This is a genomic window from Burkholderia sp. PAMC 28687 (assembly GCF_001577465.1).
Lineage (GTDB): Bacteria > Pseudomonadota > Gammaproteobacteria > Burkholderiales > Burkholderiaceae > Caballeronia.
This window is the reverse complement of the sequence record NZ_CP014508.1, coordinates 115343-230685: the sequence shown is the minus strand read 5'-3', so window position 1 is coordinate 230685 and position 115343 is coordinate 115343. Positions and strand designations below refer to the sequence as shown.

Genomic DNA, 115343 nt, shown 5'->3' with positions numbered 1-115343 from the left:
GTCGAAGCGCCTGCGCTCGCTACCTGGGCCGAAGACAATCTGCCTGAAGGGTTTGCCATCTTCGAGCTGCCGCATGCCCATCGGATCCGCCTGCGCACTACCAATGGCCTCGAACGGATCAATCGCGAGCTCAAGCGTCGCACCCGCGTCGCCTCGATCTTCCCGAACGCCCCATCCTGCCTTCGTCTTGTCTCTGCCTTGCTGGCCGAGTGCGACGAAGAGTGGATGAGCGGAAAAATCTATCTCAACATGAACGCCTGATCTCCGCTTCTCGATGGAATCGCCTGAACGCTTTTACAGAAAAAAAGTTGCACAACCACTCCGTCCCTCGCGCTGGCATCGGTATTCTTCCTTATGGTGTTTGCCATTTGTCATTTCCCTTTACATCCAGCGCGAGGTTCTCACGTTCCGTATCAAAGCCTGTGTTGAGCTCATGCCGCCTATACACCGAATGCCGACGGGTCCGTAAACAGGTATCGTCCCGACTGATCCTGGAGCTTCTGTGCGACCCCAGTTTTGGCAATGTTTTATGTCTATAACGATGCGTCATCGAACGGTTTGCTTTCGCTCATCTTCTCAACACTTACCTGACGTCCTGACCGGACGCCTTTTCCACGGTCGCTCACCACCACGCCTCTTAAACGCAGCAGCACCGGGCGGTTTGAAGCCTGCTCCTGCAAGCCGACTTCGGGAGGCCTTCTCCCATCTTCGATACAGCATCACAAGCTCTCGCTCATGTTCGTGACACACCGCAAAAATAGACCTTCACGCCTGTTTGAGCGGCAAGTTCTTGATGCCGTGAGAGTTCACGCCCCTGGTCGTAAGTGAAGCTGTGACGCAAGTGCTCGGGGATCGAGTTGAGCTTGGCGGAGAAGCCAGCCAGTGCAGATTCGGCTGTGGCATCGTCCATCTTAGCCAGCAGCACTAGACGGCTGGTTCTCTCCACCAACACGCCCACAGAGGAGCGATTGCCTTCGCCTTTGATGAAGTCGCCCTCCCAGTGCCCGGGCATCACGCGATCCTCTATTTCAGGTGGGCGCACGTGAATGCTGACCATATTTGGAATTTGCCAGCGGCGATCACTACCCCGTGTACGCGACATACGGGCGCGATGAGCACGACGCAAACAAGCAATGAGTTGACGCCGTAGTTCGCCGCCTGGGTGGGCGTAGATAGTGGTGTAAATCGTTTCGTGCGAGACCTGCAAAGTCGGATCGTTTGGGAACATACGCTTGAGGACTCCAGAGATTTGCTGAGGCGACCAACGCCACTCGAGCAGCGTAAGGACGACCCTCCAGCAAGCGCTGTGAGGCCCGAGTTTGGGCGCACCCGCACTGTTGGATCGTCGGGCCGAACTGAGTGCGTGCGCCGCTGCTGGGACATAACCAAGCACAGAGCTATTGCGCCTGAGTTCACGGCTAAGGGTAGAGGCCGAGCGCCCTAGTATTCGGGCCATGGCCCGAATACTAGAACCCCGTTGACGTAGGCTCGCAATCTCCAGACGTTCCTCAGCTTGCAACTGCTCGTACTGATTCGCTTTATGCATTACAACACCTTATACGCTTTGGTGTTGCGCTTCAATTTTGAGCCCGCCGTGCGACGTCCAGTGGCAAGCGCCACTAAACGAAGTGTGCAACGCTCCTGTAAAAGCTGTTCTACAGCTTCTCGGACATAGCCCCGCTCGATCAGGTAAGCGACGTATGCATTCGCCTGCTCGTCCAGCTGGCCTTGCTGAACCATTGTTCAGCCAAGCAAGTAGCCCGGTTTAACGCGAGAGTATGTTGGTATATAAACTCTCCTCAAATATACGAAATAAAAAAGTAAAGTACCGCGAATTATTGGATCTGTTGGCCAGGCCGCGACAGCAGATAAAACCTTATAAGTAGCCGCTTAGATGCGCTCCATCAACAGCGACCTTTCATACTCCCGATCTATCGATAGGATCTTTTGTACTAAACCGCTGAGGTAGTGCGAGGAAATCGGAGGCCAGTGGCTTACGTTGTGTCGTGACAGGTAGCGACGGGATGTGGGGGACGCCAAGATCGCTGCCCGGCGCAAGGGAGCAGCATGGATGTGAGGCGTTCCATTACTCTTCCCAGGAGTTTCGTCATGACACCGCTCCGCCAACGTATGTTGCACGAGATGCAGATCCGCAATCTTGCCGAGAACACACAGAAATCTATCGGCAGCAGGTTTCGAGTTTTGCCCGGCACTTCCGGCGCTCGCCTGAAACGCTCGGACCTGAAGAGATTCGCACCGTGCCCAGCATCGGCTCGACGCTGGCCACCGTCATCCTGCTGGAGACGGGCGATGTCGGACGCTTTGCCGACATCGGGAACTATGCCTCCTATTGCGGCTGTGTCAGCAGTACCCACCTCTCGAACGGCAAGAAAAAAGGCGAAGGCAACACCAAGAATGGCAACCGCTATCTGGCGTGAGCGTACATCGAGGCAGCCAATTTCGCCCTCCGATTTTGCGAGCCGGCGCGCAAGTTTTACCAGTGTAATAAGGCCAAACGGAATGCAATCGTCGCGACCAAAGCGGTCGCGCACAAACTGGCGCGTGCCTGCTTTCTGATGCTAAAAACTAGCATATGCGCTGGAGTCGAATGGGAGCATACAGCGTCGTGCAAGTGCACGTCGCGTTGTTGAATCAAGAATTCGACGAACTTGCTTGGCGACAATTTCCGTGGATTGGACAACGACGTGTTACGTAGCCCTGGCAGAAAGCATCTCCGGTTTTTTAACGGCTTCCAACAACAAACGAAGTGATGTATTGATGTATGTCCTACTTCGGACTTTTCACGCGCGCGCGGTAAGTGTAGTGGCGATCACGGAGACCGTGCCGCATTCGGTTTGGATGGCGTGAATGGGATTCATCGGACGGGGTCTGGTTGTCTCGATGCAACTCGTCGACCACGATCACCATGACTCCGCGACCGCGCTGCTTCAATCCCTGTGCATGTTCGGCACCGCGATGACCAGCGCGCTGCAACCGTCTCTACGCAAGCGGCGTGCATCGTTCGCTCGATTCCTATAAGGCGACACAATGGTTCAAGTCATTCGCGAGTCCCGAACTGCTAGCTCGTCACGTAGAGCAGGCCGCGTTGACCGGCCGTTTGATCGTGGACGGCCACGCGGGCGACACCATGATGAGTTTGGCGCGCGGCGCACTATTGGAATCCATTCACGTAGGGCTCGGGCTTGCGGCTGCTTTTGCAATCCTAGGACTTTGCTTTGCATGGGTCGTGCCGCCAGTGCGGGTCGATCAACTCGAACGGCTAGATCAGGGGCACCTGGACGTTAGTCCGTCACATGCCGCAATCTACCAGCGCAGCAGGCGCGGCCCCAGAACGGCGCCAACAACGGTCGGCGCCAGCATGCCAAGCACGTACCAGACGCCCCAGAACGGCACGGTCATCTCCACGCAATACAGCATGTAGACCAGCACTGCCTGCGCGCCGCTCAGCAACCCGGCAGCCGCTCCGGCGATGACCGGCTGCGTGGGGGCGAGCCCCTTCATGGCCCAGAAGACGGCAATAAACGTCGGCACCGACAAGACCGCGATGTTCATCGTGCAGACCTGCCACGTGTTGCCGAGCACAAGCTGGAGACGCAGCGTCGCAGGTGCCGCGACGATCACGACCAGCGCCACCACCCAGACCAGCGCGAGCGGAATGGCGAGTGCGATCCAAGCCATTGTCGCGTCGGCACCAGGTCGGGAGACACGCATCACGATCGAAAGCGAAGCGCCCACTACCGCAAGTGGGAACGCAACCTTGATCCAGAAAAGCGGCGTGACGAGCATTTGCGGCATGTCGCCGCGAACGCCATAAAGGGCTACGACCATGCAGGCGGCCCCGGTCAGTCCGAGGAAAAGTGCTGCCGAAAAGCGCAGCGCGGCAACATGGGGAGGGGTCGGGACGATGCCGGTGGCAAGCATCGACACGAACTCGCGGGTTTTCATGGCCACTCCACTGATGGAAACTGATAGCGCCGCCTGATCGAAGGCGACGTCACGCGTTGTGCGCATGATTTCTATTCGGTTCCGCCAGCGCGAGGGTTACGCGCGTGTGCGAATTTTTATGAAGTAATGACGCGTACTACCATCGCAAGAAACGGGGGCCAAGCGCCGCACCGATCAACGTGGCGAGCGCCATGCCCAGCAGGTACCAGACGGCCCAGAATGCGACACTCATCTCTGGACAATGCAGGCAGTACGCCATGGTAGCCATGGTCCCGGCAAGCATGCCGCCGGCAGCGCCCGCGAGGCGCAGGCGGGTTGGCGCAAGTCCGCGAATGGCCCAGAACACGGCAACAAACGCCGGCACGGACAGCAACACGATATTGAACGGGCAGGAGCGCCATGTGTGGCCAATCACGAGCGGGACGCGGGCTTCAGGCGAGGCGAGACACAAGACCACTACTGCCGCGCTCCATACCACGAGAATGGGTACGGCGGGTATTGCGCAGAATGCGCCGACCGTCGTACCCGGCCGCGATAGCCGGGCGGCGAGGAAAAGGGCGCTCGCCGCCAGCGTCGCGGGAAACGCAAAGCGCGCCCAGAACAGCGGCGTGCGCAATACCGCGGAGAGGTCCGGACGCAGGCCATAGACGGACAGCATCAGCACGAATGCGCCAATGCCGCCAAGCAGCAGCGCGCGTGCGAAGCGGCGGCGAGACATGCCGGTGTCAACGGGCGCGACGCCTGTCGAGAGAAGCGAAATAAGGTCCTCTGTTTTCATGCGGTGCCTCTGACCTTTGCTGCGAGCGCTTTCAGTCCACGGTGGATGCCAACTTTGACAGCCGATTCAGACATGCCTGTCAGCTCGGCCGCCTCCGTCACGGAGAGTCCCTGCAGCTTCACGTGCACAATCGGCAACCGATGACGGTCAGGTAATTGCTTGAGCAGCTTGCCAATATCACGCTTGGCGTCGGCGGGCTCTTCATCCGACGTCGCAAAAATATCGAGTTTCTCGTCCAGCGGGTCGTTGAGTGCTTCACGCCGCGACCGCGCACGGAAAAGATCCATCAGCTTGTAGCGCGCGATGGCGTGCACCCACGCCGTCAGCGGGTCGTCCGGACGATACGTATGGCGGCTGTTATGCACGGCCAGCAAGATCTCCTGCACGACATCCTCGATGTCATCCTGCAGGTAATAGATGCGTTTTCGCAAGAACCCACGCAGGTGCCTGGTGAGGTCGTCGAGAAACGCACGATATGCTTTCGCGTCGCCATCTAGGCCGCGTACGAATAGCGCCCGGAGCCGCTCTTCGACACTGGACAAGGCACTGTTCTGTATTATTCGCTTCATCGCCGAATCGGGTTACAGCGCGCTTGAGATAGAAATGCGGCGGGCGGCGACAAGTCTCAACGGTCCCCCGCTCCGGGATGGACATGGGTCGTCCCGGCAATACTACTGAAGTTTTTCTGGTTTCTCGCGCCATGGACCCGGCCGCTGAGCGGAGTCGCGCCGGACAACGGGCCGATTGTTTTGCCGAAGCAAGACGAGCGGATTGTGCCGCATCGTCCTGCTGGTGTCGATGGCGGCCTGCTGCCCCAATCAGCACTCCGGCGTGCAGGCGGTAGCAACGTTGAACTTGATCCAGGCGTTAGGCGGTGGCTGAGGCGACGCTCCCGCCGCAGATGCAAGCATCGCAACGTTGGTCGTCAAATGCATGGCGGCCTGAATCGTGCCGCCATGCCAGGGATGACTCAGGTGCCAGTCAGGCCCTGCAAACTTATCTTCGATTGGGTGTTCGCCGGTTGCTCACCAAGCTTGGTGAGCGTCCCGTTCACGCCGATCGAATACGCAACGATCTTGTCGTCGCCGGCGTAGTCCTGATAAAGGAACTTGCCGTCCGGACTGACCCACGAATCGTTCGCGAAGCCGGATGTAGTCGATAACACCGGCGGTTCGCTCGCAGCCGATGCATTGGCCAATGAGAGCTTGCCATTGCCGTCGAGCGAGAACAACGAGATCGCTCCGCTGCCACTGCTTACGTAGACGAACTTGTTGTCAGGCGTTATTGCAATCCAGCAAGGCGCTGCCTGCCCGGTCACCGCGACGGGCCCGCTTAGGGGTGTAAAGTTGCCGCTGCTCGCGAATGAATACGAACTGGCCGTGCCGCCCGCGGCGTCGCTTGTGGCGTATATGCCTGCCTGTGCACCATGACCAAAGACCCCTCCGAACGGCCCTACACCCACTGAGGTTGAACTCATCACCTGTCCCAGTGTTCCGTCGGCGTTGATTGGATAGGCTAACAGCGCATTGGCAGGCTGCACTGGCGTCAGTGTTTTCAGGAAGCCAATCACTACAACAAACTTTCCGTCGGGGCTGACGCTGACTTCAGTTGGAAGGGCATCTTGCTGGACGACGGGATAGGTTCCAATGGATGTCAGTTTGCCATCCGACCCAACACGATATGCGCCCAGTTCATTCACGCCTTGCTGGTGCGTGACGTAAAGCACATTGTTTGCAAGGGCGAGGGACGTCGGTCGGGTGCCGCCTGTCGGCGATACGGCGAGAAGCGTGAGCGTGCCCGACGTCTTGTCGATGGAAAATGTGCTCACGGTATTGTCGCCGGCGTTGGCAACGAAAAGCTGCGAGCCGTCGGTGCTGGTAATGACGCTATGGTTACTCGTCAACGCATCGGGCGCCACGATGTTCCCCATGAAATAGTTGACGCCGTTCGTTCCTTTGCCTCCGGTGAGCACGGCGGGTTGTTTCGTCAATGTGCCATCGGCGTTGCGGATGAAATGCACAACCGCATTCGTGGAATCGTTTGTCTGTGCGAAAAGCTGCGACACGGTAGGCGCGGAATCATTGCCGCCGCCGCACGCGGCGACGAGTGTCACAACACCGGTCGCCATTGTCAGTTTCTTGAACACGTGTACCCCTCCGTACCTGGTCAGTTGGATTTGCATCTGTGGTGGATCTGACCTTAGTTCGTCATGTCCGTGAAGCTGGTTACAGTCGCAGCATATTTATTTGGCATCACTCTAATGCGCCGCGCAATTGCTCCCGTGCAACGCTCCTTGAAAAGAATGGAATCGGTTCGCACGAGAATTTTTCGCGTTGCTGTAACCGTTGACCTCGCCTGATCGAACTAGTACGACATCCCTCAAATATCTTTCAATAAAAGAGGGATGCAAGTAAACTTGTCGGCATGGGACGCGGACGTCAGGCGCAGGCTGTCAAGCTATCAAGGGAAGAGCGTAAATCGCTTGAGTTGTTGACCCGTCGCGGTACGGCGGAGCAGCGACAAGTGATGCGGGCGCAGATCGCGCTGATGGCTCACCGGGGCGAGCCCACGGCGTCGATCGCACAGGAGCTCGGCGTGTCTGTGCAGACCGTCTCGCATTGGCGCACGCGCCTCGTGCGCTACGGTGTCAAAGGCTTGCAAGAGACGCCGCGCCCTGGCCGCCCGAGACGTATCGGTGAGGCACAACGACTTGAGTTACTGGCCTTGGCATGCGAACCGGCAGAACCGGACGGACGCGCAACGCCGACGTTGGACGAACTGGTTGAGCGTGCGATCGAGCGCGGCGTGACCGAGCAGATCAGCCGCAGTCATTTGCAACGAATCTTGCAAGCGGGTGATTTGCGTCCACATCGCGTCAAACAGTGGCTGCATAGCCCCGACCCGCAGTTCCGGCAAAAGGTCAACGAGATCTGCGCGCTGTATCGCCAGGCTCCTCAAGGCTCGGTCGTGTTGTCGATCGATGAGAAAACGGGGATCCAGGCCATCGAACGCAAACACGCCGACCGCGCGCCGCAACCAGGTCGCGTGCGGCGCCGCGAGTTCGAATACATCCGCCATGGCACGCAGGCCCTCACCGCCGCGCTGGATGTACACTCGGGGCGCGTCATCGGCAGTTGCACGGATCGGCGCACCCAGGCCGATCTCGTAGCCTTCATGGAGCAGGTCGCGCTGGCCTATCCCGAGGGCACGGTGCACGTCGTGTGGGACAACCTCAACACCCACCGCGCGCAGACTGTATGGGATGAGTTCAACGCCCGCCACGATCAGCGGTTTGTCTTTCACTTCACGCCACTGCATGCGAGCTGGGTCAACCAGATCGAGTTGCTATTCGGTATCTATTCGCGACGGGTCTTGCGTCACGCGAGCCATGTCTCCATCGAGCACCTGCGCCAGCGCACCGAAGCCTTCGTCGCGCAACGCAACCGCGCGCCCAAGCCGTTCAAATGGACATTCGCCGGCTTTGAGCTGCAAACTGGCGAACCCCTAAGGTTCAAAGAAGATGCCAACATCCGACGCCCAAAGAAAGGCCGCTGAACTCCAGCGCCAGCTCGCCGCGCTGACCGGTCACGATCAAGCCACGGTCAAGCCCTACGGCAAGCACCTGCTCGTCCAGATGCAACGCGACGACACGGTCGATACCATTGCCCGGCTCACCGAGGTCGGCCGCAACATCTACACGTCCGCATTTCGCAGTCACACAGGTCGCTGGGAGCCGCTGCCCGGCACCGGCAATCTCGCGGAAACCACTGACTTGGTGGTCAGCTTGCTCGCCCCTTATTTCGATCCAGATATTTAAAGCTATTTCCGGGATGTTGTACTAGTAAGTTGCGCCCTTTGACGGACACGGGGCAGCCTGACAATCATTTTACAGATGACTTCCGAAAGCAGAGCGCAAATGGATCTAAACTTCGAATGCACCATGTGCGGCAAATGCTGTCACGATCTTAAGCTGCCGCTAAGTGTCAGCGAGGCGCTGCTCTGGCTTGAACGTGGTGGCGACGTCCAGTTCCTGTGCGAAGCGGTTCCGTGGCCCGAGGAACCCGCCGAAGACAACCTGCTCGCGCAACACAAACGCCGCAGGTCGTTTGCGGCATCGAGCGGCGCATTGCCGGCTCGCATAGTGGTTGTCATCGCGGCCGCATTCGAAGGTGCTTGCCCGCATTTGCTGCCGAATCTGAGTTGCGGCGTGTACGAAGAACGGCCGACCGTCTGCCGTATTTATCCGGCCGAGGTGAATCCGTTTATTGAATTGAATACGCAACAGAAGGCGTGTCCGCCGGAAGCGTGGGCGCCGGACAAGCCAATTCTCATGCGCGCGCACAGGATAGTGGATGTGCAGACGGCGGCTCTCATCGACAAATCGCGCATGGCCGATGCCGGCGACACCGGCACGAAGGCGCTTGCCTGCGCGCATCTGGGAATCGATACCGCAGCGCTCGCCAACGAAGGGTTGACGATCTATTCGCCGCCGCGCGCGCAGTCGGTTGCTGCACTGAAGCTTGCGCGGGAGACGGGTGATACAACTGGTTTTGTACCCGACTGGAAAGTGGCGTCGAATCGCCAGGAGACGGTGGAGACGCTGACGTCTATCGGAGCGTCAAGCGTGTTTTGCACCTCGCTGAATGCCGAATCGTTTCAATATCTAGGTTTCTTTGCGGAGTCGGCTTAAGCGCGGGTATCAAGATTTGGCCATAGAGGAAAGGAGCAGCTGGAAACTAACGCCCCCAATATGCCGAATCTCCGCTTGCTCGACGAACGCTCCTTGGACAATGGTATTTGGCTGATTTCCTCGAAGAAATGAAGGCCTTAGGTTTCGTGAAAAGCACCATGGACAAGCATGGCGTCAGCGGTTTGCAGGTCGCTTCCCGCTGACCTTTTATATGATCCAGAACGGCTATCCGGATCTACCCTTAGCATCGTCGATCCTCTGGCCGCTCGTTGGTGTAGGGCAATTCCGCCGATTCTCCAATTACACGTGGCCTCCCCGCCTCAAGCTCGATTGCGAGCCGCGAACCGACGCGCTCTGCTCCTTTCCCACAATACAAGCTAGGATCCTTGAAAAATAATTTTGTGCCTGTGTAACCATCCGGACCTTCGCGACGAAATAATCGTTGCAAGGCGATTATCGATACAGCCTTGAGCTTATAAACCGCCGGCCTGACCGGTAGTCACTTTACCTAAATGGAGTTCTAAATGAAAAAATTCGCTCTCGCAGCAGTAGCAGCCGGCTTTCTCGTGTGTGGCGGTTCGGCATTTGCCCAAGCAAGCAGCGCGATGTCCAGCGATGCCATGAGTCACGATTCAATGGCCAAGGATTCCACGTCGAAAGATGGCATGAGCCACGATTCAATGAAGAAAGACGAAATGAAGAAGGGCATGAAACACGAGGATAAGATGAAGGACGGCATGGCTCACGACGCTTCGGGCGCAATGGCCAATTAAAGTGCACGCTGCTTCAAGCGGCAGCGTGAACGCGTGGGAACGGCCAGACTTCTCCTTGTCGGGCCGTTCCCAGCATGCTCGCTTGCTACTACGCCTATATTCTACTGATCTAGGGGACCTCATGCGCGTATCATTGCTCATATTGAATGCGGGCCTGTCGTGTCCTGCGTTCAAGCGACGGCGAATGCTGCAAGCGCCCGACACGTGCAGTGTCTCCTGCGCGCCCCATCCCTCGAGCGCTCATGGATTTGACACGGCCGGAGCTGACCGCCAGTAGCGGTTGGCACCGACGGACCGAGCATATGGCCCGCACGTCCCAAGTGTTTTCGGGTTGGCAGAAATTGCGTGTGCAGTCGAGCGCATCACTCCCTTCACCGCGGGAGAAACACTGAAATGAAAGCGCCTCTGCGCGGAAAATGCGGTTGCCCACGTTGGCACTTGTAAGGCACGGCTGTAGAGTGATATCAGAGGCGGCGATAAATAGGAGGCGACGCTGCATGATTGATGCATGGTGCAGCGCTGGACCGGTCGAGTCAAATTGGTCAATGGCCGTGCGCAAATCTTAGGCGACCAACCGCCTGAAGTGAAACCGAAATGCGCGATGGCTTCGTTGTACACGCGCAGACTGCGCCATCTCCGAAATGGCGGCGAAGCAGGCTGCATGGGTAGCAAAGAATCTTAAGACTGAAGTTCACGAGGTTCATATGAGCACAACAACCGTTTCTCACCCCGTTCAAACAATCCAGCCAGTCTGGGTGCGCCTCACGCACTGGCTCAACGCGCTGGCAGTCGTACTCATGCTGATGTCCGGATGGCGGATTTATGACGCTTCGCCGGTGATCAAAGGCTTTATGATCCCGACCAAGATCACATTGGGCGGCTGGTTGGGCGGCGCGTTGCAATGGCATTTCGCGGCCATGTGGCTGCTGTTCTTCAACGGCCTTTTTTACCTTGGCATGAACATCGCCACCGGCCGCATCAGGACGAAGTTCTTTCCGATATCGCCACTCGCAGTATTGCGCGATCTCGGCGAGGCGTTGAAAGGGCATCTGTCGCACGCCGATCCGAGCAAGTACAACGCGGTGCAGAAGTTTGCTTATTTGTTCGTCATGCTCGACATCACCGTGCTGATTTTGTCCGGCCTCGCGATCTGGAAATCCGTGCAGTTTCATGTCCTGCGCGACTTGTTCGGCGGCTACGACTTTGCGCGCGTCGTGCACTTCAGCGCAATGTCTCTTATCACGGCTTTCATCGTGGTGCACCTAGTGATGGTCACGCTCGTGCCGCGTTCGCTCTTGACCATGATTCGCGGCCGATAATATCCAAAGGGAAGCACTCGCATGAACTCGCTCAAACCTTTTAAAAAGCCGCGGCTGGACCTTGATCGCGAGTCGCTGATCATCGACGTGCGTCGCCAGCTCGACATGCCCTCGCGCCGCTTGTTCGGCCAGCGCATCCTGACACTCGGCGGCCTCGCAATGATGACCGGCTGCACGCTCGTCGACGATAAATCCGTCGATAACTTCCTCACGCGCGTATCGCGGATGAACGACACCGTGCAGGGCTGGCTCTTCGATCCCAACCGTCTCGCGCCCACTTACACCGAAGCGCAGATCACGCGTCCGTTTCCGTTCAATGCGTTCTATGACGTCGACCAGGCGCCCGAAGTCAACGGCGACAGCTTCCGCCTAAAAGTGAGCGGCCTGGTTCAGAACAAGAGCGTGTGGACCTTGTCCGACCTGTACGCGCTGCCAAAAGCAGAGCAGATCACGCGGCATATCTGCGTGGAGGGCTGGAGCGCAATCGGGCGATGGGGCGGCACACCGTTCTCCGAATTTCTGAAGCGCGTGGGTGCGGATACATCGGCTAAATATATTGGCTTCAAATGCGCCGACGACTACTACGAAAGCATCGACATGCCGACTGCCCTGCATCCGCAAACGCTGCTGACCTTTACCTATGACGGCCAGCGTCTGCCGGCCAAATACGGTTATCCGATGAAGCTGCGGATGCCTACAAAGCTGGGCTACAAAAACCCGAAGCACATCATGGAGATCTTCGTGACGAACGAGTTTCCGGGCGGCTACTGGGTCGATCAGGGCTATAACTGGTTTGGCGGCTCCTGAGCCGGAGTTTGCGAACAGACGAGTCCACTGGTTGAGATGAGCGAGCTTGTAGCGATCAAGGTCTAACAGACGCCATAGGCTCTTATTTGTTTTGGCGACAACGAGAGCATTGAGCATGTCAAGCGAGTGGAAGAGCCGTCTGAAGATCTTTCTGCGCCGGTTCTGCCAGCCGACAAGCGCGTGTATGACGTGTATGCCTGGGAGCTGGGGCAATGCCATTAGCCTTGCTCACTGGACCATTGCGGTCCACACAGGCTTACTGACCGGCTTGCTGGCCTTACTTCTGACATTTACGCCTGCGAGCAGAATGTTTCGGAATCGATATGGCAACGCGACGATCGTCGGTTTGCTTACGATATTAGGTGACGCCTACTCTCACACGAGCCACTACCATATTGCGTCAGTGGAGCACATCCTGACAGGTATCGTTTCTGGCTTCCTAACTTTGGGCGCGTCTTATCTGTTCGATGATCGAGCACGCCGCCTTCGCTTGGTATGGGTACGGGCATTTGGACGCGCTTAGCCCTTAACCAATCACAACGCCCTCGAGAGTTGATGTCCGTTAACAAAGTGGACGCTAACATTCCGTAGAATTGAGGATTGGCGGCACTGATGAATCGAACCCCGAAGGCCGAAGGCCGAAGGCCGAATACACGAAGGAATTTCGTGACAAAGCGGTAAAGCTAGCAATGACTGGCGGCGTAAGCGTTTCCGAAGCGGCGCGTCGATTGTCGATTTCGATGAGGAATTACTGTGAGCGAGCGCATGACAAAACAGATGGCCATGCAAGCCTTATTTTCGAGCTATCGCATCGCACCGACCGCCACCGGGTCCAATACAATACACGAACCGTGGCAGCCAAATATTGCGCCCACGCGTATAAGAAGATCCTCAAACAGTTCGACATGCAGGCATCTATAAGCAAACGTGGAAACTGTTTCGACGATGCACCTATCGAATCGTTCTGGGGCTTGCTGGAAAAACGAACTTTGCCTATTTCGCAAGTTCGCGACCAAGCCGCCGAAGGAATCGCGGATTACATTGAGATCTTTTACAACCAGCAGCGCACACAGATCTTCATCATGATGGAAGACTGCATCAGAATGAACGGGCGTCGATAGGTCGGAGGACAAGAGGATCGATCTATACGCCGTCATTTGCCTACAAATCAATGCTAAAGACTGATCTCGACACGGAGAACGGTTCAGGGACACTTCTGATATTGCAGAACCATTTGAGCCTGGTGAATCTTTTTACTTGTGATCCACGGCGCCGTTGTATGCTGGAACTACCCACGGAGAAATAATCCTGTTCGACTACCTCGCGTCAATATAGCGGCCGTGAGGACCACGCGTCATCCTGCGGCTTGTATCGGTAGGACGAGCCATTCTACGCGAGTCCAGCGCAGGTTCACGTGATGGACGTCACGTCGGGTTCGTCATGCTCGATAACGATGAAAAACGTGGTCTCTTACGTCGGCAATAGTCGAGTGCAACAATTTACTCGTCACTAATAAGTCTCGTGGTGCGCTTGTAGGTTAGATATGCCCACAACCAGTTCAACAGCACGGTCAGGCGATTGCGGCTGCCAGCCAGAAAAACAATGTGTGCCGCGCCCCAGAACCACCACGCCGGCGCACCCCACAGCCGCACGCGGCCGAAGTCCGCGACCGCTGCCTGTCGGCCGATTGTCGCGAGGCTTCCCGAGTGCCGATACTGGAATGGCGGGGGTGCTGGCCTGCCGCGCAAGCGCAAGCCGATCACGCGGGCGGCATAGCGTCCCTGCTGCTTCGCCGCAGACGCGAGACCGGGAACGGTCGAGCCGTTCCATCCAAGTGACAAGGCCGTGTCTCCGAGCGCAAACACGCCGTCGAGTCCCGCGACCGAAAGATCCGCAGATACTGCTAGCCGCCCCGACGAGTCAGCCTCCTGCCCAAGCCACTGCGCGGCAGCGGAAGCCTCTACGCCGGCCGCCCATAACACCGTACGCGCCGGGATGTGCTCGCCGTGTATGCCTACGCCGTCGGTGTCAACAGAAAGCACTTTGGAGCGCAGCCGGACCTCCACGCCCAGCGATGAGAGCGAGCGCTGCGCCGCGGCCGACGAAGCGGCACTGAACGCGGGCAATATCCGGTCAGCCGACTGCAACAAGATCACGCGAGCGGTCGACGGATCAATGACGCGATACTCGTCGCTCATGCCGTGGTGCGCGAGCTCGCGGATCGCTCCCGCCATCTCGATGCCTGTCGGGCCACCGCCTACGATGACGAACGTCATCCAGGCATTGCGCACGGTGTCATCGACGGCGTTTTCAGCTTCTTCGAAGGCTCGTAACAGGCGGCTGCGAATGGAAACCGCGTCGTCGACAGTTTTTAGCCCGGGCGCGAACTGCGCCCAGGCGTCCTTCCCAAAATAACCATGACGTGCGCCGGTCGCGAGCACGAGATAATCGAACGAAACGCTTCGGCTCGCGGTCAATACCTCGCGTTTGGCGGTATCGACCCCTGTAACTTGCGCGAGCTGCACGCGCACATTGCGTTGCGCGCGAAACAGCTCGCGGATTGGCGTCGCGATATCGGCTGGCGACAGCGCGGCCGTGGCGACCTGATAGAGCAATGGCTGGAACAGATGGTGGTTGCGCTGATCAATAAGCGTGATGCGGCAAGGCAGGCCGCTCAGGCCTCGCACGGTCTCCACGCCACCAAAGCCGCCACCTACGACCACTACGTGCGGCAAGCGGCATTCCGGCTCGCTCTTTCGTCTAGCAACAGACGAAAGAGCGAGGCTAATCAAACGATCGACTGTAAAGAGCCCTCCTCCCGCGACCGCGATCAGGAGCACAAGCAGCAGGACCGCGAGCCGATCGTCCATCGACATGGCGACTGCGGCGGTCGATATTTCCAGCGCAAGGATTAGCGCCGACAATCGCGTACATGCGCCAAGCACGAGCAGTAAGGCGACGGTGACCGCCAACCAGGCGGGCTGAACTAGCGTGCCAGCGGGTACGCCCAACATCATGAGGCCGGCGTGTTTTACAACGGGCGAAGATTGGCGGACGATGGCAAGTGCAAGCGCGACTCGAATCGCCAGCAACGCCAGCGGCGTTCCTTTTCGCTTCAGGACGTCGTAAAACCGGTCGCCAGCGCGCATCAGCCGCGATGGGAAAACGCTCATGCCGCGCTTTAAAAGATGATCGAGCGAGAAAACGTCCGGCCCGCTTACGACCAACCACATCAGCAACGCGAGCTTCACGCCGATTGCCCCTGAGATCATCGAGGAGCCTACCAAAGTCTGCGAAATGAGCATCAGCGCAATGGGTCGCGACAAAAACCCGGCGAACAGCAATAGCGGCACGATCATGTGAAATGCCACGTCGACTGAGGACGGAACATGGAGAACGCTCGGATGAGCACTTTCAGCCATCGCCATGATTTGGTGGACAGAGAGAATTTGCGCGAACCACGCCCTGGCGATCAACATCAACCAGGGCATGCACAACGCGCGCGTTGCAGCGGTGAGACCGGTTAAGAATTTTAAATTGTCTTGGATCACGACGCTCGACTCCACTCGGTTAATCAATAATCAGGATTACGAATTAGAGGGAATAGAAATTATTGCGCTCACTTGACCAGCGCGCAGTATTGAACTGGGTTTATATCGATGTTGTCAGCCGGGTCAGCCACATCGGCGAAACAGAAAGAAGCGCCGACTCTATGTTCCGGTCATATCCGAACAGCACGACGAGCCCCAGCGCGACAAATGCCACGCCGAGCGCGATCTTGGAAGCCCTTCCCAATAAACCAAAGGCCCTATGGGATCGGAGCCACGACGTCCGCGATGCAGCGCCAAGCAGCAGCAACGGCGCACCTGCCCCTAGGCCGAACACCATCATCAGCAGAGCGATTTGCCCGAGGTGTCTGCCTTGAGCGGCAAGCGTGGTCGCAGCGCCCAGCATCGGTCCCACGCAGGGGCTCCACACAAATCCAAGCACCAGCCCGATAGCAAACTGCGACGCAAGACCGTCGCCGCTGAGTGTGTTTAGTACGCCACTGCCCGCGTTGCTTATCTGCGAACCCAGTACCGCGAACCAAGCTGACAGACGCGAGGACAACATGATCAGCCCGAAAGCGACCATCAGTGCGGCCGCAGCCCGGCGAATCAACTCCGGGTCAAAGCCGGTACTGGCGCCGAGATTGGCAAGCACCGTACCGACCGCAGCGAACGCCACGCCAAGCCCTGCAGCCAACGCGACAGCACCCAGACGATGCTTCGACAACGCGGACGCGACTAGGATGGGGATCAGCGGCAGCACGCACGGCGACAACACCGATGCCGCCCCGGCCACGAAACTCAGCGCATAGGTGCCAGGGCCGAATTCCATCACAGCCCTGTTTCGAAGGTCTTACGGATGGCCGCTTCACTGGTCTCGCCCGTAGACCGGGTGACCTCGTGACCTCCTTTGAACACAACGAAGGTGGACTGCTGGGTGATTCGCAAGCTCTTCTTCAACGCCGTTTCGGTGTCGTAGTCCGCCTCCAACACGGTCAACGATTTGAATTCAGCATCCGAAGACAGCCGGTCCACGATCGGCTGCTGGATCTTGCAGGTTGGACACCAGGTTGCGTGCAGGTACACCACCGTCGCCTGACCGTTCGCCACCTGTTTATCGAAACGGGCTTTGGTGTAGGGCACCTCCGCGGCAGTAGCTAGGTTCGCCAGCGCGAGGCATACATATCCTACCAACGCGGCCTTTCCCATAGTCGTTTTCATGATTCCTTCCGGATTTTTAAATTAATCAATGAAGCCTGTGAACAAAAATTCGTTGGCGGCCCTGCCCTGGTTACATCTCATGAGAAAAAAAATTGCCCAACTTGCAGCCGGGCGTACACCGGGCGGTGTTCGCCGTGAATACAGCCAGGTGGACCGATGAACTTCACTGGTCGCGCGATCGTCGATCATTAAAGGAACGCCATGAGAACAAGTCACTGTTGACAATGCTGGCGCGCGGAGACGCGCGGGTGGGTCGGCACTCGGTCAGTCATCGGTTTGCGCTAGTGATCGCCATCAGACCCGCACGCAGCACAATGCTGTTAATCGCTGTGTGTTGCGTTCATAGTGACATGCCCATCTTGCTGAAACGTCCTATCTTCTGGATAAAGGTAATATTTCCACTTTCGGTGGTCAGTCGGCGCTGCTGCACACGTTGCGACTGTCGCGTCCTGGCGCTCACACGAAAATGCATGGGTTCCTCTTATTTCTTCCATTGCGCTGGTCTGGCTAATCGCCATATTCATTACAAATCGAGGCGCCGTTAGAGCTTCACTTGACATCGATACTCGGCGCGACTTGACGTACCTGCACGCTGAGCATCACTGCATTGTCCGTTCCGCCCTTCGTCGCCATGTTTTGGGCAATGGAAGATATGGTCACAACTCGCCCCATACGGGAAGGTGTCGCGATCGGGCTTTTGAGCGGGGTGCAGGCCGCCGTAATTTACTCGTTCTATTGCGTTGAAATGGCCTTGCTGTCCTGGGCCGTTTGGTACGTTCATGAAATCCCGTTCCCGGCCGTCCCGGGAATCCTGCTCGGCCGCAGAGTCTCAGTTTGGTAAGCCAAATCGCCTCCACCGATCAGTGAGCCTATCCAAGGAGGATCAGTGAAAATATGAAGTCGGATCACCGCGGCCAAGAGGCTATTAGCAATAGACACTTACCAACCCAAAGAAAAATACAAATCGAAAAACATTCAATTTTCGACTTCCCAGCAGCGAGCAAAAATTGTCAGTAGTTGCCGCGAGATTGCTGAAAAGGGATATCCGCGGCGAAGTCGTGGCTACTATGCTTGTCGTCAGACTTATCTGCCCGCGCCTATGCGCTCGCTCCTACTTCACACCAGCGGTCGTTCACGAGCCAGGTTTTCCCGCAGAAGCCTCTTCTGACCCAACAGCGTCGAGCGCGCGTATGACTGCTGCCGTTCCGAGAGTCTCCGGCAACAGCTTACCAGCGGGCATTCGCGGGCCATACACGACATCGAGCGGAATCCCAAAACGACCAAAGTGCTGAATGTATGCGGCTATAGTGGGATCCGGACGACTCCAGTCGGCTCTCATCCGCACGGTATCGCTCTGAGCCAGGCGCCGCTGTACTTTTCCAGTCTGCAAGACCGTCAGCTCGTTCACCTTGCAAGTGAGGCACCAACTCGCGCTTACGTCGACGAACACCGTTTTGCCGTCCGCGACAAGCGCCTCGATGGCCACTGGATCGAAAGACTGCCAGCCATCGGCTCCCTTGATAGCCGGAACGCCCACCGTCGAGGCAAAAGTGGCCGCTACGGCAATGGTCAACGAAGCGAGTCCGACCGTAGAGATTCCGGACCACCGGAACCCGATACTCGCATGGCGATAGGTCACCAGCGCGCGAAATGCAAGCGTGCACACAAGCAATGCAGCGACAGCGCTCGTGACAGCGGGACCCGCGACTTGCCACAGCGTGAAGAGAAGCCATAGTGCCGTTCCGAGCAATAGGAGGCCCAGGCCTTGGCGCAAGCGCACCATCCAGGCGCCCGGGTGCGGCAACCAGGCGACCAGGGCAGGCATTGCGGCTACGGCAAGAAACGGCAACGCCATCCCCACTCCAAGGCTTGCGAACACTACGAGGATCTCGGCGGGATTCCGGGCGAGCGCGAAACCCACCGCTGTGCCAACAAACGGTGCCGAACAAGGCGTGGCAAGCAAGGTCGCCAAGGCACCGCCGAGGAACGCTTCGGCGAGCGGTCCTCGCGCCGACGCGCCAAACGCGCCGGCAAATATCTGCGGAAGCTGAATGGGCAGCCATTCGAAAAAGCTCGCGGCAAAGAGCGTAATAACAACAGCCATTGAAGCAAGAAACCAGGGTTGCTGGAACTGGATCCCCCAACCGAGCGATGTTCCCGACAGCTTCAGCACTGAAAGCACGGTCGCGAGCAACAGGAACGACGACACGATGCCCAAAGCGGTCGCGAGGGCGCCTCGCCGGGCGGCTCGGCGCTCTTCGCCTGCGTATCGGGCCAGGGCAAAGAGCTTGATCGAAAGAATCGGCAGCACGCACGGCATGAGGTTCAGGATCAGCCCCCCAAGCAACGCTGTAGCGATGATGACAAGGATGCTGCTATCGGCGTGGGCTGAGGATGCCACCCCGGATTCGGGGCCTGCGAATTCCACCGCGCGCGCGCCGTCCACCACGGTCAGCACAAGCGACTTCCCATTGGTTGACGAGCTTCCGGACGGAATTGAGGCGACCAGCGTGGCAATCCGACCGCCGTCCGATAGTCGAACGTGAGGAGCGGCCGGAAGTCCCTCGCCGGCTCCCTCTATGAACAGGTCAGGCGATCTTAACGGCTCTGACGTGCTTCGCAGCGTAAGCAGGAGCCGCTTACGCGCGCCCGTCCCCTCGGTTTCGCTGCGGGTGACCTGGATGCCGGAGTTCGCGAGTGAGCTGGGTACGGTCGCTTTCGCGGCGGCGATGGCAGCCGCTTGGGGCGAGGCTTCCCCGGAACCGGTTGGCAGATCCAGAGATAGATCGGCATGCTTGGGAACACAGATATTCGAGCAGGCGGCGTAGTCGATCGACACAGCAATACGCGCTTTCGCGTGCTGATCGATAAGCTTGAGCCCGACGGGAAGAATGAAACGCCCTTGATAAACGCTGTTTTGCAGACCCGAGACAACTAGACGGGAAGGCGCCGGCCAGGACACCGAAGGGTCGCGTACATTCATCGATTTCGACCAATCAAATATGGGCGCGATCCCCGCGTCGCCCGGCGTACGCCAGTATCCGTGCCACCCCGGAGGATATCGAAACTCGAGCCCGGCTTCGATCGGATTGCCATTGACGCTTTCCGCCGCCGTCACCAGTCGTACCTCCCCTCGCTGGTCCCCGACCCAGTCGGACGCCGCTGCGTTGGCCTGCGTTGCAGTAGCAGCGAGGTAAGCCGCGCTGATGAAAAGCGCTCGCAAGACTGCGACGAAGGTCATGGCTGATCCGTAGGAAAGGTGATACCGAAGGATGGGAATTACGTCACTTTGCGCCAGGCGCTTCAGGAAGGCGTACCGACTCGTGCGGCGCCGACGATACTGCCATCGGGTGCCTCGAGAATCACTGCTGCCTTCTCGCCGGCCGGTATCGCCGCGTTGAGCGAGAGCGGAGCGCCGGTCCAAAGACCTACCGTCTGGATCGAGCGGACGATGTTCGACTCCGTGAGCACACGGCCATTGTTTTCGCCGCGACCAACCGGAGTGGAATGCTCGGCGTCGTAGCCCACCAGCATGACGCGCGCATGGCCGCTACCGGCGCCCACATTGATCGAGATACCCGTGCCGGCCGGCGTCGCGCTTACCGCAGCACTCGTCCCACCCACTTGCTTTGCGGCAGCGATGGCGGCTTCTGCCGAACTACGGTCGGAACCAACCAACCCATGTCGACCGTCGACGACCATTTCGGGCGTGTACGATCCGTCGCCAAAGCGAGCAGCGTATGTCGCTTGCCGTTGCGTAGCGGCATCGAACGAGAAAGGGTCTTTCCAGCCGAGGTTGTTCCAGTACGTTACATGGAAAGCCAAAGGCAAGACGTCGGGACGATTGTGGGAAAGATCGCTCAGATAGGCGTCCGCTGGCGGGCAAGACGAGCAGCCTTGCGACGTGAACAACTCTACGACCACTAGTGGATCGGCCGCGGCTGCCTGCGCAGCGACAGGCAGTGCGACGATTAGGGCAGCGGTAGCAAGAAAGCGGTGGAACATGGTGGCACTCCGGATGTGGACGTTGTACTAGTAGTTCGCAATTGCGTCGAAGAAAGTTACAGCGATGGGCAACGCGGACAAATTTTTCCTCTTTTGAATTTGGCGTGGGATGTGCCAAGAACGCGAGCTTCAACTGACCGATGTTTGCGGTGCTTTACCAAAGATGAAAGAAGGCCCTTCGGAGTCGGCTTGCAGGAGCAGGATCCAAACCGCCACAAGCTGCGTGGGTAAAGAGCCCTCGTGGTGAGCGTTGTTGGAAAAGGCAGAGATCTACTCTGTCAGGGAGGAATCAAAGAGACGAACGTAAGTGAACCGCTGATAACGTGTTGATAATTTCACGAACTGATGTCAAAACCGGAAAGCTCACTTGCTCCGGGACAAGATCGGGCGATGCCTGCTGACGGCCCAATCGGCATCCGGCACAAAGGCGGCTTGACTTTGATTCAGGCTTTGGTAAGGAACTTGGGAACCTGTCGTCCCCATGGGAAGGAAGAAATCCAAGCGGAAGGTCTCCGCAAGTATGAGAGTACTTATGCGGGGCACGGGGGCGGAGACGCCCGTAGTAGGGTTGAAGGTCCTGTAAGGGGACTGGACCGAAGGGGCATCATCGTCCGGCGTTATCACCTCGGCAACTTGAAAGGGGAGGACCGGGGTGAATAATGCAAAGCCGTTTTGTATTACCAAGCGAGAGGTGTGGGAGGAGTGTAAGCAAGCGAAGGCCAACCGCGGGGCGGCGGGTGTGGTCAAGCAGTCGATGACGCAATTCGAGGCGGATCTGCAGAACAATCAGTATCGAATCGGGAATCGGATGTCGTCTGGCAGCTACCTTCCGCCGCCGGTCTTGCGGGTTGACATACCAAAAAGGATGGGAGTGCTGGTACGAGACCGTTGGGAATATCAACGATTTCGTATCGCATCGCCCAGACGGTGGTCAAGCGATCTCTGGAAGCACGTGCGGAGCCGGTGTTCGACAATGATTCATACGGGTATCGTCCTTATCGTCCTGGACGGTCGGCGCATCAGGCACTGGAGGTGGCCCGGCAGCGATGCTGGAACCGTGACTGGGTGCTGGACCTCGACATCAAGAATTTGTTTGACAGTATTGATTGGGGACTCATGATGCGAGCGGTGCGCTGCCATACGGGCTGTGCGTGGCAGGTATACATCATTTTCGAAGACAGCGTCGCTCCCGATCCCGAGCTTACGGGCATTGTTGTCCGGCTTCGCGCGAGCCGGCGATAACTGGCACTGTTCCATCACTAGACGTTGATGGAAGATGGCAGTATTAGACGATGGTCCGGCAGATACGACGGGCAATGTCTCAACATATGAACGCTGATTAGCGACGACGCGGCTGCACCGCGTCATCGCTGGAACGCTGTGTACTTCATGCGCCGGAAAGTAACGCTCCCGCGCCGGGAACGATTGGCTCGAGCTTAAGATGATCGAGCATGCGCCGGGTGGTACATACCGAAGTCGAGACGGTCCGGATACCCAGCATGTCTTCAATGCGTTGGATCGCCGGCAAGGAGGGCATCTGCACGCATGCGGACGCCACGACCACATCCGCGCCGTCCGTGTTCAGTCGCCGAACGTCGTCGACCAACTGCATCGGGTCGCGTAGACCGACTTCGAGGTTGTCGGGAATCTCGAAGCAGATGGAATCGATCACCTCGATCCCTTCGTTTTCGATATAGGCAACGACAAGGTCGGTCAAGGGGCGCATGTATGGCGCCATGAGTGAAATCCGACGAGCGCCCAGGATCTTCAGACCTTCTACCAAAGCTCCCGCGGAGGTCATGACTGGCGCCGCGCAATGATTGGCACGAACAACCTCCAACAGTTCGCGTTCAGTTTCTCGATGATATCCGGGCCCCATCGCCATAATCGCGACCAGGCACGCCGTGCTCATGACATCAACACGAGCGTCGGCAAGTTCCGCCGCGCAGCGCAAGCCCTCCTTGTTCATCGCTACCAATTCTTCCTTCGTGACCTTGTGCATTCTCATCCGACTCGAATGAAACGTGAACCGCTCGGGGCGGATCGCTTCGCGTGCCCGCAACATGGCGGGAATTTCGGTTTCCATGGTCGTATTCGAGCTTGGAACGATCTGTCCAATACGAAAATTCTGAGGCATTTTCATCTCCAAAAAAAGTTAGATAGCCAAAGCGCTTAACAAGATGTTCATGACATCCTGATCCGCGTGAAAGTTGACCGTGCAAAACTCGACCCGGCATAGGGTGCGGCAATATCGTCTCAGTTGACTTCAGACTCAATTGGAAAGGTCACAGCCTTGCGAAGGCTTCCCGCTGGCCTCTCCTCCGGCGCTCGTCCCGTCACACCTGGTCTCGGCGTGGCGACGTAAGTCGTTGTGCGTTGCTTGCATACGCTTTCCAGAACACCAACTGGAAGATCGCCGATTTAGTCCGGCATGCCTGCGCCACGCGTCTCAGGCAAGAACCACGGCAGCACGATACCGAGCAGATACACGGAGCCGAGCGCCAACGCCGCATGCGCCACACCGCCGAACGATTCAATCATGCTGCCTGCGATGATCGGAAAGACCCACGCGATCAGGCGCGCCGCATTGAACACAAAGCTGATCGCAGTGGAACGCACGCTGCTGGCAAAGAGTTCACATGGGTAGATCGCCATCCAGACATAGGCACAGCCCAGGGTGAAAAAGCCATTGATCGGCGCCACGATCATCATTGCTTCGACGGTCGTCGTCAGCTTGTACGTGATAAACGTTGTTACCAGCGCACCGACGAAAGTGAGTGAGATGAAGGCTCGCCTGCCGATTGCATCTACCACGAAGCCGGCGATTGTGTAGGCCACAATCGCGCCAGCTGTGTATGCGATCGATATTTTCGAGCCCCACGACAAGGCGTCGGGGACACCTTCGGCCTTAGCGAGCAACACAGTGTAGGTCGGCAGCCAGCTGGAAATGGCCCACCAGCCTACGGTCGTGACGATCGATAGCACCAGCAGAAGCAGCGTGCGGCGCAGCGCTTCCGGTTCACTGAACAGTTGCGTCAGCGTGAAGGGGCGTTTCCCGGATACAGCCGCGTCGCCCGCAACCGGCTGTCCGCTCGTCGCGCTCCAGCGTTTCTCGCGCACCGCGCGTTGCCATTTTTCCGACTCGCTGACGCCGCGGCGGATATACAACACAAAGAACGCCGGGACTGCGCCAAGCACGAACATCAGCCGCCAGGTTTCGGCGCCGAGTGGATGCGTCGACGAAAGCGTGTACCACACGACCGCCGCGATCAGCGTACCCCAGCCGAAGCCCGATTGCAGAAAGCCCGCCCCTTTCGCACGAGCCCGCTCCGGCCAGGTTTCCGACAGCAGCGCGACGCCCGTGCTCCATTCGCTGCCCATTGCGAGGCCAGTCAGGAAACGCAGCCCGCACAGCACCCAGAAGGTTTGCGAAAACGCGGTCAAACCCGAAAATACCGCATAGAGAAATACGGACCAGAGCATCATTCGCTTGCGTCCGACATAGTCCGCGAGAATTCCGCCGATCAGACCGCCCACACCCCAGCCAAGCAACGTGATGCCGATTACCAGACCCGCGTAAGTCGTCGGGGACGCGGCTTGCGCCGGCGACAGCACCGAATGCAGCATCGGCCCAAGGACAACGACGAGTGCCAACGCCTCGTAGCCGTCGAAGATCCAGCCGAGAAAGCTAGCCTTTAGCACACGCCAGTGCATCGCCGTGAGACCCTCGTACCAGCGAGTTCGTGAGCTCAAAGAAACTTGTTTGTGTTCCATCTTTTGTCTCCTTCATATTTTCAACAGAGTTTTCATGCGTTCCGGCCGTACACCGGCTTGTGCTTCTAAAAAGGCTAGTGTTCCGGCGCTCAGGACAACCTCGCCTGCTCGACGAGATAAAATGGCGATGCACGCTGCCTGGCCTCCCGCCTTGATCGATGGTCCTGCGCGGATCGAACTCTCTGGCACATAGGATGCCGGTCGCCGGGCGTATAGAAAACTTCTTAATGTTCAATACAGGCATCGCGAAACGCGATGGGTGCAAACCGACCGGATATCCAACCCGAAGGAGCAAGGATGCGTGTTTCAGCAGATCGGCCGTTGCGACTTGATATGGAGTCCCTGCGCATTTTCGTGGCTGTCATCGAGGAGGGCAGCATTGCTGCGGCGGCAGCCCGCATGCACATCGTGGCATCGGCCGTAAGTAAGCGTGTATCAGATCTCGAAGACGACACCGGAACACCATTGTTATATCGGCACAGCCGCGGTGTTCAGGCTACCCCCGCGGGCGAGGCGCTCTATCATCATGCGAAGCGGCTGGGAGAGCACTTGCAGCAGATTTCGGACGAACTGTCTGAATATTCGGAAGGATTGAGAGGTCATACCCGGATTTACGTGAATATCACCGCAATGGTCCAGTATTTGCCTTCCGTGCTGCGCTCCTTTCTACACGCAAATCCGAAAGTGCGGATTGATATGGTCGAGAAATCGAGCGATGAAGTGGCGCAGGCGATCGCAAGCGGGGTTGCCGATCTTGGCATTTGCTCGGCCACCGAGGACTCCCTCGACGGCCTGCAGTGGCGCCCGTACAGCGTAGATAAGCTGGTCGTGATCGTGCCGTCGGATCATCGGCTCGCCGCGCGCTCAAGCATGGCCTTTGCGGAAGCTCTGGAGGACGACGTCGTCAGCATGCCGTACGGGACGTCTATTTCGAAGTTGTGTCGCTCCGCCGCCGAGCGTAGCGGCAGGCGGCTACGCGCGCGCATAGAGGTGACAAGCTTCGAGGGCGTGCGCAACATGGTCAGCGCGGGTCTTGGCATCGGTGTGTTGCCCAAGGGAAGCGTGACACCTTATATGCATTCAGCGCCGTTTTGCGTCGTGGAGCTTGACGAACCGTGGTCGCTGCGGCCGCTGTCCATAATCGCCCGCAATTTTGACACGCTGCCGCTTCCTGCGCGCATGCTGGTCGACCACCTCGACAAGCACCGAAGCGAGGTGTCGTGAGGACTGTTGCAAGTCCATGGCGAGTCGCACAGCGCCGCGAACTGCGGCTGCCCTCTTGGCGAGTTGGGCCGTGGTGATCACACTCCACGAGGCTCAGTCAACCGCCGCCCAACTTTTCCTCCAACACTGCGCGCGGTCCGATAGCTCACCTACCGCGCCACCGCGGTTCGCAATTGGTGGCATCGATACTTATTGATTTACGTCGTGGGCCGGTTTTTATATACGGTACTAACTTTTTCAATTCCTGGAATGGCGCAACATGGACCCCAAACTCCCTATCAAGGTAGCAATCCCCGACGACTATCAGAACGTCGCGCTGAGCGTGGCAGACATGGCGCCTCTTGAGAACCTGTCGGACGTGACGGTGTTCAACGACCACGTCGCTGATATCGGGAATCTTATTTAACGCCTGCAGCCGTTCGACGTTGTATGCGTGATGCGAGAACGCACACCGCTGTCCCGCGTGGTCATCGAAAGCTGCCCGAACCCGAAGTTGATCGCCTCGACCGGCGCAGGGAATGCATGGATCGATCGGGATGCGGCTGCGGCTGCGGAACGCGGCATCGAAATTCGTCATTGTGCAGCCCGGGTTGTGCCGATCCACGGGCTAGACCTAGCTTAGAGTCTCGCAACGAAACGCGGTAAATTCCCTTGCATTGCGTACGCCGCTACACCGCGTTGACTCTCGTTATCGGCGTTTCGCCCGAAGGTTGATCTAGAAGGCAAAGGCGAGATTCCAGCTTCGCCACAAGTACCGGCAATGCCGACAGCGTCTCGGCCGCCCCAAAGATGTAGTAGTCGGGTCGAACCACGATCGCCTTGACACCATGTTCGTCAAAGAAGCGCCGGTACTTTCCGCTCACGTCTAATAGGATTCTGCCTGCCACCGTCTTTCGAGGGTCGGCGGTAATGCCGATCGTCTCGGCACCGATGCGCTTCAGCGCTAATAGCGAACCAACGTCCAAATGCTGTTCTGGATCGCCGTCGAGAACGATGATGTGAAAGCCGTTTGGCAATGCATCGTCGTACCGCAATTGCTCGCCGTCGTTGCTGACCTGTCCATGCACGCTCAGGAGGCCGGCTGCGCCGTGGGCTGCGTAGCGTTCTTCGCCGCAAATGAGACCATCGGTCAGGCCTGGGAAGGGAGGCAGAGGGGGTACCTGACCGGACAAATAGGCTTCATCGCGCAGCGCAGCTTCCTGTTGATTAGAGATGCAGACAACCTGCCCCATGGCGATAGACGCATCGATGACCGCGCGCACTTGCGGGCGACGCTCTGGCGTGTAACCTTCGAGCAGCTCTGATGAAGATATGCCCTTCAATATTAGATCGAACCGCCATGCGAGATTCCACGCGTCCCGAATTCCAGAGCACATGCCTTGCCCCATGAACGGCGGCATCTGGTGCGCGGCGTCGCCTGCGAGCACCACCCGGCCGCTGTGCCAGTTCTCGGCAATCAGCGAGCGGAATTTATAGACCGCATAGCGCACCAAGGTCGCATCCTGCGGTGTCACCCATGGGGCGAGCAACTCCCAGACCTTTTCCGGCTTTTGCAGGTCCTCCACCGACTCGTGCGGCAGGCGCATGAACTCCCATCGCCTGTAACCGGGGCCGCCCGGCACCATCGTCGTCGGACGCGCCGGATTGCACCACTGCCCGATATCCGGTACGTCAAGCTTGACGCCCTCGTTGGGCTTCAGGTCAATGACAAGCCAGTCTTCCTGAAAGCCCAAATCTTCAAAGGCGATGCGCTCGGATTTGCGCACGAAACTGTTCGCACCATCGGCTCCCACCACATATCGGGCTCGAACCGTTTGAGTCTCGCCGGTCGGAACCCATACGTTGCCGTCCATCTTCCCTTGGCGCAGCGTCAACTCGCAGCAATCGGGGAACTGGCGGAGTTCAGTCGCTTCCCAGCTCTGCTGAACAGAAACGCCGGCAAAAGATTTGGCTTTATCATCCAGCAGTGCCTCAAGCGAAGGCTGATTAAAAAGATAGCCGACCGGACCATCGCTGATCGATTCGGCCGACCAGTCGATTTCAACTAGCGTTTTCCAGTCGGCGTTGAACCACTGATAGGTTGACGACGGCTGCGAGATTCGCTCGACTTCCTTGCCAATGCCCATTGCCTGGAAGATCCGACGGATCTCATGGTCATGAAATACGGCACGCGGCAGTGGATACAGAGATGGCCAGCGATCGAACGCCGCGACGTTGTACCCGCGTTCGCCGAGTAAGATGGCCAGCGATTGTCCGACGGGGCCGTATCCCACGATCGCAACGTCAAGAATGTTTTGGTCAGCCATTTGAGTTCACCTGCTGGAATAAATCGAGTTATGCCCCTGGCACCAGTTGGTCTGGCTGCCATTCATAAGCATGCTGGAAACGACCGCTAGCCTTCGGGAATGACGCCGGCTACGTCAGCCGGCGCCTCCGTGTTGTGGACAAAGTTCTTCGGAACAGCAGGGCCCCACAGGTAAAGCGAATCTTCGGGGGGAAAGTCGCCAGCGGGCCATGCGCGGCCTGCGGAGATGAAATCAATGTCCGCGGAGTACTCGCAAAATGAGCCCCATGGGTCTTCGACATAGTGAAAGTAGTTAGAACCCAGCACGTGTCGTCCGGTCCCCCATCCCTTGTCGTAGCCGACCGCTGCCATTTGCGATGCACCTTCGCCAACCAGGTTGACGTTATCGACATCCCAGGCTGAGTGATGAAATCCGCGCGCCGTACTTTTCGCAAATGCGACGAGATGATGATCACTGCCATGTGGCGCATGGGTGAAAGCGATAATGTCCAGCGATTTGTCCGAGAGCCGCAGGCCAAGCGCTTTGCCGTAAAAGTCGAGCGCGCGCAGGACGTCTGGAGTGAACAAAAGAACGTGAGAAAGGCGTCGCGGTCGAACGATCTTCGAGGCCGAGCGCGTATGTGAGCCGCGCTCATCGGCTGCACTGCCTGCGACGACACATGCCGTCTTGACTGATGGGCTAGTCTTTGGGCCCACTTTGACCTGAATGAGGTTGCCATCGGGATCGTGAAACCAGAAACCGAAGCGGTCGCACGCGCGATCGCCATCAATGGTCGCCCCCCCGGCCATCGCTTGGGCCTTGATGCCGCCTATGTCTGCTTCAAAGCAGTTGAAACTCAGATAGGCCAGCGACTTACTGGAGGACTGAAGGATGCGCGCCCAGCGATGATCGTCGGCCGCGCGAAGCTCCAGCTCACGCGAATCGGTGTCCATCGATGTGACCTTGAAGCCAAAGGCGCGAAAGAAGCGCTCAGCTTCGCTTACCGAAGGAACGTTAAGCGCAAAGTGGTCGATCGAATGCACACTTGCGCCGGAACTAACGGCTTGGGGCTCTGCCATGGCTGTCTCCATCATTTGTTTGCCGGGGCCGGCTCTTCGGTCGGCTTCGAATGGGTGCTTCGTTTTTTGTTGCCGTTTAGCTCGCGGCTTCGTCGGCAATGACGTTCCTGAGGGTGCCGATTCTCTCGACGGTCACCTCGCATACATCCCCCGCTTTCATCAGCAGTTTCGGATTGCGCGCCCAGCCGATGCCCGACGGCGTACCCGAGACGATGACATCGCCTGGTTCGAGCGTCATCGCTTCGCTTATGATGCTGATGAGACTCGCGACGTCGAAAACCATCTCGTCCGTATTGGCCGACTGAACAACTTCACCGTTTAGCCGCGTTTCAAGAAGCAGCCCCTTGGCGCCTGCGGGCAGTTCGTCTGCCGTCACCAGGTCAGGCCCAAACGCTCCCGTGCCGTCAAAGTTCTTTCCAACCGTCCACTGCGGCGTTTTGAACTGGTATTCGCGCACTGACCCATCGTTGAACAGCGCATAGCCGGCGACGTGGGAAAGCGCATCATCTTTCGTGATGTGACGCCCACCCTTTCCAAGTACGACAGCGATTTCGCCTTCGAAGTCCAGCCCCGCGCAATCGGCGACGCGTGGGCGAACCATCGATTGGTCGTGGGCGATCAGGCTCGTATGCACGCGAAAAAACAGCGTCGGATAGTCAGGCTGCTCGTACTTACTCTCAGACGTGTGGTCCGCGAAGTTCAGTCCGACACAGATGATTTTCGGCGGCCTCTGGAGCGGAGGCAAAAACTTAAGATCCCGCGCTGAGAGTTTCTCTTGGCCGGTATTGCTTTCGGCGTACTCGCAAAGATCAACCCCGCGTCCGAGTAACGATTCAAGCGATTCGGTGCCCACAATTCGCACGTGCTCACCCTCACGAACGCCGAGTACGGCTTTACCGTCCAGCTCAAAACTAACGAATCGCATTTCTGCCTCCTGTAGATTGCCAGCGTTCCAAGCGAACGCTTAATCGATTTGACATATCTGTCAAAACATATTTTAGTTGAATTGACTTTTCCGTCAACTAGAATATGCCTAGGACAAACCCGGTACCCGCATCCTGATAAAATGCAGGCGAATCAATGGGAAAAACCATGCACGAGTCACAAGCGGCGGAAACGTATCAGACCCGCGTCGGCGCGCTACGGCGCGAGAAAACGCGTAACCGACTCATCGAAAGCGCGCTGGGGGTGTTCGCGGAGAAGGGCCCCGATGCTCCGTTGATTGACGACTTCATATCTGCGGCCGGCGTCGCGCGTGGCACCTTTTATAACTACTTTCGCACCACTGCCGAGCTTTTGGCTGCGGTGGCCGGCGAAAGCAGTGACGAGGTGCTTGGCGTCATTGATCCGCTGGTGCGCGAAATAGAGGACCCCGCACAGCGGGTAATTGCGGGCTCTTTTCTGTATATGCAGATGGCGAGCCGCTATCCTTTGTGGGGGGCGTTCATTACGCGAGTCGGCACGAAGCGTGGGTCCCGAGGCCGGCTGCTTGACGAGTATCTGACACGGGACCTGCAGTTGGCAATCAGCACCGGAAGATTCCACCCGATTGATGTCGTAGTGGCACGGGATATTGTTTTAGGCTCGATTATGTACGGTATCGAAACCCTCCTTTCAGGTAGCGCGCCGGTCGACTACGCGCAGCAGTCGATGTACGCGCTGCTTCAGGCCTTCGGTATCAATGCGCGAGAGGCGCGCACGCTTGCCTATGCGTCGATCGTTGACTGTCCGGACCCGCGCGGCGTCATATTCGAGCGCGTTGATGAACTACGCGAAGCGAGCAAAGCCATTGCCCCGGAGCCTCATGCCGTGTCGAACTAATCCTACGTGCGCTAACTTGTTGTGCATCTTCGAAGCTTGACATGGAGGTTGCCTCTAGATTACGGAATTCGACGAATATGCCGAAATCACCCGCTTCGAGGTTAGTGATTGCGTCCTGATAGTCAGCGAATACTATGCTATGAGCTCTTCAAGGAACACATCCGCAACATAACGAACCGTGCCTGCGATAATCGGTAGACCGCAAAAGTCAAACGCATGCGGCGAATCTTTGTTCGTTCGCTCCAGTAGCAGCGTTGGGAACGCTAGGTCTTCTGTTTCGAATCGGCACCTGCTTTCGATTGTGGCTCGGTGCAAAAGCGACGCCCAAGATAACGCAGAGGTTACGTTTCGGCGCGAGGATGTCCCGTCGCGCCAAACCGCACAATGCTATGGCGCTGAAATGCTTCGAGGTGCTGCGGCTTTTTGCTCTTGCACTTTTCGTTCGGAGTCTTGCACGTTGTTGGGGTAGTCCTGCTGTTCGCCTCCAGGCTGATAGCCTTTCTTTTCAAGCGCTCCAAGTTCGGCGTTTTTTTTGATCCTTGCCTCTTTACGGTCAGCCTTGCGTTGCGCTTTCTGCATCTGTTTGGTAGTGGCCCCGGACACTGCGGTAGAGGACTGAGCAATTGCAGCGGGAACTGATGATGCCAACACTACCGTCCCAATCAAAACTTTTGCAAAATGACGGCTAAGTAAGGTCATGTCTTGTCTCTCCAATAAATCGTTCAGGTGATCGCTGCGGGTATATCACTGGGAGTGCCTTAGAAAAGCGACGACCAGCGAAAACGCGGTATGCCCGTTATCGATGGCATTGACGCCCTGCACGGCGCTCGTCAATAGTCAATTCGACCGTCGCTGCTCACCTCGACAATCATTCGCAGTTACTCGATCCCCAGCTTCTGACTTATGGGGTTTTAACCGCATCAAGCATCTGGCTCAAAGCCGATTAACGGAGACGAAAAGTTGACCGTGCGCTTCACAACACTGCGCTTCTATCACTGAACGGTCGTCTAGGCAGCGCTCTCGGTCTCGGACGCTTGGTTGGTAGACGAACAGTCATGCGCACAGCGAACTCGTTCGCGATACGCATTGATCGTCATGGTTAAAAATGGAATCCCAAACTGCCATTGCTTCTAAAGCTATTGAGGAATTGAAAACGTGCTGTGGACACTTCCGGCTGTGCCTGGATCGGTGTCGCAAGGCCCATAACCAAACCACCCGGTCCGGTGTATGCCGGCCAGTTCGGCAATCCGCTGCCGTTTGGATTGCCCGTCTTCGCAAAATTGATCCAGTAAGACGACATTGCGTCGGCCACCGCCAGATCACTTGCGTTCACTGCGCCGTGCCCGTTGGGAACAAGATCCTGAAAAACGTATGGGACCTCTGATACGTGAATAGGCAGCGGGTTGTACGGCGACGTTTGGCTAAAATAGTAGGAATAGACGGTGGACTGCCCCGTTGTTCTCTGTAGGTTTGCCATCTCCCACGTCTGGGAGGCAATAACCAAATCTCCCGCGAGCGTCACTTCCGATTGCTGGGCCTGCGCGGTCGTGCTGGCAGGGTAAAATTGCAGAAACGTGTTGATGTTGTTCGTACCGAAGGCCGATGTTGCCGCGGCCGTGAAATTCGCGGCGCTGTCGCTCGGTATGCCGGCGGTAGCAGCGAAGATCACGCCCTCGTCAGCATTTTGACCTTCAAGTAGCGGGACATGCTGCTGCTGACCTGCGGCAAACCGAGAATAGGGATCGGCGGGCAAGACATAACCGTCAACGCTCGGGCTGTAAGCGGCCTCCGTCGGATCTGCCATTAACTGCGCTGCCGGGATAGCGCGAAGGTCGGCAATTGTTTTTGCGCCTAATGCTGCGCCCAAGTGCGTGCCGATTTGCGAGGCGGCGACATGGGATGCCATCACGCCCTTCGGACTTTCCCAAAACGCGCCGCTCTCGGCAATTGCCTTCTGAAAAGTCCCTGTCGTCAGTGGTGATGCCAGCAGAATGCCTACTGCATGGGCGCCAGCCGACTCCCCGAATACGGTGATGTTGGAAGGATCCCCTCCAAATGCGGCGGCGTTAGACTTAACCCATTGAAGCGCGGCGATTTGATCAAGCACACCATACATCCCGGATGACTTGCGCCCCGATTCCGCATCCAAATCTGGTCGTGCCAAGAAACCAAAGACGCCTAGGCGGTAGTTGACCGATACAACAACAACGCCTTTTTTCGCGAGGTTGCCGCCTTCCCAGCGTGGATCTCCAGATCTGCCGAACTGGAATCCGCCACCATGAAGCCACACCATGACCGGGCGTTTATCGGTGGTTGACTTCGCGCCCGTCCAGACATTCAATGACAAACAGTCTTCGTTTGCCTGACTGTTGTCCACAGGGCCGAATGCGGTTCCCTGCCAGCACGTGGGCCCGTATTGAGTCGCCTGCTTGTTGCCCGTCCAATGCGCGACCGGCTGCGGCGCTTGCCATCGCAACGCTCCGACCGGTGCCGCTGCATAAGGGACACCCTTGAAGCTAATAATTCCTGAGGCATCTGCTGGATTACCTACCAAGACGCCGGCGTCCACCATTGTCGGGTTTTGTGCCAAGTTAGTCGAAGGCTGGTTCCCCCCGTCGGAGCTGCCGCAGGCGCTCAAGAGTATGCTGGCGCAGCCTAACGCTGCTCCACAGCAGACGTTTTTAGTGTGAATACGGAACATCGATTGTCTCCACCGCTTAGTTATAGGACGGGCCAACGCTACGGGAAGTGCCTTGCCGCCCGTAGTCTCGCTTCAGTGTCTAGGTAAGGTCTTTTTGAAGCTTGAGTCATGCCGCTTCGTTCACCTTCCCGATTCGAATTCGCGCAGTTCCTTGCAACGAAGCAAAATCCCACGTCTTTCAAAGCTGTGCATCAAAAAGCATGGCGAATGCCGACCATCACGCCCAGTTGTCCAATACCGGCGGCCGGTGTTGTTCCCGCCCCGCCCTGGCTAAGCGTGTATTTTGCTTTTGCACTATTGAACAAGTAACCACTTTGCAGATAAACGCCGGTCCGCTTAGATAACAGGTAAGTTCCTCGAAGCGCGGTCAACGTTGCGCGGGTGTCTTGTTGTTTATCGACCATGCGGTACACCCCGCCGTCTAAGATCACCGAGGGCGTCACAAGATAAATTCCAGTAAGATAGAAAAGATTAGTGCGCACGTCAGGAATCGAGGGCAGCACCGTTTCCACACGACGGCCGAGCCACCCTCCGCCGATCTTTAACGGTCCGACTTTAGCGTAGCCGTTAAGCTGCATCCGCACATCCTTGTCCCCGGACTGGGTCAGCGCAAAGGGCGCCACGCCGTTGAATATGTTGGCGGCAGCACCTGGGCCGCCGCGCTGCTCGTCGTACGAGCCTGCAACCCCGAATGAATTCGCATCGTAGCGGAGCAACGCGGACCATTGACGACACGCCTGAACGTTGCCAGGAATTGAACCTGCGCACGTTCCTTGCCCTGGCGAATTACCGGTCCCCGCCGCATCGCGGCCAAACGAATAGGTCGCGCCTGCAGTGACGCCTGCATAGCTACCTTTGTAGGCGATCGTGTTGTCACTGCGGGCATTGGGGATGTACGCATCGAGCGATCCGACGCCGCCGTAGATGTCCGGGCCCAATGCATCAGAATCGAGGATGGCCCAATAGGACATCGTATATTGGCGCCCAAAAGTGAGCGCGCCATACGGACTTGAGATTCCGACCCATGCTTGCCGACCGAAGAAGCGGCCACCTTGATTGACATCGCCGGCTCGAGTATTAAAGCCGTCTTCCAAAGTAAAAATCGCGGCGAGTCCACCACCCAGGTCCTCCGTCCCACGCAGGCCCCAGCGCGACGGCACCGATCCAGTGATACCGGGCATGCGTACAACCTTGTCACCAGCCGCGTTGGCATGAGTCACAAGCTCTACGCCAGTATCCAAGATACCGTAAAGTGTGACGCTGCTTTGCGCGTAGGCAGATCCGCTGATTGCGAGTGCAACCGCCGTTGCGATCGATTTATATTTCATGTCTCCAAACCCATGTAGTTTTATTGTGTTGGCTAATGCCGCACGTGATAATTCACACCGTCACGCTTCGGTGTTGCAGATGAAATAATCAGGAACATCGGGACCCCATTGATAAAGGGAATCTTCGGGACGAAAATCGCCAGCGGGCCACTCTGAACCCGCGCTGACATAGTCCATGTCGGCCGAATATTCGCTGAACGAACCCCACGGGTCGCGAACGTAGTGAAAATAGTTTGATCCCAGCACATGCCGTCCTGTACCCCAACCGGCTTTGAACCCAGCGGCCGCCATCTGCGTCGCGCCGTTCCCGACCTCGTCAATGCTCGCCACCTCCCACGCGACGTGATGCCATCCCTTGGCGCTGCTTTGAACGAAGGCAACGAGGTGGTGATCGCAGCCGTGCGGGGCATGCGTAAATGCGATGATGTCTGCGGATCGATCCGACAACCGTAGGCCGAGCGCTTCTCGGTAGAAAGCCAATGCGCGAGCGATATCGGGCGTGAACAGCAAAACATGCGACATGCGCCGCGGCCTTACCTTGGCGACCTCCGAGCGCATAAGGGAGCCGCGCGCGTTCGCAAGCGTCCTACGTTGCTCGAGCGGCGCCTTCTCGTTGGGTAGCGTCTTCTCGCCGACGCGGACTTGTACAAGATTGCCGTCTGGATCGTTGAACCAAAACCCCTCGCGGTCCCCGTCAGAAGAGGTCAAAATATCAGCCCCCGCGGCTAACACTTGACGCTCGATAGCGGGAAGGTCTCCCTCGAAACAATTGAAACTCAAGTACGCCAGCGACTTGGAATCCGACGGCAGGATGCGAGCCCATCGATGCCCGTCAGACGCACATAAATCCAACGCGTTTTCGTTCGTTGTAACGTCCAGACCAAACGCATCGAAGAAATATCTTGCGTCTGATATTGATGGTACGTTGAGCGCAAAATGGTCGATTGAATGAACGCTGGTGATCGTGTCAAACTGCTGGTCTATGGACATGCTTCCTCCGTCTGGACGTCTCTTACCCGATCTCACCCTCATCGACAATCGTGTTTCGAAGCGTGCCAATACCTTGTACGGACACCTCGCACACGTCTCCATGACGCATCAACAGCTTTGGACTGCGCGCCCATCCAATCCCTGATGGTGTGCCGGCAACAATCACGTCGCCTGCTTCCAACGTCATCGCTTCACTAAGCAGCGAGATCAAGGTTGGTACATCGAAGACCATATCGTTCGTGTTGGCGCTTTGGACGAGTTCCCCGTTCAGACGAGTCTCCAGGCGCAACCCCTGAGCACCGAGGGGCAGCTCGTCAGCAGTGACTAAGTCGGGACCGAAAGCGCCGGTGTCGTCGAAATTCTTGCCGATTGTCCACTGCGGTGTTTTAAACTGGTACTCACGCACTGACGCATCGTTAAAGAGCGCATATCCTGCGACGTGAGACAGCGCGTCATTCTTCGAAATATGGCGACCGCCTCTACCAAGAACAACTGCTATTTCGCCTTCAAAATCTAAACTATCTGACACCCGAGGGCGCACGATCGGCGCGTTGTGTGCGACCAGGCTAGTGTTCACCCGGAGAAACATCGTCGGATAGTCGGGTTGTTCGAAATTACTTTCTTTCGAATGATCTTTAAAATTCAATCCGACGCACAGAATTTTAGGCGGATGACGTAGCGGCGGAAGATACTTCATGCCTATCTCTGATTCAATGTGACCGCACTCCTGTTTGGCAGCCCATCCAGTCAGGTCGATGCCCTCCGCCAGCAATTCTTCAAGCGTTACCTCCCCTAGCGTGCGGACCGCCCCGTTCTCACGCACTCCTAAAAGCGCTTTCCCATCCTTCTCAAAGCTCACGTATCTCATTTCTTCTCCTTAGTGAAAGCGAAGCGCCGCTTCTAAGTCTTCAAGCGGGGTTCCCGCGGTAAAACCAGCCATTTGCAAGCATTGCCGCGCCTGCGATCACCACTGGGACTGCAAATACAACAAAAGCCGCACTGACTGAATGTAAGGCTGCAAGCAAGATACCGCCGGTCATTGACCCAATGATCGATCCGACGCGCCCGACCCCCAGCGCCCAGCTGACCCCGGTTGCACGTGCCGCAGTCGTATAGAATCCGGCAACAAGGACATTTGCGCCGGTCTGTGCGCCCGAGAGACCCAGGCCCGCCAAAAAGACAGTGATATACACCCATAGCGGCTCGTTAATTGAGAGGCCAATCAAGGCGATAGATACTGCCGCTACCGCATAAGAGCCGGCGAGGACGAAGAACGGATTTGTTCGGTCCATCAGGCGCGCGTTGATAAGCGATCCGATGGTGCCCCCCAGGGGCAGCATGGCGCCCACACGCGCTGCGTGTGCGGCGTCAATACCCGCCTCTGTGATGACGGTTGGCAGCCAACTTGCGATTTGGTAGTACACCCACAGAGTGCAAAAAAACGCGACCCAAAGCAGCAACGTGCCTGTGCGGTACCGTTTGTTAAAAAGGGTTTTGACAGCAGTTTCCTGCGCCGCGTCAGCGCTCGCTTCTTCCGGTACGACGCGGTGTAGCGGCGTGTCTTCGTTTCCGGTTAAGCGCCGGAGAACCGCCCTTGCCTCCCGCTCAAACCGCGGCTTGCCCGCCATAAAACGGAGAGACTCTGGTAGGAATAGCCATACAACCGGTGTCAGACAAAGCGGGAACAGGCCGCCGAAGATGAAAACGCCTTGCCAACCAAAGCTTGGGATCAAAATTGATGCAACCGCCCCGCCAAACGCCAGCCCAAGTGTAAATCCGCAAAACATAAGCGTTACCATTAATGCGCGGCTGCGCGTCGGACTAAATTCAGAGGACAAGGTAATAGCATTGGGCATTGCCCCGCCCAGCCCAGCCCCGGTTGCAAAACGGAGCACGATTAGCCAGAAAGGCGACGGCGCGTACGCGCACGCGAGACTACCTATGCCGAACAAGATGAGTGATATGACAATCACGCGCTTGCGGCCAATCCGGTCGGCGAGCGGTCCAAAAAGAAAACTTCCGACGGTCAGCCCAAACAGACCAGCACCAAAAATCGGTCCGAGTTGTGAGGGACTGAGCGACCACGCTTTTTTTAGCAGTGGTGCCACGTATCCCACCGAAGCCACATCAAAACCGTCAGCTGCTACGACGAGAAAACACAGCATTAACGTGAGCACTTGCAGCGACGATATTTGCTGACGGTCCATCACATTGTCGGGCGTAGTTGCTTGCACTTGCATTTCTTGTCTCCTGGGGACCGATCGCTCTATGACGAAGCTGATTCCCGATTATTTATTGCGGCGACCCTTTATCTGCCACGCAGATTGGCGGCGCTCTTTTGGGACTGGCTGTATAGCCTTTGTTATGCAGCCGCGTCTACTACCGCGCTCGTACCTTCGGATACTCGTCCAACGGTGTGCAAGGCTGCGGTCACGAACTCCTCATTGAGCTCCTCTCCTCGCCACGCGACATGTTGGTCCGGGCGAATCAACACGAAAGCAGCTTTATAGAGATCTGCCACAACTGGGTCGTCAATATTCAGAACCGCCAAGTGCGGCAGGATGGAGGCGGCACGCTCTAATGCCTGATGGCGCGACGCATTGATACCATGTTGAGCGGTGCAAAGTAACGTGAAGCTGGGTCCGAACCGATCGTACAGCGACCGCCCGTCCGCTAACCACGCGTGAGGCGCACGGTGCCCGGGTCTGGCCGTTGGCACATAGAGGTTTGCCGTATCAACCGGAACGGGACCAGGTTCAGCAGCGACAAGCGGTGATGATTCATAGCGCGTGCCGAGATGGACCCCAGGAATGACAAACTCAGCTGTGGCGTGAAATGCCAGATAGGCCCCGACCGCTTCGCGCGCTGCAGTACCACTGGGCCCGGATGCAAATGTCTCGGCGGGCACCTGAACGCGGCCGATGCTGTCGGCAAAGGCTCTCGCGAACGTTGTGTTTCTCAACGCCGAGGGCTTACGTTCGGCCTCATAGCTAGCTGCCATCGCCTCGCCCGCAAAACCCTTTAACATCGCTTCAAGCTTCCAAGCGAGGTTTGCAGCGTCATCAATACCCGTGTTGTAACCAAGCCCGCCCGTTGGTGTAAACAAATGAGCTGCGTCACCCGCGAGGAAGACATTTCCGAGAGAGAATCTCTCGGCGACAAGCGTGAATCCAGCAGTCCACGTTGAACTACTTTTGAGCTCGAACGGTACATCGGCGCCGATCGCCTCGGCGATGCGCCGTCGCACCGTATCGTCGTCCGGCACCTCATCTTCACGCATCTGCACGTTCATGATGAAATGGCCTTGGCCATCTACAGCAATAATCAACGCGCGCTGCTTAGGACTGAAGGTCCAATACTGCCACGCAGGTTTATGCGGGCTGATTTTGTAAATTTCTGGCGCGTAGAAGTAGACGGCATCCATCTGGCCGCCCATAAAGTCTCGTTTCTCGCCCGACAACCCTTCGAAGCGAATGCCAAGTGCTTTGCGAACCATGCTTCGAGGCCCATCGCAACCAATCAGGTAGCGAGCTTTTATCGATTTTGTCTCAGCCGGCTTGTCCTCGGTTGCTTCACATTCGACGCTAGCGGTCACGATCCCATCACATTCCAAAAAGCCGACCACCCGCGCACCGAAGGAGACGTGGCAGGTGTCGTGGCTTCGCGCAGCCTCAAGCAGAATCGGCTCGACAAATAGCTGCGAACAACGGTGGGGCGGCTCGGGCGTTGCCCAGGTGAAAGAGTGCGACTTCGCCCGTTCAACGGCGTCCTTTGAGGCGGGCTGCTCAAGCCTCGCGAGCTCGTGTCCCGCAATCGATGTGAAGTACGCTACGTCCGGCGCATAGTCAGGCGGCAGTCCCATCGCGCGGACTTTCGACGAAATCCCGATGCGACGAAAGTGTTCCATCGTTCGGGCGCTGTTCGCGTTGGCGGCAGGGTGCGAACTGGTTCCTGGTTTAGCGTCGAAAACTTCGACGCGTATCCCACGCTGTCCGAGTTCGGCCGCGAGAAACAAACCAACCGGGCCACCGCCCACAATGATAACGTCACAGTCCAGCACTTCAGTCTCCGATCTATTTTCTTTGTCTGGCTACAACATAATCCGTTTTCCTGTATATATCTATTCAATCACTTTCATACTGACAATGAATCTGGTGCATACATGCAACCGCCTGATCTGAACTTTTTATACGTTCTACAGACGCTCGGGGAGGAGCGCAGCGTATCCCGCGCTGCAGACAGGTTAGGTCTCACACAACCTGCGGTCAGTCATGCGTTAGGGAAATTACGTATCCTTTTCCAGGACGAATTGTTCGTGCGTGTAGGGTTATCGATGATCCCGACACCCGTTGGTGAGCGCCTCATTGAAGGCGCTGCGAATGTGCTGAGCGCCGTTCAGCGAGAAATATGGAGCGCCAACGTCTTCGACGCGGCTACCACGACCCGAACGTTTTCGGTGTGCCTTAGCGATATGGGGGTAATCGTTCTGCTGCCCCGTCTTTTGGCGGCGCTGCGGGAACAAGCGCCCCTTGCTACCCTGAAACCCATTCAACTTCCATCGCTAGAACTTGCGAGTGCACTTCAGGATGGCGAGGTTGACCTCGCGATCGGGTATTTGGGAAAAATGGGAGATGCGCTGCATCAGCAACCGCTCTTCAGGCGCTCTCTGGTCGGGATCATCAAGGGCGGGGTCACACGTAAAAAAGTAAAACTGACGCTGGAGCAGTTCATAGCCGCTAAGCACGTGGTGTCCGGAACTCTAGCAATAAGCAATCAGCTACTAGAAAAAGAATTAAAACGACGAGGCGCGCGTTTGAAGGTCGGCATCGCCGTGCCTTACCTGCTCGCTGTACCGAGCCTGGTCGCGACGTCCGACTTCATCGCGGCGGTTCCCGACGAACTCGCCGAACTTTTCTCTCTCTTGGCGAACGTTGATGTCTTTACACTTCCTGTCCCATTGCCCGACCTGACTGTTCAACAATTCTGGCATGCGCGGTTTCACAACGATGCGGGCCACCGGTGGTTCCGAGGCGTGGTCGCAAGTACGTTTGGCTCGGACAGCAGTCAACACCGCAGTTGATGACCGAATGACCGTGCTCACTGAACGAAGAAATTCCAAACCACTCGGTGACGGCTTGATTGCAATCCGCCGCCTACAGCACGGTGTGGGGCGATATTGCTTTACCGTTCCAGTAACCACGATCTCGTCGTCCGACTGCCCTAGGTTGTGTCGCGATAAGGTCGGCGAAGCGAAAACTTCTGTGATGAAAAGGGTCCTTGCGCCACCAACGAATAGAACTGATCGGCGGGGCTTCGGTTAACGCCAGCGTCTTTCATCTGGCCTTTGCTGATCATTGCATCGTCTCAATGCCGGACAGGATGATGCGTGCACACCGGAAATCCTTGAACCCCATCATCGGCTTGATGATGCGTTTGATGGCACGGTGATCCTGCTCGACGACGTTATTCAGGTATTTGTTTTGCCGAACCTTGATCGGCGTTGAACGCTCGGCATTGAGCGCTTCAAGCGCAGCCAGATTCGCGCCGCTCTTGGCCACCGTAATTGTCCCGGGCTCGCCGTTATGGTCAATCGCCTTCTCGAAGTAGCGGCGAGCAGCGGCCTTATCGCCATGGGCGCGCAGCAGGAATCCACCGTGTTGCCGGCCTTGTCGACGGCACGGTCAAGTATTTCCATTGGCCCTTGACCTTGACGTAGGTCTCATCGACGCGCCCGCTCTTGCACGACAGGCCGTTTGCGATCGCGGAATGCCTTTTCAAACACCGGCAGCAACTTGATGACCCAGCGGTGCATGCTCGAATGATCCGCTTCGATTCCCCGTTCGGCCATTATTTCCTCGAGGTTGCGCAGGCCCAGCGAGTACGCCACATACCAGCGCACCCACAGCAGACTTACATCCAGTGGATAGTGCAGTCGCTTCAGTACCTTGCCAATGCCGGTGGGCAGCGTCTTGCGTGGCGTCTTCGTCCTTGCCATCGTGCTCGTCATGCTTGGTAATTGGACCAATTCTACTTCATCGCGTTAGCGCGACAGAACCTAAAACCGCACGCTTATGCCGACTCGCGCGGCGATCTGATTCCCGGTGCTCGACGCGCTGACGGTCGTCAGATCAGCGACTGCCGCCCTCCCGGTCGAATCAATGCCCGAAGCATGCTGCCACGCAGCCTCTGCATACAGACGCGTGCGTTTGGACAGGAAATATTGAGTACCCAGGGTCACCTGGCTGTATTTCGCCTCGTCTGCGTGAGTATAGGCGTAGGAAATGCCAACTACGGCCGCTGCAATGATCCGCGCGGAGTATGCAACCTCAACGCTGGTGATCGACGGGCTTGCGCCGCCGCGAGGCGTCGTTGCCGTTTTCACGACACGGTTGAACTGCGTACTTGTCAGATTGACGCCGATTGTCGACGCGCCGATAGTCAAACCCGCGCCCACGCCGAAAGCGTCGAGACTCGCTGCCGAGCTATAACCCAGATAGATGGGATTATTGACTGGGTTACTAAACGGTGTATTGCTGCTTGCGGTCGCAGCCCCATCGAAGTAAGTGACCGCTGGATCGTTGATGTGATGGTAGACAGCGCTCGCGGAAAACGGACCGCCGGCATAATGGGCGGCCATACCCCAAAGCTGATTGGTGCCGACGGAACCGGACACGCCGCCGACCCCATACAAGCCTCCGAAAGAGAAACCGCCGAGGGAAGGACTCGCGTACTTGACGGTATTGCTCAGCTTGTAGGAGATGAAAATGTTGTCGAGGTCGCCGGCGTGGGTGCCCAACGGACCGGAGAACTGAACGCTTCCGGAGTAGGCACCCAGATAGTCGCCCATCACGTCGTCTTGCCGACCGAGCGTCAGCGTTCCCCACTGCGAGCTCAAGCCGACGTAAGCAAGCCGGCCGAATTCGCGGCCATTTTGCAGAAGCTGTCCGGTTTGCAGGTTGAAGCCGCTTTCCAGCTTGAAGATAGTGGACATTCCGCCTCCTAGATTCTCTAAGCCGGTCAGCCCCCAGCGGCTGCTTCCCAGGCCGCCGCTGGTCGCCTGCGTCGACGACGCTCCCCCTTGGTTGTTCGTGTACGTGATCCCCCCATCGGCAATACCGTACAGGGTGACGTTGTTGGCCTGAGCATGAGCCAGTGTGTTCAACGTTCCGAGAAAGAGAACTACACATATCGTGGCAAGCCGACGTTGCCCCAAGCGCTGATAGCTATCTATTCTTGAATAGATACCGATTGATCCTCCGTTTATAAGCATAACGAAATTTATTTCAGTCATGTTCAAATGTCTTTGATAAGATTTGATTTTCATAATTCCGTCGTAGCTCGACCGCGGTCGACGCGGCGCAAGTAGTGGGGCCGATGCTCAGAAAGCAAGCATGATCTAATGGTAAATGTATAGACAATCCGACTGCAACAAAAAAATAACAAAAACCTCTTGCTGACGATTTGTAAGAATATTGCTTATGAAATAAGCCCTCCATGTTCGGATCGCGTGGCGAAATCTCGGTAACTGCTGCATGCTTTCGGCATTGCAGCTGTCGAAAACGAGGTGCCCTCGAACTTCGATATCTCAATGCAAGTCAATTCAAAACTCTATAACCCGAGTTCCAAATGAGGCAGACTACTTCAAGGGGCGTTGTCAACTTGCCAAGAATAGAACGGCACGACGGGCAGTGTGACGATTGGTCAGAAAGCGCTCGACGGATTTTGGGTGATTCGGAAAATTCACGCCAAGCGACGAACCGAGCGGCGAGCTGTTTGCGATAGAGTGAAGCGCTTAGCAGATGCCGCTTGAGCGCGAAGTGTTGGCAAATCGGACCAAAGCACGAGAGATACTGCTGCGTGCGTTTCAGGTTGCTAAAGCCGCGCATGCGACGCTCGCGTTCGCGTGTAGGTTGATTGCTGTTTTCGGCTCGGTTATTAAGCCGGGCAGCCCCTTTGACGAATACATGCTTCACGCTCGCAAGCTCCGGGATCTCGGCTCTGTCGGCCGGTAGCTGCGTAACTGATCCGTGACGATCTTGCGTGGCACGGGGCTCGAGCGCAGCACGCGCTTGAAGAAGCGTTTGGCGGCGGCTTTATCACGCCGCTTCTGCACCAGAATGTCGAGTTCGGCGCCATGTTCGTCTACCGCACGCCACAACAGATACGGTTCACCTCGCAAGGTGACGAACATCTCGTCACGGTGCCACATACTACCCGGCTTGCGTCGCACCGCTATTACTCGATGAGCAAAGCCTTTACCAAATTTGTCACTCCTGCATCGGATCGTGTCGTATGTCACGATCACGCCGCGCTCGAAGGAGCAGTTCCTCGATGTCGCGCAAGCTACAACTGAAAGCGGAAATACCAGCGCACGGCGCAACTGATGACCGCAGCTGGAAAACAATGACCGTGATAAAGCGATTTTGATTTCTTCACCTCGCCATCTTTTGTGAGTGGCCCGACAACCTAACAACGCCCTCTGGATTGATACCGGCAAGATATGTATAGACAATCTTAAATGGCGCTGCTACTTTGCGAAATCAATGAAGTCGCTTGCGCAGCCGATGCCCAAAAAAGAGCCGAGGACGCGGCAGAGGCACTGGAAAAGGAACGAACAACATGAACGAGACAAATCTGATTCTTGGTGGACGGAAGGCATGGACAATTGTCGTACTTGTCTTTCTGTTCATGCTAATCAACTTCGCGGATAAGGCGGTCGTTGGCTTGTCAAGCACGGCGATCATCACCGAATTACGACTAACTCACGCGCAGTTTGGCGCGTTGGGAAGTGCGTTCTTTTTGCTGTTCTCAATTTCGGGTGTCGCAATTGGATTCCTGTCTAACCACGTCTCAACCAAACGCATCATGCTGGTAATGAGCGTGATCTGGGCCCTGGCACTTTTACCCATGACAGGGACCGTCAGCTTTGTCGCGCTATTTGGCAGCCGGGTGATTCTCGGCGCTGCGGAAGGACCTGCATTTCCTGTCGCACTTCACGCCGTGTACAAGTGGTTTGGCGATAACCGCCGAGCCGTGCCGACCAGCGTTGTTGCATGCGGCGCCGCGTTCGGAGCCGGCGTGGTTGCGCCACTCATCACATGGATCATCGTGCGTTACAGCTGGCATGCCGCTTTTGCCGCGCTGGCTGTGGCGGGTCTCGCCTGGGCCATCGTCTGGGCCGCTGTCGGCGAGGACGGGCCCATAGGCCACGTGATAGCAGACGGCGTAGCGCCCACCCGCATTCCTTACCGCTATCTGATTCTGAGCCGTACCGCGCTCGGCGTGTATATAGCAGGCTTCGCCGCATACTGGATGATTGCGCTTAACATCGTCTGGCTTGCCAACTATCTGATCCGGGCTGTTCACCTCAGCCCCTCGACGGCGGCTTGGGTGATTGCCCTCCCCTCGGTGATGCAGATCGTGCTGGCACCCTGCTTCGCATTCATATCGCAACGGCTCGCGAAGAATGGCTATTCGAGCCGCGTTGCACGGGGTGCGTTCGGCTGCGTGTGCGTGATCGGCGCCGGTGCGGCGGCGGCCTGTCTACCGATGTTGGCTCTGGGTCCGTTGAAGATCTTGCTGATTGGCCTCGCGTTTTCAATAGGCAGCGTTATCTTCACGCTCGGTTCGACGCTGATCGGAGAAATCTGCCCGTCCTCGCAGCGTGGCGCGCTGCTGGGCATCACCAACTCGGTTCATACCCTTGCCGGCCTGATCGCACCCGTCGCCATGGGCCTGATTGTCGACGTCGGCTCGGACCCCGTCGACGGCTTCCGGACTGGCTATCTTTACGCGGGTCTGCTCGTCATCACTCTCGGTATCGTAGCGGCCCTGCTGATTCACCCGGAAGCCGATCTGCGCCGCTTTCGCCGACTTGGCATTACGCAATCGCCGGACGAAACGACGGCACCCACGCAAAACCACTCGCACATGTCCGCACCTCTCGCTAAAGGCGGCCTGTCGGATTAACACCTATTTTTTCAGGAAACCCTCTATGGAATCGATTCATTTCACCTTTCTGAACCGTCTGGACGTCGAGCGACTGGAGTTGACGGACGCGGAGATTCTGGCTGCCGTGGAATCGGCGCTGGTCGCCCAGGGCAATCGCGAAACCGTGATCGAACCCCGTGTTCATTTGATCCCGAAGGATTCCGCGGAAGGACATTTTAACGTACTGCGCGGGGTCATCCACCCGCTCGGCCTTGCGGGCGTGAAAGTGGTCGGCGACTTCGTCAACAACTATAAGCGCGGTTTGCCTTCAGAACTAGCCGTGCTTAACCTCTTTGATCCCGAGACGGGTGCCCCGAAGGCTATCCTCGATGCAACGTCGATCACAGATATGCGCACCGGCGCGATGACCGCGTTGGGAGCCAAACATCTAGCCCGCAAAGGCAGCAAGGTTCTTGCGCACATCGGTGCGCGCGGCACGTCCTATTGGAACGTGCGACTGCTCGACCACCTGTTCAACTTCGACGAAATCCGTGTGCATTCGCGGCGCGAAGAAAGCCGCAATGCGTTCGCGCAGCGGCTGTCCCAAGATCTCGGGAAGCCAGTCCGGGTCACTGAGGATTGGGAATCCTGCGTACGCGGCGCAGACATCGTGGTGGAAGCATCGCGCCTGCCAAAACCGGAACCGCTGCTAAAAACCGAATGGATCAAGCGCGGAGCGCTGGTAATGCCCTATGGCACGATGAGCGCCGTCGAGCTCTCACTGACGGATATCATGAACAAGATGGTGGTTGACGATTGGGGCCAGTGCCGCAAAGGTCTGCCGTTCGGCTCACTCAGGCAGCACGTCGACACCGACCGCCTTTCGGAAGAAACGCTACATGCGGAGCTTGGCGAGATCGTGGCGGGCAAGAAGGCCGGCCGCCAGAACGACGACGAGACGATCCTGTTCTGGCATCGCGGCCTCAGTCTCAGCGACATCGGGCTGGCTCACGCGATGCTCGAGAAAGCGAAGCGCCTCGGCATCGGGCAATCGTTGCAGTTCGCCTGACGTCCGCAGTCGAGTCAACTCCCTATAGTCACGAGGCGGTATCGCACGGGGCTGCGGCGGCCATCAACAAGCGCGGCAGCCTTCCCTGTTATCCATAATAAGAAGAGATTTTCCGTGGAAACAGGGTGGAAAAATATTTTGGAAAAGATCCTTCCCGAAAAGAATATTGAAAAATTGCGAACATATGTATAGACAAAGTATTTTCGTTTGGACGGCTTGAAATTCCGTCTTGACTCGCGCATCCACCTCGGGCGCGGAGACCAAAGGAAACTTTCCACGAAGGAAACTCATGCTCAACCCTGTCACACAGATATTCAGCGCGATTCTGTTGCTTCAAGCCTTGACGTGCCATGCCGCCGTTACCTTAGAGGGCAAGTCGGCCACTCCGGGAATGATCAGCACCATCGCAATGGGCGAACAGGTTGTCGTTGCACCTGCGGCCATGAGGCAAGTCGCGAAAGGGCATGACCTGTTGCTCGAAGCCGCCGTCGAGGGGCAGCGCATTTACGGTCTTACCGTTGGCGTTGGTATGAACAAGGACCGTCAGATGGTCGATGCTCAAGGTAAGCTTACGACCGACGTCATTGAGGCTTCGACACGCTTCAATGCCGCGCTGCTTCATGCGCATTCGGGGGGCGTGGGCCCAGACATGGACGTCCGAACCGCCCGCGCTGCTATGGCGACGCGTCTGAATCAAATGCTCGTCGGTGCATCGGGGGTGCAACCCGCAGTCGCAGAAAAGTACGTCCAGTTCCTGAATTCTGGCATTACCCCCTCGATCCCGATCGAAGGGTCGATCGGTGAAGCGGACATTACTATTCTGAGCCACGTCGGTTTAACTATGATGGGCGAAGGCGACGTGTATTACCGCGGCGTAAAAGTCGCTGCCGCGACTGCGCTAAAAGCCGCTGGAATCGAACCGATCCACCCGTGGGGAAAAGACGCACTGGGTATTCTCAGTTCAAACGCTTACTCTACGGGTATGGCGGCGCTCGCGCTTATTGATCTCAAGCAACTGAGCCACGTCGAAAAAGTCGTCTACGCGATGAGTCTGCAGGGCTTGAATGGCAACGTTTCGCCGTTTCTCGAAGATACGCTTGCGCTGCACCCTTATCCTCACGTGATTCGGACGGGCGCTGCGTTGCGCGATATTCTCACGGGTAGCAGTCTATGGCAACGGGACGACGAGAGGGCACTACAGGATCCCCTCAGCTTCCGCGATGCGCCTTATCTGCTGGCTGAAATCGACAAGAGTTACGACGAGAACCGCCGACTCATTGAAATCCAGTTGAATTCATCGGACGATAATCCTGGCGTGGCTATTGGCGTTAAACCGAAGAGCGACCTCTGGCAAGCGAAGCGCAGCTATCTGCAAGAGAAGGACGGATATGGCGCCGTGTTGCCTAACGCCAATTTCGAGCCGCTGCCATACGCGTTATCGTTCGAAGAGACTGGCATCACGTTGGCGCACAACTCGCTCGCCTCCGCGCAGCGAATCATCAAGATGAACGATCCGCGCTTTACGCACCTAAGCCGTTTCCTCGGCACGGATAACACGCTGCATGCCTTCGGCGCCATGGAGAAGCCGCCGCTGGCATTGGCTGAAGAGAACAAGGAACTGGCGATGCCGGTTTCGATGGACTATCTGTCGGCCGCAGGCGACATAGAAGATATCGCGACCAACGCACCTCGCGTGATTCGCAGGGTGCAAACGGAGATCGATAATTCGTTTGACCTGGTTGCAATCGAACTGATCTCTGCAGCGCAGGCTGTCGAGTTGCGTCAGAAAGCTGGCAAAGGTTTCACGCTGTCACCAGACACACAAAAACTTTTCGACGCATTGCGCAATGTTGTCCCGTTCCGGGATGAAGACCGGTCGTTCACTCCCGAGTTTCGGGCTGCTGCGACGTTGCTCAAGAAATACCAAGACTGACACGGTGTGATCCCGCTCGATTCCGCAAGTTCGAGGTTGCGAAGCGACTACATGTCAATTTAGGATTCTTTTCTACAAGTCCACTAATACTGGGATATTGGGGCGTGTCTTCTGCGTGTGAAGGCTCTCCGTTGTCCGTCGTTTCGTAATCAGTCAGAGAGAAATTTCATTAATTTGCTTTTATATTAAAAAGGACAACTAAGATGAAAAATATATGGCTGGCTGCCGCCTTTTCGGGAATCTGGGCGTTAGCCGCTCACGCGCAAAGTAGCGTGACGTTGTACGGCGTCCTCGATGAAGGGTTTCAATTCAATACCAACGCCAAAAATGTTGTAAAAGGCGTAAATGTCGGTGGCCGTCAATTGACGGTGGATTCGATCAATGGACTGAACGGTAGCCGGTGGGGTTTCCGCGGCACAGAGGATCTGGGTGACGGGCTGAAGGCGATCTTCGATATTCAAGGCGGTATCAATCTGAACACTGGCGCATTCGCGCAAGGTGGCACGCCGTTTGGCCGGACGACCTACGTCGGTTTAAGCAGCCGCAGCTACGGTACGGTGACATTCGGCCGCCAGTACGATCTTGTGGTTGCCTATGTACAGCCCGTCACGAGCACGGGTTACATTGGCGGATCGACGACCTTTGGCCATCCTGTTGACCTCGATAACCTCGTCAACACATTGCGTGTCAACAACAGTATCAAGTATGTAAGCCCAGACTTCAACGGTCTGAACTTTGGTGCCGAGGCAAGCCTTGGCGGTCAGCCGGGCAACGTTACCGGCGGCGGAGGCTATTCGTTCGGGGCGTCGTACAACCACGGGCCAATCACATTGGGCGCAGGCTACAACTTCTTCAAGAACCCAACCGGCCCGACTGCGGGAACGGGATTATTCACTGACAACGTGAGTGGCGCGAATTCACTGAGCGGCGTCTTGAATAGCAACTACATCACCGCGAGCTCGTACCAGGTCGCGGCAGTAGGTGGTACATACGCGATTGGCCCCGCCCTCATTGGACTGACCTATTCGAATACGCAGTACGGAAATGTCGCCTCCCTCGGCGGTGTATCGCCGAAGTTTAACGACGTCGAAGCTGGTTTGCGCTGGCAGTTCACACCGGCGTTCTTTGCAGGCTTCGCGTATAACTATACGACGAGTACCGGAGTGGAAGTACGTGGCGAGACACTCGGCGACCAGCACTACCATCAAATTGCCGTGCTAGCGGATTATTTCCTGTCCAAGCGCACGGACTTGTATTTTACAGCGGCGGTGCAGAAAGCATCCGGTGTCAGTTCTACAGGGAGTGCTGCCGTCGCAAACATCGGTGGGCTGGGCGATTCCTCTAATGACCGTCAGGCTGTGATGCGCATCGCACTGCGCCACAAATTCTAAGCAACGCGAAAAGATCAGTTCTTCGTCCTTTACGTGAAGCCCGATATCGGTTCGTGGTATCTCGGGAGAACGCGCGGCGGGAGTATCTTGCTGCGCGTTCTCTGAAGACTTCTTTTAAACGGCATCGCAGTATGCCGATATTTGCAAACCAGCGCGGAGGAGCACAAAAATGAGAAAAGGTATCGCGTCGTTCCGTATGTACAACGCATCAGTCAAAACAGCTGAAGCATGGAACTCGCTGTTCAGCAGGCTGTTCGCTGAGCTTGAACTGCAGATCGATATCGTTGCGCATGCGTGGCCGCTGCCATTGACCGAGCTTTGGGCGAGGGAAGATCTTGCTTGTGGATTCATGTGTGGGTGGCCGTTTGTCAACGAGACAGACCACCAGATCGTGCCGCTTGCCGTGCCTGTCCCGGAGCCAGCCTGGTACGCTGGCCTGCCTCGCTATCGTAGTGAGTTTCTCGTGAATCGAAGTTCCGCTGCATGCTCGCTGGCGACTGCATTGGGAGGTCGGATTGGCTGGATGTCAGTGGATTCGCAATCAGGATATCAGGCGCCGCGTGCTGCGCTCGGCGCGTTGTCGAATGACGGAAAGCCATTGTTCGCCGCGTCGATCGGGCCACTGCACACGCCAGCCCGTGCGCTGGATGCGCTTAATGCTGGTGAAGTTGACGTGGTGGCCGTTGACTGCTTCTATCTGGATCTCGCTCGCCATCACGCGCCGGAGAGAGTCGCGAATTTTCGGCCGATCGGCTACACAGCGTGGACGCCGATTCCACTGTTGGTCGCGTCATCGGCGCGGCCCGAAAGCGAGATCGCGGCAATCCGTGAAGCCTTGGTGTCATTGCATACGGTAGCCGGCTACGATGCCCTTATGTGTGACGTGCTGGTTCGGGAGTTCAGAATGCCGGAAATCGCTGCGTATCGGAGCCTGATCGAGATGGCTGAAGCCTTTCCGTCGTATGACACGATCCGCTAACTGTGGCCACCCCGTACTGTCCCTCGAGTGCAGCGGGTTGGACAGTACTGTCTTTGTAAATCTACAGATAAAGGTACGCATGATGAAGAAAGCGATCTTGTTTTCACTTGTCCTGATGCTGCACTCGGTGGCGCAGGCGGACGAACTGCTGATGGAGAAAAGCTCCCGATCGGTCTCGGAGACAATCGATCGGGTTGAGGCGGCGGCAAAAGATCAAGGTTTTGTGATCGTTGCACGGGTCGATCACGCGGCCGCAGCGGCGAAGGTCGGGCTCACGCTTCGGTCGACGGCGCTGCTGATCTTCGGCAACCCGAAAGTCGGTACACTACTAATGCGATGCGATCAGCGCGTCGGAATTGATCTACCTCTGAAAGCGCTCGCATGGCAGGACAAGGACGGACAGGTCTGGCTCGGCGCAACGAATCCGGCGGCGCTCAAGTCGCGTTATGAACTAGATGCTGCATGTGACGCGCCGGTTGCCTCCGCACAAAAGGTCATCAAGGAACTGATGGACTATGGCGCCAAGGGTTCGTGACGACGTTGCCACATTAAAACGTTAGCGACGCATTAGGGGTGCGGACGCGCACTTCCGCAGAAGGCGGACGGATCTTGGGTGATCTTGGTGAGACATGCCAGGCGGTGAAGCGGGCGCGAAGCCCACGCATGCGCTGCTCGCGTTTGCGCGTCGGTTCATGACTTTTTTCGGCCCGACTCTTCAGCCGCACGCAATCGCATCGACTGTTGATTTGCACCGAAATCAGACCCCTTTGGAGCGGTCGCGCGCAACGAAGACGACAGGTGGCCCGATGCAGGCCTCTGGGCAAGCAACGGCTCGACGAGATACGACAGCCCGTCAATTGCCTTGCGCATGTCTACCGGGTCGCGACAGATGTACGCGCGAACGTCCGAGGCGATCAGCACTGGCCGCCTCCGAGCTGCCCGAGCAGAAATCGCACGATGCGCTCGGCGTGAACGCCGCTCAGTTCGATGCGAACGCCCGCGAGCGAGAGCGTCATCCGGTCACGCGACGGCGATGCGTCAGCGGCGGGCCTTGCCACGGAAGGCTCCGGGGGGCCAGTTCAGCATGCAGACTGGAGACGATGAATGCCGCATCCGCAGTAACCGCGAGCGGCTGCCTGGTCTCCTTGATGGGGCTTGAAAGTTTCTTGCGCCACAGACTGAAGGTGCTTAGCGCAAGACCCTGTTCCCGGCAAAATCACCGAGCGCCGATCCCACTCGCTTTCCAGATGGTAACCATTTCGCCCCAGAACGCTTCACCTTGCCGAGGGCGACGTGCGCCCATCGCCGTTGCAGCCTTAATGTTCTCGTCTGCCATCGCATTGCACCATTCTCACGAAAGCAACACGTTCACACTCGAGCATGCCAGATTCAAGACGGGATCCGCTGACGTTTACCCTTGTTCAGCCGCCGTGCGGCAAGCCAGATGCCCAGCCCATCGTAGACCACCACGTTCATTCGCGTCGAGTGACGATTGGCGAACAGGTATGCGTGATGGGAACTCGGATCCTTCCGAACAAAGCCCTGCCGAATGCCTATACAATCCTTACTTTGGTCGCTGGAACGCCTGCGCATGGATACGGAAAAAATTGAGACAACGGCGGCTCCAGCCTATCAACAACTGAAGGACTATGTTCGAAAGATGATTGATACGGGGCAGTGGCGCTTAAATGACATGATTCCGACCGAGCTGTCATTGGCGAGCGAATTTTCCTTGTCGCGAATGACGGTGCATCGCGCGTTACGCGAACTCGTGAGTGAGAATCTTCTGACGCGTGTACGCGGACGTGGAACATTTGTCGCCGACCGTCGCCATCAAGCGACATTGATCGAGATCCACAGTATCGCGGACGAAATCCGCGCTCGTGGCGACGTGCATCGCGCAAAGGTCCTACTTGTTGAGTCGACTCAAGACGCCGCAGTGTTGCAAACGCTCGAGCTACCGCAGTTCGGCACCGCGTTCCATTCACGCATCGTGCATTTCGAGAATGACGTGCCGATTGAACTTGAGGATCGGTACGTCAATAGCCTCGTCTTTCCAGACTATTTAGATCAAAATTTTGAGATGGAAACGCCCAATGAATACATGATGCGCGTTGCTCCCGCTCAAGGCGCGCATTACTGGGTGACAGCGCGAAAGGCTAGCGCTATGGTCAGGCAGGCCTTGATGATGCCGATCGGCGAACCGTGTCTAGTGCTACGTCGCCAGACGAATGCTCTAGGACAAATCGCGAGTGATGTCACCCTTTGGCATCCCGCTAGCCGTTATAAACTGAGCGGTAGCCATTGACCTTTTTGCCGCTCGACCCAGGCACCCGTATTTGTTGCGGCAGGTGTCGTATCTAGGTGAGAGGGAGCATGTTCAGTGGCGTTGTCAGTTTGTCGCGTGATCGTGACATACGACACGATCCGATGCAGGAGTGACAAATTTGGTAAAGGCTTTGCTCATCGAGTAATAGCGGTGCGACGCAAGCCGGGTAGTATGTGGCACCGTGACGAGATGTTCGTCACCTTGCGAGGTGAACCGTATCTGTTGTGGCGTGCGGTAGACGAACATGGCGCCGAACTCGACATTCTGGTGCAGAAGCGGCGTGATAAAGCCGCCGCCAAACGCTTCTTCAAGCGCGTGCTGCGCTCGAGCCCCGTGCCACGCAAGATCGTCACGGATCAGTTACGCAGCTACCGGCCGACAGAGCCGAGATCCCGGAGCTTGCGAGCGTGAAGCATGTATTCGTCAAAGGGGCTGCCCGGCTTAATAACCGAGCCGAAAACAGCAATCAACCTACACGCGAACGCGAGCGTCGCATGCGCGGCTTTAGCAACCTGAAACGCACGCAGCAGTATCTCTCGTGCTTTGGTCCGATTTGCCAACACTTCGCGCTCAAGCGGCATCTGCTAAGCGCTTCACTCTATCGCAAACAGCTCGCCGCTCGGTTCGTCGCTTGGCGTGAATTTTCCGAATCACCCAAAATCCGTCGAGCGCTTTCTGACCAATCGTCATACTAGTCCACTGCGTCATTGACTTGGCACCGGGCAAATTCGACGGGAAGGATCGTCATATTTCCATTTGATTGGTTTCGGATTTTGATTGTGCTCGCGGATATAACGCATCAGTTTGCGATCCAGATCCTTCACCGAAGGTAAGCGGCTCACCGCGGCCGTTCGCTATCTCGCAAGCGCGTGAGGCATGATGGTGGCGCGGAGGATAAAGGGTAGATCGGATGGGACGCGTCCACGATCTATCTGAATCTGTCCGTCACGCGTCCGGAGTCGGTGGGCTAGACGGTTTGCGAAGCTTGTCGGCTACCCGCCAGGGCAGGAGGTCGTCGATGTGGTTGATTTTGTGGTCAGCGATGTGAGTTAGTACGAAGTCCAGGTAAGTGCGCGGATTGATGCCGTTCAGCTTGCAGGTGCCAATCAACGCATACATCGCGGCGGCCCGCTCACCTCCGCTGTCGGAGCCGGCGAACATATAGTTTTTTCTGCCGAGCGAGACGCAGCGAAGCGCATTTTCGGCAAGTATGTTGCTGATCTCCGCACGGCCATCGTTGCAGTACAGCATGAGCGCGTCCCATTGATTGAGCGAGTAGCGAATCGCCTTGGCCGTCTCGGACTTCGTCGACAGTGTCGCAAGCGTGTCCTTCATCCACGTCCCGATGGTCGCGAGCAACGGCTTGCTCTTCTCCTGTCGCACGCGCAGCCGTTCGGCCGCAGGTTTGCCGCGAATGTCGGCCTCGATGCCGTAGAGTTCGCCGATCATATTGAGCGCCCGAAGCGTCGTGGCTGAGGGCGTGCTCGCGTGGACCTCGTACAGCTTTCGCCTCGCGTGGTCCCAGCATGCGGCTTCGCGGACAGTGCCGTCTTCAAACAAGGGGTTAAAGCCGCCGAAAGCATCCGCCTGCAGGATGCCCTTAAAACCAGCGAGGTGGGTTTGTGGATGGGCACCTTTGCGATTGGGCGAGTACGCGAACCACACGGCCGCAGGTTCGGTCGAGCCCGAGCGGCGGTCGTCGCGCACGTAGACCCACAAGTGGCCCGTCTTGGTCTTCTTGTTGCCGGGTGCAAGCACCGGGATGGGCGTGTCGTCTGCATGGAGCTTGGTGGCTGCCATCGTGTAGGCGCGCAGCGCCTCGGTCAATGGTTGGCACAGTGCCTCGCATTGCCCGACCCAACGCCCCATGCTGCCTCGATCGAGCGTGACACCATCGCGCGCTGCGATCTCCGACTGCCGGTACAGGGGCAAATGGTCTGCATACTTCGAGACGAGTATGTCGGCCAGCAGACTCGGATGTGCAATGCTGCGCTCGATCGGCAGGCCTGGCATTGGCGGTTGGGCGATGTGACTGCAGCAGGTGCAGATCATTTTGTGACGGATCGTCCGGATCACCTTGAACGCAGCCGCGACGCGGGCGAGCTGCTCGGACACATCCTCGCCAAGTGCCTGCATCGGCTCGCCACAATCCGGGCAAGTCGACTCGGGATCGAGTGCGTAATCCTCGCGCGGCAGGTGGGCCGGGAACGCTTCCTTCGAGGCACTCTCACCAGAGGGAACGCTCGACGCCGATTCGCGTGCACGTCGAATGTCAGCGACACCGCGGCCGGCCGTCAGATCCTCAAGCTCCGTCTCGAGTCGCTCGATCTGCCGATCCAACTGCTCGGACTTGCGTCCGAACTGCATCCGCTTTAGCTTGTCGATCTGAACCTTGAGCCGTTCGATCTCGATATCCCGCTCGGCGAGCGCACGCTGCATCTGCTCGATTGACGCGCGCGCCTCGACCAGCATGGTCCGCAGGAGGCTAACATCATCGGGAAGATCGGCGCCGGTCGTCATGCGCCGTAGTTTACGAGCCTTGGATGCGGTTTACAACATCGATAATGCGGCCGTGCGACGGGGCTGTCGCCAGTCAATGCCTTCAAGGAGCATCGACAGCTGGGCGGCGCTCAGGAATATCTTGCCGCTGTCGGCTTGCGGCCAGACGAACCGGCCACGTTCGAGACGCCTGGCGAGCAACCACAGCCCGTCCTCGGTTGCCCACAAAATTTTTACCAGATCACCGCGGCGACCGCGGAACACGAAGACGTTGCCGTCCAGCGGATTCTCCTCGAGCGTCGTCTGCACCTTCGCGCACAGCCCCTGGAAACTACATCGCATATCGGTCACCCCGGCCGCAATCCAGATGCGCGTGCCCGCCGGCAGCCCCATCATTGGGACAACTCGCGAATCAGCAAGCGCAATATCGTCGGCGAAACGTCGCCGCGAATGCGTAGGCGAGCGCGGTCAAATTCGACTTCGCATAGGTTCTCAACAGGAGGGAGCGCTTCGCTCGGCTTTGCCGGCTCCGATTCAGCGTCCTCAACAATCAAGCTCACCGGCAGCAACGGCGCGCTCTTCCAATCCACCGTTGACGCCGCGGGAGTAGGTTGAGTCGGCATCCCGTATGCGCCTTCGAAATACCGCTTGCGCCATTTAAAGAGCAAGTTCGCATTGATATCATTGTCTCGTGCTATCAACGACAACGATGCCCCTGGCTCCAACGACTGCTCGACTAGTCGCCGCTTCAATTCATTCGGGAAGTTAGGCCGCCTATATGCGCCTTCGGTCTTACGCTGTTGCCACGTTCTGTCCATTTTGGTTCCCACCATAATTTGGTGGGAACCAAATTATCCAAACCCTCAATGTGGGTCAATAACGGCCGTCGTGAGCCGCTTACCACCGAAGTGAAGACGCCGCGAGCGATCACATCACGCTGAATGCGTGAGAACCAGTTTTCCACCTGGTTAAGCCACGAAGAGTAAGTCGGCGTGAAGTGCAAGCGTACGTTGCGATGCGCGGTGAGAAAGTCGACCACCCGCTGCGTCTTGTGCCTGCTCACGTTATCGCAAATGACGTGGATTTCCCGACGTTTGGGCTGGCTGGCGACGACGTCAGTCAGAAAAGCCACAAACTGCTCGCTGGTGTGGCGCGACGCCGTCTTGCTCAGCACCTCGCCGGTCGCCGTATTGAAGGCCGCGAACAGGCTGAGTGTCCCGTTGCGTTTATATTCGAAGCCATGGCTCTCGGCGCGTCCCGGCGACAGCGGCAGCATCCGGTCCTTACGCTCAAGTGCCTGGATCGCGGTCTTCTCATCCACGCAGAACACCGCCGCGTGCGCCGGCGGGTTCAAATACAGCCCAATCACGTCGGCCGCCTTGGTCTCGAAGTCCGGGTCGTTGGAGACCATGTGTCGTTCCAAACGCTGCGGCTTGATGCCGTGTTTGCGCCAGATGCGCTGCACGGCCGAGACCGACACGTCGCCCAGTTCTGCTGCGAGCTTGTAGCTGCTCCAGTGTGTCGAACCGTCGGATGGTTTGTGCTTGAGGGTGCGGCTGAGTACCCGCGTTTCCAACTTGGCAGGCGGCTGCACAGGAGCGCGCCCGGGGTGGCGAGCGTACATGCCGGCCAGTCGCTCGTTGAGGAAGCGCCCCGACCAACGTGCGATGAAACGTGAGTCGCAGCTCAGTGCGCTCATGATCCCGTCGCGCGATTCACCGTCCTCGAGCATCAAGATCAGTTTTGCACGTCGCACGTCCGCCGCGCGCACCGTCCGGCTGCGTGCCGCTGAAAGTAATTGCGCACGTTCGGTATCAGTCAGATTCATTTTTCCCATGCCCTACATCTGAACATAGACGGGGTGCCAACTCAACGACGCAGTGGACTAGCTTTAGGGATCCATACGCGCAGCAAGGGCTGAGGCCGATAAGTCTTGGCCTTTAACTCTTGCTGCAATCTCTCCAGCCAGTCGTTTCGTCCATGTTCTTCGATAGGTTCTGTCGCAGTAAGGAAATTCGGAAGAATCAGGACGGAACGGAGAGGATTGCTTATTTCGCAAGATCATAGAACTGCTCGGCGACTGAACGATGGCGTCCACCGTCACTCTTCACCTGTCCTTTCGCTATCATGTGCATGAGTTCGATACCGCCTAAAATGACGCGGGCGCAACGAAAACTCTTGAATCCCAGCATCGGTCGTACGATGCGTTTAATCGCTCGATGGTCCTGCTCCACCACGTTGTTCAAATACTTCGAATGTCGAATTTTGATCGGTATATCGCGACCAGCATTGATCGCATTTAGCCCTGCAAGATTCGCCCCGCTCTTGTCGATCGTCACCGTTTCCGGTACGCCGTTTCCAGCGATCGCCTTTTCAAAATAGCGCCGAGCGGCAGCCTTGTCCCGCTTGGCGCGGAACAGGAGGTCAACTGTGTCGCCGGCTTTGTCGACGGCCCGGTACAAGTACTTCTATTCGCCCTTGACCTTGATGTAGGTCTCGTCCATTCGCCAACTCCTGCCAACCTTTTGCTTGCGCGGCCCGAACGCTTTCCCGAGTGCAGGCAGCAGCTTGATAGCCCACCGGTGCACCGTCGAATGGTCGACCGATACTGCCCGCTCGGACATCATTTCTTCCAGATGACGCAGACTCAACGGGTAGGCGACGTACCAACGCACGCAAGTCAACATTATGTCCAGCGGATAGTGCAGCCGTTTGAGCGCCTTGCTCACGGCGGTATTCGGGGTCTTAATCATTCGTTACATCGTTTGTCTCGGGGCCGACCACCATAGCAGATCGGCTTAATGCGACAGAGCCCTACGAATAAGTCGAATCAAACGCCTGGACGATTACCCTTTTAGTTTCGATAGCCCTTACAAAAAAATAGCGTATCTCTGGGAAAACAGGGTGTTTTTCTTTGCAGCTCTGGCGTCGTGGTCAACTCGAGAATTGCCGAATTGCGCATCCGTCTCCCGCAGCGCGCGCCAGATCAATTCTCCTTCGTCCTGTTCGGTGAAATACGCATCGGCCTGCGCGGTGCCAGGCTCGTACGGGATGCCAAGCGTGGACTCCTGTAGACGGCAGATCACAGGAAAATGTCTGCGTGGACATGGAAGCGCTTCGCGAGTCGCTTGGCTACGTCCTTACTGATTACGCGCTTGCCGTTCAGGATCTCCGAGATACGGTTTTGCGGTGCGCAGTCGTCGAGGTCGGCTTGCGTCAGGTTCTGCTGTTCCATGAGGAATCGCAGCACTTCGGGCGGCTCCGCGTCGGGAATCTCAACGTGTTCGTCTTCATACGCTTTCACCTGAGTGGCGATCAGGTCGAGTACTTCGGCGAGCGGATGCGCTTCGTCGTCGCCGACTTCGTTAAGCAGCTCGTCGATGTACGCGATGGCCTTGTCGTAATCGGCCTCAGTGCGCACGGCCGTGGCGCTGCCGATCAGTTCCTTGAACGGCAGCCATGCCCATTCCATTACACACAAGTCTGATGCTCAAGCTCGCGTACGTATCTGATGCCAGCAGCGAAATCGACGACTCGCTGCATGCCTTGCCAGATGGTTTTGACGCCAGGCTCGCCGTCGCCTTTGCGCGCGAGGAAGCCGCCGAGCATGGCGACGAGCCGTACTACTTCGTTCAGCCGCGGCGGTTTGTCGGGCGGGGTCTTCTTGTTGAGGATGAAGGCGGCCTTCCATTCATCGGGCTCGAACAGCAGTCCGGCATCGAGGTCCGGGCAGGTTCGGCCTAACCGCATGAGACGAGCGATGCGCCACGCCACCACCATGAACACCGCCAGCGCCCGCTCGATGCGCTCGATCGTGCTCAGCTGTAGCGCCTCGACTCGGCAACCGTTCTTCAGCACATGAAAGAAGGTTTCCACCTCCCAGCGGGCGCGATACCAATCGATCAACTGCGCGGCCTCGGCCAGATCCGGCACGTCGCGATTGGTCAACAATCGCCATTCAATCGGCGTCACGCCGGCGGGCGCGTTTATCTCGCGCGCGACAAGGCAACTGATCGACACGACGCCTGCCTCGGCATCGGGCAGATCGATCCGCCGACTCCAGATTTGCTGATGAACCTGCCGCGCTTTCTGTCGCTGGCGACTATGCAACATGAAGCGGATTTCACCCACCGGCTCAGCTTGCGTGGCGTGATCCCAGAGCCTTTGACCCTCGGGCAACACGCGATTGTGCTGGGCGCGAATCAGCCAGTCCGCTGGGCAGCCGAGATCGCGCGCCCGACGCATCAGCGCAAGAATGTCCGACTCCCGGTCCGCGACGTACACCAACCGCGTTCCCGGCAGATCCGCCGCTTGCTCGGCCACTCGTTCGTATCCTTCAATCCAGCGCGTGCTTTCCTTCTCGCCGCCACGCACACCATCGGTGCCCTTGCGCTCACGCGCCCACATCCAGGCATTGAGCACGCCCAACGGTTCACGCTGCGGCGTGACCGCATAGGTCGCGTGAACGTACATGCCGCGCTGCGCTTCATACGACAACGGCCCCAGCCCCGTGATGTCCTGACCGTTGAAGTTCAACTCGGTCGTGTCATCCAGGCACAGCACCACCTCGCATGCCCGCATCCGCTCGGTCGAGCTCTGCCAGTGTGGCTCCATGACGTCGGTCCATTCCAACTTGTCCTGCGCGAAGAACCGATAAGCCGCTGCCGTCTCGGCCCAGCCGCCGCACGCCTGAGGAATGCTCGCCGTCGGACTACCCGACAGTTGTTCGGCCAGCAGGATCGCCCGCCGGTTCAGGCGCTCGTCGCCCAGATCGATACCCTTGAATTCCATTGCCGCCCAGCTCTCCGTTGTTCGTGCCATTCGCATGCCGCGCAAAAAGCAAGAGTAAACGGCAAGCCGCGAAAGTTTACAAGCCGCTCATGTCGACTTGTGTGTAATGGAATGAGCCATGCCTTCAGGATGGCGCTTGGCTCTGCAATGGCGTTCATTACTTTTTCTCCTTCCATTTGTCTGTGTCGTATTCGGCATGCGTCAAGACGTTTCGAACAAATACCTTGTGCATGTTGTAGTGAATCGCGGCGATCAGTCGATACTTGTTCCCGCCGATGTCGAAGACCGTATGCGGCTTCACGTAGTCCGCCGCGCCGAAGGTCGCCTTCAGGTCGTTGAGATCCTTAAAATTCCTGTCCTGCATGACCCTGAGCCAAGCCCGTAGCGGCGGCTCAGCGTCCGGGTGCTTCGTCCAGAACGCTATGAGTGGTGGTTTGGAAATTATGTGCATGACAATACTATATCCCAATTTGGGATGTCTTCAAGCAGATTGAAGCACTTCTTCCAGCATGAGACCGTCGCTCGTGGCATCCCTCCCGCCCGCTGAAAATCTGACGTGGCGCTAGATCAGGGCTGTGGCGGGACTGGGCGACCCCTGGAGGGGCCGCCTATGGTCATCTGGACGGCGGCGCTTAGGTGGTTTCGCGTCGGGCGACTGTGCTGCCGCGCGCTTTATCATGGTTTTTCGATGCCTTCGTCGGGAAAACCGCCAAATGTGCTATGCGGATCCAATCATCGAGACTACCGCAAATACGTCAGGATCTTCGGTGCTGACATGAGCATCCGGGATCTCGCGCAACTCCGCGCGGAGCGCGTCGAAGGCAGCGGCGCCAAGATTCCCAAGGGCATGGACGCAGCCTTTACCAATCCGAATACCGAGGAAGGCTGATAAAGGCGTTGATCGACCATTACAACGCCGCCCATGTGACGAAGCTCGAACAGGAAGTGTTCGAACAGCGCGCACGGCTGGCGTGGCGTGGAGCGCACACTTCAAACCATAGTGACCAAAGCGGCCACCGACAGTAAGCGGAACGCGACCGACAAGATCGACGCCAGGCTGTGCCGACTCGATAACATTGGGCGTGGGGATCTGAAAGAACGTGATTGGCACATTTTCCCCGGTCAAATTGCCTACCCACGTCTCTCGATTCGAACGCCGTTACTTGGGCTCGCATCGCTGCGGGCTGGCGAATCCACGTGAACGAGGAGAGGAACGGGTTACTCAGCTTACGTAAATAAAATTATAACTTCGGCATCCTAACGATAACCGCGGCGCTGCGGTCTCAATGTTCTGAAAAGTTTACCCTGAAGCTTCGATTGTTCGCTTGCAGAACGGCGACGGCAAGCTCCATGTTCGCCCAAAGCCGTCACAGCGCTGTGAAATTCTTACGTTTTTTCCGCGCGAGCGACGAAAACGTCGAGGAGCAACGACCCGCATCAGAATTTATGACGGATGCCAATACGAAGCGATACTTGCTTGTCAGTGGCTGAGGGAGTAAGCCCGGTGATCTGTGCGACTGCAGGCTGCCCAAGTGAATCGGTACCGGTCGCTTTCTCGAACACCGCTACGGTGTAAAGGTCGGTTCGCTTGGAAAGGAAATAATCGACGCCGGCACTGAACAATTGATACGTCGAACTGTCCCGGCCTCCGGCTCCGCCTCCACGGGTGTAGTCGTAGGCGGTCCCAACGACGAGCGCAGGCGTAAACTGATACTTGGCGTTAATCTCGGCGTTGTTAAAGCTAGCGGTGCCTTTATAGCGGAGCGTGTTCGGACCCGACGGCGAACCAAGATTCTCGAAGCGGGTATTGGAATATGCAAGATTGACGTTCAGGTCTCCGAGCGTAACTCCGGTGGCGGCACCTACGATCTCGAGGTGGTTGGCCGATGCGTAGCCTGCAAAAACGGGATTGCTTTCAGGGCCCGTTACCGATCCGAAGCTTCCAAGATTGTTGGTCGTAGCGGGGCCGGCATTCGGATTCGCACCGAAGAACGAGGTGTTCGGGTTACGTATATTGAGGTACCCCGCACCAACCGAGAATGGACCGTTGACGTAGCCAGCGCCTCCGCCCCAAATCCAGTTATTCGAGAACGACCCGGCCGTTCCGCCAAGATTCATCATCGCCTCGAACGTTAGCCCGCTATACGTAGCGCTCTTGTATTTGATTGCGTTGTTGATTCGGCGGCTATTCAGGCCGTTATCAATATCGCTCGGGTGCGACGCCATGTAGCCGCCCCACTGTGGCGCGGCAAGATACGGCCCAAAGAAATCGACCACAGGATCGTACTGCCGACCGAGGGTGACGGTGCCATAGGGAGTCGATAAACCGACAAATGCCTGACGGCCGAACTCCGCTCCCCCTTGGTTCAACGTTCCGTTGTTGCTGTAAAACCCATTCTCGAGCAGAAATATCGCCTTCATACCTCCGCCCAAATCCTCGACGCCTTTCAAACCCCATCGGCTACCCTGCAATCCTGCTGAGCCGCCTTCAATCATTGCAAATTGCTTGGATCCTTTCAGCCCTGATGCGGTTCTCGATGTTTGCACATTGTTCGTATAGTTGACTCCGCTATCGATGACCCCATAAAGCGTCACGTTGTTTTGCGCTGAGGCGCAGTTTGCAGTAGATATAAGTACTACTGATGAAATAAAGGTTTTTTTCATTGATGGATCTCCATCCAGACTGAGATGTTATAAAGTGTTTGTTGATCTTTGGAATGCGTTTTAACGCATGACTGTCAATGGTTTCAGGGTTCAAGCATTCTTGCTTGATGGGACAGCCTCTACCTCGGAAACCTCCGACACATGTTCCTTAATCCGAATGAGGATGGTCATAAGGAAAGACACGAACAGAAGCCCGGAAAGAAACAGCAGGCCGGTAGTCGAGCTTCCGCCCTGCTCCTTGATGTAGCCAATGGCAAAGGGGCCGACGAACCCGCCCAAATTGCCGATTGAGTTGATAACGGCAATGGAAACCGCGGCGCTTGAGCGTGAGAGAAACAGCGTAGGCAAAGCCCAGAACGGGGATTTAAACGCGTACAAGCCCGCGAGGCTCAAACTGATCATCGAGATGGAAACATACGGGTTTGTCGTCATTCCGGCCCCGAACAAGGCTGCTGCTGCGACGGCCAAGGGAATCGCCGAATGCAGCCGGCGCTCGCTGCGACGGTCGGAGCTACGCGACCACAACACCATGACAACTGTGGCAAATATATACGGGATCATCGCGATCAGTCCGATTTCGGTATGGCTGATATTTGTTGAAAACCCCTTAATGATTTGCGGCATCCAGTAGCCGACACCTAAGCTTCCGCACTGGTAGACAAAGTAAATGAAGGATAGGTAAAGGACTTTCGGACTAGCGAGCACTTTGAACGTCCCGATGTGTTTCACGCTGGGGCGTGCTTTTTTGTCCTTCTCAAGCTCGGCCAGCAACCAGTCACGCTCCTCAGGCTTCAACCACTTGGCATCCTTCGGGCGATCGGCCAAGTACAGGAAGCACATGACGCCGCCAAGCAGCGCAGGCGCACCTTCGAGGACCAGCATCCATCGCCATCCACTCCACTGCAGCCAATGAACGTTATCCATAATCCACGTGCTAAGCGGCGCACCAATGATGTACGAAACCGGGATGGCCGCGGTGAACAGGGCAACGGTCGTCGCTAATTCTTTGGCACGAAACCAGTACGTCAGGTAGACGATGATGCCTGGGAAAAAGCCCGCTTCGGATACCCCGAGCGAGAACCGTAAGATATAAAGCTGAGTCGCGTTTTGGACGAAAGCAGACACAATGGCGACCGCTCCCCATGTCAGCAAAATACGTGCAATCCATACGCGCGCACCATACTTGTTAAGCATCACATTGCTGGGCACTTCAAACAGGAAATATCCGATGAAGAAGATGCCCGAGACGAAGCCAAACGCTTCACTGCTAAGGGCGAGTTCCTTGTTCATCTGAAGCGCCGCATACCCAATGTTCGCCCGATCCAGATACGAGACGATGTAAAGGATGAACACGAACGGAATGATGCGCCATGAAATTTTCCTGACGAGCGCTGTTTCGTTTATTGCTGATGGTGCTTGCATATCAGTCTCATCGGCGTCAAGCCGCTCGATGCCCATAAAGGTTCAGAGGTGCTTACGCTTGATGTTGCGAGAAGATCATGCAAACGGGGCTGCCGGTTTGAACGGAGAATCCTGTTGGCTTGATCCGTCCGGACGTGTGGTCCACAGCAAACGCGACGATGTTGTCGCTTTCTTCATTCAAGACGAACATGAACCGGCCGTTTGGCGTCGATGTCATGAACCTAGGCGTACGACCTCGGCTTTGTTCGACTTCAACAAGACTCAAGAAACCGGTGTCCTGATCGACCTTGAACACGGCGACGCTGTCATATCCCCGATTGGACGCATACACGTATCGGCCCGTGCTATCGACTTCGATCTCCGACGCGCGGCTATTGCCCGTGAAGGTGTCTGGCAGCGTCGAAACCGTTTGCAAAGGCTGCAGAGAACCGTTGCTGGGCGAGTACCGGTAGGTAGTGACCGTGGAGTCAAGTTCATTGACGCAGTATGCGAAGCCCGATTTCGAGTGGAACGCAATATGACGAGGCCCTGACGTCTCTCGTGTTGAAACGAACGCTGGCGTGCCTGGCGTGAGTTGTCCGTCCTTGAATCGGTAAGTCAGGATCTGATCCAGCCCCTTGGCCGGCACGATGACAAATTCGCCTGACGGGTCGAACGGGTTGAAATGGGGCTTCGGCACCTTTTGCTCGACCCGGTGCGGACCGAGCGGACCTTCGAGCTTCACGAGTTGCGTCAGCTCCTTAAGCGAGCCATCGTCAGCAATAGGCAACACAGCGAGGCTTGATCCAATATGATTCGACACGACCACATAACGACCCGTCGGATCGAGCGCCAGATGAACCGGATTCTGGCCTTGCGTGCTTTGCTTGTTGATGAACGAAATTTTCCCGGTCGCTTTGTCTACCGCGTAAGAACTGATGTCGCTGAGATCGCCGTGGACAGTGTAGAGGCGCTCGCCGTTGGCGCTCAGTGCCAGAAACGACGGATTGACTTGGTCCTTTAGAAGTTGAACCCGTTCAAGCTTCCCTGACTCCTCATCGACTGAGTAGACGCTGATACCGTCACCTCGGGCATTGCGTTCGCGAGTGGTACGGCAGCCAACATAAGCAAACATACGATTTCCTTTCGAATTCGAGGGGCGGTTTGCCCGGTTAGATGCTGCAAAGGCCGTGGGAAACGTAGACCAAATTGTCGCCAGGGCACTTATCGACGCGGCGCTCTGAAGAAGACGACGGCGTCTCATGTTCGCTACGATCGATTCAACAGCAATCAATTGATCTTTTAGATCCACGGTCTCGTCTCCATAATTTTTCTTCTGGGGTTTTCACTAGATTGCATTTTTACTCGCGAAAGTGCAAAAATACAGTTATGGAAAACACTTACTCCCCCCCACAAGCGAGCCTGCGGTCCGGCGATGAAGCTTTTCGGTTCATCGATCTTCCGGGAATGTTCGGCACTAAGTTCACGCGGTTGCCGGTTGTATTGCGCCTGTTGCTGGAAAACGCGATCCGCAATACGGACGGCGAAGAGCGCCGGCTCGCGGTCGACGGGATCTTCGGTTGGCTCGAGCGCGGCACGAGCGAGGTCGAAATCGCATTCCAGCCCAATCGCGTGTTGATGCACGACACGACGAGCACGCCTGCGCTGGTCGATGTCGCGGCCATGCGCGACGCGCTCGCCGAAGCGGGTGCTGATCCGAACGCCCTCAATCCGGTACTACCCGTGGATTCGTCGGTTGATCACTCATTGGCGGTTGAATATTTCGCCCGACCCGATGCTGCGCCGATGAACCTGTCACTCGAGCTTCGGCGTAATAACGAGCGGTATCGATTTCTTTGCTGGGCATCGAAAGCGTTGACCGGAGTGCGGATTCATCCGCCGGGAACGGGGATCATGCACACCATCAATCTTGAGCAGCTGGCAACGGTTGTCTCGGTCGTAGAACGTGACAATGAGCGCTGGGCGGTACCAGACACCTTGATCGGCACCGACAGCCACACGCCAATGATCAACGGCATCGGCGTACTTGGATGGGGCGTTGGAGGTCTGGAAGCGCAGACGGTGATGTTTGGCATGCCCGTGATGCAGCGAATTCCTGATGTCATTGGCGTTCGCTTGACGGGCGCTTTCCGACCCGGGACGCTCGCAACCGACCTGGCGTTGACGGTGACGCAGCGCCTTCGCCAAATCGGTGTATCTGGCGAGTTCGTGGAGTTCTTTGGTCCTGGCGTTGCGACGTTGACTGCTGGCGATCGGTCTGTTGTCGCGAATATGGCCCCGGAATATGGTGCGTCCACGGGCTTTTTTCCGGTTGATGAATCCACGCTCGAGTACCTTCGAACAACTAATCGAACTTCGAGCGCGATCGCACTGGTCGGAGAATTTTCGAAGCGACTGGGTGTGTGGTTTGACCCGTCCGCGGAGCCAACCTACACGCGAAGGATCAACATCGATCTGAGCGAGATCGGCATGCATATCGCCGGCCCACGCCGTCCGCAGGATTTGCTGGACTATTCAGAAACCTCGGCGGCGCTTGCGACTTTTGCTTTTAAACCAAGCACCGCCGCGACGTCGATGCCCAAGCACCCGGTGGCGATTGCTGCCATCACCAGTTGCACCAATACGTCTGACCCGGCCTTGCTCATCGCGGCGGGTCTAGTCGCCCGCAAGGCGCGAGAACGAGGGCTAAAGGTCTCGCCATGGATCAAGACCTCACTCGGACCCGGTTCGCCCGCTGCCGCGGCGTATCTCGAGCGTGCTGGTTTGATTGATGACCTGTCGTCGGTAGGGTTCGACATCGTTGGATACGGATGCACGACCTGCATTGGAAATTCCGGTCAGCTCACCCAGCCGATCAAGGATGCGCTCGCAAGCAAGTCCGTCTATCCCGTCGCCATGTTGTCGGGCAACCGAAATTTTCCGGGCCGGATTCATCCGGATCTGGATCTGGGCTTCATCATGTCACCGCCCCTGGTCATCGCTTTTGCACTAGCTGGTGACGCGGAAGTCGATTTAAGCCAGGACCCGGTGCAAATCACCGCAGATGGTAAGCCCGTTTTCTTGAATGATTTATGGCCAAGCCGCGAGGAGGTTGCAGCGTTGGTGAAGCAGGCTGCGGAGCCGAGTGATTACCCCCGCGCGTTCGCTATCGCCAGTCAGAACCCGCTTTGGCACGAAATGAAAACCCCGGAAAGTGCTCAATTTCCGTGGGATCACGCGTCGACTGCGTTGCGTCGGCCGCCCTTTGCTTCCCTCTCGGAAGGCTCCCAGCTTGGCAACTACATCGCCTACCCGTTGCTCGTGCTGGGCGACGATGTAACAACCGATCACATTTCCCCTGCAAGTGCGATTCCGAAAGATAGCTACGTCGCTGACTTCCTGGTGGAGCGCGGAGACGATCGTAACGACCTCAATGTTTTTGCGTCTCGCCGCGGGAACTGGGAAGTCATGGTGCGTGCCGCCTTTTACAACAAGACGCTTGTCAATCTATTGAAGGCTGACGCCCCGACGGCAAACACGTTGCACGTCCCGACTGGTGAAGTGCTGCCGATCTTCGAAGCTGCCAATCGATACCGCGCCGATGGAGACTCGGTCGTTCTCATCGCCGGCGAGCGATATGGGACGGGATCCTCGCGCGACTGGGCCGCGAAAGGCCAGCGACTGCTCGGCATTCGCGCGGTCCTGGCTGTCAGCTTCGAGCGTATTCACCGGTCGAATCTGATCGGGATGGGCATCCTGCCTCTGCGCCTGCCTGAAGGCATCACGCCCGTTTCGTTGAACGTTCGCCCCGGCGACAAGCTCGAAATCAGCGCATCAGCCGAGACGTTGGCACCTCGTTGCCTAATCGGTGTCAAAATCGTTCGTGTGGATGGGAAAATCGACCAATTTGAAGCAACGGCAGCCGTAGAAACGCAACTTGAAACGGCACTGCTGCGCGCCGGAGGCGTAATCCCATTGATCCTGCAAAAAACACTGGCAGCGCAATCGCTCCCGACCTGACGACCTAGGCGGAGCGTGCGAGCCGAATGAAGGAACAGGCTAGAATCGTCATGAACGACAAATCGATCGCCTCGCAAATCGTCGCGTTTATTCACGCAGAAGGAATGGCTGTCGGCAGTCACTTGCCGGCACAACTAATCGCGGATCGCCTTCGTGTGTCGCGCTCCCCGGTCAACGATGCTCTCGCCTTCTTGCATGAAAAGGGCGTGTTAATTCGCGAGCGGAATCGCGGATTTTTCTTGGCAAAGCCAGTGGAGCAGCCGCTCGACCAGGTCGTCGACCAGCTTGGTTTGGGCGAAGCGGATGTCGTCACGAGCGTTTATTTTCGAATCGCCGACGACAGGCTGAAGGGGTTACTGCCAGAGGAAGTCTCAGAGCAGGCGCTCAAAACGCGCTACGGATTAACGAATACCCAGCTCAACTCCGTGCTTGGGCGCATCTCGCAAGAAGGCTGGGCCGAGCGCAAACCGGGCTACGGCTGGCAGTTCTCTTCGATGCTGACCACCCCGGATAGCCTCTTGAAATCGTATCGACTGCGGTTGGCGCTTGAGCCCGCTGCGTTGCTAGAACCCGGATATCGGCTTGATCCAAAGGTACTCATACGGTGCCGAGCGGCCGAGGTACATTTGCTGCAGGGAGGAATCGAAACGGATACCGCTGACCAGCTTCACGACCGAGGGGTACGTTTTCACGAATCGTTGGTGGAAGCGTCGGGCAACTCATTTTTTATTGACACCATCAAGCGCGTAAATCGCGTCAGACGCTTACTCTCCTATCGCTCGATGCAGGACAGACAGCGCTATACCGAGCATTGCAAGCAGCACCTGAACGTTCTTGATCTGCTGGAGAAAGAACGCAACGAAGAAGCGTCCGAGGAGCTTCGCGCTCATCTTCGCCACACGCTCGACGCGCTATCCAACATCAGCAACATTCTCAAACCCTAGATCGGATCCTTACCTGATCTCTTCCACATCGCTCATGACAGTCAACGCTTCGATTCTTTCCTCCTTCACGCCGACCGGGCGACTTCGTGCTTCAATCAATCTGGGGAATCCGATACTAGCCAACGAGGATTCCGCAACGGGACAGCCGTTTGGCGTGTCGGTGGATATTGCGTTGGAATTTGGGAAACGACTTGGCGTTCCTGTCGAGCTAGTTGTATTCGATGCAGCGGGGAAATCCGTTGAAGCGGTAACCAATGAACACGCCGACTTTGGCTTCTTTGCGATCGATCCAGTCCGAGGCGCAAGCATCGCCTTCACCGCACCCTATGTGCTGATTGAAGGCTTTTATCTTGTGCGCGACAAGTCAGTAATCCGCGAGAATGCCGACGTTGATCGTGCTGAAAATCGTGTGGCTGTTGGCATAGGAAGCGCATACGACCTGTATCTGACGCGCGAGTTGAAGCAAGCAGAAATCGTTCGGGCGCCAACGTCCCCTACCGTCGTGCAAACCTTCGTTGAACAGAACCTCGAAGTGGCCGCAGGCGTAAAGCAGCAACTCGAAGCCGATGCCGCCAAAACACCTGGCCTACGCTTGCTCAACGAACGCTTTATGGTCATACAGCAGGCGATGGGAACACCGAAGAGCCGGGGAGCGGCCGCGGCAGCGTATTTGGCCGATTTTGTGGAAGAAATAAAGGCTTCGGGATTCGTTCAAAACGCACTTGAAATGCATCGCATCGCTGGTGCATCACTTGCCCCGCCTCGTGATTGATTAAAAGGTGATAGCCGTTTCATCGGCGCTGCCACTTGTTGATAACGCATGTCGCAACGTCGCTGTACACGCGCTTGAGCTTGCGCGGAAGGAGAAGATCGTAGGCCCTCCCCTTGCCAACCGCGACGCAAGAACTCTGAATTAATGTCGGTGTTCGTTTGGATCGCGGACCCGTTTCGCGCTACGTAGAAGCCCACAAACCAATACATACGTCGTAGTGAACGCAATGCTCGCGGCTCGCAGCGGGTATATGGCAAAGAAACCAATACCCGCACGATTGTCCCCGACTGCCTCGACAGACTATTCTCCAGCGTCGAAGATGACACTCTCGATGTCGACCGCCAAACACTTCGCAAACTCCCGGGCAAGGACGATTGAAACGTCAGAAGGCTGGCCGGTTGTCGCGTCGCTGTTGGCCCCTATGCCAACGACCTCGTGGCCAAGGCGACACCTCACGAAAGCCAAAGCGGCTAGTGAAGTTCGGGGTCTAGAGACGAGGGAACGAAAACATCACCCGCCATAAGGCGACGGGCGCTTCGACTCATAATTGCCTTCGTGACCATCCACGTACCATCCTTCTGTTCGGCTTCGGCGCCCACTGTCATCGCGCCGGAAGGATGTCCGAAACGGATTTCATTCGTCGCTTTCCCTACGACAAGCTGGTTGACCACGGTACCGGGTATGGCTCCGGCGACGGCGACGGCAACGGCACCGGTTCCAGTCATCGCGTGGTGAAGTTTGCCCATCGACAAAATTCGCGCGTTGATGTCGATGCTTGACAAGTCGACTCGCTTTCCGCTCGACGCCACGTATTCTGTAGGTAGAGAGACAAACGCCAGCTTCGGCGTGTGAGGACGAAGTGCCGTCACTTCTTCGGGCGTCGCCGCCAGACCCATCCGAACCGCCGCGTGCGCGCGAATCGCTTCGCACTTGTTCAGCAACTGGACGTTATCGTTCACGTCCGCCTGCATTTCATTGCCACGCAGACCCAGATCTTCCGCCGTTATGAAGATTGCAGGATTACCCGCATTGATCATCGTGACCTGGAATGTGCCGTATCCCGGGACGTCGAGCGAATCTATGGGATTTCCGGTTGGAAACATTCCTCCCGTTGTCTCTTCACAATCCTCAGAGCCGCCGGGGTTGAGAAATTCGATCTTGATTTCGGCTGCCGGAAAGGTCACACCGTCGAGCTCGAAGTCACCTTCCTCGACAACCTCCCCATTTCTCACTGGAACATGCGCAATGATCTTCGCATTGATGTTCGCCTGCCAGATGCGGACAATAGCCACGCCGTCCTGAGGTGGCTTAACAAACCCTTGCTCGATCGCAAACGGGCCGACTGCAGAGGTGAGATTGCCGCAATTGCCAGACCAGTCGATGACCGGCTTGTCGATGGAAGCCGCGCCAAAGAGGTAGTCGACGTCGCAGTCTGGCCGTGACGACGGCCCAACGAGCACCAACTTGCTCGTGCTGGAGGTGGCGCCGCCCATCCCGTCGGTCTGCTTTTCGTACGGGTCCGGGCTACCGATCACGCGTAGCAAAATCTTGTCGCGAAGAACGGGATCGGCGGGTAGACTCTCGGCGCGAAAAAAGACACCCTTGCTCGTGCCGCCGCGCATGTACACAGCGGGAATCCTATATTGAGTCAAGCTCTGCTCCTATTGGGTTTTGAAGGTGATGCACACAGGGCTACCTGCGGAAACGATGTGACCGGTTGGCGTCGGGGCGCCAGTTTTTGCGTCAAGGAGGTACTGGACGATTGAATCGGACTGTTCGTTGGCAACATAGAGCATTCGACCGTCGTGACTGAGACAGATGAATCTGGGGCACTGCCCCTGCGCGTCAGTCCAGCGTGCCTTTGACGGGATGCCAGTTGCTCCGTCAAGCGCGACCGTCGCGATGCTGTCGTGGCCGCGATTCGATATGTAGAGGGCGGTTGCGTCGTGCCGTATCGCGATGCCAGCGGCCCGTGACAACTTGTGGCTGTCACAGCGCACAACAGACATCGTGTGTAACGGTTCGAGCGCGCCGGATAGTAGGTCAAAGGACCATGCCGTGAGCGTTGAATCAAGTTCATTTGCAACGTAAATCATCGCAAGGGTCGGATGGAAGACCGCATGGCGCGGCCCCGCGCCTTCCCGCGCCCGGCCGGATGTCAGAATTGGCATGCTACCTACACCGTCCCACCTGACGGCAAAAACTGTATCCAGTCCCTTGTCGGGCACGATGTGCCAGTCAGTGTTGTAACGTCGCGTTACGAATCGTGAGATGTAATGCGGATGCGACGAAACCTGTTCGATTCGATGTGGACCGGCGGCACCAGGAAAGTGGACCGACGAAGCAACACTGCCCAGCGATCCGTCGGGATCGATCGGAAGCTGCGCCGCATTTCCAGTTGCATAGTTGGCGACGACCAGCGACTCTCCGTTCTGCGACAAGGCGAGGTGTACCGGATTGCGCCCCCCGCACGGTTGACGATTCAGAGCGGTTAGTTTTCCAGTTGTTGCGTTGACCGCGTAGCTGCTTACTTCGGTGCCGTCGCCGTGCACGGCATAGAGAATGTTCTGGGCCTCGTTCAAAGTCAGGAAACTCGGGTTTTCCAGTGGCTCGAACGATTCGACGTGTTCCCAGGATCCAGACGAAGGATCCACCGCGTAGACTCCGATACCCTTGCCGCGTGCGTTTCTCTCGCGTGTCGTTCGGCATCCGACGTAGGCGAAGACGGGTGCCATTTTTAAGCCGCCTCTAACATTTCGTCTGAGATGCGCGGCAGCAGTCCACCGGCATTGAAGATTTCCGCTTCTTCTTCGGTGTCGATGCGGCATTTGACCGGCACAGTGACCAGGTCGCCGTTTTTGCGCCTGATTTTCAGGCCGAGCGTCACGCCGGGAGACACGTCTCCCTCCAAGCCCTCAACCGAGTAAATTTCCGATCCATCGAGCTGGAGTGTCACACGGTCGGTGCCTTCCGCGAACTCCAGCGGCAACACACCCATGCCAACGAGATTCGAGCGATGAATGCGTTCGAAGTTTTCGCAGACAACCGCGCGCACGCCGATGAGTCGCACGCCCTTGGCTGCCCAATCGCGCGACGAGCCAGAACCATAGTTTTTCCCTGCGATCACGATTAACTCCTGTGCGCGAGACAGGTACAGCTCAGCCGCATCGAACAAACGCATGATCCTGCCCTCCGGCTCAAGCCGCGTGAGCGAACCTTCCTGACCATTAGCCATCTCGTTATGAAGACGGTTGTTCGCGAAGGTCGCCCGGATCGCCACCCGATGATCGCCGCGCCGCGTGCCGTACGAGTTGAATTCCGCCGGCTCAACGCCGTGCTCGATCAGGTATTCGCCCGCTGCGCTTTCCGGAAGGATCGCACCTGACGGTGAAAGGTCGTCGGTCGTAACGTTGTCGCCAAACACACCGATGGCCCGCATGTCCGCAAATCTGGCCGCGCTGATGAGATCGGGTTGCCAGTAAGGCGGCCGGCAGATGTAGTTGCTGTCCTCGCGCCACGGAAAGCGTGCCGGCACCGCGGCTTGGCCATGCACACGCTCGCTCTTGCGGAACATCTCCGTATAGATCTTGAGATACTGCTCGCCGTGCACACTTGCCTTGAGCAGCGTGTCGATCTCCTCGTCAGCCGGCCACAGATCCTTCAGATAGACCGGCGCGCCGGTCTTGTCTGTTCCGAGCACACCGTTCTCGATGTCCACGTGAATGGTCCCGGCGATCGCATACGCCACGACCAGCGGCGGAGAGGCAAGAAAAGCTTCCTTCACGCGCGGATGAATACGTCCATTGAAATTGCGATTGCCCGAGAGGACAGCCACTGCATGCACATCACGGCTCACAATGTCCGCTTCAATTTCTTTCGAAAGCGGACCAGACATGCCGTTGCAGGAAGTGCAGCCGAAGCCGATGATTCCAAAGCCGAGTGCTTCAAGCGGCTCCATCAGTCTCGCTTCACGCAGGTAGCTTTCGACCGGCTTCGATCCGGGTGCGAGAGAGGTCTTAACCCACGGTTTGCGCTCGAGGCCGAGCTCCACAGCCCGGCGGGCGACCAGTCCGGCGGCAATCATGTTGCGCGGGTTGGAGGTGTTCGTGCAACTCGTGATCGCCGCAATGACGACGGCCCCGTCATCGAGTTTGACCGGGCTCGCCGGATCCGGCTGCTCGGCTACAGCTTCGGCCGGACGCGCGATACCCTTCGAGATGAGACTGGAGAGCGGCACGCGGTCGTGCGGATTGGCTGGCCCCGCCAGTGCGCGGCCGACGGTTGACAGGTCGAATGACAGGACCCGGTCATATTCGGCATGGGCGAATGCATCGGCCCAAAGCCCCTGTGCTTTCGCATAGGCTTCGGTCAAGGAGATTTGCGCTTCGGTCCGCCCAGTCAGGCGCAGGAAATCGAGCGTTTTTTCGTCGATCGCGAATAGCGCGGCAGTCGCGCCGAACTCCGGAGCCATGTTCGAGATGGTCGCCCGGTCACTCAACGTCATAGCGCGAGCGCCGTCGCCGTAGAACTCGATGATCGTGCCAACCACTTTTTGCTTGCGCAGAAACTCCGTGATTGCGAGGACCAGATCGGTCGCCGTAATGCCAGGTTGCCGGAAACCCTTGAGTTCTACACCGACGATGGTCGGCAGGCGCAACCATACGGCACGACCGAGCATCACCGATTCAGCTTCGATACCGCCAACGCCCCAGCCTAGTACTCCCAGCGCGTTGATCATCGTGGTGTGGCTATCGGTTCCCACCAGCGTATCGGGAAAGGCAACGCCGTCTTTTACCTGAATGACCGGCGACAGATGTTCGATATTGACCTGGTGCACGATCCCGTTGCCTGGCATCAGGACGTCGAGATTTGAGAAAGCCTGCTTGCACCATGCGAGGAATTCGAAACGTTCGGCGTTTTTGCTTCTCTCAATTGCCATATTCTTGGCCATCGCCTCCGGGTCCGTCCCGGCCACCTCGACGTTGAGGGAGTGGTCGACCACCAGATGCGTGGGCACCACCGGGTTGATCGTGGTTGGATCGCCGCCGGCCTCGGCCACCGCATCGCGCATCCCCGCCAGATCGACAAGCGCCGGGGTGCCGAGCAGATCCTGCAGGACCACGCGCGCCGGGTAGTAGGGAAAGTCCACGTCGTGACGGCGCGCGGTCAGCGCCGAGAGATACGTCTCCACTTCAAAAGCGGGCTGCCTGCGCACGATGTTTTCGGCGAACACACGAACGCAATACGGAAGGCGGGCGAATTGAGCTGCATCGAGCAACTGCGTCGCATCAACGACTCTGACGAAATCTACGGTCTGGCTGGGAAGACGATTGCTGGACATTTAGGTGTTCTCCGGGAGGTGCAGTGTGGCTTGCGTTTTGATGTAATGCATTCTATGACCATAAAACGCAATGTGCAAACACATACGCTGTCGGTGCTTACCCGTAATATTCAGCTAGTTCGCGCACCGGTAAGCGCTAAAATAGAGGTTTACACCGCTCTTTTCAACACTTTGTTGCTTAAGGCTTAAGTGCGTTATATGATCACTAAACGCAATAAAAAACCGTCCAAAAGTAGATGTTGTGCCGGACCAAGACGTAACAGATAGGTAGGGTGCGGCCAGTGAACACTCAACACGATTCAGATCGGAGCGAGCGATGGCAAAATCCCAGTTGAACCTTTCAGATGCGCTGCCTCGCCTGGCGGTCGTGAATGGCCACGGACTGCCTTCATCCCATATGGACTCAACCGAACAATCGCCCGTATCCCTGACCCCGCTGCAGACGCGGGTGATCCGCGAAATCCTGTCGCTCGCACGACGTGACGACCTGTCGATGGGAGACAGACTCGCTGAATCAGTGCTTGCGGAAAGAATCGGGACGTCCCGCTCACCCGTGAATGTTGGCCTGCATCATCTGGTTTCACTGGGCGTCGTGTTCTACGACGCGAACCGGGGATTCTTCATGGCAAAGCCGGCGCGGGAAGTTACCGACGTCGTGGCTCAGTTTTTTGACGAGCCAGAAGAGCCTCTGTATATGAAAATTGCCGAAGACCGACTCGCCAAGCGATTGCCGGACGTGATATCCGAAGCGGATTTGATGCGGCAATACGAGGTGTCGCGCAGCGCGCTGCGCCGGGTTTTGTCGTTGATGCAGGAGGAAGGATGGCTAGAGCGGCAGGTCGGGCATGGCTGGCAGTTCATGCCGATGATCGACTCCGTTGAAGCGTACGAGGAGAGTTACCTGTTTCGCGCAGCGATCGAACCTACTGGCGTGTTGTCGCCGATGTTCCGCGCCGACCGGGTTGAATTGAGGGAGTTGCAGCGCAGACAGCAGTTCATTGTCGACGGAGGCTACCTGACGATGAACTCCATCGAGCTCTTCGAAGCGAACAGCGACTTCCACGAAACGATTGCCAAATGGTCGGGAAACCGCTTCATCGCACAGTCGGTTCGCCGGATGGACCGGCTGCGCCGGCTGGTGGAATATCGCCAGGCCAAGACCCGCAAACCGCGTCAGGAGCAGGCGCTCGAACACCTCGCTATTCTCGACGCGATTGAGCATCAAGATCTTCTGAAGGCGGCGGCTCTCCTTCGCGATCATATCGAGGGCGCCCGTCGTGGAAAGGTTCGTGCACAAGAAGTATTCGCATCGCAGTAATTGCGTTGCAGACGCTAGCGGCATTTTCGCCGCTTTTTTTAACCAGTAACTGCGTTTTGTGATAACAAAACGCTTAACAAAACTTACAGATAAAAGCGGGCATTTTTTCCCGGGCAAATTCACTCGTTAAGACCGCTGATAGCCCTTCTACGTTTCGACGTGTGAGCGTTTTGCGCTTAGTGAGCACTAAACGCTTTAATATTTTAATCGCCGTCGTCCCTGGGATGCGGCAGATCGGTCACCGGGCGACGTCCGTTCGGTGCGCGTGACAATACTGGAGACAACCATGTCATACCGCAGAGGTTGGATAGCCGTGTTTCTGTTTTCGCTATCAATGATTAACTATATGGACCGGATCGCACTATCGATCGCGGCCAAGCCAATTGCGAGCGAATTCAAGCTCTCAGCGGTTGGTATGGGTTATCTCTTTTCGTCGTTCATCTGGAGCTACGCCCTTTTTCTCATTCCGATGGGTATTCTCATTGACCGGTTCGGTACCAAGCGTATGGCTGGCGTCGGGATTTTCGTCTGGTCGGCTGCAACGGCCCTCACGGGTGCGGCCAGCAGCTTCGGGAGTCTTCTGCTGGCGCGACTAGTGATGGGTGCAGGCGAATCCGTCAGCAATCCTGTCGGCGCGAAGGTCATTCGACAGTGGATACCGGCAAACGAGCGGGGGATAGTCACATCGATGTTTAACAGCGGGTCATATGCAGGCCCGGCGATCTGCTCGGTGATTCTCGGCTCACTCGTTGCTCTCTACGGGTGGCGCATGTCATTCGTTATCGCCGGCGGGATCGGGTTCGCATGGCTCGTGGCGTGGCTGGTATTTTTCAACTCACCGGAAAAAGCTCGCTGGCTTAAGGCGGAAGAGCGGGAGAAGATTGTCCGTGAGTGCAACACCACAACGATAAACGCGAGCGCAGTCGGCGCCGAATCGTCAGGTCTTCTGTCATTGATGCGCACCCCGACCTTGTGGGGACTCGCTGTTACACAGGGCTGCAACGTCTACACCCAGTACTTGTTCCTTACTTGGCTGCCAAGCTACCTTCAGGCGAGTCGCGGCCTGAGCATTACGCACACGGGTCTGTTCTCAGCGGTTCCCTATGCGGCAGCCGTAGTGCTTTGCATCTTCGTCGGCCGTCTGAGCGACCAGTACCTCAAGAAAAGCGGAGTCGGCACAGGCCGACGTCGTAATGCGGTCGCGCTTTCCATGCTCGCCGGCACGGCAATTCTTGCGGTGCCCTTTACCTCTAACCTTGCCGTTCTGCTGGTTGTCTTCTCGATCACCCTGACTGGTATCGCATCTACGACGTCACTGAATTTCGCCTTGTTGAACGATCTGCTTCCCAATTCACGCGATGTAGCGAAGGCAATGGCGTTCGTCGTCGTAGGTGGAAATATTTTCGGCATGATTGCGCCGATTGCAACCGGGTACGTAATCGCTGCGACGAGCAGCTACGACTGGGCATTTGGTATCGCAGGACTGCTATTGCTGATTGGCGCGGCCGTTGTGCTTACGATGACCCGCTCCCCAATGACTGCTCCCCCTAAATCGGTGAAGGCAGGGGCCGCCGCGTAGCTCGAGACGGGAATAACACAGAGGTACTTCGACAGGATTTAAAGCCTACTGGTGAAGTCTACTTCGCACCCTCTGTACGTCTAACCGGCCGGGCGAAATCGCTGTCGTGAGTCGGACTACGTGCCCATTCCGGATTGACGGTTTCAACGAGTTCGGCGAACGGGACGCACCTAGATGTACGTTGCGCCACGGCTACTGTTGACCGGACGTCTGCTTACCAATCTGACGAAAAATTAAGGCGGTATTTAAATGAATAAAGTGCCCCTGAATAGACCATTTTTTAAGCCAAATACTTCGTACTTCGAATAATTGTATGAACATATTTTAGAAAAATTAAGGCATGTGCCATCGAATGCTCAACGCCCGCGCGCGGACCCGAAAAGTCACTGAGGCATCCTGGCCTCAATCGATTGAAAACTGAAGAAACAAGGAGTCTACCCATGAAAGCATCCGACCTGTTCGTCAAGGCCCTGGAAAACGAAGGCGTCGATCGCATCTTCGCCGTGCCGGGCGAAGAGAATCTGGACGTGGTCGAATCGCTGCGCCGCTCAAGCATCCAGCTTATTCTGACCCGCCATGAACAGACCGCTGCCTTTATGGCCGCGACTCACGGCCGCCTTACCAGAAAGCCAGGCGTTTGTATGGCGACACTCGGACCCGGCGCGTTGAATCTGGTCACCGGCGCGGCCTATGCCCGCCGATGGCATCGTCGCGCTCGACAACGGCATGTACAAGATCTGGTTTGCGCGCTGCTATCGCACGCGCAGCGCCAACACGCTGCTGCTCGATAACGCGTTGGCCACGATGGGGGCAGGCCTGCCGTCGGCCATGATGGCCTCGCTGCTGTATCCCGGCCGGCGAGTGATGGCGGTCTGCGGTGATGGCGGTTTCATGATGAACTCGCAGGAGCTCGAAACCGCTGTCCGGCTGAAGCTCAACCTCGTCGTGCTGATCATTCAGGACGATGCCTACGGAATGATTCGCTGGAAACAAGCGGTCGACGATTTCGCCGATTGGGGGCTGAGTTTCGGCAATCCGGACTTCGTCAAATACGCGGAAGCCTACGGTGCGAAAGGACGGCGGGTCGAGTCGGCCGAAGGTCTGGTTCCGACGCTGGACGCGGCGTTTAGCGAAGGGGGCGTGCAACTCGTCGTCGTTCCGGTCGATTACTCGGAGAACAGTCGCGTGCTCGTCGACGAGTTGAGGAATCGTATAACGGAGGTGGCGCAATGAAGATCAAAGTAGCCGTTTTGCGAGCCATGGGCGCAACATCACCGTACGCTGTCTCCCGCCCGCTGCAGATTGAAGAGATCGAACTGGCGCCGCCCGGCCTCGATGAAAAGTTCTGTCGCAATAAGGCGCTCAGGTAAAATTCGGCTAACGGAAATGGATGACGACCACGATGGCCAAGACGACGAAGACGCCGCGCACGACATTGCCTCCTGGCATCGCCAAGGTGCTGAAACGACTGCACTATCCACTGGACGTGATCCTGCTGTGCGTGCGGTGGTATGTGGCGTACTCGCTGAGCCTGCGAAACCTCGAGGAAATGATGGCGGAACGAGGGTTCGAGGTTGACCATTCGACTGTGCATCGCTGGGTGATCAAGCTCGTGCCGTTGTTTGAAAAGACGTTTCGGAAGCGAAAACGTCCGATCGGCAAGAGCTGGCGCGTAGACGAGACGTATATCAAGGTCAAGGGTCAGTGGAAGTACCTGTATCGCGCTGTCGACAAGGCCGGAAAGACCGTCGATTTCCTGCTGCGAGCCCATCGTGACAAGGCTGCCGCGCGTCGCACTTCGAGAAGGCCATCGACCAGAACGGCGAGCCGGAGACCATCACCGTGGATAAGAGCGGCGCCAATCTGGCCGCCTTGCAAGCCATCAACGCCGAACGGGAAACGCCCATCAAGATCCGGCAGGTCAAGTATCTGAACAACGTAGTGGAACAGGATCATCGCGCTGTCAAACGGATCATCAACCCGATGATGGGCTTCAAGGATTTTCGTTGCGCCCGCATCATCCTGTCGGGCATCGAAGTGATGCATATGATCAGGAAAGGGCAAATGAAAGACGCTGGCATCCAGTGTACTGCCGCCGAGCAGTTCTATTCGCTGATTGCATAAGCAATCCTGATCATATCGGGAATTTCTGCCTTATCATCTTTATCGCGACACAACCCACGCAATCCACGCCCCGCTCCAGCAGCGAGGAGATCAGGAAATAGTTGCAGTACAGCGCATCTGCAACCATCACGTCTCCCGCACGAAAACCATCGAGCAGAGCGCGCACCAGACCAAGCTCGCCGGTGCCTTTGCCGCTGTGAGGCCCGATCGCCGCATCCAGCGCTGCGCCGGCGGCCAGGCAAATCACCGCCACCAATCGTGCCAGTGGAAAACCCACCCCGCTCGCCTGGCTACTGGGTTGCGGATATGCAGTCTGATTATCGGGGGTAACGGGCATCGACAGCCCCGTACCGTCCACCAGTTTGAGCGTGCGACCGCGCCATTGCCATGGCCGCAGCGCCTGCTGGCTCAGAAGCCGGCCTGTTTGCCGCGTGAGCGCCGTGACCATCTCTACCGGCAGGCGCTGGCGTGCCCTGCAATACGCGCCTGTGCGAACGCTGCAAGCACTCAGGCCGTCGGCGGCGCGCTGCGCCGCCCAGCCATTGACCGCCTTCTGGCACGAGCCATCGGCCTCCAGCGTCTGGCGCATGAACATCGACAGCGTCACTGTCGGCGCATACAGCCGCTCGCGGTGCTCGGGCAACTGCGCTTCGGTCGTTTCAAGCAATTGCGCACTTGTCAGAATGTTGAAGAACTCCACCGCCTCGCTCGACTGCGCCCGCCGCCGGACGCGGTTGCGGCGTTGATACAAATCGCTTTGGGCTTTACGATCCATGCTGGCTGGCCTTTGGTGAGATGGCTTGGGTGTTTCGTAACCAACCATCCTATCGATCCAAGGTCAGCCAACCTCCTTTATCTTCAAATACTTACGCTCGACATTGAGCAGCGAATAGCTAAAGTAAGTGCCATTCGCCTTAACGCGACAAAACCCGGAATACTTCTTCCTGGGCCTTGCGCGGACAGGGGTCCACGAACCATGAACAGGTGCGCTGGGCACAGCCAGTCCGAAGATCCTAGAACGTATGTCGGATGCCGGCAACAACCGCAATCTGCTTGTAGGAGTTGTTACCGCTCACGGCCCCGTTGAAACTGATCGCAGCAAGCGAAGCGTCCCGGGTCGCGAATTGGAGTACGGTAGCGAGATGAAGGGTCGTACGCTTGGACAGAAAATATTCGGTCCCAAGATTGATCTGCTGCCACGCAGGATGATTACCGGTCGCAAACGGCTTAATGCTCATTCCGCCTTGCGCAAAACCAGCGGTGTAGGTGTAACCCGCTCCAACAAGCCAAGAGGGCGCGATCAGTTTCTTCGCGTTAATTTCATAGTTGTCGAGGCGAAGCCGAGTACCGTCGAGATAATCGAGCGTCGAATCGCTAAAGACGGCCGACACGGTCAAGAACGAAAACGCGTACGTGCCGCCGACTGCAATGACGCTTTGTCGCGTAACGGGCGAAGTATTGTAGAAGATGCTGGAGGCGCCAAGCGTGTACTGATTGGCAGCGATCGCGCCATTGGGGTTTGTGTTATTTGCCGACGACGGGTCGTCCAACCGCATGTAGCTCACGCCTGCCTTGAACGGGCCGCCGTCGTATGAGACGGCTACGTTGTAGTCCCGATTATTTGCGAAGCCCGCGCCGTTAGTACCCGACGCCTGATTGCTGAAACCGTAAAGCACGCCGAAGGTTACACCGTGAACCGTTGGTGACTGATACTTGACCGAATTGTTGCTTCGGATCGTCTGGTACAGGTTATCGTTGTCGCCCACGTGGGCGCCGAACGTCCCCATGAATTGGGTCCATGCGAGGAACGAGCCTAGAAACTCATAACCGAAATCGTACTGCCGTCCCATTGTAAAGGTGCCCACGCTGGGGCTCGAAAGACCGACAAAGGCCTGCCGTCCGAACAAAAGACCGCCTTGCGCGAGTTTTCCAGTGGTTCCCTGGAAGCCGTTTTCAAGCGTGAAGACCGCTTTGAGTCCGCCGCCCAGATCCTCCGCTCCGCGTAGGCCCCAACGATCCCCGCTCAGTTCACCGGTTAGAGCCTTGAAGTTTCTTTGTCCTCGTGTTGTTGCGGAAGAAGCTTCGCTAGAAGAGTACGCTAACGATTCGTCGATAATTCCATATAGCACGACGCTTGGTTGCGCATATGTCCCTGTTGCCGCGCAGAGAAGCGCTATCGCGAGGCAGATGTCCTTTTTCATTTCGTCTCCTTTTACCTATCTAATTTTCTTAGTGGGTACCGCTACTTGCTTTTCATTCGGCTTCCAGACTCGCTTTAATGGCCGCCGCAGTAACGGGCGTGGTGGATGCTTTGTACGCTGTGGCCACGTCGCTCTTCATCTTGGCGAGCGTCGTCTTATCGAGAAACCGGCCTTTCAATACGACGGCGGATACTTTGTCGAGGTTGGCGAAGTCCTCAACAGGATTTCCTTCCAACAAAACCAGATCGGCGGTCTTACCCATTTCGACCGTGCCCATCGTCGCTTCGCGGTTAAGAAACTCGGCGCCGTTGAGCGTGGTCATCTGAAGGATTTCCAACGGCGAAAGTCCGGCTGTCGCGAGCTCATGAAACTCATCATGCAATCCGAACCCCGGGACCACCCAAACCGATGCAACGCCCGAGGCCGAGCCGGTAAGCATCTTGACGCCGCTTTGCTTGAGCATCTTGGTGACAGACTGCTGCAACGCAGAGGTCTGCCGAAGCGCAGAGGTCTGCCGAAGCGCAGCCTTGTTAGATGGCGTGAGATTGGCAAAGGTCCGTTCTAATTGCGTCCAGGTCGCAAGCCGGATCCTGTCAACGTAGGCCAGATTAGGATCGGCTTGAAATGCTGGATCATTCGTCGTTTCAAGTGCTTTGACGCGCCGAAAGGTGGGGTTGTCGTCAACATGCACCATCGCATGGGCATGCATGTCGAGGATCCAGGCACCACAAACTTTCCCGTCCCGTCAACAGCAGTGGCAGTTCCACTCACGCGAACAATTGCAGTCGGCGCAATCGTTATAATCTTTCCTCCGTCAATGACAACGGCTTGCCCGGTGTTGAGAGACCCGTCTCGAGTGTTGACGACGGTCGTGTTTTGAATGATTGTCCCCTGTGTTGCGTCAAACATCCCGTCGCTCCCGTGCCCGCACGCCACGATCAGGCCGCCAACGAACGAGATTGAAAGCAGTGTGATTACCAGTCTCTTGGGGTGCCACCTCATTCTGAGTCTCCTTCAAAATTAGTTACGAAATCATCGGGGACAGGCGGGCCCCAGACGTAAAGCGAGTCTTCAGGAAGGTAATCAGCGGCAGGCCAGTCGACGCCGGCCGGTATAAAGTCGATATCGAACGAGTACTCCGCGTAGCTGCCCCACGGATCACGGACGTAGCGGAAATAGTTTGACCCGAGCACGTGGCGACCCAACCCCCATCCTTGACAGTATCCGGCGCGCGCCATTTGCTCACTGCCAAGCGCAACATCGTCGATCGATGAGACGTCCCAACTCGTATGATGCAATCCCGGCCCATCGGACTTGGCAAACGCGATCAGATGGTGGTCGCTTCCATGAGGGCCATGCATAAATGCGATGATCGAACCAGAATGGTCGGACAACCTGAGACCCTGCACGTCGGAATAAAAGCGTCTGGATTGGTCTACGTCACTTGTGAAAAGCAGTATGTGGGACAAGCGATTCGGCTTCACTTGTGTGACCTCACTGCGGCACGGCGCCCTGCCCGACTCACTTGACTCGGGTGGAAAGATGCGCGCCGACTTTACCTGCGGCGAGGTCTTTTCGGCAACGATCAGCTGGAGCGGGATACCTTGCGGGTCGACGATCCAGATCCCTTCCGTACTGGCGCCGTGAGGCGGTGCTATACGGGCAATATTCATCAACGTGAGCCTCTCCTCAAACGCTTCTCGATCGTGGGCAAATACGCCGAGCGTCAACCACAAGAGGCGCTTGCGTTCGCCCTCTAGGACTCGCCCCCATCTATGCTCATGGCCGAAGGTATATAAGCTCAGTCCAGACAATTTCCGCCGCACGTCCAGACCGAACGACCTGAAAAAGTTCTCCGCCTCACCCAAATCGGGAACGCCGAATACAAACTCGTGGATCGAGTGGACAGCCGGATGAGGAGATCCATTTTCGATTTTCATTTTGTATTCCTGATTATTATCGGTCGATAGCCACTCCGCATTTTTGGAGAGGCATACGGTGTTTTTTAGACGATAAATTGCTGTTGCGTCCCGAGCCCATCGATACTTAGCTTGACTGTGTCACCCCGTTTGAGAAACTGCGGTGGCTTCATCCCCAAGCCCACACCTGATGGGGTTCCGGTAATGATGATGTCCCCCGGAAGCAAGGTCATGAACTGGCTCAGATAAGACACTATTTCAACGACGGAGAAGATCATGTCTGCGGTATTGCTTTTCTGTCTGATATCGCCGTTGACCGAAAGCTCCATATTGAGCGTCTGCGGATCTGGCATTTCGTCGCGTGTGACAAGCCACGGACCAACCGGTCCGAATGTATCGAAGCTTTTGCCTTTTCCCCACTGCCCGTTACGCTTTGTCTGCCAATGCCGCTCCGAAACATCGTTGGCCAGACAGTAGCCCGCCACATGCTCGATTGCCGTGTCTGTACTGACGCGCCGGGCCACCGAGCCGATGACGATGCCTAGTTCCACCTCCCAGTCGCCCTGAAGCGCGTCTTCGGGCAACACTGTGTCGTCGTTAGGGCCGCACAAGGAGGTAATCGCTTTCATAAAAACGACGGGTTCCGTCGGGATCTCCATGCCCGCCTCTTCAGCATGCTTGCGATAGTTGAGGCCAATCGCGATGAACTGCCGAACGCCGGCGACGGGAATGCCCACACGAGGCGTTCCTTCGACGCAGGGAAATTGCTCAAGGTCGACAGCGTTGATCGCGCGTAAGCGCTCAGGGGACAGCCACTCCGAGGTCCAGTCTGTAACAAGTGTCGACAGGTCACGGATATGACCATGCGCGTCGATCGCGCCTGGTTTCTCTTGGCCTTTCGGTCCGAATCGTAAAAGCTTCATGGTAGGTTCCGACTTGATTGAGTAGTTGGAGAAGGTCCGCTCACACTCACGCGTGCCAGCGCGGCAAGATTGCGGACGCATTGCCGCTCGCGATCCTGCGCCGCAGGTCTTCTGGCAACGCAAGTGCCTTGAACTGATCGACAGCGTGGGAGACGGGGAAATAGCTATAGTCCGTGCCGAAAAGAAGATGGGTAGACGGCACGACCTTACGAACGAGATCGAATGCTTCGGGTGCGTAGGCCTGTGCACACTCGAAGTAAAGCTTCGCGAACTCGGCGTAGATGCCTTCGGGAAACAGCACTTTTAACCGGTCTGGGCCGACCGATTTCCAATCGGAGAAGCCTGCTATGCGTCCCAAAAAAATGGGCATGACGCCGCCGCCGTGGCAGAAGATAAACTTGATGTCGGGTAGCCGTCTTGTCGTCTGCGATCCCCACAGACTCAAAATTGTTCTCGCGGTGTTGGTTGGAAATTCGATCCAAGGTGCGGTTATTCCCGATGTTTCGTACGTCAGCGTCGCGGGCGTGCAGCACGGAGCTTGAGCCGGATGGACATATACGACCGCTTTACGGCGATTCAGCTCTTCGAAAATCGGATCAAACTTCGGATCGCCGAGCCACGCGTCCTGGTAGTTCGTCACTAGACCGATACCATCCGCCTTCAGGACGTCGAACGCATACTCGATTTCTCTCAAAGAACCTTCAACATCGTTCATTGGGATTGAGGCGAACAATCCGAATCGACCGGGATGATCAACGCAATATTGCGTGCTCCACTCGTTCGTCTTGCGCGCCCTCGCCCGGCCTTCCGCGGCGTTGGTTTCCGGAATGGCCCCCGCGAACGCGATAGCGGTGTCTACGCCGTTACGATCAAGTTGATCGACGGCCATTTGAATCGACCACGGACTGCCATCGACGTTCTTAAAACTCGGTTCAAAATGATGATGTACATCGATCATACGTTGCGGCTGGACAGCAGCTCGCGCGAGAGCTGGAATCGCGGCCGATGCAGCGAGACCTGCTGATGCTGCCAGGAATTGCCTCCTTCCAAAACTCGGCGTTGCGCAACAAGCGCATTGGTAGTTGCTGGACGATTGGTTCATCCCGGATTTTTTTGTTGCCTTCACGGCGTCTCCTGTTTCTCTTTTGTTTTTAGACGTTTCACTCGGCTGTACGCTACTGATTTCCGCCTCGAGCAAATCGGGGAAACAATGCAAGGGCGTTGTCACGCATGAAGTCACGATGCATTGCGGCGGACATCAGAGGTGTTACGTCCAGTTTTTGCGCAAGATCAGCGACTAATGGTTCAGGCGTGTACGGCCAGTCGCTTCCGTACATGATGTGCTTGGGATCAGCGATCTCGAGAAGCGGCAAAATCTGGCGTGGCAAAGGAAAGCCGGCAAGGTCGTAATGCAGACCGCGAAGCGTCTCGTAGAACCGTGCACTGTCCAGCGGCCTAGGCAGTCCGAGCGCGGGCGCCAATCCTGCGACCCGGTCGGCGAGCACCGGAATCGTAGCGCCTGCATGCGGCACGATAATTTTCAGATTTGGAAAACGGTCCAGGGTGCCCGAGAGAATCAGGTTAAAGACGGCACGGGTGGTTTCGAACATGAATTCGAGCATTGGAAATGGATAACCAATCGGCGGGAGCGCCGTGGGATCACTACAGCATGGGCAATGCGGGTTGGTCGGGTGGATGAAAACCTTCGCGTGCCGACGGTTGAGCTCCTCGAAGACAGGATCGAGCTTTCTATCACCGAGGTATATCCCGTTGTGGTTGCTTTCCACTACAACGCCGTCGACATTCAAGGTATCGAACGCGTAGCTGATCTCTGCGAGCGACCCATCGATATCTGGCAGTGGCATGGAGGCGAACATGCCGAAGCGTGTTGGATGCGAGCTTGTCGCCTTAGCACCTTCGTCGTTCACATACCGGGCAAGCTTGCGTGCAGCGGCGTCGTCACCAAAATGCAGCCCCGGTGCGGAGATGGAAAGAATGGCGACGTCGATCCCCACGCGATCCATCATTCTCAAAGCTTGTTCCACGCTCCAGGCGGGAATACCGGGCATGCCGGACGGTTTTGAATGACCCGCAGCGGCAAGAGCTGCACGGTACTGCTCGGGCAGGTAGTGAGCATGCACGTCGAAACGCCCTGTATTCGGTTTCGCGGTCGGCTCTTTCGCGGCGTCGGCACCTGATGCAACCTCTGACGCGAAGCCCGTTGCTCCGAATGACGAAGCTGCAGCGCCCAACATGCCGGCAACCAACGCTCGCCGCCGGGGCCACATGTCATCCGGAAATGATCGCTCCTCCCTCGTCAGGTTGAGCGCGCGTTCGTTTAACGATCCTTGTGTGCGTGTAGTGGTGCGAGATTGCGTTACTTTAAAATTCATCGTCTTCTCCAATGACCCACCGCGCACTTCTGCGAGTGCGGGATTACCAACAATCGTTGTTGACCGTCCACCCGGCCGCAGGTGCATGCGCCTCGACTTGTTTGTACTTGCCGCTGAAAAAGACCAAGGGCTTGCGCTGCTCGCCTAGTTGCAGGCCTTCGATCTGCGCTACATAAAGCAAGTGGTCACCGGCCTCGTGGATTGCGGTTGTTCTAGCGACGATGTGCGCCAGGCTTCCGACGATCAATGGTGTCTCTTCACTGAACGTGTACGGCACGTTCAGCGTTTCGTCACGCTTGCCGCCGAAATGCGCACTGACGGCCTGTTGGTGCTCAGCGAGGAAGTTCACGCCGTAACGCACGCCTACACGGACAATGTCGTTGAACCGGGACTGCTTCCTTACTGAGACAAGCACAAGCGGCGGCTCCATCGACACAGACATGAACGCATTAGCCGTCATGCCGGCGGGTTTTCCCTCAGCAACATAGGTGATGACCGTCACACCCGTGGCGAACAAACCCATTACCGAGCGGAACAATCGGTTGTCTAATTCCATTTCGGTATCCCTATGAATGGTCGGGCGTCAAACAAGTGGAGTTACTGTGTTTTCCACGCCCAAAAGCGCCTTGCCATAGACCTCGATTCCCACCGCAGGTAAAACGACGGCATGGCGAGCGGCTGTGTTCGAGTCCCGCCACATCCGCTGCAAAGGACTACCTTCAGCGAACGTGCCAGCGCCGTGCGCCGAGACAAGGATGTTGATTGCATCGGTGATGTTCGTGACCACGACACCCGAATCGGCTCGCACACGGGCTCGGGTCACATAATCGAGTTTCTCGCCCCGCTGAGCGGCGTCGTCAATGTCCGCAGCGGCACGGTAAGCATGCAGGTGGGCTGTATCGATCTTCAGTGCCGCCTCTGCAATTTGCGCCTGGAACATCACCGAAGAGGTCTGCTTTTCGAAAGTCGTATAGGCAATGTTTCGCTGAGAAGCCTTCTCGATGACGTACTTCAGCGCTGCGCGCCCTATGCCCAGTTGCGCTCCAACCAAAACCAACGCAGCGACAGGCACGAATGGGCCTCGGTATTCAGCTTCGTCCTTGAATTCAGTCGGATAGTTGCTGGCGACTGCTGCGGGGATATCGAGCAGGCGGTGGTCGGGCACAAATACGTCCTTTGCCACCACACAGTTGCTTCCCGATGCGCGCATTCCGACTGTGAACCAAGTGTCATCGATCGTAATGTCTGACCGTGGCAGCAACGCAAGATATTGGCCAACATACGCGCCATTCTTGTCGTGCTCCATAACACCCACTGTGACCCAGTCAGCATGCAAGCTACCCGAGGACCAGAACCATTTCCCTGATACGATGAGGCCTCCTTCCACCCTGCGGCAGTCCTTGGACGGCGTAAATACGCCCGCTACGCGAGCGTTCGGGTCCGCACCGAATACGTCTTCTTGAGCGCGCTTGGGATACAGGCCTACAAACCATGCACACACGTTTGTGAGTGCCGTCACCCACGCCGTACCAGCGCACGATTCAGCCAAAGCTGCCGTAACGTCCAAATGTGTCCGGAGCGACTGTTGGTAGCCCCCAAAACGTTTTGGAACCATCAGGCGGAACAATCCGGCCTCGCTGATGGCATCGATGTTGTCTTGATGCGCGCGACGATCTTGTTCCGACTTCAGTGCGTTCTTTAACAACAGCGGCCCGAGCCCGTGAGCTCGCTCGATAAGTTCGCCCGAAGTAGGTTCGGACTGTCGTTGCACAGCTTGTAATTGAGCGGTCATTCGAAACTCCATAATTTTCGGCAAAAGCACGTGAAACTCGGTTCGTGCTGCTCCGCCTGCGGTCGCTTTGTTTTCGGAATAGCGCCCATCAACCGAAAAGTGGGATTTGACGGCGCGTCACCCTGTCGTTTCGCGGATATTTGGACTACTCTGTCATTCCGACGAATGTGTCCAATCTATACGTATTTTTGTTCTAACTCAATCCGCATGTGGGCAGTATTTTCCCTAGTCGGGCTTCATTTTTTACGACAACATGTCATTATGATAAAGTGTCATTTTGAGAGAGCTAAAAAATGTTAAAAGCGCGCGAGCCAACGAAACACCCCGCCCGCGATCACCGAGTTGATGTCGCGGAAAAAAAGCGCCTGCTAATGCGCACGCGGCTAGTTGATGCAACGATGCGTGTCTACGGAAACAGCGAGAACGCAACGCCGGTAATCGACGATGTGATCAGCGAGGCAAAGGTATCGCGGGGGACGTTCTATAATTATTTCAACTCGCTCGACGAAGTACTGATTGTGATCGGCCAGGATTTGAGCAATCAGATGACTACCGAAATATTGCCGGTGTACAACGTACTGACCGAGCCATGGCAGCGATTCTCGGTCGGGTTCCGACTTTTTCTCATTCGTGCACTGCTCGATCGCAAATGGGCTGGGTTTGTGACTCGCACATCGGCCTGGGCGGAAGACTCCCTTGTTGCGCAATTTATGTCGCGTGACCTCGAGCATGGGAGAACGCAAGGGCAGTTCAACTTCGACGATGTCGAGGTTGCCGCAGATTTCTTGAAGGGTGCTTCGGCTCACGGAATTCAGGCATTACGGACGGGCGTAAATCAGCCTGGCCGTTATATCGACTATTCGGTGCGCATGGCGCTAGCAAGCCTGGGATGCAAAGAAGAACTCCGCGACAAGGGCACAGAGTTCTCCAAAAGTTATTTGAAGGACTGGCTAAACGGAGAATTGAAAGCGACACGGCCGGCATGGGCGTTCAGTTCAAACGTCACGGTACGACATGATCTATTTTGAGACAGTCGGCTACAGAGAGGTGGGCTCAACAATCTGGGCGAGCGGTAAGATGGCGTTGGGTCTGTAATTAACATACAACTGGTTGCGCGTTTCAGTACTGAGCAAGCGGTAGACATCGAGCCGCGTGCTCGGGCACGTGGAGCTGGAAGGATCGTTGTGAAAAGTATCCGTCAGCGGAACCCGTTAGGGCGGTTTTGCGCGGCTAGATGTCGACGATCTTTCGCAGTAAAGCGTAGGAAACACGCCAGTGACCATCGCTGTCATTGACGGCGATAGATGCTGTCTTGGCATTCAGTCTGACGATGATTCCGACGCGCTCGCTTAGATGCTTATCGGTGAAGCCGACTGTGTCGCCGATGAAGAACTCTTCGCGCAGCGTTCTCGACGGCGGTGTTGGTTCGACACGAGCCTGAGCTGTGGTGGTGTCCGGAATGATCGCCGCGTAGAGCACGCCCCAACGGCGTCGAGTTACGCTGTTTTGCACCATCGCCTGTGTCTGGCGAAGTTCGACTATGGTGCCTTGCGCCGGCGGCCCAAGCGGGTTGTCGCCTATGTAATTGACGGCCATCCCAAGGTGCAGGCGTTGACGTATTTCGAGAATACGTCGGGGGTCGTCAAGCATTTTTCCGATAGCAAGATAGAGGCGATACAACTCGGCGCTGGGCGCCTGCCGAAGCGAGTCGAGAATGTCCATGGTGTCGAAGTGTTTTTAACGGGCGAGCGGCAAGAGTTCGTGCACGCGATTGACGGGATACGACGGTAGTTGCTCAAGCGTGCGTTCGAGCCACGCGTAGGGCTCGATACCATTTAGACGAGCCGTCCCGATGAGTGAGTACATCGTTGCAGCTGCCCGGGCGCCTCGCGGCGAACCCGCGAACAGCCAGTTCGACCTTCCGAGGGCAATCGGTCTTATTTGGCGTTCAAGCGCATTGTTGTCTGGCAACAGGACGCCGTTCTCCGTATATCGGATCAGTGCCTCCCAATGTCTTAACGCATAGCCGAATGCCTTGCCGAGTGGTGATTGTGGAAGCAACCCAACGCTATTTGCCTCCAGCCATCGGCGAAACTGCGCAAGCACTGGCAACGTCTGTGTTTGCCGTGCTGCAAGCTTGATATCCGGGGTTTGGTCTTTGACCCTCGATTCTATTGCGTACAGCTTGGCGATCCACTGCAGCGCGTGAGCTGCAAGCCCTGGGTCCTTCTGATCGCTGGCAATTTCGAAGAACCGTCGACGGCAATGTGCCCAGCATCCGACTTCAATTATGTTGCCCGATTTGTAAAGCGCTCCATGCCCGCTATACGCATCGGCCTGCAAATACCCTTTGTATTTGTCAAGGTACAGCAGCGGATGCGCTCCCTCGCGCGACTGGGCGAACTCGAACACGACCGCTGGCGGGTGGTCGAACCAAACGCCGTTCTCGTTTCGCTGGCCAGCGCCGAGATACCCCCATAATCGCGCTGTCCGCGTGGATGGATGGCCTCGTTCAAGCAACGGCAGCGTCGTGTCATCCACGTGCATGCGCGGCGCTTTTAATTGGTGAGCGCGCAAACCGGGCAGCAGTACTGAGAGCAGCTCGGCCGATGCCAGCTTCCACTCGCACAGCGTGGCGCGTGGCAAGTACACGCCGCGGCGCGCGTAGCGCATTTCCTGGCGATTCAGCGGCAGATGATCGACATAGGTGTTGACCAGGACGTTGGCGAGCAGGCTCGCGCTTGCATTGCTCTTTGGTAGCGGCGACGGCTGAGCGCTTGCGCTCACGATGGTCGATTCGCCATCCTTCTTCGCCACATACTTGAATCGGATGTGCTCGATAACGGTAAGCTTGGATGGCTCGTAGTGCAGCGTCTCGCTGCGTTCTTCGCCGATGCGTTCGAGCGTATCGAATGCCGTCTTCTGTTCATCGCTGAGATCGTATTCGATGCGGGTGCGCGGCAAGTCCTTCGGCAGAGCAGGACGCCCTTTGCGGGTATGGCCTTCCACGGGCACCACGTCGGCCACGGGCGGTACGGGGATATCTGTGGCGGCATCGAACAACTCGGCTTGGCCCGCCAGACGCTCGGAGCTCGCACCGAAGCGCGCCCGGTTCAGCTGGGTGATCTGATGCTGGAGGATTTCCAACTGCTCCCACAACACCCGTGCGAGCCGGTTCTGTTCGAGCGCGAATGCTTGCAGCGCATCGGGCTCGATAGGAAGATCCGCGACAGTGACGGCGTTGGGTGGCATGACTCCATGATGCCTAACTCAAGGCACGTTTACAAGCTCGGGGCTTGCGTTGAAGCACATCATGTCACGCGCGTCACTGCCACGGTGTGGTGCGGCTCTCGCGCCGGGATCTCAATGCCTTCGAGCCACGCGTTGAGCTCAGCGAGCGTGAAGCCGCGCTGAGCGAGTAAGGAGGGTGACGGGAAACGGCCTCTTTCCAAACGCTTATACCAAAGCGCGAAGCCGGTCCGATCCCAATAAAGAATCTTCACCTTGGAGCGGTCGCGCGCCACGAAGACGAACAGGTTGCCCGATGCGGGCTTCTGAGCAAGTAACGGTTCGACCAGATAAGACAAGCCATCGATCGCCTTGCGCATGTCGACCGGGTCGCGACAGATATAAGCGCGAACGTCCGAGGCGATCAGCACCGGCCACCTCCGAGCTGTCCGAGCACGAAGCGCAAAATGCGCTCGGCATGAACGCCGCTCAGTTCAATGCGAACACCCGCGAGCGAGAGCGTCACCCGATCACGCGACGTCGATGCGTCAGCCGCCGGCGTTGCTACGGACGACCCTCGGGGCGCCAGTTCACCATCCAGATTCGAAGCGATGAATGCCGCATCCGCAGTAACCGCGAGCAGCGGCTTATTCTCTTTGACGGAACCGGAAAGCTTCTTACGCCACAGGCTGAAAGTACTTACCGCGAGACCCTGTTCTCGGCAAAACCGTCGAGCGCCGATACCACTCGCTTTCCAGGTGGTGACCATTTCGCCCCAGAACTCTTCCCCTTGCCGTGGGCGACGTGTGCCCATTGCCGTTTCAGCCTTAATGTTCTCGTCTTCCATCGCATCGCCCTCGTTCTCACGAAAGCACCACCTTCACATTCGCAATGCCGCGATGCAAGACGGGATGCGCTGACGCTTACTGTGAAAAAGAGTGGTAATGAAACCATCACGTATGTAATTATAATCAGGAATGCAGATATAAATCATGTGACAGTACGCGACGCGCTGCGGCGCCGGAAAACCTCGGGGTACGCGATGAGACTCAGCATTAATGCCGCAGGTTGATCATCGTATAGGCGAGTGTCTTGAACGCGTAGTGGACTGCACTGAGACGTTCGAAGCGCAGTAGAAGCCGGCGGAACTTGTCTTCCCAGGCGAAAACGCGCTCAATGGTCCTGAAGCGCTCCTCGAAGATGGCCGGATCAAAGCGCTGCTTGCGACCGCGTTTTGTTGCCTTGCGAGCGCGCGGGTTTTCGGGAATATTGGGAATCATGTTCCGGTTGAAGATCGCCTTGCGGTTAGCCCGGCAATCGTAGACGCCATCCAGGCTGACTGTCGTGCCTTGCAAATCCATCCCGATGGCACGCGCGATCTGCCTGAGTCGGGGTAGCGCGTCACGCAGCAAGGGCGATTCGTTGCGGTTGCCAGGCGCGGATATGAATGGCGCGATGATGTTGCAGTTGCGATCACAGAAGGCGACGACCTTGTCGCTTTTCAGGTGCTTGTGACCGCTGTAGCCGAGATTGTCGCCCCCTTTTTTCGCGGCCGTTGTCGTGCCATCGCCGTGAATGACCCTCAGATCGAGCAGCTGATCATCATGAAGCCGGCTCACCGAGCTCTCAAAGATGGCATCCATGCAACCATCGGCCTGCCAGCGGCGCATCGCGCGGTAGACGCGGGTGTGATGGATTTCGGGACGCCCCTCGCAATCCTTGTCGATCGGCAGCGTCTTCCACTGGCATCCCATATAAAGCACCTGCAAAATGTAGTTGAAGATCTTGTGCAGGCTCAACTGTGGTGGCGGTCCGCGCCGTCCACGGCTCAGGTGCGGCAGGACAAATTTCTCAAACTGCGCCACGCTCAGTTTCACCGGAATCGCTTGCCAGCGTTGCTTTCCACTCATTCAGACGTCCACAAATCTGGACTTTAACTGATCCGGCCCACAACAGACGAACTGTCAGGCCCAGCAAGGCTCGCAGACAAGTTCGATCACTCTAGAAAACGCGCAACCAGTTGGTCGTGAAGAACCTGTTTCGTCATCGCAAGGTTCGCTACAACGGTCTGCCCAAGAATACCGCGCGGCTGTTCGGCCTGTTCGCGCAGGCAAATCTGGTGATCGTGAAAAAACAGCTGCTGTCGACCCATGGGAGCAATCCGCCAAGTGCCTGAAAATTGAGGGAACGAGGCCTGTATCCGGTTGCCATTCACTTTCTAACTCTCAAACTCGTTGGGCGATTAGATGCTCCTCGCGTGGCTCGCCCTTTACGCGACAACAGTCGCATTGATCAGCGCTTCCCTAGCTGAACCTTATATCGTTTTATACCGCGTTCGATTCCATAGACTTGGCATTTTCGTCCAGATCGATAGAAGCATCCCATCCAATGCAGCGGGCAAACGGGTTCTTACGGTAAAGCTCAGGTGCTTTTGCAATACACTTCGCAAACGCAGGGATCTTGTAGCGGGAAAATGCCACCTTGGCGTTGGATGGGCGTTCATGGGATGGACGCCCCATCTGCAGCGGCATGGATGTGCCAAAGCGGGCATGCATAAGCGTTAGCACGGCCTGAATCGTTGCGTCTAAGTAGACCTGCGGCCTGCCGCGCTTGTCAGATCTCGCTTCACTCCCACCCTTTAATGCGCTCTCGGCGATCCACATGGTCAAGCTGCCTCGTGGTGGCCCGACGATGGGCCGCACATCGTGACCACTCGTAATTTATATCCAGAAAGCTAACTGTCGAGCGTTGGTCATTTGTTCGCGCAAAACAGGGTTTTCGATTGTTCGCTATAACCACAAGATTGCCTCCAGGCGACGCCCTCCGCAGCCTCCGTACGCCAACGGAAAGCGTCGGTCGGTCGCCACCAAAGCCGCGAGCCGTTCGAACGCGCGGCCCGGACGCTATTGCACGGACGACTTTACGAAATGCTGCGGGTGTGTGTGCAATGCCCCTTCCGTTAATGGTCACCCCGTCCACCGTCGTTTTCATGGTCGTGGTGCCGCTCGCCGCCTTGATGGTTGTGGCCCCAATCGCCGCGGGGCCCGTCGCGATTGACTCGCACGTCGTGCCATTCCCGCTCGCCCCGGTGGCGCTCCTCCCATTCTCGGCGCTGCCAATATCGACGCCCGTCATAGTACCTATCGCCATACCAGCCCGGGTCAACAACGACGGCACGAGGCCTTTCCACATACACCGGCGGCTGAACGTAGACGGGCGCGGGTGCATACACGGCGCCAGGAATGCCAATGTTCACGCCAACATCGACATGCGCGAGAGCGACGGATGATAAGCCTATGCCAAGACCGGCCACTAAGGTCATCGAGAGCCAGCGACTGCGTGAGACGTTCATAGTTTAATTTTCGGACAAGTACGGTTGAGCAACGAAGTATCCCAGGGAGCGCGGTGCTAATAGCGGTCGTGGTCGTGGTCGTGGTCATGCTCACGACCATGTTCATGGTCGTGGTAGCCGCCTTCGGGTACAAAGATGCAGCCGCTAAGCGCGCTTCCAAAACAAACGGCCAACACCATCAATGCAAATATTGTTTTCATGAGCCTGCCTCTATTGTCGGTCGTGAGCGAACTATATTGAGCTCGCAGATTACCGGCGTTTATGTGTATAACGGAACGTCTCGCTTGAAACGCCTGATTTCGGTCAACCGCGAACGGCGCGTGCAATGCGCAAATGAGTTCGCCTGGACTTGCGAGGCTAGCCGCGCGCAAAAAATCTTGATTGTTCCGTGCAATTTTCTGTTCACCCGTCGTTACCGGCCTCTACTTGTTACGCCCCGAAAGGTAGTGTCGTCTAGCAACTGACCGGCTAGCGCGGCGCACGTGTGTTCGTCTCCTTTACATGTTTACGGCAGCGGTGAGTGCAGTCTTTAGCCTTGATTGAGCAGCCATGAAACCAATGTTAATCAAAAGACTTCAACTTCCCGTGTGACCCGCTTTTGAGAAATTATGAACAACTAGTCGCTGGTCGCGCTGCGTCAGGCGCTGAATGACGAATTGGCCACGCTGCCCTCCCGCCGAGTGCGTCGCAACCACCAAGCGCCGGGAGTTGTACGCCGCGCTGTCGTTGCAGGTCTCCGCTGTGAGCACGCTTGCGGTGACCGGGCCGACGCCGGGAATGCTAAGTAGGCGCTGGCCGAGATCGTCGTCGGCGAGTTGTCGCGCCAGCTCCCCGTTAATCTCGTCAAGTTCCTCGTTGAGATATTTGATGTGCGCGTGCAGCCGCTCCAACACCGCGATCAGGCGCGGCGGGAGTGGATGCTCGGCCAGCACGCTAGCCAGGCGCTTGATGACAGCTTCACCCTTTGGCAGGCTGACGCCGAACTCGAGCAGAAACCCGTGAATCTGGTTGGTCGCGCGCACCCGATCGTGCATGAGGGATTCGCGCACGCGGTGCAATGCCAACAAGGTTTGTTGGGATTCGGTCTTCGGCGTGATGAAGCGCATAGATGGGCGCGCTGCGGCCTCGCAGATCGCCTCTGCGTCGACGAAGTCGTTCTTGTTACCCTTGACGAAGGGCCGTACGAATTGCGGCGAGATGAGCTTGACCTTGTGCCCGAAGGTGTTGAGTTTGCGCGCCATGTGATGGGCGCCCGCGCAGGCTTCCATCACCACCGTGCAAGCGTGCAATGTCGCGAAAAAACTCGACCAATTGCTTACGGCTTACCTTCTTGCGAAACACCGCCTTTCCGGCCGTGTTCTGGCCATGAAGGTGAAATACATGCTTACCCAAATCGATTCCGACCAGCGTAACGTCTTCGATGGAACACCTCCGCGAAGGACCTTCCTGCAGCGTACTCCGCTGCGAGGAGGGGGTGACCATCTCAATACGCGATCTGCTGAAAGTTTACAAGCGCAGCGCTACGTCATTGAAAGTAAATGCGTTCTTCCGCGCTCGACGCCTTGTGCTACGAGATGTGTATAACGGGATGCGCTTAAGGTGATCTGCTTCCAGCCGTCGTCCGGATGGCATGTATTCTGCTATCTCCTAATCCTACTGAGCACCGTCGCTCGCACTTGATTCGGGTAATACGATGATTACGAAGCATTCTCATCAGCAGGCGAAATCGGCGCGGTTGCAATCACATGTTTGTTAATGGGATCGGCACGGCGAACCCGGAGCAGCGTTTCACAAAAGCCGATTGCCTTGAGGCGTTCCAAAAATCGGATTGGTTCGAGCGGCTTGATGTGCGCTCGCGTTTTGTCGCCCGAACGGTTTTGCAACGAGACAATGGCATCGAAGCGCGGCGCCTCGCGCTGGCAAACCTCGCAGACGTGTTTGCGATTGATCCCAATACGCTGTCTAAACGTTTCTACGACAATGCTCCTCGGCTTGCCGCTGCCGCAGCGATTCAAGCACTTCAGGCGGCGAAACTCAATCCACGCGATATCGACGCAGTCATAGTGAGCACATGCACCGGCTACATGTGCCCTGGGCTATCGGGCTACGTGGTTGAAGGCGTTGGCCTGCGCTCAGACGTGAAGGCGTTCGACCTGGTGGGGCAAGGCTGCGCCGGTGCGCTTCCAAATCTTCAACTCGCTCACGCGCTGCTAAGCTCTATCGTCCCGAACGGGATCGACCGTTGCGAAAACGTCCTCTCGATCTGTGTTGAAGTCAGTAGCGCGGCGATGTATCTGGACGACGATCCCGGCGTCATCATTAGCGCTTGCCTGTTTGGCGACGGTGCGGGCGCTGCCGTCCTGTCGCGCAATTCCAACACTGCGTCGCGCCTGATCCAATGGGTCGACAGTTCATCGCTGATCGATCATAGCGAACGCAAGGCGTTGATGTTCGAGCAGCGCGACGGCATGCTGCGCAATATTTTGACGCGCCCGGTACCCGCCCTTGCAGCGCAATACGCCCGCCAAGCGCTCGAATCTGTTCTTGTCCCCAAAGGGCTTGTCACTGCAGACATCTCCGCATGGATCCTGCACGCAGGAGGGCGTGACGTATTGCAGGCACTTGAACAGTCGTTGGAAGTGCAGGCTTATGATCTGCGCTTTAGCGCTGCCATGCTTCGCGAGTATGGAAATATGTCGAGCGCGTTTGTCTACTTCGTACTTGAGGCGGCCCTCGCCGACCACGCGCCGGACGGGTGGTGGTGGTTATCTTCGTTCGGAGCCGGCTTCAGTTGCCATGGCGCATTGCTTAAGGTGGGCGATGATGAAATTTGGTGAAGTAATCTCTGCGCCGCGACTTTGGACGATGCGATGAGCCTACGAAGAAGCGTGTCCACAGAAACGCTCGATGGTCTTTGCGAAGTTGACCCCGCGGCAATACGATCGCGGCGCGACCTTCAACGGGTTCATCGCTTGATGGGAACACGCGTGATTGTATGCCGCGCGTTAAATCAGCTTGTGATGCCGCCAGTGTCTAGACCTTTGCGCATACTCGAGCTAGGCGCCGGAGACGGGACGTTGATGTTAAGCGTGGCGAAGGCACTCAGATCGGCGTGGCCTGAAGTCGAGTTGACCCTTCTAGATCGCCAATCATTGGTTGCGAGTCAAACGGTTGACGCCTATCGCAAGCTCGGGTGGACGGTTGATGTAAAAGTGGTGGATGTCATGGATTGGATCAGTAAACGTTTTCAGCAACAGCCCGAGGGCGAGTCTCAACTTTGGGATGTAATTGTGGCGAACCTGTTTGTGCATCACTTTCAGGGGACCGTGCTTTCCGGCCTTCTGGACGCTGCTGCGGCGTCGTGCCATCACTTTTTCGCTTGCGAGCCTCGTCGCTCTTATCTTGCGCTTGCGGCTAGCCATTTGATCGGCGCGCTTGGCGCGAATGCGGTCACGCGAGAAGACGCCGTTTTGAGCGTGCATGCGGGCTTTTGCGACACTGAGATTACCAAGCTGTGGCGGCCTTCCATGGGCGCATGGCAAATTAACGAATATTCAGCCGGACTTTTCAGCCACTGCTTTTCCGCTAGCCGACGTTGAAATCGAATGGAAAACAAATTTGACGCGATCATTATTGGTGCTGGACCAGCGGGTTCGTCAGCTGCAATCTTGCTGGCGAACAATGGCTGGTCGGTAGCACTGGTTGAAAAGCAGACATTTCCGCGCAGGAAGGTCTGCGGCGAATGCATCGCTGCAAGCAACCTCCCTCTGCTGCACGCATTAGGGGTAGGACCGGCGTTCGAGCGCAGCGCCGGTGCCGCGCTACGCCACGTCGCGTTTATGAAAGGTGCCGAAACCGTCATCGCACGCCTTCCGGCCACAAACCATGCAGAGCATCGATGGGGTCGTGCATTGGGCCGCGAGACATTAGATACTCTGCTCCTCGAACGGGCTCGCGCGATCGGCGTTACGGTTTTTCAGCCGTGGTCTGCGCAAAGCATTGCGGGCGGTCCCGGTGCGTGGCGCTGCGTTGTGAAATCAAACACGCAAACGAGTCAGCCTTTGTTCGCCCCGATTCTGATTGACGCCCACGGATCCTGGGAAAAGTTGCCTTCTGATCGCGTGGAACCGCGGCGCCCGCGTTTAGGCGCAGATTTGCTGGCATTCAAGGCGAATTTCGTTGGTACGTGCCTCGACGAAGGCGTCTTGCCGGTACTAGCGTTCGCGGGTGGTTACGGCGGCATGGTCGTAGCCGACCACGGCGTCACGACGCTTGCCGCCTGTGTGCGCCGAGATCGTCTCGATATGCTTCGCCAAAATGACCTCGGGAAAAGCGCCGGCAAGATAGTAGAAGCCATGCTCAAAAGAGAGTGTGCGGGAGTTCGGAAAGTGCTCGCGACCGCCACAATCTCGGACTCTTGGCTTGCTGCAGGGCCGTTAAGTCCTGGCGTTCGTGTTCATACCGACGACGGGCTGTTCAGGATCGGCAATGCTGCCGGGGAGGCCCATCCGATTATTGGTGAGGGCATGAGCATGGCATTGCAATCCGCTTGGCTGTTGTCTGCTGAACTACTTGGGAACAAAAGTGCAGGCTGTAGGCAGACGAACAACGACATGGTGTCGCAACAAGCGGCGCGACATCGTTATGCAGCGAACTGGCATCGCCAGTTTGCACCGCGCATTCGCCTTGCTTCGGCGTTTGCCCACGCAAGTATGAGTCAGCGAGGCGCCAACGTCTTGCTCATCCTTTTGAAGACTTGGCCCGGATTGTTACCACTCGGAGCGAAATGGGGCGGCAAAACCCGTTGCGCGATCAGTGAAGCGTCGATCGCATCGCTTGCCCCACGCGCGGAATCGGTATGATACTTAAATGTCTTGCGAGCCCTTGCATAGGGGTCGTGGCAGCAACATGAGCGCGTGCGCCGTCCAGGCCCTGCCACATGTTTGGCGTAACCCTAATAGCTAAGAAGCGCTACAACCCGCTATGACGACAACTTTAGATTGGCTCTGCCTGACATTGGTTAAGGATTACAAACTCGACCCGGCGCTGCTCAAAGCTGACGCGTCGCTGGAGACGCTGGGTCTCGACTCTCTCGCGGTCGCAGAATTGCTATTTAACGTAGAAGACAAATTCAAGATCACCGTATCACCGGAGCTCGTACCGCTGGCCACGCTTGGGGACGTCGTTCGCTTCATCGACGCGCATATCGCTGCCCAGCATGGCAGCGGACCGACGCAGGCGGCGTCAACACTGGCACCACCGTCAGTATGAGACGAGTCGCTGTGACTGGCGTAGGCGCCATTTGTCCGCTTGGGGCTAACGCAACGGAAACTTTCGAAAACGCGCGTCTGGGGCGCTCTGGCATCCAACGTCTCGATACGGCTTTTGCGAATCGACTGCTTTCGCCGATCGCAGCAAGCGCCAACTTTGAGGGTGAACATCATTTCGCGCCTCCGAAGCTGCGCATGCTAGACAGGGTAAGTCAGTTCGCACTGATCGCTGCAAATGAAGCCGTTGCGACAGCACGTCTCGACAAAGGTGAAATTAATGCCCCCCGCAGCGGGGTATTTGTCGGTACGGGCATGGGAGGCACGCAAACCATCGATGATGGTTATCAGACGCTCTACGGCGAAAACTCTGATCGCATCAAGCCGTTCACCGTGCTGATGGGCATGTACAACGCACCCGCCGCGTGGATTAGCATCGAACATGGCCTGCGAGGGCCCTGCCTGACGTATTCAACTGCCTGTGCTTCGTCGGCGGTGGCCATCGGGGAAGCCTGGATGCGGGTCGCCCGCGGCGAGATCGACTTGGCAATTGCGGGCGGTGCAGAAGCCCCGCTGTCCTGCGGGTCACTAAAGGCTTGGGAGGCGCTTCATACGCTAGCTGCCATCGACGACAACGACCCCGCTGCGTCGTGCAAGCCGTTTTCTAGAAATCGGAGTGGGATGGTGCTCGGCGAGGGAGGAGCAATGGTCATCCTCGAACCTTGGGAAACGGCTGTGGCGCGCGGCGCACCGATTTACGGTGAAACGTTGGGCTACGGTGTGACGACCGATATTGGACACATCACTCGGCCCAGCGTAGAAGGCCAAACGGCAGCCATGCTTAACGCCCTTTCGGTCGCCGGAATAGATTTGTCCGAAGTCGATGCAATCAATGCTCACGGTACCGGGACGCTTGCGAACGATTCGACTGAAACCGCTGCAATAAAGGCTGTTTTCAACGCCGACGCTTACCGCATCCCGATCAGCGCAACGAAGTCTATCCATGGACATCTGTTAGGCGCAGCAGGCGCTCTCGAATGCGTGTTATCCCTCTTGGCGATGCAATATCAGACGCTCCTGCCGACGATGCATTTGCATGCGGCAGACCCGGAATGCGATCTTGACTATGTCCCGAACCGAGCGCGCGAAGGCGTGGCTGCGCGGATCATGTTATCCCACTCGTTCGCGTTTGGGGGCACTAATGCAGTGCTGGTACTTAAGTGTCGCGAATAGCGGGACGCAGACCTTCCCGCGCTTTCGACGATCCTCGCTCGCTTTTTACACAACAACGAACATAAGGCGGTTTGGCTATCGCACAATCGTTCGACGAGCGCCGACTTGCGATTTCTATAAGGACAATAATCAAATTCACCACAACCGCGTTTTCGGCTGGCAAAAAAATAGGCGAATTCCCTCACGCAGCAAGGTTTTCGATAGGCTAGTTATTGAGGAATACAATCTATGGTTAGATTTATGCGGCGGTCTCGATCCTCAATAATCTTCATTCTCTGCCGAAAATTTAAGACGTGCCATAGACGCGCTTCTTCAGCGGTTCTAGAACACCCAATGCAAAAACCCGTGCGAGCATGAAAAGAACAAAGACCGACGCAAGGAGACGATACCTCCTCTTCTTGCATACCGGTCGATGCACCACTATCGCCAATCAAGAGATCCTCGCTTCTGTTCATGTATCCATTTCCCAAGTAAGGTAAGGTCAGCTCCGCTGACGGCTCTCTTCGCGGTCCTCGTTGGAAACTTCTCGATCATGTCATTTGCGCACGAAAAAACGCCGCAACAAAAATCTCAACGTCTACGTAAAGTCAGCTGGCGCAACGGCAAATAGATGTACAGGCACCGCATGTCCAAAGAGCGTCACGCCCGTCGTTCGAGATCTCACGCGATGTTCCGGCGACCAATTGTATGCGCCCTTCCGTTTGCAACGACCTCAGATTCGAAACAAAGAACGCTGCCGTCGCGCCTTGCGCAAAGCCACGACGAACCGACGAATTAAAAACACTTCACAATACCGAACACGAGTCGGAATTATCCCAACGATGCAAGCAGCTTCATGAAGTTGCGCTTGGCGCGAAAAGTCTCACGGATGGTCTTAAGTTCCTCGACAAACAGCGCGTCTTCCTTCAGTTTCGCTCGTAAACTGCCGATCGTCTTGACGACGCGAAACGCCTCATCATAGCGCGCTTTCTGCGTGCCATTATCTGCGGCAATCGGCAGCAAGCGGTGGTATAAAGCGATCGCATCATGGGGATGAGTTTTCGCTCGAATAACCGCCATTTGCGCCCACATGTGCGTTGCTACAGGGCCGCCGCAAAACGTCTCCCACGCCGTAACGTACTCGCGTTCAGAGAGAGCAATTTTGAGCAGCTCGGTTCGTGTACCCGCTTGCCAAGAACTGCGCTTCGCTTTGGTCGGTGCTTCCTCGATCCTTACCCGCTCCCAGAGATATCCGAGCGCCCGCGTGCGAGTCTCCTCCTGATGGCTGGTCGCGCTGGCAACGTCCATCAGTGCGGCGAATCCTTCCGCTGAGGGATGCAGTTCAAACCGTTGCCATGCGAACGCACCAGCTTTTGCGAATTCGCCGCGACGCAGATATTCCTGGATACAAAATGTGAGTAAGCGTTGGTCGACGTTACTTGAAAACTCACTGAGTCCCCGTTCAGCCCAGTTCAGTCCTTCATCGAAACGCTTATGCAGCACACATAATTCTGCGACCAACAAAAATCGGTACGGGCTCGACAGATTTTTTGAACGAATGCGGACAAGTGCGTCAACGTCGCCATCGCCTTCGGCCAGCGCTTCCATCGCACGGTCAAGTCGCATGCGCAGCGGTTCGAACGATCGGCGGAACTCCTTGCTGGGCGCCAGATCCGGAAGCCTGTCCCACGCGCTTGTCACGAGCGTCCGATAGCGTTGCATCCCTCGCTCTTCAAGCGCTTGCGCGTAGGCCGGCAACACGTCGTAAAACGTATCCCACACGCCTTCAGTTTGGAAGCGAAACAGTCGCTCAGCGAGTTTCGATGGGTCCGGGCGCGTCTGCCGGCATGCTTCTAGATGTACTGCGGCAAGCTCCATAATGGCGGGCATCACGTCGCCGCCCGAGTCATCGATCTGTTCGAGACTTTTTTCCGCCCCTGCTATCGCCACTTCAGCAAGCTCAACGACCTGCGCCGCGTGGGGGCCGGCAAGTCTCTGACGTAGCATGCCAGCAAGAGACATCAGACCGTCACCGTACGCGCCCGCCTCGCGCCAGTCGAGGGGGTGGGATGCACGCGTCGCTTGATGAACTGCCGCCTTCATGCTGGGCAAGTCATCAGCCGACGCCGCGCGAGCTGCAAAAAGCAGTTTGTCACGCAAAGTAATGTCACGCTCGACTGCATCGAGTAGCAGCTCTCGGAGGGCTTCCTCGCTCAAGCCCGTGACATATTCGCGTATCAGCTCTTCGTAGGTCTTGCGCTTCTTGCGCGGCTTCGCTGGTGCAGGTTCGTCTATATGAAACACCTCCTCACCCGCGTTTTCGAGCCAGGAAAACGCGACTGCTACCGCGTGTTTGCAGAAGATGCCGTCCGCGCCGACCGGGCAGTCACATTCGTAGCTCAACTCCCCATCGTTGCCCAATCCAAGTTCAACGTTGTACTGGTAAGTGCCGTGCACGCTGGCACGAAGGACTTTGTTACGGTCACTGAGACGCGACACTGCACCGTCCTGGAAATACGCTTTCCCGCGCGCGAGTGTCTTCGCGTCTGCGAGTGACTTGATCACAGCAAGGGTGAGGATGCCTTGAAGTGAGGACTGTATGGGCCTAGCACACATCTGCCATTCTCTCTGAGGAGGTCAACCTGCACATTTTATCAAGCCAGTCGCCCACGTCGTGAAATGCACGTCTGACTGCTCGTCTGCCCGAAGCTTCAACACCCAGCACGCCGGCCAGATCGGATAATTAGCCGGATCCAATACGCTGCAACGTTCGCTCGTCGAAGCGCCACGAGCCGCAATACGGTCATAAAATTGCCGTCCGAGATGGCATTCAAGGTGGACGTGCCCTGCTCCCAAGCTCGATTTCCTCTCGATTGTGACCTATCCTGTTGACATGAACTCAGTGCTTTCATTTCGCAAATGACACGCCAGATCTAGACATCGAGAGTCGCCGTTCGACGGTCGTTGGGCGCGTAAAAAACATAAGAAATGCCGGAAAAAATTTTTACAGACCGTTCTATTAAGATAACTATCCTTATCCTAATACCAATTTCTTTAGTTTAAACTCATGCTTATGAAAACGCGTGAGACCAACCCTCCCCGCTTGCTTGGCCCACCCAGCTCATCATCAGACCTACCCCAGCACGATGCGCTCGCCGCCCTGCGCGCGTGGTATGCCGGCGTGCCCACGCGCGAAGCCGTGCTTCGCTATTTGCCCGATGTTCTGACACCGCGCCGCTCAGCACGCAGCGTCATGAGCGATATCCGTCGGCGATTAGTTCAGTGTGCCCTCGCCAGGCACCGCGACGATCTCGCCGCCATCTTTGCGCACCCCGCCTCCGAGCGCGCGAAGCACGCGCGTAAAGTTGCTCAGGCTATTGAAACACTTCGTGCTTCCTCGACTGCCGTCCCCTCCATTACCGACGACATCCGGCGCTGGCTGCCCGCGCGCGCGACACACGCGCTCCTCGCACACGGCATCGCGACACTCGCGGAGTTGACCCTGCGCATCCCGCGGCGGCGCCAATGGTGGAAAGTCATCCCGGGCTTGGGACAAGGGAGTGCTCAGCAGATTGATGCGTTTTTTGCGCAACACCCGGCACTTACCGAACGGGCGCGAGCACTGATTGCATCGACGGCCTCGCCCATCGTCGTGCCCTGGGAAAACGTGCGACTGCCCCACGAGATCGACGGCTCATGCGGTGCGTTGCGCGCGCCCCGCGAAACCTGCGCACTCGACGCCAACAATGATTACGACGCTGTCCAGACCTGGTTATCCCTGCACGAATCGCCGTCCACCCACCGCGCTTACCGAAAGGAAGCCGAACGGTTGATCTTGTGGGCGATCGTCGAGCGCGGGCGCGCGCTGTCCTCGCTCACCACCGAAGATGCGATTGCATATCGCGCGTTTCTGCGCCGGCCCTCGCCCCGCGAACGCTGGGTCGGCCCCACACGGCCTAGGACCTCTTCGCAGTGGCGCCCGTTCACGGGCAATCTCGCACCGCGATCGGTTGCCTATTCGCTGATGGTCCTTGGTGCGCTTTATCGATGGATGATCGAGCAACGATATGTGCTCGCGAACCCGTTTTCGGGCGTCAAGGTGAAAGGGGCAGAGGGCGCGGTGCTCGATGTCTCGCACGCCTTTACTGAGGGAGAGTGGCTTTTGCTGAGAACCATCGCCGATGGGCTCGAGTGGTCGTACGGCTGGAAGGCCAATGCGGCGCAACGGCTGCGATTCCTGTTGGATTTTGCCTATGCCACCGGCTTACGGGCGAGCGAGCTCGTAGGCGTCACGCTCGCCTACATCCGCACCGATGCGCGAGGCGATCACTGGGCCCATGTGGTGGGCAAAGGCCGCAAGCCCGGCCATGTTGCGCTGCCGCCGCTCGCGCGCTCAGCCCTTGAGCGGTATTTGCTTGAGCGGGAACTTCCGGTGTCGCCCCAGCATTGGCAGCCAACCATGGCGCTCGTGCCAAGCCTCAGTCCGCACAGCACCGAGAAACTGAGTACGGTACGGCTGTGGGCCATTTTAAAACGGTTTTTTAGCGCCACGGCGAACATCATCGAGACGGACAACCCGGCGTTTGCGGCGAAGCTTCGGCTAGCAGGACCGCACTGGATGCGGCACACGCACGCGACACATGCGCTCAAGCGCGGCGCACAACTGACCTCCGTTCGGGATAACCTACGGCACGCGTCTATCTCGACCACGTCGATTTACTTGCACAGTGACGAGGTTGAACGGGCGCGCCAGTTTCGCGACGCTTTCGCGACCAAGTAGCCGGCGGTGCTGACCCGGTAAAATGCAGCGGCCGGGCAAACTGTCAACTCACTCCAGTGACCGCTGAGCGGACTCTTTTTGAAGCCGCCTGCTCGATACTCTTGGACCGGAGAACCGATGAACAATATGTTCCGCATGTCCGATGACGAAATCGATCAGCTCGACCAATTTCTGATGTCTGAGTTCACGTCCGATGAAACGATGATGATCGACAGCCTCGACGGATATCTGACGGCGATCGCGATCGGACCGGTGACGTTGATGCCCAGTGAGTGGATTCCTGGCATCTGGGGGCCGTCACCGGAAGATGAACCAGCGTTCGAATCGGTCGAACAAACTCAGCACATTTTCAATCTTGTGTTCAGACACTTCAACAACATAGTTTCCACTTTTGAACGAGACCCCGAGTCAATCGCGCCGCTTTTTAATATCAACCGATTTGACGATCACCACGAATATCTCGACGCGGAGTCGTGGGCGCATGGTTTTATGCGAGCGATCGATCTGCGCCGATCAGCATGGCAGCCCTTGTTCGATGATGCTCGAAGTGCGGATTGGCTTCGCCCGCTCTACCTCCTTGGAGCGGATGACGTCAGCGAAGAAGACGAGCTTCTGGTCCGCTCGCCGGCACAAAGGGAACAATTGTCGGAACAGATACCCGATCGTATCGTCTCGATTTACCGCTACTGGTTGCCCTATCGCCACGCGGTCCATGAAAGACATCTCGCGACCACCATCCAGCGCACAGCACCGAAAATCGGACGCAATGATCAGTGTCCTTGCAGCAGCGGCAAGAAATTCAAGAAGTGCTGCGGTACCGCAAGCATCTTGCATTGAGGTAGCCGCCACATGGCGCGCCGATAGCAAGCATCCTCCTCAAGAGCTGCCACAAGGCTTCTATAGCGTTCAACCAAGCGGCTGCATTTATAAATACGCTTTTGGTTTTGACATTTACAGAATCTGTTCGACTAGACGGTTAGTTGTTTTTTCTGTTTCGGGATTGTCCGACGACGGACTAACCGACCTCTGGGCAGCATCGACCATGACTTCTGAATGGCTCTACCCGACCCACAACTGCCGGTCGCGCTGGCTGGGGTTCAATGGCGGGTAACGGAGTGGTCCGGTCATCCACGCCCTTTTTCGCGGGCAGCGGTTCGGCCGTTCCGGTCATTCGTGCGGCGCCGTACGAACGACCGGAATGCGGCAGATAATTGTGTCTGGAGATAAGAGCCGTTGAGTTACCGACTCAAGAGCAATTGGAGGAGAGTGAACCGGCGACTTTGAACTGGCTAGACATGGCTGACCTCGCGTGTTGCTTACGGATCAGCGAGAGCCACGAAGCGCCGGTTCCACTCCCCGGTAGTGAACGAGAGAAGCTTATAAACTAGGCGATAGGCCGCCATCGATTCGCAGATTCACTCCGGTAATGTATCCGGCGAGTGGACTGGCGAGGAAGGCGATGGCATCCGCAATTTCGTCCAGTCGCCCAACCCGGCCAATAGGAACCTGAGCAAACATCGGCAGGACTGCACGTTCTATAACCTGCCATGGCGCGTCCTTATCCGCCACGCCACGCTCGGCGGCGGCTTCACGGAAACGGCTATCGAGGGCGGAACTGTGTATCGTGCCAGGAGAGACAGCATTGACCGTGACCCCGTCTGCCGCCACCGCCTTTGCCATCGACGCGGTCATGGCGTTTATAGCGGCCTTGCATGCCGAATAATCGGGTGCAGTTGGCGGTGGCATCGTCGCGGCCAGGCTCGAAATATTGATCACGCGTCCCCATCTGGCTTGCTGCATGCCGGGTAGCAGCCGCTTAGTGACCCGAAGGGCAGCCAGGACATTGCGATCATAAGCGGACGCCCATGAGGCCGGCTGTGTGTTTGCCCAGCTCTCTTTTGAGCCACCCGACCCGCCGGCGTTGTTGATCAGAATATCAATAGGACCTGCGAGCTCTACCGCATCCTCGACGAATCGCTGCACATCATCGTCGTGCGTTAGATCGCCAACTACCACATATGCGTGGCCGCCCTGCGCGGTGATGTCATTGGCTACTTTCTCTGCCAGAGCTTTATCGCGCCCGTGCACGATGACGATTGCCTTCTCAAGCGCGAGTTTCCTGGCAATGGCTTCGCCAATCCCTTTGCTGCTCCCGGTGACCAGCGCCTTCTTCCCATACAATTGCAAGTCCATCGCACGTAACCCATTTTCCAAGTGGCAGATCTTTCAGGGTAGGGAGAGATGATGGACGAAACAAGTACGCACCTTTATGTACCCACCTCGCAGGAGGAACGGGAAGTTTGTCTCGGACCGAACGGATCGGTTGAGCACGTGACCAGGGTCATACGTATGATCTACGGTCGCTGGAAGCTGCCAATCCTCTTCAGACTCTACGCCGACCCCTCGATGCGAACCTTGCAGTTGAAGCGAGACTTGCCAGGCATCTCGCAAAAAATGCTGACCCAACATCTTCGCGAGCTAGCGGACGATGGTCTGGTCGACAGAGTCGATTTCTGTGAGAAACCCCTGCGGGTCCAATATCAATTGTCAGAAATGGGCAGGCAACTGCTGCCTGTCCTGATAGCTGCGCGTAGATTCTCGACCCGTCACCCTGTTTAACGGCCTGAAGGGTATCCGCTTCTAACGCTGATGCTTTTGTGCGGCAGTTGTTGCAAAAGCCGTTAGATTAGCGCACGCAGGCCAACAGATACTAAGGCGAATAACCGGGTAACGTCGTGCAGCTGACAGTCTTGGGTCGCCAGCGGAGCGTCCGCAAAGGCCGATGAGCGAGCGTCCGTCCTTTACGATTGGATGGCTGTTTACAGGGCGGAGCCGACGCCTGAACGTCCGCGCAGCGACTCGTGTGACCTTCCGCTCCTGGCCGATGGACTAAACCGCTCGCGCGGTAGTCCTTGCGTTTGAAGTAGGTGGTTTCTCAAGGGGAAACCGGCTCGATTTCCTATGTTGATAGATGAGGCAATCCGCCTCGTTACTCGACAGGAGCCGAGCGATGACCACATCTACCGAAGTTATCAGCCCACTGCGCCAGCGCATGATTGACGACATGCGCATGCGCCGACTCGCACCGAAGACGCAGGAGGGGTATCTGCGCGTGGTTCGCCAGTTCACTGTGTTTCTTGGTCGCTCCCCAGACACCGCGACGGTCGAGGATTTGCGGCGCTATCAGTTGCATCTGGTCGACCATGGCGTTTCTCCTGTTTCCCTCAATGCGGCAATCACCGGATTGAAGTTCTTCTTCGACACGACGCTCGGCAGAGATGACTTGATGGCGAAGATGCATCCCGTGTATCTGCCCCGTGTCCTGCCAGTCGTGCTTAGCCGTGACGAAGTCGGACGGTTGATCGCCGCGGCCACCAACCTCAAGCATCAAACTGCTTTGGCCGTGGCCTATGGAACGGGATTGCGAGTCAGCGAAGTGGTCTCACTGAAGGTCGGGGACATCGACAGCGAACGCATGACGCTGCGCGTGGAGCAAGGCAAAGGTCATAAGGACAGGTACGCGATGTTATCGCCGGTCCTCCTCGAGCGCTTGCGGGTCTGGTGGCGAGTGGCTCGAGCCCAGGGTCGCATGCTTGACGGTGGTTGGTTGTTTCCCGGGCTCAATCCGATCGAGCCGCTTAGCGCTCGGCAACTCAACCGCGCCATCCATTCTGCGGCGCTCGCTGCGGGCATTGAGAAGCGCGTGTCCATGCACACGCTGCGTCACAGTTTCGCCACCCATCTCCTTGAGCAGAAGGTCGATATCCGTGTGATTCAGGTCATGCTTGGTCACAAGAAGCTTGAAACTACTGCGCTCTATGCCCAGGTCGCCACCGACATTTTGCGCGAGGTGATCAGCCCGCTTGAGAACTTGCATCCCGCATAGCCGCTGCCGTGGTGGCGCATTGCGCGCTGGAAGTGGCTGACGTCTTTCGATCTCTGGGTTCACAGTGGCGCGAGTCCGCGAACCTCAGCCTGGGTCAGTTGAAGGTCGTGTCAGCGATCGAGCAGTGCCGTAGCGCGGCACTGGGGGGACATGTGTTGCGTTGCGAAGGGTGCGCGGCTGTCGAAGTCGCCTACAACTCGTGCCGCAACCGACACTGCCCAAAGTGCCAGGCCACGGCCGCACGACGGTGGTTAGACGCACGTCAGGAAGATCTTCTGCCCGTCGAGTATTACCACGTGGTCTTCACACTACCGGCCCCGATCAGCGAGATTGCGTATTACAACAAGGCGGTGATGTACGGCCTGTTGTTTGATATGGCGGCCGAGACGCTGCGCACGATTGCCGCGGATCCGAAGCACCTCGGAGCACAGGTCGGCGCGACTCTGGTTTTACACACATGGGGCTCAGCGCTCACGCACCATCCTCATGTCCACGGAATCGTCCCTGGCGGTGGCCTGTCTCCTGATCGAGGCCGATGGGTCGCTTGCAAGCCAGGCTTCTTCCTACCCGTGCGCGTGCTCTCGCGACTGTTTCGGCGACGGTTCCTCGAAGAACTGGCAGCAGCGTACGAGCGCGGTCAATTGCGGTTCTTCGGTGAATGCGCCGCGCTTGCCGATCCGGAAGTGTTCGCCGGGTGGCTTGCCCCGATGCGTGCGTGCGAATGGGTGGTGTATGCCAAGCGACCTTTTGCGGGACCGCAAGCTGTGTTGGCTTATCTGTCGCGCTATACGCACCGGGTGGCGATCTCAAACCAACGACTGATCGCACTCGATGAGCGTGGCGTCACCTTCCGCTGGAAAGACTATCGGATGGAAGGGCGCACACGCAATAAGACGATGACGCTCATGGCCGATGAATTCGTCCGCCGATTCCTGCTGCACGTGCTGCCGGGTGGCTTCCACCGAATTCGCCACTACGGTCTGCTTGCAAACACGTCACGCCGCAACAACCTCTCGAGGATACGGGCGTTGCTGCATGTGTTGCCACGCGCGGTCGATCCCGTCGCAGATGCACCAACGTGCGCGGCTAGTACAACATCCCTCAAATAGCTTTAAATATCTGGATCGAGATACGGGGCCAGCAAGCTGACCACCAAGTCAGTGGTTTCGGCGAGGTTGCCGATACCAGGCAATGGCTCCCAGCGGCCAGTGTGGCTGCGAAATGCCGACGTGTAGGTGTTACGGCCAACCTCGGTCAGGCGGGCCACGGTGTCGACCGTGTCGTCACGTTTCATCTGAATGAGCAGATGCTTGCCATAGGGCTTGACCGTGGCCTGATCGTGGCCGGTCAGCGTGGCGAGTTGGCGCTGGAGCTCATCGGCCTTTCTTTGGGCGTCGAACGTTGGCATCGTCTTTGAACCTCAGGGGTTCGCCAGTTTGCAACTCAAAGCCGGCGAATGTCCATTTGAATGGTTTGGGGGCGTGATTGCGTTGCGCGACGAAGGCTTCGGTGCGCTGGCGCAGGTGCTCGATGGAGACATGGCTCGCGTGACGCAAGACCCGTCGCGAGTAGATACCGAACAGCAACTCGATCTGGTTGACCCAGCTCGCATGCAGTGGCGTGAAGTGAAAGACAAACCGCTGATCGTGGCGGGCGTTGAACTCATTCCATACAGTCTGCGCGCGGTGGGTGTTGAGGTTGTCCCACACGACATGCACCCGGCCCTTGGGATAAGCCAGCGCGACCTGCTCCATAAAGGCCACGAGATCGGCCTGGGTACGCCGATCCGTGCAACTGCCGATGACTCGCCCCGAGTGCACATCCAGCGCGGCGGTGAGGGCCTGCGTGCCGTGGCGGATGTATTCAAACTCGCGGCGCCGCGCGCGCCCGGATTGTGGCGCGCGGTCGGCGTGTTTGCGCTCGATGGCCTGGATCCCTGTCTTCTCGTCGATCGACAGCACGACCGAGCCCTTGGGAGCCTGGCGGTACAGTGCGCAGATCTCGTTGACCTTCTGTCGGAACTGGGGGTCGGGGCTGTGCAGCCACTGCTTGACCCGGTGCGGACGCAAATCGCCCGCTTGCAAGATTCGTTGCAAATGACTGCGGCTGATCTGCTTGGTCACGCCGCGCTCGATCGCACGCTCAACCAGTTCGTCCAGCGTCGGTGTCGCGCGGCCGTCTGGTTCTGCCGGTTCGCATGCCAAGGCAAGCAACTCGAGTCGTTGCGCCTCACCGATACGCCTCGGACGGCCCGGACGCGACACCTCCTGCAAGCCTTCGACGCCGTGACGCACGAGGCGAGTACGCCAATGCGAGACGGTTTGCACCGACACGCCGAGCGCCTGCGCAATTGCCGTCGTGGACTCGCCTCGGTGAGCCATCAGCGCAATCTGCGCTCGCATCACTTGCCGCTGCTCCGCCGTACCGCGTCGGGTCAACGACTCAAGCGATTTACGCTCCTCTCGAGATAGTTTGATTACCTGCGCTTGTCGTCCGCGTCCCATGCAGTCGAGTTTACTTGTACTTCTTTTTTATTGAAAGATATTTCAGGGATGTTGTACTAGCCCAAGCTTCGTGTGTCGACATTGCGGGTCGTTGATGGTCGTTATCGACATCTTTCAACGCAGCGCTCCGATTCGAGCCCCACCTATGGAGAACTGTCACGCGTGAAGCTCGCGCCGCAGTGCATTAAACCACGGTCGGCTCTTCGGCAACGAGAGCCGCTAGGGGACCGTTGCGTCCGACGCACCAAACCAGTCGATCGAAGCCAAATGACATCGCGCGACTTTGCAAAAACAGGGGCATCGAAGCTCTCACCTCAGCATCCGCTGGCATCTCTACACGTTTGTCGAGACCTGGGCGACAACGCCACTGGTCAAATCGCCATAACGGCTGCCAGTTCGAGCCGCCTCTGAGCATCCCGCGGTTTCCTCCCTCGAGGATTGTTGGACGCCTGCCCGCCGGCGCCAGGGTAGTCACACGCCTGCGGTGTAGGGC

101 protein-coding genes and 14 pseudogenes (1 of these 115 cut by a window edge) are annotated in these 115343 nt (G+C 57.2%); 48 read left to right on the top strand and 67 right to left on the bottom strand.

The annotated features are described in order from the left end of the window. Positions 1-261 carry the 3' portion of an IS256 family transposase gene (locus tag AX768_RS30770; RefSeq protein WP_062003966.1) on the top strand. The gene continues 906 nt to the left of window position 1, outside the view, so 261 of the gene's 1167 nt are visible here — the last part of the coding sequence; its start codon lies off the left edge, out of view; the stop codon is at positions 259-261. 490 nt (positions 262-751) lie between these two features. Here AX768_RS30770 and AX768_RS30765 read toward each other — a convergent pair. Continuing rightward, positions 752-1546 (bottom strand): annotated as a pseudogene (locus tag AX768_RS30765) (IS30 family transposase); the annotation flags it as partial. Next, positions 1546-1740: a hypothetical protein gene (locus AX768_RS34035; protein ID WP_062003964.1), complete on the bottom strand. Its 195-nt coding sequence runs from the start codon at positions 1738-1740 to the stop codon at positions 1546-1548. The pseudogene AX768_RS30765 and the gene AX768_RS34035, both read right to left, overlap by 1 nt. A 509-nt stretch (positions 1741-2249) precedes the next feature. Between AX768_RS34035 and AX768_RS34030 the strand changes: the two are divergent. Beyond that, positions 2250-2585 (top strand): annotated as a pseudogene (locus AX768_RS34030) (transposase); the annotation flags it as partial. 283 nt (positions 2586-2868) lie between these two features. Further along, on the top strand, positions 2869-3039 hold the full coding sequence (locus AX768_RS33130; RefSeq protein ID WP_155524393.1) for a hypothetical protein: 171 nt from the start codon (positions 2869-2871) through the stop codon (positions 3037-3039). A gap of 285 nt (positions 3040-3324) precedes the next feature. On the opposite strand, the gene AX768_RS30750 is transcribed toward AX768_RS33130, so the two are convergent. From AX768_RS30750 to AX768_RS30735, 4 genes are all read right to left on the bottom strand, one after another. Continuing rightward, complete coding sequence (locus AX768_RS30750; RefSeq protein ID WP_062003960.1) at positions 3325-3966, bottom strand: DUF1109 domain-containing protein; 642 nt, start codon at positions 3964-3966, stop codon at positions 3325-3327. Between the two features lie 136 nt (positions 3967-4102). Further along, on the bottom strand, positions 4103-4744 hold the full coding sequence (locus AX768_RS30745; protein ID WP_062003958.1) for a DUF1109 domain-containing protein: 642 nt from the start codon (positions 4742-4744) through the stop codon (positions 4103-4105). Continuing rightward, complete coding sequence (locus tag AX768_RS30740; RefSeq protein ID WP_082779187.1) at positions 4741-5313, bottom strand: sigma-70 family RNA polymerase sigma factor; 573 nt, start codon at positions 5311-5313, stop codon at positions 4741-4743. The genes AX768_RS30745 and AX768_RS30740 overlap by 4 nt, the downstream gene beginning before the upstream one ends. 401 nt (positions 5314-5714) lie before the next feature. Further along, positions 5715-6890 (bottom strand): lactonase family protein, encoded by a 1176-nt coding sequence (locus tag AX768_RS30735; protein ID WP_062003957.1) that lies wholly within the window; start codon positions 6888-6890, stop codon positions 5715-5717. Positions 6891-7168: 278 nt separating this feature from the next. Between AX768_RS30735 and AX768_RS30730 the strand changes: the two genes are divergently transcribed. The 8 genes from AX768_RS30730 (at position 7169) to AX768_RS34015 (ending at position 13454) form a co-directional block, all read left to right on the top strand. Then, entirely contained in the window at positions 7169-8299 is a 1131-nt protein-coding gene (locus AX768_RS30730) for an IS630 family transposase (RefSeq protein WP_062003955.1), read from the top strand. Next, a complete protein-coding gene (locus AX768_RS33405; RefSeq protein ID WP_062003953.1) occupies positions 8265-8561 on the top strand; it encodes a hypothetical protein in 297 nt (98 codons plus the stop codon). The genes AX768_RS30730 and AX768_RS33405 overlap by 35 nt, the downstream gene beginning before the upstream one ends. A gap of 99 nt (positions 8562-8660) precedes the next feature. Continuing rightward, positions 8661-9434 carry a YkgJ family cysteine cluster protein gene (locus AX768_RS30720; protein ID WP_062003951.1) on the top strand — a complete coding sequence of 258 codons (774 nt, stop codon included), beginning with the start codon at positions 8661-8663 and terminating at the stop codon, positions 9432-9434. A 524-nt stretch (positions 9435-9958) separates the two neighbouring features. Continuing rightward, a complete protein-coding gene (locus AX768_RS30715; RefSeq protein ID WP_062003949.1) occupies positions 9959-10207 on the top strand; it encodes a pentapeptide MXKDX repeat protein in 249 nt (82 codons plus the stop codon). A 704-nt stretch (positions 10208-10911) separates the two neighbouring features. Continuing rightward, a complete protein-coding gene (locus AX768_RS30710) occupies positions 10912-11526 on the top strand; it encodes a cytochrome b/b6 domain-containing protein (protein WP_062004111.1) in 615 nt (204 codons plus the stop codon). A 21-nt stretch (positions 11527-11547) separates the two neighbouring features. After that, the gene (locus AX768_RS30705; protein ID WP_062003947.1) at positions 11548-12333 is read left to right on the top strand and encodes a molybdopterin-dependent oxidoreductase; all 786 of its coding nucleotides are present in this window, start codon (positions 11548-11550) and stop codon (positions 12331-12333) included. Positions 12334-12448: 115 nt separating this feature from the next. Beyond that, positions 12449-12856, top strand: coding sequence for a hypothetical protein (locus AX768_RS34025; RefSeq protein ID WP_062003946.1), 408 nt, complete (start codon positions 12449-12451; stop codon positions 12854-12856). Positions 12857-13022: 166 nt separating this feature from the next. After that, entirely contained in the window at positions 13023-13454 is a 432-nt protein-coding gene (locus AX768_RS34015) for a hypothetical protein (protein WP_062003944.1), read from the top strand. Between the two features lie 378 nt (positions 13455-13832). On the opposite strand, the gene AX768_RS30690 is transcribed toward AX768_RS34015, so the two are convergent. The 3 genes from AX768_RS30690 to AX768_RS30680 form a co-directional block, all read right to left on the bottom strand. Further along, positions 13833-15755 carry an NAD(P)/FAD-dependent oxidoreductase gene (locus AX768_RS30690; RefSeq protein ID WP_231941654.1) on the bottom strand — a complete coding sequence of 641 codons (1923 nt, stop codon included), beginning with the start codon at positions 15753-15755 and terminating at the stop codon, positions 13833-13835. Between the two features lie 229 nt (positions 15756-15984). After that, positions 15985-16713 (bottom strand): cytochrome c biogenesis CcdA family protein, encoded by a 729-nt coding sequence (locus AX768_RS30685; RefSeq protein ID WP_062003942.1) that lies wholly within the window; start codon positions 16711-16713, stop codon positions 15985-15987. Further along, complete coding sequence (locus tag AX768_RS30680) at positions 16713-17102, bottom strand: thioredoxin family protein (RefSeq protein WP_082771716.1); 390 nt, start codon at positions 17100-17102, stop codon at positions 16713-16715. Before AX768_RS30680 ends, AX768_RS30685 begins: the two co-directional genes overlap by 1 nt. A gap of 224 nt (positions 17103-17326) precedes the next feature. Between AX768_RS30680 and AX768_RS34610 the strand changes: the two genes are divergently transcribed. Beyond that, a complete protein-coding gene (locus AX768_RS34610; RefSeq protein WP_442857287.1) occupies positions 17327-17647 on the top strand; it encodes an NrsF family protein in 321 nt (106 codons plus the stop codon). 86 nt (positions 17648-17733) lie between these two features. Then, positions 17734-17943 (top strand): NrsF family protein, encoded by a 210-nt coding sequence (locus tag AX768_RS34605; protein ID WP_062003940.1) that lies wholly within the window; start codon positions 17734-17736, stop codon positions 17941-17943. A 291-nt stretch (positions 17944-18234) separates the two neighbouring features. On the opposite strand, the gene AX768_RS30670 is transcribed toward AX768_RS34605, so the two are convergent. Together AX768_RS30670 and AX768_RS30665 are read right to left on the bottom strand one after the other, a co-directional pair. Next, on the bottom strand, positions 18235-20343 hold the full coding sequence (locus tag AX768_RS30670; RefSeq protein WP_062003938.1) for a protein-disulfide reductase DsbD family protein: 2109 nt from the start codon (positions 20341-20343) through the stop codon (positions 18235-18237). Positions 20344-20405: 62 nt separating this feature from the next. Then, positions 20406-21107, bottom strand: coding sequence for a DUF1223 domain-containing protein (locus tag AX768_RS30665; protein WP_062003936.1), 702 nt, complete (start codon positions 21105-21107; stop codon positions 20406-20408). Positions 21108-21995: 888 nt separating this feature from the next. On the opposite strand from AX768_RS30665, the gene AX768_RS34325 reads away from it, so the two are divergent. Beyond that, positions 21996-22349 carry a reverse transcriptase domain-containing protein gene (locus AX768_RS34325; RefSeq protein ID WP_335340496.1) on the top strand — a complete coding sequence of 118 codons (354 nt, stop codon included), beginning with the start codon at positions 21996-21998 and terminating at the stop codon, positions 22347-22349. A gap of 145 nt (positions 22350-22494) precedes the next feature. On the opposite strand, the gene AX768_RS30650 is transcribed toward AX768_RS34325, so the two are convergent. Then, positions 22495-23244, bottom strand: a complete 750-nt coding sequence (locus AX768_RS30650; protein WP_062004098.1) for a maleate cis-trans isomerase family protein — start codon at positions 23242-23244, stop codon at positions 22495-22497. Between the two features lie 284 nt (positions 23245-23528). After that, positions 23529-24881 (bottom strand): MFS transporter, encoded by a 1353-nt coding sequence (locus tag AX768_RS30645; RefSeq protein ID WP_062003930.1) that lies wholly within the window; start codon positions 24879-24881, stop codon positions 23529-23531. A 297-nt stretch (positions 24882-25178) separates the two neighbouring features. Between AX768_RS30645 and AX768_RS30640 the strand changes: the two genes are divergently transcribed. Together AX768_RS30640 and AX768_RS34320 are read left to right on the top strand one after the other, a co-directional pair. Then, complete coding sequence (locus AX768_RS30640) at positions 25179-26105, top strand: LysR family transcriptional regulator (protein ID WP_231941653.1); 927 nt, start codon at positions 25179-25181, stop codon at positions 26103-26105. A gap of 259 nt (positions 26106-26364) precedes the next feature. Next, positions 26365-26511 (top strand): hypothetical protein, encoded by a 147-nt coding sequence (locus AX768_RS34320; RefSeq protein ID WP_335340495.1) that lies wholly within the window; start codon positions 26365-26367, stop codon positions 26509-26511. A 262-nt stretch (positions 26512-26773) separates the two neighbouring features. On the opposite strand, the gene mhpA is transcribed toward AX768_RS34320, so the two are convergent. The 3 genes from mhpA to AX768_RS30625 form a co-directional block, all read right to left on the bottom strand. Further along, positions 26774-28411 carry a bifunctional 3-(3-hydroxy-phenyl)propionate/3-hydroxycinnamic acid hydroxylase MhpA gene (gene mhpA / locus AX768_RS30635; RefSeq protein WP_062003929.1) on the bottom strand — a complete coding sequence of 546 codons (1638 nt, stop codon included), beginning with the start codon at positions 28409-28411 and terminating at the stop codon, positions 26774-26776. Positions 28412-28497: 86 nt separating this feature from the next. Further along, positions 28498-29469 (bottom strand): VOC family protein, encoded by a 972-nt coding sequence (locus AX768_RS30630; protein WP_062004095.1) that lies wholly within the window; start codon positions 29467-29469, stop codon positions 28498-28500. A gap of 76 nt (positions 29470-29545) precedes the next feature. After that, on the bottom strand, positions 29546-30394 hold the full coding sequence (locus AX768_RS30625; RefSeq protein ID WP_062003927.1) for a fumarylacetoacetate hydrolase family protein: 849 nt from the start codon (positions 30392-30394) through the stop codon (positions 29546-29548). A 155-nt stretch (positions 30395-30549) separates the two neighbouring features. Here AX768_RS30625 and AX768_RS30620 point away from each other — a divergent pair, with 155 nt between their 5' ends. Then, positions 30550-31290: a TetR/AcrR family transcriptional regulator gene (locus tag AX768_RS30620; RefSeq protein WP_231941652.1), complete on the top strand. Its 741-nt coding sequence runs from the start codon at positions 30550-30552 to the stop codon at positions 31288-31290. Positions 31291-31677: 387 nt separating this feature from the next. Here the strand turns inward: AX768_RS30620 and AX768_RS30615 are convergent, their stop codons facing one another. The 7 genes from AX768_RS30615 to AX768_RS30585 all read right to left on the bottom strand — a co-directional run bounded on the left by AX768_RS30615 (position 31678) and on the right by AX768_RS30585 (position 40369). Then, entirely contained in the window at positions 31678-31989 is a 312-nt protein-coding gene (locus AX768_RS30615) for a DUF4148 domain-containing protein (RefSeq protein ID WP_082779185.1), read from the bottom strand. A gap of 400 nt (positions 31990-32389) precedes the next feature. Next, entirely contained in the window at positions 32390-33991 is a 1602-nt protein-coding gene (locus AX768_RS30610; protein WP_231941651.1) for a carboxylesterase/lipase family protein, read from the bottom strand. Between the two features lie 191 nt (positions 33992-34182). Beyond that, positions 34183-35319 carry a porin gene (locus AX768_RS30605; protein ID WP_062003918.1) on the bottom strand — a complete coding sequence of 379 codons (1137 nt, stop codon included), beginning with the start codon at positions 35317-35319 and terminating at the stop codon, positions 34183-34185. 60 nt (positions 35320-35379) lie between these two features. Continuing rightward, positions 35380-36309 (bottom strand): VOC family protein, encoded by a 930-nt coding sequence (locus tag AX768_RS30600; protein ID WP_062003915.1) that lies wholly within the window; start codon positions 36307-36309, stop codon positions 35380-35382. A 22-nt stretch (positions 36310-36331) separates the two neighbouring features. Beyond that, positions 36332-37177: a fumarylacetoacetate hydrolase family protein gene (locus AX768_RS30595; protein ID WP_062003913.1), complete on the bottom strand. Its 846-nt coding sequence runs from the start codon at positions 37175-37177 to the stop codon at positions 36332-36334. Between the two features lie 40 nt (positions 37178-37217). Beyond that, a complete protein-coding gene (locus tag AX768_RS30590; protein WP_062003912.1) occupies positions 37218-38549 on the bottom strand; it encodes an MFS transporter in 1332 nt (443 codons plus the stop codon). A gap of 122 nt (positions 38550-38671) precedes the next feature. Then, a complete protein-coding gene (locus tag AX768_RS30585; protein WP_082779184.1) occupies positions 38672-40369 on the bottom strand; it encodes an FAD-dependent oxidoreductase in 1698 nt (565 codons plus the stop codon). 102 nt (positions 40370-40471) lie between these two features. On the opposite strand from AX768_RS30585, the gene AX768_RS30580 reads away from it, so the two are divergent. After that, positions 40472-41389, top strand: coding sequence for a LysR family transcriptional regulator (locus AX768_RS30580; RefSeq protein ID WP_062003908.1), 918 nt, complete (start codon positions 40472-40474; stop codon positions 41387-41389). A gap of 200 nt (positions 41390-41589) precedes the next feature. Here AX768_RS30580 and AX768_RS30575 read toward each other — a convergent pair. From AX768_RS30575 to AX768_RS30565, 3 genes and pseudogenes are all read right to left on the bottom strand, one after another. After that, positions 41590-42316, bottom strand: a pseudogene (locus tag AX768_RS30575) (IS6 family transposase); the annotation flags it as partial. A gap of 48 nt (positions 42317-42364) precedes the next feature. Then, positions 42365-43633 (bottom strand): porin, encoded by a 1269-nt coding sequence (locus AX768_RS30570; RefSeq protein WP_155524390.1) that lies wholly within the window; start codon positions 43631-43633, stop codon positions 42365-42367. Between the two features lie 377 nt (positions 43634-44010). Then, a pseudogene (locus AX768_RS30565) lies at positions 44011-44745 on the bottom strand (IS6 family transposase). Positions 44746-44928: 183 nt separating this feature from the next. Between AX768_RS30565 and AX768_RS30560 the strand changes: the two are divergent. The 6 genes from AX768_RS30560 to AX768_RS30535 all read left to right on the top strand — a co-directional run bounded on the left by AX768_RS30560 (position 44929) and on the right by AX768_RS30535 (position 52146). After that, positions 44929-46278, top strand: coding sequence for an MFS transporter (locus AX768_RS30560; RefSeq protein WP_231941650.1), 1350 nt, complete (start codon positions 44929-44931; stop codon positions 46276-46278). Positions 46279-46303: 25 nt separating this feature from the next. Further along, entirely contained in the window at positions 46304-47308 is a 1005-nt protein-coding gene (locus AX768_RS30555) for an ornithine cyclodeaminase family protein (RefSeq protein ID WP_062003904.1), read from the top strand. Between the two features lie 289 nt (positions 47309-47597). Continuing rightward, a complete protein-coding gene (locus tag AX768_RS30550) occupies positions 47598-49241 on the top strand; it encodes an HAL/PAL/TAL family ammonia-lyase (RefSeq protein ID WP_062003902.1) in 1644 nt (547 codons plus the stop codon). A gap of 203 nt (positions 49242-49444) precedes the next feature. Further along, a complete protein-coding gene (locus tag AX768_RS30545; RefSeq protein ID WP_062003900.1) occupies positions 49445-50632 on the top strand; it encodes a porin in 1188 nt (395 codons plus the stop codon). Positions 50633-50801: 169 nt separating this feature from the next. Beyond that, the gene (locus AX768_RS30540; RefSeq protein WP_062003899.1) at positions 50802-51611 is read left to right on the top strand and encodes a phosphate/phosphite/phosphonate ABC transporter substrate-binding protein; all 810 of its coding nucleotides are present in this window, start codon (positions 50802-50804) and stop codon (positions 51609-51611) included. A gap of 37 nt (positions 51612-51648) precedes the next feature. Then, positions 51649-52146 (top strand): DUF302 domain-containing protein, encoded by a 498-nt coding sequence (locus AX768_RS30535; RefSeq protein ID WP_231941649.1) that lies wholly within the window; start codon positions 51649-51651, stop codon positions 52144-52146. 155 nt (positions 52147-52301) lie between these two features. On the opposite strand, the gene AX768_RS34600 is transcribed toward AX768_RS30535, so the two are convergent. From AX768_RS34600 to AX768_RS34590, 4 genes and pseudogenes are all read right to left on the bottom strand, one after another. Next, entirely contained in the window at positions 52302-52481 is a 180-nt protein-coding gene (locus AX768_RS34600; protein ID WP_442857286.1) for a hypothetical protein, read from the bottom strand. A gap of 44 nt (positions 52482-52525) precedes the next feature. Continuing rightward, a complete protein-coding gene (locus AX768_RS33125; RefSeq protein ID WP_155524389.1) occupies positions 52526-52669 on the bottom strand; it encodes a hypothetical protein in 144 nt (47 codons plus the stop codon). Further along, positions 52624-52791 (bottom strand): annotated as a pseudogene (locus AX768_RS34595) (hypothetical protein); the annotation flags it as partial. The gene AX768_RS33125 and the pseudogene AX768_RS34595, both read right to left, overlap by 46 nt. A gap of 209 nt (positions 52792-53000) precedes the next feature. Next, positions 53001-53087 carry a hypothetical protein gene (locus AX768_RS34590; protein ID WP_442857285.1) on the bottom strand — a complete coding sequence of 29 codons (87 nt, stop codon included), beginning with the start codon at positions 53085-53087 and terminating at the stop codon, positions 53001-53003. Positions 53088-53202: 115 nt separating this feature from the next. Here AX768_RS34590 and AX768_RS30525 point away from each other — a divergent pair, with 115 nt between their 5' ends. Continuing rightward, positions 53203-53919, top strand: coding sequence for a UTRA domain-containing protein (locus AX768_RS30525; RefSeq protein ID WP_062003896.1), 717 nt, complete (start codon positions 53203-53205; stop codon positions 53917-53919). Between the two features lie 96 nt (positions 53920-54015). After that, positions 54016-54619 (top strand): annotated as a pseudogene (locus AX768_RS30520) (IS6 family transposase); the annotation flags it as partial. A gap of 25 nt (positions 54620-54644) precedes the next feature. On the opposite strand, the pseudogene AX768_RS34585 reads toward AX768_RS30520, so the two are convergent. From AX768_RS34585 to AX768_RS30475, 9 genes and pseudogenes are all read right to left on the bottom strand, one after another. After that, positions 54645-54767 (bottom strand): annotated as a pseudogene (locus AX768_RS34585) (IS630 family transposase); the annotation flags it as partial. Positions 54768-54885: 118 nt separating this feature from the next. Then, positions 54886-56460, bottom strand: coding sequence for an IS66 family transposase (tnpC, locus tag AX768_RS30515; protein ID WP_062003895.1), 1575 nt, complete (start codon positions 56458-56460; stop codon positions 54886-54888). Between the two features lie 30 nt (positions 56461-56490). After that, positions 56491-56835 carry an IS66 family insertion sequence element accessory protein TnpB gene (tnpB, locus tag AX768_RS30510; protein ID WP_062003894.1) on the bottom strand — a complete coding sequence of 115 codons (345 nt, stop codon included), beginning with the start codon at positions 56833-56835 and terminating at the stop codon, positions 56491-56493. After that, on the bottom strand, positions 56832-57257 hold the full coding sequence (tnpA, locus tag AX768_RS30505) for an IS66-like element accessory protein TnpA (protein ID WP_231941674.1): 426 nt from the start codon (positions 57255-57257) through the stop codon (positions 56832-56834). The genes tnpB (AX768_RS30510) and tnpA (AX768_RS30505) overlap by 4 nt, the downstream gene beginning before the upstream one ends. Further along, positions 57188-58276 carry an IS630 family transposase gene (locus AX768_RS30500; RefSeq protein ID WP_231941648.1) on the bottom strand — a complete coding sequence of 363 codons (1089 nt, stop codon included), beginning with the start codon at positions 58274-58276 and terminating at the stop codon, positions 57188-57190. Before AX768_RS30500 ends, tnpA (AX768_RS30505) begins: the two co-directional genes overlap by 70 nt. Positions 58277-58487: 211 nt before the next feature. Then, positions 58488-59192: pseudogene (locus AX768_RS30495) on the bottom strand (IS6 family transposase). A gap of 329 nt (positions 59193-59521) precedes the next feature. Continuing rightward, positions 59522-59911, bottom strand: coding sequence for a helix-turn-helix domain-containing protein (locus tag AX768_RS30485; RefSeq protein WP_062003891.1), 390 nt, complete (start codon positions 59909-59911; stop codon positions 59522-59524). Further along, complete coding sequence (locus AX768_RS30480) at positions 59911-61260, bottom strand: IS4 family transposase (RefSeq protein WP_062003890.1); 1350 nt, start codon at positions 61258-61260, stop codon at positions 59911-59913. The genes AX768_RS30485 and AX768_RS30480 overlap by 1 nt, the downstream gene beginning before the upstream one ends. A 127-nt stretch (positions 61261-61387) precedes the next feature. Beyond that, positions 61388-61594: a type II toxin-antitoxin system HigB family toxin gene (locus AX768_RS30475; RefSeq protein WP_335340494.1), complete on the bottom strand. Its 207-nt coding sequence runs from the start codon at positions 61592-61594 to the stop codon at positions 61388-61390. A gap of 246 nt (positions 61595-61840) precedes the next feature. Here AX768_RS30475 and AX768_RS34010 point away from each other — a divergent pair, with 246 nt between their 5' ends. Further along, complete coding sequence (locus tag AX768_RS34010) at positions 61841-62119, top strand: hypothetical protein (RefSeq protein WP_155524387.1); 279 nt, start codon at positions 61841-61843, stop codon at positions 62117-62119. A 548-nt stretch (positions 62120-62667) separates the two neighbouring features. Here AX768_RS34010 and AX768_RS30465 read toward each other — a convergent pair. From AX768_RS30465 to AX768_RS30455, 3 genes are all read right to left on the bottom strand, one after another. Then, positions 62668-63894, bottom strand: coding sequence for a porin (locus AX768_RS30465; RefSeq protein WP_062003888.1), 1227 nt, complete (start codon positions 63892-63894; stop codon positions 62668-62670). 90 nt (positions 63895-63984) lie between these two features. Beyond that, the gene (locus AX768_RS30460) at positions 63985-65316 is read right to left on the bottom strand and encodes an MFS transporter (RefSeq protein ID WP_062004093.1); all 1332 of its coding nucleotides are present in this window, start codon (positions 65314-65316) and stop codon (positions 63985-63987) included. A gap of 52 nt (positions 65317-65368) precedes the next feature. Beyond that, on the bottom strand, positions 65369-66430 hold the full coding sequence (locus AX768_RS30455; protein WP_062003887.1) for a lactonase family protein: 1062 nt from the start codon (positions 66428-66430) through the stop codon (positions 65369-65371). Positions 66431-66684: 254 nt separating this feature from the next. Between AX768_RS30455 and acnA (AX768_RS30450) the strand changes: the two genes are divergently transcribed. The 3 genes from acnA (AX768_RS30450) to AX768_RS30440 are packed head-to-tail and all read left to right on the top strand — an operon-like array spanning position 66685 to position 71031. Continuing rightward, positions 66685-69315 carry an aconitate hydratase AcnA gene (gene acnA / locus AX768_RS30450; RefSeq protein WP_062003886.1) on the top strand — a complete coding sequence of 877 codons (2631 nt, stop codon included), beginning with the start codon at positions 66685-66687 and terminating at the stop codon, positions 69313-69315. 50 nt (positions 69316-69365) lie between these two features. Further along, entirely contained in the window at positions 69366-70259 is an 894-nt protein-coding gene (locus AX768_RS30445; RefSeq protein ID WP_062003885.1) for a GntR family transcriptional regulator, read from the top strand. A 34-nt stretch (positions 70260-70293) separates the two neighbouring features. Beyond that, positions 70294-71031, top strand: a complete 738-nt coding sequence (locus tag AX768_RS30440) for an ABC transporter substrate-binding protein (protein ID WP_062003884.1) — start codon at positions 70294-70296, stop codon at positions 71029-71031. Positions 71032-71501: 470 nt separating this feature from the next. Here AX768_RS30440 and prpF read toward each other — a convergent pair whose 3' ends face one another. From prpF to acnA (AX768_RS30425), 3 genes are read right to left on the bottom strand one after another with little or no spacing between them, the layout of a single operon-like run. Further along, positions 71502-72683, bottom strand: a complete 1182-nt coding sequence (prpF, locus tag AX768_RS30435; RefSeq protein ID WP_062003883.1) for a 2-methylaconitate cis-trans isomerase PrpF — start codon at positions 72681-72683, stop codon at positions 71502-71504. Positions 72684-72692: 9 nt separating this feature from the next. Then, positions 72693-73766 (bottom strand): lactonase family protein, encoded by a 1074-nt coding sequence (locus AX768_RS30430; protein ID WP_062003882.1) that lies wholly within the window; start codon positions 73764-73766, stop codon positions 72693-72695. A 2-nt stretch (positions 73767-73768) separates the two neighbouring features. Next, positions 73769-76372 carry an aconitate hydratase AcnA gene (gene acnA / locus AX768_RS30425; protein WP_062003881.1) on the bottom strand — a complete coding sequence of 868 codons (2604 nt, stop codon included), beginning with the start codon at positions 76370-76372 and terminating at the stop codon, positions 73769-73771. Between the two features lie 316 nt (positions 76373-76688). On the opposite strand from acnA (AX768_RS30425), the gene AX768_RS30420 reads away from it, so the two are divergent. The 6 genes and pseudogenes from AX768_RS30420 (at position 76689) to AX768_RS30405 (ending at position 81393) form a co-directional block, all read left to right on the top strand. After that, entirely contained in the window at positions 76689-77690 is a 1002-nt protein-coding gene (locus AX768_RS30420) for a GntR family transcriptional regulator (RefSeq protein ID WP_231941647.1), read from the top strand. Between the two features lie 286 nt (positions 77691-77976). Then, entirely contained in the window at positions 77977-79269 is a 1293-nt protein-coding gene (locus AX768_RS30415; RefSeq protein WP_062003880.1) for an MFS transporter, read from the top strand. Between the two features lie 440 nt (positions 79270-79709). Then, positions 79710-80060, top strand: coding sequence for a thiamine pyrophosphate-binding protein (locus AX768_RS34580; protein WP_442857282.1), 351 nt, complete (start codon positions 79710-79712; stop codon positions 80058-80060). Continuing rightward, positions 79960-80502, top strand: a pseudogene (locus AX768_RS30410) (thiamine pyrophosphate-dependent enzyme); the annotation flags it as partial. The gene AX768_RS34580 and the pseudogene AX768_RS30410, both read left to right, overlap by 101 nt. Further along, complete coding sequence (locus tag AX768_RS33110) at positions 80499-80639, top strand: hypothetical protein (protein ID WP_155524386.1); 141 nt, start codon at positions 80499-80501, stop codon at positions 80637-80639. The pseudogene AX768_RS30410 and the gene AX768_RS33110, both read left to right, overlap by 4 nt. Before the next feature lie 20 nt (positions 80640-80659). After that, a pseudogene (locus tag AX768_RS30405) lies at positions 80660-81393 on the top strand (IS6 family transposase). A 61-nt stretch (positions 81394-81454) separates the two neighbouring features. On the opposite strand, the pseudogene AX768_RS30400 reads toward AX768_RS30405, so the two are convergent. From AX768_RS30400 to AX768_RS30360, 9 genes and pseudogenes are all read right to left on the bottom strand, one after another. Beyond that, positions 81455-82168, bottom strand: a pseudogene (locus tag AX768_RS30400) (IS4 family transposase); the annotation flags it as partial. Positions 82169-82406: 238 nt separating this feature from the next. Beyond that, positions 82407-83594: a porin gene (locus AX768_RS30395; protein ID WP_082779181.1), complete on the bottom strand. Its 1188-nt coding sequence runs from the start codon at positions 83592-83594 to the stop codon at positions 82407-82409. A 52-nt stretch (positions 83595-83646) separates the two neighbouring features. Next, positions 83647-84303: an amidohydrolase family protein gene (locus AX768_RS30390; protein ID WP_062003877.1), complete on the bottom strand. Its 657-nt coding sequence runs from the start codon at positions 84301-84303 to the stop codon at positions 83647-83649. Positions 84304-84592: 289 nt separating this feature from the next. Then, positions 84593-85534, bottom strand: coding sequence for a VOC family protein (locus AX768_RS30385; protein ID WP_062003876.1), 942 nt, complete (start codon positions 85532-85534; stop codon positions 84593-84595). 65 nt (positions 85535-85599) lie between these two features. Continuing rightward, positions 85600-86436, bottom strand: coding sequence for a fumarylacetoacetate hydrolase family protein (locus AX768_RS30380; protein WP_062003875.1), 837 nt, complete (start codon positions 86434-86436; stop codon positions 85600-85602). 46 nt (positions 86437-86482) lie between these two features. Next, positions 86483-87562: an amidohydrolase family protein gene (locus tag AX768_RS30375; protein WP_155524385.1), complete on the bottom strand. Its 1080-nt coding sequence runs from the start codon at positions 87560-87562 to the stop codon at positions 86483-86485. Positions 87563-87611: 49 nt separating this feature from the next. Then, a complete protein-coding gene (locus AX768_RS30370) occupies positions 87612-88829 on the bottom strand; it encodes an amidohydrolase family protein (RefSeq protein ID WP_231941668.1) in 1218 nt (405 codons plus the stop codon). Positions 88830-88872: 43 nt separating this feature from the next. Beyond that, the gene (locus AX768_RS30365) at positions 88873-89385 is read right to left on the bottom strand and encodes a flavin reductase family protein (protein ID WP_062003873.1); all 513 of its coding nucleotides are present in this window, start codon (positions 89383-89385) and stop codon (positions 88873-88875) included. 27 nt (positions 89386-89412) lie between these two features. Continuing rightward, positions 89413-90621: an acyl-CoA dehydrogenase family protein gene (locus tag AX768_RS30360; RefSeq protein ID WP_062004086.1), complete on the bottom strand. Its 1209-nt coding sequence runs from the start codon at positions 90619-90621 to the stop codon at positions 89413-89415. 293 nt (positions 90622-90914) lie between these two features. On the opposite strand from AX768_RS30360, the gene AX768_RS30355 reads away from it, so the two are divergent. Beyond that, positions 90915-91649, top strand: coding sequence for a TetR/AcrR family transcriptional regulator (locus tag AX768_RS30355; RefSeq protein ID WP_062003872.1), 735 nt, complete (start codon positions 90915-90917; stop codon positions 91647-91649). Positions 91650-91851: 202 nt separating this feature from the next. Here AX768_RS30355 and AX768_RS30350 read toward each other — a convergent pair whose 3' ends face one another. The 5 genes from AX768_RS30350 to AX768_RS30325 form a co-directional block, all read right to left on the bottom strand. Then, complete coding sequence (locus tag AX768_RS30350) at positions 91852-92343, bottom strand: hypothetical protein (RefSeq protein ID WP_062003871.1); 492 nt, start codon at positions 92341-92343, stop codon at positions 91852-91854. Positions 92344-92358: 15 nt separating this feature from the next. Next, complete coding sequence (gene tnpC, locus AX768_RS30345; protein WP_062003870.1) at positions 92359-93873, bottom strand: IS66 family transposase; 1515 nt, start codon at positions 93871-93873, stop codon at positions 92359-92361. 59 nt (positions 93874-93932) lie between these two features. Next, positions 93933-94280 carry an IS66 family insertion sequence element accessory protein TnpB gene (gene tnpB, locus AX768_RS30340; RefSeq protein ID WP_154563997.1) on the bottom strand — a complete coding sequence of 116 codons (348 nt, stop codon included), beginning with the start codon at positions 94278-94280 and terminating at the stop codon, positions 93933-93935. Continuing rightward, positions 94274-94696, bottom strand: coding sequence for an IS66 family insertion sequence element accessory protein TnpA (gene tnpA / locus AX768_RS30335; RefSeq protein ID WP_062003869.1), 423 nt, complete (start codon positions 94694-94696; stop codon positions 94274-94276). The genes tnpB (AX768_RS30340) and tnpA (AX768_RS30335) overlap by 7 nt, the downstream gene beginning before the upstream one ends. A 208-nt stretch (positions 94697-94904) precedes the next feature. After that, positions 94905-95759, bottom strand: coding sequence for an IS5 family transposase (locus tag AX768_RS30325; RefSeq protein WP_082779179.1), 855 nt, complete (start codon positions 95757-95759; stop codon positions 94905-94907). A gap of 113 nt (positions 95760-95872) precedes the next feature. On the opposite strand from AX768_RS30325, the pseudogene AX768_RS32375 reads away from it, so the two are divergent. Beyond that, positions 95873-96025: pseudogene (locus AX768_RS32375) on the top strand (IS5/IS1182 family transposase); the annotation flags it as partial. Positions 96026-96173: 148 nt separating this feature from the next. On the opposite strand, the gene AX768_RS30320 reads toward AX768_RS32375, so the two are convergent. From AX768_RS30320 to AX768_RS30310, 3 genes and pseudogenes are all read right to left on the bottom strand, one after another. Next, entirely contained in the window at positions 96174-96512 is a 339-nt protein-coding gene (locus AX768_RS30320; RefSeq protein ID WP_062003868.1) for a hypothetical protein, read from the bottom strand. Positions 96513-96808: 296 nt separating this feature from the next. Further along, the gene (locus AX768_RS34005; RefSeq protein ID WP_082779178.1) at positions 96809-97201 is read right to left on the bottom strand and encodes a PXPV repeat protein; all 393 of its coding nucleotides are present in this window, start codon (positions 97199-97201) and stop codon (positions 96809-96811) included. Between the two features lie 620 nt (positions 97202-97821). Next, positions 97822-98623: pseudogene (locus AX768_RS30310) on the bottom strand (IS110 family transposase); the annotation flags it as partial. Positions 98624-98946: 323 nt separating this feature from the next. On the opposite strand from AX768_RS30310, the gene AX768_RS30305 reads away from it, so the two are divergent. The 5 genes from AX768_RS30305 to AX768_RS30285 all read left to right on the top strand — a co-directional run bounded on the left by AX768_RS30305 (position 98947) and on the right by AX768_RS30285 (position 103701). Further along, a complete protein-coding gene (locus tag AX768_RS30305; RefSeq protein ID WP_062003866.1) occupies positions 98947-100038 on the top strand; it encodes a 3-oxoacyl-[acyl-carrier-protein] synthase III C-terminal domain-containing protein in 1092 nt (363 codons plus the stop codon). 252 nt (positions 100039-100290) lie between these two features. After that, positions 100291-100800: a hypothetical protein gene (locus AX768_RS30300; protein WP_231941667.1), complete on the top strand. Its 510-nt coding sequence runs from the start codon at positions 100291-100293 to the stop codon at positions 100798-100800. A 6-nt stretch (positions 100801-100806) separates the two neighbouring features. Next, positions 100807-102063 (top strand): NAD(P)/FAD-dependent oxidoreductase, encoded by a 1257-nt coding sequence (locus AX768_RS30295; protein ID WP_062003864.1) that lies wholly within the window; start codon positions 100807-100809, stop codon positions 102061-102063. A 121-nt stretch (positions 102064-102184) separates the two neighbouring features. Continuing rightward, positions 102185-102472 carry an acyl carrier protein gene (locus AX768_RS30290; RefSeq protein WP_082779177.1) on the top strand — a complete coding sequence of 96 codons (288 nt, stop codon included), beginning with the start codon at positions 102185-102187 and terminating at the stop codon, positions 102470-102472. Positions 102473-102483: 11 nt separating this feature from the next. Continuing rightward, the gene (locus tag AX768_RS30285) at positions 102484-103701 is read left to right on the top strand and encodes a beta-ketoacyl-[acyl-carrier-protein] synthase family protein (RefSeq protein WP_335340499.1); all 1218 of its coding nucleotides are present in this window, start codon (positions 102484-102486) and stop codon (positions 103699-103701) included. Between the two features lie 209 nt (positions 103702-103910). On the opposite strand, the gene AX768_RS32365 is transcribed toward AX768_RS30285, so the two are convergent. Both AX768_RS32365 and AX768_RS30280 read right to left on the bottom strand, forming a co-directional pair. Then, on the bottom strand, positions 103911-104105 hold the full coding sequence (locus AX768_RS32365) for a DUF1289 domain-containing protein (RefSeq protein WP_082779176.1): 195 nt from the start codon (positions 104103-104105) through the stop codon (positions 103911-103913). 406 nt (positions 104106-104511) lie between these two features. Beyond that, a complete protein-coding gene (locus tag AX768_RS30280; RefSeq protein ID WP_335340498.1) occupies positions 104512-106179 on the bottom strand; it encodes an SWIM zinc finger family protein in 1668 nt (555 codons plus the stop codon). Positions 106180-106753: 574 nt separating this feature from the next. Here AX768_RS30280 and AX768_RS30275 point away from each other — a divergent pair. Both AX768_RS30275 and AX768_RS30270 read left to right on the top strand, forming a co-directional pair. Next, positions 106754-108460, top strand: coding sequence for a site-specific integrase (locus tag AX768_RS30275; protein WP_062003860.1), 1707 nt, complete (start codon positions 106754-106756; stop codon positions 108458-108460). A 117-nt stretch (positions 108461-108577) separates the two neighbouring features. Further along, complete coding sequence (locus AX768_RS30270) at positions 108578-109297, top strand: UPF0149 family protein (RefSeq protein ID WP_231941666.1); 720 nt, start codon at positions 108578-108580, stop codon at positions 109295-109297. A 540-nt stretch (positions 109298-109837) separates the two neighbouring features. Here the strand turns inward: AX768_RS30270 and AX768_RS30265 are convergent. Continuing rightward, positions 109838-110653, bottom strand: coding sequence for an SDR family NAD(P)-dependent oxidoreductase (locus AX768_RS30265; protein WP_062004079.1), 816 nt, complete (start codon positions 110651-110653; stop codon positions 109838-109840). A gap of 48 nt (positions 110654-110701) precedes the next feature. On the opposite strand from AX768_RS30265, the gene AX768_RS30260 reads away from it, so the two are divergent. From AX768_RS30260 to AX768_RS30250, 3 genes are all read left to right on the top strand, one after another. Next, positions 110702-111079, top strand: coding sequence for a winged helix-turn-helix transcriptional regulator (locus tag AX768_RS30260; protein WP_062003859.1), 378 nt, complete (start codon positions 110702-110704; stop codon positions 111077-111079). 391 nt (positions 111080-111470) lie between these two features. Continuing rightward, on the top strand, positions 111471-112346 hold the full coding sequence (locus AX768_RS30255; protein WP_062003858.1) for a tyrosine-type recombinase/integrase: 876 nt from the start codon (positions 111471-111473) through the stop codon (positions 112344-112346). Between the two features lie 11 nt (positions 112347-112357). Next, complete coding sequence (locus tag AX768_RS30250; protein WP_442857284.1) at positions 112358-113455, top strand: IS91 family transposase; 1098 nt, start codon at positions 112358-112360, stop codon at positions 113453-113455. A 2-nt stretch (positions 113456-113457) separates the two neighbouring features. On the opposite strand, the gene AX768_RS30245 is transcribed toward AX768_RS30250, so the two are convergent. Both AX768_RS30245 and AX768_RS30240 read right to left on the bottom strand, forming a co-directional pair. Beyond that, a complete protein-coding gene (locus AX768_RS30245) occupies positions 113458-113754 on the bottom strand; it encodes a hypothetical protein (protein WP_062003857.1) in 297 nt (98 codons plus the stop codon). Further along, positions 113694-114850 (bottom strand): annotated as a pseudogene (locus AX768_RS30240) (IS630 family transposase). Before AX768_RS30240 ends, AX768_RS30245 begins: the two are co-directional and overlap by 61 nt. Positions 114851-115343 lie beyond the last annotated feature (493 nt).

Bases quoted from the DNA above. Each gene is read 5' to 3' on its own strand.
- AX768_RS30485 (WP_062003891.1), bottom strand. From the start codon at position 59,911: ATGGAATGGGCATGGCTGCCGTTCAAGGAACTGATCGGCAGCGCCACG.
- tnpB (WP_062003894.1), bottom strand. From the start codon at position 56,835: ATGATGGGGCTGCCGGCGGGCACGCGCATCTGGATTGCGGCCGGGGTG.
- AX768_RS30650 (WP_062004098.1), bottom strand. From the start codon at position 23,244: ATGCCTCAGAATTTTCGTATTGGACAGATCGTTCCAAGCTCGAATACG.
- AX768_RS30570 (WP_155524390.1), bottom strand. From the start codon at position 43,633: ATGAAAATCAAATCTTATCAAAGACATTTGAACATGACTGAAATAAAT.
- AX768_RS30270 (WP_231941666.1), top strand. From the start codon at position 108,578: ATGAACAATATGTTCCGCATGTCCGATGACGAAATCGATCAGCTCGAC.
- AX768_RS30420 (WP_231941647.1), top strand. From the start codon at position 76,689: ATGGCAAAATCCCAGTTGAACCTTTCAGATGCGCTGCCTCGCCTGGCG.
- AX768_RS30580 (WP_062003908.1), top strand. From the start codon at position 40,472: ATGCAACCGCCTGATCTGAACTTTTTATACGTTCTACAGACGCTCGGG.
- AX768_RS34010 (WP_155524387.1), top strand. From the start codon at position 61,841: ATGGTCATCTGGACGGCGGCGCTTAGGTGGTTTCGCGTCGGGCGACTG.
- AX768_RS30265 (WP_062004079.1), bottom strand. From the start codon at position 110,653: ATGGACTTGCAATTGTATGGGAAGAAGGCGCTGGTCACCGGGAGCAGC.
- AX768_RS30670 (WP_062003938.1), bottom strand. From the start codon at position 20,343: ATGACCTTCGTCGCAGTCTTGCGAGCGCTTTTCATCAGCGCGGCTTAC.
- AX768_RS30325 (WP_082779179.1), bottom strand. From the start codon at position 95,759: ATGAGTGGAAAGCAACGCTGGCAAGCGATTCCGGTGAAACTGAGCGTG.
- AX768_RS30365 (WP_062003873.1), bottom strand. From the start codon at position 89,385: ATGGAATTAGACAACCGATTGTTCCGCTCGGTAATGGGTTTGTTCGCC.
- AX768_RS30385 (WP_062003876.1), bottom strand. From the start codon at position 85,534: ATGAAAATCGAAAATGGATCTCCTCATCCGGCTGTCCACTCGATCCAC.
- AX768_RS30320 (WP_062003868.1), bottom strand. From the start codon at position 96,512: ATGTGGATCGCCGAGAGCGCATTAAAGGGTGGGAGTGAAGCGAGATCT.
- AX768_RS34600 (WP_442857286.1), bottom strand. From the start codon at position 52,481: ATGCGCAAGGCAATTGACGGGCTGTCGTATCTCGTCGAGCCGTTGCTT.
- AX768_RS33110 (WP_155524386.1), top strand. From the start codon at position 80,499: ATGAAGATCAAAGTAGCCGTTTTGCGAGCCATGGGCGCAACATCACCG.
- AX768_RS30480 (WP_062003890.1), bottom strand. From the start codon at position 61,260: ATGGCACGAACAACGGAGAGCTGGGCGGCAATGGAATTCAAGGGTATC.
- AX768_RS34005 (WP_082779178.1), bottom strand. From the start codon at position 97,201: ATGAACGTCTCACGCAGTCGCTGGCTCTCGATGACCTTAGTGGCCGGT.
- AX768_RS30380 (WP_062003875.1), bottom strand. From the start codon at position 86,436: ATGAAGCTTTTACGATTCGGACCGAAAGGCCAAGAGAAACCAGGCGCG.
- AX768_RS34580 (WP_442857282.1), top strand. From the start codon at position 79,710: ATGAAAGCATCCGACCTGTTCGTCAAGGCCCTGGAAAACGAAGGCGTC.
- AX768_RS30500 (WP_231941648.1), bottom strand. From the start codon at position 58,276: ATGGGAAAAATGAATCTGACTGATACCGAACGTGCGCAATTACTTTCA.
- AX768_RS34025 (WP_062003946.1), top strand. From the start codon at position 12,449: ATGTCAAGCGAGTGGAAGAGCCGTCTGAAGATCTTTCTGCGCCGGTTC.
- AX768_RS30305 (WP_062003866.1), top strand. From the start codon at position 98,947: ATGTTTGTTAATGGGATCGGCACGGCGAACCCGGAGCAGCGTTTCACA.
- AX768_RS30525 (WP_062003896.1), top strand. From the start codon at position 53,203: ATGGATACGGAAAAAATTGAGACAACGGCGGCTCCAGCCTATCAACAA.
- AX768_RS30745 (WP_062003958.1), bottom strand. From the start codon at position 4,744: ATGAAAACAGAGGACCTTATTTCGCTTCTCTCGACAGGCGTCGCGCCC.
- AX768_RS30610 (WP_231941651.1), bottom strand. From the start codon at position 33,991: ATGTTCCGTATTCACACTAAAAACGTCTGCTGTGGAGCAGCGTTAGGC.
- AX768_RS30445 (WP_062003885.1), top strand. From the start codon at position 69,366: ATGAACGACAAATCGATCGCCTCGCAAATCGTCGCGTTTATTCACGCA.
- AX768_RS30440 (WP_062003884.1), top strand. From the start codon at position 70,294: ATGACAGTCAACGCTTCGATTCTTTCCTCCTTCACGCCGACCGGGCGA.
- AX768_RS34015 (WP_062003944.1), top strand. From the start codon at position 13,023: ATGACTGGCGGCGTAAGCGTTTCCGAAGCGGCGCGTCGATTGTCGATT.
- AX768_RS30370 (WP_231941668.1), bottom strand. From the start codon at position 88,829: ATGAATTTTAAAGTAACGCAATCTCGCACCACTACACGCACACAAGGA.
- AX768_RS34320 (WP_335340495.1), top strand. From the start codon at position 26,365: ATGGACCCCAAACTCCCTATCAAGGTAGCAATCCCCGACGACTATCAG.
- AX768_RS32365 (WP_082779176.1), bottom strand. From the start codon at position 104,105: ATGCAAGAAGAGGAGGTATCGTCTCCTTGCGTCGGTCTTTGTTCTTTT.
- AX768_RS30260 (WP_062003859.1), top strand. From the start codon at position 110,702: ATGATGGACGAAACAAGTACGCACCTTTATGTACCCACCTCGCAGGAG.
- AX768_RS30720 (WP_062003951.1), top strand. From the start codon at position 8,661: ATGGATCTAAACTTCGAATGCACCATGTGCGGCAAATGCTGTCACGAT.
- acnA (WP_062003881.1), bottom strand. From the start codon at position 76,372: ATGTCCAGCAATCGTCTTCCCAGCCAGACCGTAGATTTCGTCAGAGTC.
- AX768_RS30620 (WP_231941652.1), top strand. From the start codon at position 30,550: ATGGGAAAAACCATGCACGAGTCACAAGCGGCGGAAACGTATCAGACC.
- AX768_RS30550 (WP_062003902.1), top strand. From the start codon at position 47,598: ATGCTCAACCCTGTCACACAGATATTCAGCGCGATTCTGTTGCTTCAA.
- tnpA (WP_062003869.1), bottom strand. From the start codon at position 94,696: ATGGAAGACGAGAACATTAAGGCTGAAACGGCAATGGGCACACGTCGC.
- AX768_RS33405 (WP_062003953.1), top strand. From the start codon at position 8,265: ATGCCAACATCCGACGCCCAAAGAAAGGCCGCTGAACTCCAGCGCCAG.
- AX768_RS30640 (WP_231941653.1), top strand. From the start codon at position 25,179: ATGCGTGTTTCAGCAGATCGGCCGTTGCGACTTGATATGGAGTCCCTG.
- AX768_RS34605 (WP_062003940.1), top strand. From the start codon at position 17,734: ATGTTTTGGGCAATGGAAGATATGGTCACAACTCGCCCCATACGGGAA.
- AX768_RS30740 (WP_082779187.1), bottom strand. From the start codon at position 5,313: ATGAAGCGAATAATACAGAACAGTGCCTTGTCCAGTGTCGAAGAGCGG.
- AX768_RS30255 (WP_062003858.1), top strand. From the start codon at position 111,471: ATGACCACATCTACCGAAGTTATCAGCCCACTGCGCCAGCGCATGATT.
- AX768_RS30355 (WP_062003872.1), top strand. From the start codon at position 90,915: ATGTTAAAAGCGCGCGAGCCAACGAAACACCCCGCCCGCGATCACCGA.
- AX768_RS30590 (WP_062003912.1), bottom strand. From the start codon at position 38,549: ATGCAAGTGCAAGCAACTACGCCCGACAATGTGATGGACCGTCAGCAA.
- AX768_RS30290 (WP_082779177.1), top strand. From the start codon at position 102,185: ATGACGACAACTTTAGATTGGCTCTGCCTGACATTGGTTAAGGATTAC.
- AX768_RS30710 (WP_062004111.1), top strand. From the start codon at position 10,912: ATGAGCACAACAACCGTTTCTCACCCCGTTCAAACAATCCAGCCAGTC.
- AX768_RS30395 (WP_082779181.1), bottom strand. From the start codon at position 83,594: ATGAAAAAGGACATCTGCCTCGCGATAGCGCTTCTCTGCGCGGCAACA.
- AX768_RS30560 (WP_231941650.1), top strand. From the start codon at position 44,929: ATGAACGAGACAAATCTGATTCTTGGTGGACGGAAGGCATGGACAATT.
- AX768_RS34035 (WP_062003964.1), bottom strand. From the start codon at position 1,740: ATGGTTCAGCAAGGCCAGCTGGACGAGCAGGCGAATGCATACGTCGCT.
- tnpA (WP_231941674.1), bottom strand. From the start codon at position 57,257: ATGGACAGAACGTGGCAACAGCGTAAGACCGAAGGCGCATATAGGCGG.
- AX768_RS30680 (WP_082771716.1), bottom strand. From the start codon at position 17,102: ATGAAAACGACTATGGGAAAGGCCGCGTTGGTAGGATATGTATGCCTC.
- tnpC (WP_062003870.1), bottom strand. From the start codon at position 93,873: ATGCCACCCAACGCCGTCACTGTCGCGGATCTTCCTATCGAGCCCGAT.
- AX768_RS30545 (WP_062003900.1), top strand. From the start codon at position 49,445: ATGAAAAATATATGGCTGGCTGCCGCCTTTTCGGGAATCTGGGCGTTA.
- AX768_RS30630 (WP_062004095.1), bottom strand. From the start codon at position 29,469: ATGGCAGAGCCCCAAGCCGTTAGTTCCGGCGCAAGTGTGCATTCGATC.
- AX768_RS30245 (WP_062003857.1), bottom strand. From the start codon at position 113,754: ATGCCAACGTTCGACGCCCAAAGAAAGGCCGATGAGCTCCAGCGCCAA.
- AX768_RS30705 (WP_062003947.1), top strand. From the start codon at position 11,548: ATGAACTCGCTCAAACCTTTTAAAAAGCCGCGGCTGGACCTTGATCGC.
- AX768_RS30645 (WP_062003930.1), bottom strand. From the start codon at position 24,881: ATGGAACACAAACAAGTTTCTTTGAGCTCACGAACTCGCTGGTACGAG.
- AX768_RS30360 (WP_062004086.1), bottom strand. From the start codon at position 90,621: ATGACCGCTCAATTACAAGCTGTGCAACGACAGTCCGAACCTACTTCG.
- AX768_RS30460 (WP_062004093.1), bottom strand. From the start codon at position 65,316: ATGCAAGCACCATCAGCAATAAACGAAACAGCGCTCGTCAGGAAAATT.
- AX768_RS30625 (WP_062003927.1), bottom strand. From the start codon at position 30,394: ATGCGATTCGTTAGTTTTGAGCTGGACGGTAAAGCCGTACTCGGCGTT.
- AX768_RS30690 (WP_231941654.1), bottom strand. From the start codon at position 15,755: ATGGCTGAAAGTGCTCATCCGAGCGTTCTCCATGTTCCGTCCTCAGTC.
- AX768_RS30730 (WP_062003955.1), top strand. From the start codon at position 7,169: ATGGGACGCGGACGTCAGGCGCAGGCTGTCAAGCTATCAAGGGAAGAG.
- AX768_RS30715 (WP_062003949.1), top strand. From the start codon at position 9,959: ATGAAAAAATTCGCTCTCGCAGCAGTAGCAGCCGGCTTTCTCGTGTGT.
- AX768_RS34590 (WP_442857285.1), bottom strand. From the start codon at position 53,087: ATGAACGTGGTGGTCTACGATGGGCTGGGCATCTGGCTTGCCGCACGG.
- acnA (WP_062003886.1), top strand. From the start codon at position 66,685: ATGGAAAACACTTACTCCCCCCCACAAGCGAGCCTGCGGTCCGGCGAT.
- AX768_RS30275 (WP_062003860.1), top strand. From the start codon at position 106,754: ATGAAAACGCGTGAGACCAACCCTCCCCGCTTGCTTGGCCCACCCAGC.
- AX768_RS30430 (WP_062003882.1), bottom strand. From the start codon at position 73,766: ATGGCACCCGTCTTCGCCTACGTCGGATGCCGAACGACACGCGAGAGA.
- AX768_RS30665 (WP_062003936.1), bottom strand. From the start codon at position 21,107: ATGTTCCACCGCTTTCTTGCTACCGCTGCCCTAATCGTCGCACTGCCT.
- AX768_RS30685 (WP_062003942.1), bottom strand. From the start codon at position 16,713: ATGGAATTCGGCCCTGGCACCTATGCGCTGAGTTTCGTGGCCGGGGCG.
- AX768_RS33130 (WP_155524393.1), top strand. From the start codon at position 2,869: ATGGGATTCATCGGACGGGGTCTGGTTGTCTCGATGCAACTCGTCGAC.
- tnpC (WP_062003895.1), bottom strand. From the start codon at position 56,460: ATGACGACCGGCGCCGATCTTCCCGATGATGTTAGCCTCCTGCGGACC.
- AX768_RS34610 (WP_442857287.1), top strand. From the start codon at position 17,327: ATGCTGGCGCGCGGAGACGCGCGGGTGGGTCGGCACTCGGTCAGTCAT.
- AX768_RS30555 (WP_062003904.1), top strand. From the start codon at position 46,304: ATGGAATCGATTCATTTCACCTTTCTGAACCGTCTGGACGTCGAGCGA.
- AX768_RS30415 (WP_062003880.1), top strand. From the start codon at position 77,977: ATGTCATACCGCAGAGGTTGGATAGCCGTGTTTCTGTTTTCGCTATCA.
- AX768_RS30595 (WP_062003913.1), bottom strand. From the start codon at position 37,177: ATGAGATACGTGAGCTTTGAGAAGGATGGGAAAGCGCTTTTAGGAGTG.
- mhpA (WP_062003929.1), bottom strand. From the start codon at position 28,411: ATGGCTGACCAAAACATTCTTGACGTTGCGATCGTGGGATACGGCCCC.
- AX768_RS30605 (WP_062003918.1), bottom strand. From the start codon at position 35,319: ATGAAATATAAATCGATCGCAACGGCGGTTGCACTCGCAATCAGCGGA.
- AX768_RS30750 (WP_062003960.1), bottom strand. From the start codon at position 3,966: ATGAAAACCCGCGAGTTCGTGTCGATGCTTGCCACCGGCATCGTCCCG.
- AX768_RS30540 (WP_062003899.1), top strand. From the start codon at position 50,802: ATGAGAAAAGGTATCGCGTCGTTCCGTATGTACAACGCATCAGTCAAA.
- AX768_RS30390 (WP_062003877.1), bottom strand. From the start codon at position 84,303: ATGCATGCCCATGCGATGGTGCATGTTGACGACAACCCCACCTTTCGG.
- AX768_RS30600 (WP_062003915.1), bottom strand. From the start codon at position 36,309: ATGTCCATAGACCAGCAGTTTGACACGATCACCAGCGTTCATTCAATC.
- AX768_RS30295 (WP_062003864.1), top strand. From the start codon at position 100,807: ATGGAAAACAAATTTGACGCGATCATTATTGGTGCTGGACCAGCGGGT.
- AX768_RS30350 (WP_062003871.1), bottom strand. From the start codon at position 92,343: ATGGACATTCTCGACTCGCTTCGGCAGGCGCCCAGCGCCGAGTTGTAT.
- AX768_RS30455 (WP_062003887.1), bottom strand. From the start codon at position 66,430: ATGTTTGCTTATGTTGGCTGCCGTACCACTCGCGAACGCAATGCCCGA.
- AX768_RS30475 (WP_335340494.1), bottom strand. From the start codon at position 61,594: ATGCAGGACAGGAATTTTAAGGATCTCAACGACCTGAAGGCGACCTTC.
- AX768_RS30615 (WP_082779185.1), bottom strand. From the start codon at position 31,989: ATGACCTTACTTAGCCGTCATTTTGCAAAAGTTTTGATTGGGACGGTA.
- AX768_RS30465 (WP_062003888.1), bottom strand. From the start codon at position 63,894: ATGAAAAAAACCTTTATTTCATCAGTAGTACTTATATCTACTGCAAAC.